The organism is Mycobacterium malmoense (genome assembly GCF_019645855.1).
GTDB classification, from domain to species: domain Bacteria; phylum Actinomycetota; class Actinomycetes; order Mycobacteriales; family Mycobacteriaceae; genus Mycobacterium; species Mycobacterium malmoense.
Window position 1 is genome coordinate 3,829,429 of the sequence record NZ_CP080999.1, and the last position, 115,343, is coordinate 3,944,771.

A 115,343-nucleotide genomic window follows, 5' to 3' on the forward strand; every position below is an offset into this window, starting at 1 on the left:
GAAGGCGACCCGCAGCGGGTTGTCGTGGTCGTCGGGTTGCTCCGGCGTGGCAAGGACGTAGGCAAGCGGTTTGCCGACGTAGTTCATGAAGGTGGCCCCGTACCGACGCAGATCGGGCAGCAACCCGGAGGCCGAGAACGTGGCGGGGACCATGGCCGCGCCGGCGCCGACCGCCACGCTCCATCCGGCCAGCAGCGCGTTGGAGTGAAACAGCGGCATCGACAGATAGCAGACGTCGGAGGAATCCATCCCGAACCGCGCGATCAGGGTGGTACCGGCAAACAGCACGGTCAGATGGGTGACCTGCACCGCCTTGGGTTCGCCGCTGGTTCCGGAGGTGAAGATCATCATGACGGTGTCGGACGGCACGACCTCGCGATATGGGGCCAGCGTTCCGGCACCGTCCAGCAGCGCCAACCACGACTCACCGGACACGTCGAACACCTGCACACCGGGCAGCTCGAGGCCGTCCAGCAACCCTTTGTGCGCCGGGTCGGTGAGCAGGATCTGGCAGTCGGCGTGCAGGATGTCCCGCTCCAGCGCGGCACCGCGACGGGTGTCGTTGATGCCGCATAGGACGTATCCGCCAAGCGCCGCCGATGCCATGGCGGTGAGCATCTCGGGGCTGTTGCCCAGCAATGCGCCGACGTGCAGCGGACGGTCCGGGTTCGCGGCCCGGATCAGGGCGGCGGCGCTGGTGGCGGCGTCGGCCAGGTGCTCGCGCCAGGTCCAGACCCGTTCGCCGTACTTCAGCGCCGGCGTGTCCTGGTCCAGGCGCTCCCGAAGCAGTTGCTGCAGCGTCTCCGCCACGGCCGGACTCGGCTAGTCGTTGTCCGCGCCCGGCGTGTTCTTGGACACCTGGACCAGGAACTCGTAGTTGTTCTTGGTCTTGCGCAGCTGCGACATCAGCAAGTCGATGGCCTGGTGGGAATCCAGGCCCGACAGCACGCGGCGCAGCTTGTGCACGATGGCGAACTCATCGGGCGACAGCAGCAGCTCGTCCTTGCGGGTACCGGAGGGGTTCACGTCGACCGCGGGGAAGACCCGTCGTTCGGCGATCTTGCGGTCCAGTTTGAGCTCGGCGTTACCCGTGCCCTTGAACTCCTCGAAGATGACCGTGTCACCGGTGGATCCGGTCTCGACCATCGCGGTGGCGATGATGGTCAGCGACCCGCCTTCCTCGATGTTGCGTGCCGCGCCCAGGAAGCGCTTGGGCGGGTACAGCGCGGTGGAGTCGACACCACCGGACAGGATCCGGCCCGACGCCGGCGACGCGTTGTTGTAGGCGCGCCCGAGGCGGGTGATCGAGTCGAGCAGCACCACGACGTCCTTGCCCTGCTCGACGAGCCGCTTGGCGCGTTCAATGGCCAGCTCGGCGACCGAGGTGTGGTCCGACGGCGGCCGGTCGAAGGTGGAGGCGATGACCTCACCCTTGACCGAACGCTGCATGTCGGTGACCTCCTCGGGCCGCTCGTCGACGAGCACGACCATGAGGTGGCATTCCGGGTTGTTCTTGGTGATCGCGTTGGCGATGTCCTGCAGGATCGTCGTCTTGCCGGCCTTGGGCGGCGACACGATCAGCGCGCGCTGGCCCTTGCCGATCGGCATGATCAGGTCGATGACCCGCGTGGTCAGCCGATCGGTGGTGGTTTCCAGACGCAGCCGCTGGTTGGGGTAGAGCGGCGTCAGTTTGCCGAACTCGGGGCGCTTCTTGGCGTCGTCCACCGAGCCGCCGTTGACGGTGTCCAGGCGCACCAGCGGGTTGAACTTCTGCCGCTGGTTGGGCTGCTCGCCGTCCCGGGGCACCCGAACCGCGCCGGTCACCGCGTCGCCGCGGCGCAGGCCGTTCTTGCGCACCATGTTCATGGACACGTAGACGTCGTGCGGGCCGGCCAGATAGCCGGAGGTGCGCACGAACGCGTAGTTGTCGAGGACGTCGAGGATGCCGGCCACCGGCTGGACGACGTCGTCCTCGCGCAGTTCGGCGTCGGTGCCGTCACCCGACCGTTCGCCGCGGCGGCGGCGATCGCGGAACCGGCGTCCCCGCCGGCCCTGACGCCCGTCACCGTCGTCGTCTTGCTGGTTCGAGCCACGCGGCTGCTGTTGGCCCGAGCTCTGCTGGTCACCGGCTTCTTGTCCGCGCTCGTCCGTTTTGGTGTCCTGTTGGCCCTCCGGGCGGCCGTTGGCCGCGCCCTCCCGTGCGCCCGAGCCCTCACGGTCCGCCTCCCCGGCGGTGCGAGTGGCCGATCCCGCCTCGCGGGAGGTACCGCGTCGTTCGCGGCGCGGCGCCTCGGTTGTGGAACCGTTCCGTTCCCCGCGGGGTTGTTCCCCTTGGGCTTGGGCGGCCGGCGCTTCGGCGGTGGCCGTGTCGGATTTGCCGCCGCCCTCTTGGGCACCAGCGGCCGAGGCGCCGTTGGCCTGCCCCCTGATTTCCTGGATCGCGGCGATGAGTTCGTTCTTGCGCATGCCCGACGTCCCCTTGACGCCGGCTTGGTTAGCCAGCGCGCGCAGCTCGGGCAGCACCATGGTGGTCAGGGAGCCGGCCGAGGCGTTGGCTTTGACGTCGGGTGTGTCTGTGGTCACGGCATTGGACAGCCGATTGTCGTCGGTGCTTTCGCCAGCCGTGAACAGGTCCGTATCGGTCACGGATTTCCTTTCTTCCCCCGCCGATCAGGTTCATACGGGGGTTCGTTGCATTCAGCCAAATTGCCGAGTGCGCCCAATCTTCGACTCTGCAACGGTGATCGCCAGGATGGGCGGAGAAAGCGGCGAACCTCGTCCACGAGAAGAATTGGTGTTGTCCTAGCGGCAAGGCAGTATGTATGCAGATGCTGCGATTGCTGGACGGCTCCGAGGATAGCCCGCATCCTTGCCGGAAGCAAGCAAACCCTCCAGCCACGTCGTGGATTAACCGGCTACCGTGACTCCCGGACTCCAGCGAACTCCCTCGCCGGCGGTCATTTTGGTGATGGTAAATCCATTTGCGGCCCCGTACTCCAGCGCTTTCGAGGGCAACTCCGGCTCTGTGCTCAATGCGATCAGCGAGGGACCAGCCCCAGAAAGCGTCGCTGCCACCTTATGACGCCGCAGCAGGCGCAAATATTCCGCCGAGACCGGCATCGCCGGGGCACGCTGCGGTTGATGAAGCACGTCTTCGGTGGCCGGCATCAGCAGGTCCGGCCGTTCGGTGAGGGCCACCACCAGCAGCGCGGCGCGGCTGACGTTGAACCTGGCGTCGTCGTGGCTGACCTGGGCCGGCAGCAGCACCCGGGTCTCCGCGGTCAGCGAGCGCTCCTCGGGGATCGCGCAGAACACCCGGATGTCGGGATGAAGCCGCAGCGGTACCGCCAGGTAGTCGGGCCGATCACCGGTGCGCTCGATCCACGAAACCACCGCACCACCCAACACCGCGGCCGCCGCATTGTCGGGATGACCCTCGAACTCCGAGGACAGCTGGATCAGCTGAGCTACGCTTAGCAGCGTCGAATCCGTCTGTGCGACAAGACCATTCACCGCCGCCAAACCTCCGACAACAGCCGCCGCCGACGAGCCGAGACCGCGGGAATGCGGGATGGCGTTGCGGCAGCGCACCACCAGGCCCGCGGCGCCGACCCCCACGGCCCGCAACCCGCGTTCGACGGCGCGCACCACCAGATGTTCGGCGTTCAACGGTACCTGGTCGGCACCTTCGCCCTCGACGGCGACCACCAAGCCGGAATCGGTTGTCTCCACAACTATCTCGTCGCAAACGCTCAGTGCCAGGCCGATGCTGTCGAAACCGGGGCCAAGGTTAGCGCTGGACGCCGACACTACGGCGCTGGCCACCAGCCCGGCAGGCAGCATCTGGGTCACCAACAGGCTTTCATCTACACAAGCCCCAGCTTCTCAACGACGAGCACGGGATCGACGGGCAGCGGGGACACGCTCGGCATGTCCTTCAGCGCGGTGTCGGGATCCTTGAGGCCATTGCCGGTCACCGTGCACACCACCGTCGACCCGCGGGCCACCCAGCCGTCGTCGACGGCCTTGAGCAGGCCCGCGATGCTGGCCGCCGACGCGGGCTCGACGAAGACCCCCTCGGAGGCGGCCACCAGGTGGTACGCCGCCAGGATCTCCTCGTCGGTCGCGGCCAGGAAGCGCCCGTTGGATTGCCGCTGCGCCTCGACGGCGGCCGTCCACGACGCCGGCGCGCCGATGCGGATCGCGGTCGCGATGGTCTCCGGGTGGCTGACCGGTTCGCCGAGCACCAGCGGCGCCGCGCCGGCCGCCTGGGTGCCCAGCATGCGGGGCAGCTTGTCGATCACGCCTTCCTGGTGGTACTCGGTGTAGCCCTTCCAGTACGCGGTGATGTTCCCGGCGTTGCCGACGGGGAGCGCGTGCACGTCCGGCGCGGCGCCCAGCGCGTCCACGATCTCGAACGCAGCCGTCTTCTGGCCCTCGATGCGCACCGGGTTGACGGAGTTGACGAGCGAGATCGTCGGGAAGTCGGCGGCCATCTTGCGGGCCAGTTCCAGGCAGTCGTCGAAGTTGCCGTCGATCTGGATGATCTTGGCGCCGTGCATGACCGCCTGCGCCAGCTTGCCCATCGCGATCTTGCCCTGCGGTATGAGCACCGCGCAGGTGATGCCGGCACGCGCGGCGTATGCCGCCGCCGACGCCGAGGTGTTTCCGGTCGACGCGCACAACACGGCCCGCTGGCCGCGGGCCACGGCGTCGGTGACCGCCATCGTCATGCCCCGGTCCTTGAAGGAGCCGGTGGGGTTGAGGCCTTCGACCTTGAGGTGGACGGTGCAGCCGGTCTTTTCCGACAGCCGGGTCGCCGCGATCAGCGGGGTGCCGCCCTCGAGCAGGGTGACGGGGGTCCAGTCGTCGCCGACGGGCAGCCGGTCGCGGTACGCCGCGATCACACCCGGCCAGGGTTGGTGGATGGCCGTGCGCGGAGCGCTCATAGGCTGGTCCCTTCCAGTCGCAGCACGCTTGCCACGCCCTGCACGACGTCCAAATCCGCCAGCGCGTGGACGGTTTCGGACAGCGCGGCATCGGAGGCGGTGTGGGTGACCACCACGACTCGGGCTCCCACCCGTCGCCCGCCCTCGTCCACCACGCCTTCCTGGCGGACCTCGGCGATGCTCACCTCGCGCCTGGCGAATTCCGCTGCCACCGAGGACAATACGCCAGGCTTGTCGGCGACGTTCATGCTGACGTAATAGCGTGTGGAGATGAAACCCATTGGGGCGATGGGTAGTTGGGCGTACTTGGACTCTTTCGGCCCGCGACTGCCCAGGACCCGGTTGCGGGCGGCCATCACCAGGTCACCGGTCACCGCAGACGCGGTCGGCGCGCCGCCGGCCCCCTGGCCGTAGAACATCAGCCGCCCCGCGGCCTCGGCCTCGACCACCACGGCGTTGAATGCCCCGCTGACGGTGGCGAGCGGATGCGACAACGGCACCAATGCCGGATAGACACGGGCCGAAACTCGTTCCTGCCCATCGTCTCCCGTGATGCGCTCGCAAATGGACAGCAGCTTGATGGTGCAGCCCAGGGCGCGCGCGGAGGCGAAGTCGGCCGGGGTGATCTTGGTGATGCCCTCGCGGTAGACGTCGTCGGCGGTCACCCGGGTGTGGAACGCGATCGACGCCAGGATCGCGGCCTTGGCCGCGGCGTCGTAGCCTTCGACGTCGGCGGTGGGATCGGCCTCCGCATAGCCCAGCGCGCTGGCGTCGGCCAGGGCGCCATCGTAGTCGGCGCCGGTGCTGTCCATCGCGGACAGGATGTAGTTGGTGGTGCCGTTGACGATGCCGGCCACCCGCAGCACCGTGTCGCCGGCCAGCGACTGCGTGAGCGGGCGGATGACCGGGATGGCGCCCGCGACCGCCGCCTCGAAATACAGGTCGACGTGGGCGGTTTCGGCCGCCTGCGCCAATTCCCCGGTGGACGTGGACAGCAACGCCTTGTTGGCCGTGACGACGGACTTGCCGTGCTCCAGCGCGGACAGGATCGCCTTGCGGGACGGCTCCACCGGTCCCATCACCTCGACGACGATGTCGACGTCCTCGCGAGAGACGAGCTCCTCGATGTTGTCGGTGAGCAGGCCGACGGGCACGCCGCGGTCGGCGCCGATCCGACGCACCCCGATGCCGCGCAGCACCAGTGGGGCGCCGACGCGAGCCGCCAGATCGTCGGCGCTGTCCTCGATGATGCGGACGACCTCGCTGCCGACGTTGCCCAACCCGAGTACCGCTACGCCGACGGGCTTTTCGTCACCGGACACGGTCACCTCACTTCCAGACTCAGCAGATCGTCGACCGTCTCCCGGCGCAGGATCAGGCGGGCGCGGCCCGCGCGCACGGCTACCACGGCGGGACGGCCGACCATGTTGTAACGGCTCGACAGCGAATAGCAGTAGGCGCCGGTCGCGGCGACCCCGAGCAAGTCGCCGGGCTGCAGGTCGCCCGGGACCCAGGCGTCGCGGACGACGATATCGCCGCTTTCGCAATGCTTTCCGACGACGCGGGCCGGCTCCGCCGGCGCATCGCTTTTTCGCGAAACCAACCGGGCGTCGTACTGCGCGTCGTACAGCGCGGTGCGGATGTTGTCGCTCATGCCGCCGTCGACGCTGGCGTAACGCCGGTGCGCCGTGGCGCTCACGTCGACGTCCTTGACGGTGCCGACTTCGTACAGCGTGATGGTACCCGGGCCGGCGATGGCGCGTCCGGGCTCGACCACCAGCCTGGGGGTGGGCAGCCCGACGGCGGCCGACTCGTCGCGCACGATGGAGCTCAGCTTGGCCGCCAGTTCGGCCACCGGCGGTGGGTCGTCGGGCGCGAGGTACGAGATGCCCAGGCCGCCACCGAGATCGACGGTGGACAGCTGGGCTGTCTTTTCCGCGCCGAACTCGGCGACAATTTCGCGTAGTAGGCCGATGACGCGGTGCGCGGCGAGTTCGAAGCCGGCGACGTCGAAGATCTGGGAGCCGATGTGGCTGTGCAGGCCGACCAGTCGCAGGTGATCGGTCGCGAAGACCCGGCGCACCGCCGCCATCGCCGCGCCGCTGGCCACCGACAGCCCGAACTTCTGGTCCTCGTGCGCGGTGGAGATGAATTCATGGGTGTGCGCCTCGACACCGACGGTGAGGCGCACAAGCACGTCCTGGACGATGCCCGCCTCGGCCGCGATGGCGTCGAGGCGCTCGATTTCGGTCATCGAGTCCAGCACGATGTGGCCCACTCCGGCCTTGACCGCGGCGGTCAACTCCGCGACGGATTTGTTGTTGCCGTGGAAGGTGATTCGCTCGGGCGGGAAGTCGGCGTGCAGCGCGACGGCCAGTTCGCCGCCGGTGCACACGTCCAGCGCGAGCCCCTCTTCGTCGATCCAGCGCGCTATTTCGCCGCACAGGAACGCCTTGGCCGCGTAGTGCACGTTGTGGCCGCCGCCGAAGGCCGCCGCCATGTCTTGGCAACGGGAGCGAAAGTCGTCCTCGTCGATGACAAAGAGCGGGGTCCCATACTCCTGGGCGAGATGGGTAACCGGGACTTCCGCGATGGCCACCACTCCGGCTTCATCGCGAGTCGTGTTGCGTGGCCATACGTTTGGAGCCAGCCGCAGGAGCTCCTCGGGGGATTGCGGGCGCGGCGGGCTTTCGGCGTGACGCGTTTCGTCGGCATGCCGGGGACCGGCGGGGTGGACGTTCACATTCGCTCCGGGGCGCTGACGCCGAGTATTGCCAGCCCGTTGGCGATGACCTGGCGGGTAGCCTGGCACAGCGCCAGGCGCGCGGTGTGCAGGTCGGTGGGCCGCTCGTCGCCCTGGGGCAACACCCGGCAGGAGTCGTAGAACCGGTGGTAGTCACCGGCGAGGTCTTCCAGGTAGCGACACACCCGGTGCGGTTCCCGCAGGGACGCCGCCGTTTCCAGCACCCGCGGGAATTCGCCGATGGTGCGCAGCAGCGCACCCTCCTTGCCGTGGCCGAGTAACTCGAGGTGCGCAGTGTCGGGGACCAGGCCGAGTTCGGCGGCGTTGCGCGCCAGCGCCGAAAGCCGGGCGTGCGCGTATTGCACGTAATAGACCGGGTTTTCGTTGGATGCCGAGGACCACAATTCCAGGTCGATGTCGATCGGGGTGTCCACCGACGAGCGGATCAGACTATAGCGCGCCGCGTCGACGCCGATCGCCTCGACCAGGTCGTCGAGCGTGAGCACGGTGCCGGCCCGCTTGCTCATCCGGACCGGCTGGCCGTCGCGGACCAGGTTGACCAGCTGACCGATGAGCACCTCGACGGTGGCCGGGTCGTCGCCGAACGCGGCGGCCACGGCCTTGAGCCGCGCGACGTACCCGTGGTGGTCGGCGCCGAGCATGTAGATGCACAGGTCGAAGCCGCGTTGCCGCTTGTCCAGGTAGTAGGCGATATCACCCGCGATATAGGCCGGCTTGCCGTCGCTCTTGATCACGACGCGATCCTTGTCATCACCAAAAGCGCTGGTGCGCAACCAGGTTGCGCCGTCCTTCTCGTAGATGTTGCCGGTCTCGCGAAGCCTGGCGATGGCCTCCTCGACGCGGCCGCTGGTGTGCATCGAGTCTTCGTGCGTGTAGACGTCGAAGTCGGTGCCGAATTCGTGCAGCGACTCTTTGATGTGGGTGAACATCAGGTCGACGCCGATCGCGCGGAAGGTCTCGTGCATCTCGGCGTCGGGCAGGCTCAGCGCGTCGGGCGCCTTCCGCAATACCTGCGCGGCGATGTCGGTGATGTAGCTGCCGGCGTAGCCGTCGGCGGGGATTGGTTCGCCCTTGGCCGCCGCGATCAACGAGCTGGCGAACCGGTCGATCTGGGTGCCGTGGTCATTGAAATAGTATTCGCGCACCACGTCGGCACCCTGAGTGGACAACAACCGTCCCAGCGCGTCGCCGACGGCGGCCCAGCGGGTGCCGCCGATGTGGATCGGCCCGGTCGGGTTGGCCGAGACGAACTCCAGGTTGACCTTGTGTCCGGCCAGCGCGTCGGAGCGACCGAACTCGTCGCCGCCGTCGATGACGTCGTTGACGACCTTGGCCTGCGCCGACGCCTCGAGGCGCATATTAATGAAGCCGGGTCCCGCCACCTCGGCTTCCGCGATGCCGTCGGCCTGTTTTAGCGCCTCGGCGAGCCATCCGGCCAGCTCGCGGGGATTTGTCCCGACCTTCTTGCCCAGCTGCAGCGCCAGGTTGCTCGCGTAGTCGCCGTGCTCGGGGTTGCGCGGCCGCTCCACCGTGACGACCGGCGGCAATGCGGCAGCGTCCAACCCGCGCTCGGCCAGTACCGCGGCAGCGGTGGTTTTGAGCAGCTCAGCCAGGTCGGCGGGGGTCACGAACGTCCATCCTATGGGCTGGGGTGCTCTCGCCCCGAATCCATTGCGGTGGCCGAGCGGCCACCCGCATGCGCTAGTCTGGCGGGGCCCATGGCGCGACACTCACGTCGGCGCGCCCCCGTAGCTCAGGGGATAGAGCGTCTGCCTCCGGAGCAGAAGGCCGCAGGTTCGAATCCTGCCGGGGGCACCATAGCTAGCAGAATCGAAAGACCTGCTAGACGGTGCTTTTGAAGGTTGCTATGGCATCCACTCAGGACGCCCTACCTATCCGCTACCTATCCGGTTTCGGTTTGCCCTAGCCGGATTCGTTTGCCACCACCCGCCCTGGCGGAGTCGCGTACTTCACGCGCTTTCGCTCAGTCTGCTATTCTCGCAATGTGGCTTAGCCCGCCATAAGTGCGCTCCAATGAAGCGCGAATATTAGCCGATAGTATTCAATTCATTGAGAACGCTAGCGATCACCATTGATCCGCCTCTAGAGCGTTGGCTATTCAATCGCCGCGATTTAGGGATTCACAGTGTCTAAACGCCTACTCATTTCAACGACCCTTGCCGCCGAACGGCTAGACGTCTCTCCCAATACCGTTCGTCAATTCATCGCGGACGGAAGATTCAAGGGGTACAAAGTAGGTCGGCTTGTCAAAGTTGATATGGCCGAAATCGAAGCCTACCTAGATAGGGTGGCGACAAGCTAAAGAGGCTGTGACTAGCCATCGTCCGCGCTTGGCTCAATCTCTCTGATATCGTCTGCGTTCTTGGCAAGAATATGTTTCAGGGGTTTTCCGTCTGGACCGTAAATAGTAGTATAGTTGGCTGGCGTGTCCTTATTCTTTTCAAAGCGACCGCGGAGCCAACGTTTCGTGCCCTCGTAGATGTCCTTAGCAATCAAGCTGAGCACGGTTGTGCTGACTCCGCCACCGATCCATATGCCGACCTCCTCAAGTGCAGCCACAGCAGTGTCGGTCTGCGGCGTTGCATGTGGATATGCGAATGGAATCTGAACTTGGTATTTATCACTGTCAAGTTCAGCCTTTAGTTGCCGAAGTGACTCGTGCGTAGAGCGGGAATATAGGTAAGGACCTGAAACGCGGACACTAACCGTCGGCGGCTCATCTTCTGGCGTTTTCCCCATGCAACGGATTTTAGCGCCGAAAGCCGTCCAGCCACGTACGCAACGCAGGAGCACTTGCCGCGCGGCCTAGCCCCACGTTCCGCCCGGCAAGCTCATCTGAGCACGTGCGTCGGGTTGTCGGTCCCACTCCCTATAATCCGTCTCGAACGCTAGCAGGAGGCAGGATGGACACAGGTTTTGGAAACAATCAGCTTTATTGCGCGTGCAGACTGACCATCACGCATTACTATGAACCGGGCGAAAAAGAGTCAGAATGTCAGGGCACCGGATTTTTGGTCGAGTTTCCCAACAAAGACAACAGGCTCGGCCTTGTGACCAACCGTCATCTTGTCGATATTCCTTGGGCCAAGCCTGAACGCGAAGGGACGGTACTTAAGTCAATCAAAGCGGAGATGTGGCAGAGCAATAAGCTTCGGATCGAAAAGACGTTTGCCAATCCTGAACCGCTGTTTCACGATGACCCGTCAATCGATATCGGCATTATCCCGTTCGGGCCTGAGTTCGACCCTATGACGCTTGGCACGCCATACGACACGTTTGAAAACATTTTTCCCGACCATGAAACAATGGAACAATTGACTTTTCAGCACGGTTTGAGTTGGGAGTATTTGTTGAAGTGTGAAAGACTGTGGCCTCAACTTAGACCGGGCGAGCTTGTGATGTTCCCTGGTTATCCGGTGTGGTTCGACAGGGCAGAGATTAGGCCGGTACTGCGTTCGGGCATGATCGCCAGTGATCCGCACACAAACTACCGCAGGCACGACGGAGAACCTACCAACCATGATGGCAATCAGCAGATTTTGTTTGATGCGTTCTCCACTAGCGGTAATTCTGGTAGCCCGGTGTTTGTCGCTCAGCGCGGTCTGGCACCGTTAGAACTAAAAGTGCCAACTGCCAACAATCCAATGCCGCAGGTCGCAGCCAAGCTCAATTTTGAGCCCTACCACGAACCATTTTTGATCGGGATTAACGCGGGACACTTCAATGAGCACGCCAACGATCACGCGGGCTTGTCTCGGCTGCACAAGCTGTCAGCGATCATGGAGATACTTCGTGCCAATGAGGCCGAACCGCAGCCACTCGCCCGCAACATGTCGTTGCGCATCCCCCTTGACAACGCAGTGGGATTCAAACCGCCAGCGACCCTTGCCGAGGAATCGAATGATTAACCCCACCCGCCCTGGTGGATAGCGTTCTAAGTCCATCCGTGCCGTTTGGCGATCTTGGCTATCTCTGCGGCAACGATCTTGCTGTGCGTGCCGTCTAGCTGGCGTTCAAGCTCTTCGCGGGTCAAGAGCACTGTGTCAAACCCCACGTTGGGAAACTCACCCGCTACCGCTTGCATGGCGTGCAGTGTCTCTTGATCCAAGCTGTCGCCGCAGGCGTGGTAGGGCCTTTCGCCAAGGAAGATCGCGCGGCGCAACTTGCGGTCAAATTGAATCTGTGGATCTTCCGGGATGAAACTTCCGCTGACGCTCACAGTATCCATTTTACCTGGTCTGACCAGGAAAAACACGTTCTGAATAGGCTCTGACCTGCGACAACGCGAGAATCATTCACCGGAGAACGATTTTCTTACCCGCCATAGGCTCTGGACACCGGCCAGGACCGAACTCCAGCCAGCGGCCAGCACAGCCCCGGCAACGGGCCGACCTGCCCACCAGCGGGTAGGTCCGCACCAGTGCAGACCGCCTGACCACCGCACCCGGTGCGCAGGTGGCCCCTTTGGGACAGGCAAGCTCTAATCTGGGGTAATGACTCTCAAAGACAAAATAATCGCAGAACTACAGAAGTATCCGGAAAGCGCCGCCATCTCAGGAAGCCAACTAGCGCACGCTCTTTCGTGTAGCTATGGCGAAATTGTCAGCGCGGCAAGAGAATTAGAGTCGGACAGTAGCAGGCGCGGCAGTGAGTACATCATCATTACAAGCAACCAACGCGAAGACAGAAGTATTGAACCACCCGACGAAATCTATCTTCACCTTTCACCATCGGGGTAACCCCAGCCATCAGCTCAGGTGGCCTGCTGTCTCGTCCCACACGAAACGGCAGCTATCGGGCTAGTTTCTTAACCCAATGACTACCGTTCGTGCTGGCGTGGGAAAGGAGTAAGACCACACCATTTCGCAATCTCGGCTCGCGGTTCGGTGAATCAGGCCGAACCTCCAAAGGCGCCAGCCGAAAACTAGCTTTTACGAACCTTTTTCGCTATCGGTTTGCGTGCCGCTGCCATCTTGCCAACCTTGCCGGTTTTGGCTTTTGCCGCTTTAGCAAACTTTCTGCGCGCTGCGAGCTGTTTCGTGGTTGCCATGAATCAAATCCTTCCGATGATTCGTTGCGCTCTTGGCGCCTTGCCGCGATACCGCGCTGGGTCAACGAAACCTTCCGGCAAGCCTAATTCGCTTGGGTCCCTTTCGTTCTCGTAGGCATCACCAACGCGGGCCGTATCGTCAAGATAGCCAATACCGATGCCGCCGTAGCCGCTTTGATTGCTCATTGCGCTACCTGTTCATTCGAGCTGTTTTGTGGTTGGACGGATTCAAGAGCTGCGCCAGCCTGGGCCAAAGCCGTAACCACTTGAGTTAGATTGGCCTGCAACCATTGTGATGGATTCATGGCGATCACATCGGAATCGTAGGCGGCTCGTAGTCACCGGCCGCTTTGATCTGGACAACGGCAGCCGCGCCACGGTGGCGTGTGCCTACCCCTACCGCGCGACTCCAAAAAGACTCAACTAGAGGATATCCATTGGTATTACCCGGAATTGAGCGCAAGCCTTGGTATTGCTGCTTTGGATGCTGGCGCAACGAGATAGCGTTGTTCAATGAGTTCGGGCCTTCGGTTGCAACTACGGCTAGGTAGCCCGCTGGAATGTACTGGGTGCGCACCACATACGCAGGTCCATAGCTTCCATCTATCCGTAGACCATTGAAGTTCGCAGGTGCGATCTGGCCCACAATGTTGTCCGGCTGAAGATAAGCGGGTGCGCCTTGCGACGGGATGAAATCGTGGTTGGCGATGATGTTGTTGTTGTTCTCCTCACCGGCACGGAACTTCGAAATCTCGTCAGCTTCAACTTCATTGACGAACGCGATCAACTTGCTATTCGCAGCTACACCATAGCCATGCTCGACAATCGTCTTGATGGCATCATCCAAGTCACCAGAGTCGATTACGGCACCTTGACTCACTAGGTAGTGAGAATGGTTGGCGGGGAACCGCTTTCCGAGGTAGGGCGGCGGAATCATGCCATCTGCCGACCACAAGCCGTAAACCGTATGATTGAACTCATTGTAGTCAGGTTCGGGGTCAAACAATCGGTTCATAATCAAACCGTTGGTTAATTTGTTGTCCGCAGCAAGTGCGTAATTGGTCACAGCGCGAATTTGGTCGGCAGTTGAATCTCTCAGGTAGCGCCAAGAAAAGCGCCCTGCTTTATCGTAGTCCTCTAGGGTGTTGCCTAAAAGTATGGCATTTCCCGGTGCCCGAATCGATACCGGCGATCCAACCTCGGTCGCTGTTTCGAACGATTCGTCCTCTATGGCCTGGGGGACGGCATCTGCTGCGTTGATCGTCAAATGCGTCAAAAGCTGTGCTACCGAGGTTCTTTCGTTGTTCCAAGCCGACAGTACACTTTGCACTTCAGACCAGAGCTGATTCAAATCGACGCCATCGGCACTTACATTAACCAAAACGTCTGATTGTAGATTGATGCCGTCTTGCGAGCCGAACGGTTGCTTAAGCCAAAGCTTTTCATAATGATTCATGTTTTGCGTCTTCCCTTGATTGCAATTGGTTATCTGAAAAGCCGTCGGTTCCTGCGAGATTCGGAGAAAAAGGTAGGCAACTCCAAATCCGCAGGCAACGGGGCTATTTCGCTGAGTAATCCACTGCGCGAACGTTGCCTAGGGGAGACTTACAGGACTGCACCATGCCCATGAAGCTCAGTGTCCCTCGGACGCGCTAACCGGTCAAGCGCCACGCCTGATACGGCGAGCGAATGTCGTTGTGGTGCTGTCACTTTGCGCGTACGCTTACCAGGTCGGCACGCGTTGCCGCATTTCAATGGCGTATAGCCAGTCACTAATCCACCAAATGAACGTGGATTACCTTCAATGCTAAGGAATTTAGGCCATGTCTGTTACAGCACCACAAACGATGGAACCTCAAAAATATCTCACGATGGATCAAGTACTTGAAGAGATTCATTCGCGCGGACTCAAGAGCGTTGATCAGGAAACCGTAGAGTACCACCTTCATCGTACGCGAAAGATGCCAAAGCCCGCCAAATACGTTAAGCGCGAGCGTTATTGGACGGCAGATCAAATCGAATCTTTCATCGCCGCTTTGTAAGGACGGACACTCCGCATGAGTTTTGAGCAGGATACGTATCACCGTATCAATCAGATGCGAGCGCAACTAGGTCAAACCGTCGTGATGCCAAACGACTTTCCGCCAATGGGCGAGCTTCCCGCGAAACTTCCGAATCTCAAGCGCAATTGGATTGCCAAAGGGCTTTCCACTGAGATGCTGCGCTGGCGTATGGGGTACTGGAAAGAGACTGGATTACTCACTGACACTTCATTTTTTCCCGAATACGATGAGACCAGCATAGAACACATGGGCTGCATGTTCGCAGTATGTTACGGCAATCCAGCCAGAATTCCGCTTCGCGATCCCAACGACTGGAAACAGGTTGCGCAACGGGTTTTCTTAGACAACGAGACAGGTTGCGGAGTCCACGAAACGCCTGATTGCGATAGCGGCATTGGCAGTGAACTTTTCGCGTATGTACGTGGCGACTACATCTGTGTATTCAAATGCTGCCCAGCATGTTTGGCAGTCATCAATGATCCGAATCCCGATCCTGCGAGCCATGTTGGTCTGTTGCACGAAGATTCAGTACCGATAGACGTAGACCCGTGGGCTTGAATCATGTTGCCTTCAAACAAGAAGTACCGGCAAGACCTGTTCATTAAGCCTTGCCGGTATTTCAGTGGTCCGCGCCAATCCCGTTCCGCAACAGAAGAGAACATGACCAATGCCAACCATAGACTCCGGTAGCGTTGCGGCGCAATCGCTTAGCGCCGATGAGTTCGTGACGATGGCACTGGCGAATCTAGAACGGGGCTATGCGCCGCTCCCGATTGGGAAGCGCGACAAACGTGGACGTTTCAACGCACCGTGGATTAGCGGCTATCACGGCTATGAACGCAAGACAGCAACGCCAGACGAAATATCAGCCTGGCCTGCCCTGGTGGAGTCAATGATTCAGGACGGCACGCCAGGCGTCCTATCGCTGGGTTTGGTTCTACCGCCTGATGTCGTGGGTTTTGACGTTGACGCCTACGACGGCAAGCCTGGACACGAGACCCTGAAAACATGGCGGCAACAGTGGGGCAAGCTACCAAAGACGCACATAGTCACGGCCCGCTTTGATGGCTCAGGAATCAGGCTGTTCCGCAAGGCTGGCGATTGGGAAGCTCAAGAGCAACCGAACAGCGGCGTTGACTTCATCGATTCAAACCACCGTTACGTCGCTGCTCCCCCTAGTTACCACCACACTGGACAGCGCTACCGCTTGCGCTCCCCTCGCTGCGAAGAGGCGAATTCCGGCGTACTTCCGTCATGTGACGATTTACCGCCTTTGCCGAAGCTGTACCGCGATGGCCTAGCTCGTGCCACCAAGGCGGTTCGTGGTCCGTCTGTCGTGCTGGCCGATTTCATTGCAGCTCACACAACCGCCACCAGATCGCGCACCTTGCAGGGAGTCACCAGTCTTTACGCCAAGGTCTACGAAATGGCCGGCGAACCGCACAACGCTGCCAAGGCTGCCCTAGACATGGGGTTTTCAGATGCCGCCGTTGGTACTTGAGCGCTGCCGACGTCTATGACGCGGTACGTATCGAATGGGCTAAAACGCGCCGATCCCTCAAAGAACTAGAAGAGCTTGCGGCCTGGACGGCAACGAAGGCAGCCAACCAAGACCGAACTATCACGCTCACGAAGGCCACCCGCGACTACGGCACCGATACCCGCAAGGAACAACAGAATATGAGCGATGAAGTCATATGGGTAGACGGCAAGGCTTACCCGTACCCCGGCGATGATGACGAAGGTTCAACCGATGGCAGCTTGCCTTTGGAAAAATTCGCCCTAACCTCAGCGAAGGAACTTGCGTCCAAGATAGACCCGGTGCGCTGGCTGGTTGGCGGTGTCTGGCCGGAAAAGTCCGCTGGCGGTGTCGCGAGCAAAAAGAAAACCTTCAAGACGTGGAGTATGCATTCGCTGGGTATCTCTGTGGCAACGCAATTGAATTACCTAGACGAGTTTCCGGTCTTTACGCCAGGTCCGGTGTTGTATCTAACCGGCGAAGGTGGACAAGACGAGTTCAAGAACCGCCACCGCGCCATCGCAAAACGCTACGCTATCTCCGCAGATGACCTGAATGACCTACCCTTCTACGCGATGTTTCCGGTTGCGCCGCTTGATGATTCAGAGCTCTTAGGCGCTCTCAAGCATCACTTGGATACCGTGCAGCCGGTTTTGGTCTGTATCGATCCGCTGTACGCATACCACCCGAAAGATGTTGAGGTAAGCAACGTCTACTCGCGCGGCCCGATGCTGGCGAAGGTACGTGAAATCATCGAACAGTATGCAGCTCTCATCATTGGCGACCATATCAACAAGTCGGCAGATGACAGCCGTCTAGACCTAGATGACATCGGTTTTAGCGGCATGAGTCAGTGGGTCGACTCTTGGAGCTTGCAGCGTCACCGCGAAAAATTTCAGACCTTTGGTGCGGACAGCTTCGCGAAGCTGGAAGTTGAATACGGCACGCGCCGTGCGGGTTCCATGCGCTATGACGTCGATTGGCACCTAACGCGAGATATGAGCGATCCTCACGTCATCGTGTGGGATACCTGCGATTGGGTAGTCAAGAAACCGAATTCGGTTGCGAGCGCCAAACTTAATGTGCTTATCAACGAAGGCGACGCGATCCGCGCGTTGCAAGACTATGTAGACCGCAATCCAACGACGAACAAAACCAACGCTACAAATAAGCTTCCGGAAGTCTTCAGTGGTCTTTCGCACGACGACTGGCGCGGTCTGTGGGACAAGGCAATTCGCGAAGAGTACTTGGTAAGCGTGAAAATTCGAGAAGAACGACCGTATCGGGATTCAACTCGACTATACGAAATAGTGCGATTCAAACGTGGCGGCAAAGTCGGCACAGGCGGTCAAAGGTGAAGTCAGCAAACGGATTTGGCCGGAATTGCGCTGGTCAGCCGCAGAGTGTGCCGCAGAGTGTGCCGGTAGTTTGCTGTCACAATACGCGGCACGAAACGCGGCCCGCATCGCATCTCGTGAAAATAGCCGATTACCTGCAAAAAGATGCAACGCGGCCCCCGCATAGTGTGATTCCGGCGAGCATTGCCCCGCACGGCTGCAATGGCACTACTGCCATGCAGTGCGGGAGCTTAGGGCGGAGTGTGACCGCGCAGTGTGGACCTAGCAAACGAACCGGGCCAGAAGGTAGGCCAACTAAACACATTGTGAATCAACACAATTGAATGAAAGAGGTTGAATGAAACGTAATGATACACAACAGATTCTGCGAGCGGTAATAGTAGAAGTAGACGTAGACCGCACTCGCGTCAGGATTCAGTGCCCGTACCACAAGGGCCAACGCGGACATACACATTGGGTGAACTTGTCGAGTTTGACTAACGCCGACAAGATTTTGCTTCGTGCAGCCTGCAAAGCGGCTAGCGAAGATTGTTTCTACGAAATAGATTTGAAGGTGAGATGATGGATGTTAAGCGAAGGCGCGCTGAATACAAGCGGCGTCGAACGATTGCTATCAAGATGATGCGTGACGCTGGGATGACCGAAGAAGAGATACAGACGGAATCGTTGAAACTTCGTGAAGCGCTGGGAATTTCGGCCAATGAACCGAGCGACAATCTTCCGGCTGTGATTGATAAGTCAGTGGGTAACCTATCGGGTGAAAAAGCTATGAAATCGCCTGCGTCCCACGAACCGGCGTCCGATTCCGAAAAGGCAAGTGATTCAAGGCCTTCAAACGGACGCGATTGGGCGAATTCTGCTGTGCCGCAACGTCGTTGCAAAGCACACAAAAAAGACGGTTCGCAGTGCAGCAACCCAGCTATTCGCGGCGGTACGGTTTGTAGGTTTCATGGCGGCGCAGCCAAACACGTCAAGATGGCTGCTCGCGCTCGTTTAGAGAACGCAGCCGACCGCATGGCAAAAGAGTTGCTAGGCATGGCTGTTGATCCCGATATCTCATCAGCGGTCAAACTGTCTGCTATCCGTGACGCCTTAGACCGCGCTGGCCTGAAAGCGCCGAATGAGGTTGTGCTGAGTCAAGGTACGGCACCGTATGAATAGATATTCGATTCCATCTCAAGTGAGCGGCTTGATCCAGACACCAATCATGGCGGTAGCAAACATGAGTCGGCAGATTGGCCGATGTTTGATCAACAGGCTGAATCGATCGCAGGGCAACCAGATTCGTATGGCTACGAACCGCTATCCGCCTCGGTGGAGTTCGAACCTGGCAATCCTCGCGAGCGCGTCGACACTGGGCGCGGAGACCTCGATTCGGACGGTCTGAGCGCCGACGAGAGCCGCGTTCGTCGGGACCGAGATAGAGGGGTATCACCGGCCAGGCCACATCACCGGCGAGGATGCCTATCAGGCGGCAAACGAGGCCAACCGGCAGATCGGAGCACTTCGGGCCTTGCCGCCAGGGCGGTCGGCGTAGGTCGGCAGATATAAAACCTGCCGGGGTTAGGTCACTGAGCAGCGCAAACAACGAAGCGCGCAGATTGACTACCTATCCGCTACCTATGCGGATTTCAGAACAGCAGGTGAAAATGCTCTGCTGCCAACGTAACTCCCTCTTTGGCGGCTCCTGAGAGAACAGCACTACCGACAGCCGTCGTTACCTTTTCAAGCATTCGCGAACGACGTTTGATCTTCTCTGGCTTAGGATCATCCTCCGATACCGACTCTTCAAAATCGTCAATCGCTTGCTCTGCGTCGGCTCGCTGTTCAGAATCTTCTATGTCTTCCAACGCATCTCGCATTTGACCGATGAGCGTGGTCAATTCTGTTGGTACAGAGTTGTTTTGGATTTGAGTCGATCCCGGACCTTGGCCTACGACACCCTGATTCGTGCCGACGCTGATTTGATACTCATCTTTGGAGCCAATATGCACTTGCACCACTGAATCCACTTTGGCCTGACTCGGCAGCTTGTCGAGCGGGACATCTTTAGCGAGGTCAATTACGATCTCTACCAACGTCGTTCGTATCATGCTGACGATTCCCGCGACAGCAGGCGGAGTCACCGAAAAATACAAACCTGTGACATCTTGGAACATCGGCAGCATTTTGCTCCACTCTGACGCCACCACCGAGAATATCGCGTATCCCATATGGAGGGACTTTTGAGTGGACGCCGCAGTTTGCACAAGATCCTCTAATGGCTGCCGGAAAGCTAGCGTCTCTGGGACGTACTCGCGCAGATCAGACGGTATCTGTAAGTGGCTGATCTGCTGGCCTTTCATGACCGTGTTGCCACCTATGCTGTCTACATACAGTGGTGCCGAAATCGACCGGTACGGCGGCAGCGGCGCATTGTCTGGGTAGCCTTTTAGTTCGTTGTTCGCCCAGGCGCGTAGTTCATCTGACCCCGTTAGGGTACCGAGAGCAAGACACTTGCGAAGCAACCCCGCGAGCGGTTCTGACTCGTCTAGGACCTGCTCACGCAAACTTCTCAAGATGTCTACATCAGCCACGGCCCCATCGTCTCACGGTGCTACGACAAGAACGGGGACGTTTGAGCCATCGCTGGTCTATGCGGTGGCCGTATGCCCGTCACCCTGCAATTCCGCCAGCGCGTGCGCGGAGAGTTCGGCGGCCAGCTTCTTGCCACTGTCGTCGTAGGCGTGCTGATAGAGCATTGCGGCCTTGAATGTCCGATGTCCAAGACGGCGCATGTTTTCGCCCATCGTGGCACCAACACGGGCATTAGTTGTGCCAGCGAACCGGCGCAGATCATGGGCGCTCAAATCTTCGCGGCCAACATCTTTGGCAGCCTTTTGAAATACGTCTTTGTTGAACACGCGGTCGTTCAAGTGACAACCGCCGCGAGCGGGTTTGAACAGCAGGTCATCGGGATCACTCGAAACGTACAGTGCAAGATGATCTTTGATGTCGGCTTGAATGTGCGGCGGAATATCAACGTCTCGGGTCTCCCCCGTCTTTGTCGGCCCTAGAATGCACTCGCCCGAACGATGACCTACAGCGCGAGTGATTGAAACAACGTCGCACTTGGCACTGATGTCTTTGCGGCGCAGTTCTGTCACTTCGCCAATGCGTAGGCCGCACCAACCGGCGAGTAAGACCAGGGCCTTGAACCGGGCGTGATTCTCGTTCGCGCCGAGCTTGTCGGCAATCGTATGCAGCTCAGCAATCGTGATCGGTTTGACGTTGGGCTTTGGCTTGGTATTCATCGCGCCGACGATCATGCAAGGGTTGCGCTCAAGCAGGCCATCTTTCACGGCGGTATTGCAAATCATGCTCAAGATCCCGTAGGCATGGCTGTTGCGCCGTTCTTTGCCTGCGTCCAATGCGGAGAACCAAGCCCGCACGGCGGTCGGATTCAGATCGGATACGGCCACCTTGCCGAACGTCGGCTCAATCAGCGCCGACCACTTCGATTCGTACTCGATGCGGGTTCGTGGCGAGAGTTTGCGCTGATTGATCACACGTTTGCCGTAGACACCGAACAACAGAACCTCGGCTTTTTTCTCGGTCGCTCGTTCGGCAGGCGGTTTCCACTTGTCGCCAGAACTTGAGCACCTGTCGCGGTAATCCCGTTCGCGCACTAGCCACGCTTCGGCATTCATTCGGCTTGAGAACGTGTGCGGCCCGTAGTGGCGGCGCAAATCAGGACCGATGAAACTGGCCTGATAGCTCGGTGCCTTGGTCCGCTGGCGTTTGATGTGCCCCCACGCGCGATGGCCTGATTTTCCGCTCATCGCCCTAATCGCTCTCTCGCAACCGCGAGCTCTTCCTCAGTGAACAGTTCTTGGAACTCCGGCATAAGCGCGGTGTATTCGGTAGTGAGGTCGGGGCGACCGTTGATGTGTGCCAGCGTGGTAAACCCGTCTGGAATCGGCCCGCGCCGCAATACTTGCTTCGCGGCCCCAACCGCCCCTCGTTCCCGGACCATCACTATGTAGCGAGTCGGGTTGTAATTGAACAACCGCTTGCCCTGTTCGATCCCGCGCAGCGTTACAGCTTCAAACCGCTGGGTCAGACTCTCATCGGGGTTCATGGTCGAACCCCATTCAACCGACCTGATTGAACAGCAAACGATTCGATGCGCACTTTCGGAATCCGCCTTTCCTGCCGCCTAGGGTGCTAACCTGCGATTTAGCTACAGCCTACCCATCCGTTACCTATGCGGACCCATCTTACCTGAGTAGGCTGCGCGATGTGCGTGAATGTGTCAGTCCTGAAACCCATTGTGCGCCAACATCTATGCAGGTGGCAAGCTATGTTTGCTGAAAGTGCGTCCGCATATTCGAATCCTGCCGGGGGCACCAGGTCAGCGCCTATTTTTGTGATCGGCGTGCAACTTACGGGCAAATATGGCCCGGTCTAGCGAGCTTGCGGTCGAGCCCTTCACCAACCTGCACCCTCCCCGCTGTCGCGGGAGGTGTGTACGTTGGGACGCAGAATCGGCGCGAACTACGTACGCCGAAATGGACGAAATACATCCCATGTAGTGTGAAATGCCTGTTTAAAGAGGTTAAATTCGGGGTAGGATTTGGCGCATGACTCGGCCTGGGCAGTATCCGTTCATCAGCTTCGAGTTCGACATCAACCGGCTTACCCCTGATATGTGGCTCGACCTGGGTGAAGCGATGAGCAAGTGCCAGCATCTCGCAGGCGTGCCGCTAAAGCCAGCGCGGGCCGACGAGATGAGCGCGGTCTACCTGGCGCGCGGCGTGCGGGCAACGACGGCCATCGAGGGCAACACGCTGTCCGAGGCCGAGATCAAGCAGATCGTGGCCAAAGGCACCGCCCACGTTGGCAAGTCGCGCCAGTATCAGGAGCGCGAAGTACAGAACGTCCTCGGTGCGATCTACGAGATGGACGAGGCACTGCGCGCGGGGATGAGGCTGCCGATCACCCGTGAGCGGCTAGAGCGGCTGAACTTCCAGATACTCGACGGCATCCCCGATGAGCCCCAAGTGGTGCCGGGGAAGCTCCGCAAGCACAACGTCAGCGCCGGTCGCTACCTCGCGCCGCGCTGGCAGGACGTGCCCGAGCTGGTCGATCGGTTCGTGCGCTGGCTCGCTGAGCTGCGTTCGGTGGTGAGGCCGGAGTCGCCCGTGCGGGATCGGTTCGTCAACGCGGTGCTGGCGGCAATGCTGGCCCACCTCTACATCGCCTGGATTCACCCGTTCGGCAACGGCAACGGGCGGTTGGCCCGCTTGATCGAGGTGCAGATTCTGTCGGAGTCCGGCGTCGTGCCGATCGTGGCGACCAACCTGCTATCGGACTTCTACAACAAGACCCGCGACCACGGTTACTACCGTTCCCTCGACGCCGCCCAGGGCGATGTCGTCTCTTTCATCCGCTACGCGCTCGACGGATTCCTCGATGAGCTACGTGCGCAGATCGAGGTGGTCAAAGCCGAAAACGTCCAGATTCACTGGGAAAGCTACGTATACGGGGTGTTCAGCGATATGCCGGACACCGAGACGCGGACCCGTCAGCGCGAGCTGGCCCTGGTGATGCCTAGGGACCGCTGGATCACGGCTAAGGAGGCGACCGATCTGAACACTCGGCTCGCGCGGTTGTACGCCAAGGTCGGTGACCGCACACCCACCCGCGATCTGAACGACCTGTCCAAGCTCGGCCTGGTGCTCAAAGACGGGCGACGGTATCGCGCGCGGCGCAGCGTCATCCAAGCGTTCATCCCACCGACCTGGGAGGCACCCCAGACGCCAACATTCGAGGAGCTGCTCGCCTCCGATGAGTAAGCAATCCCTCGCGGATCGCCTAGCCACGGTTAGTGACGAAGCCGAAGCGGGCGAGGAAGACCGGACTGGGCGGCCGATCCCGGCCCACGTAAAGGTCAGCCAACCCGGCCGCGCCCGCAGCAAGGTATTGCAATTTCGACTCAATCCGGAGGAGATGGCCGCGCTGGAAGCCAGCGCAGGCCGGCGTGGGCTACCCGGTGTCGACCGTGGCCCGCGAACAGATCCGGCGGCTCTTGGCCACTGACGCAGGCAAGCCGAATATGGCGAGTTTTGAGCCAACTGGTCCTGGCCGCCGAGAAAGTCAAGGAATACGCCTGTCCGAGCTGCCGCCAGAATTCTCTCGGGGATCGCCCGACGCGGTGACGAAGCGAGCCCGACAAACCGGCGCACGACCCCTTGCCTTCACCACGCCCAGCTGTCAACCTTGTACACGGCGGGGCGACCTCTCATTGTCGGCCCTAGGGTCTGGCTTCAAATCAGCGCCAACGAGCGCCACGAGGCGCCCCGCCCCAAGAGCTAGGTGGCCCGGAACCGATCAAATCGGCGCAGAGCCCTGCAACAGGAACAGGCCATAGGCGGCGATCGACTGCGCGTCGACGATCACACCGGCGCGGATCATCTGCTCGACGTCTTCGCGCGAGAACCACGCGCTGCGCATGTCCTGTTCCTCATGCTCGCGATCCGCTTGTCCCTCGGCGATTCCGGTGGCCAGGAACACCCACCCGCGCTGACTGGTCATTCCGGGAGCGACGTCGACCTGGCCGAGCGCCTCGAACGACGTCGCACGTAATCCCGTTTCCTCGCGCAGCTCGCGCTCGGCCAGCTCACGCGGCTCGGCCTCCGCCAGATCGGGAGCGGTGCCCTGCGGAAACTCCCAGCGCCGCGCGCCGACGGGATAACGGAACTGTTCGACCAACCGAAAACGGTGCCCGTCATACGGGATCACCAGCGCATACGTCTGCTTGTCGATCACGGAGTAGATGCCCGGGCTGCCGTCCGGGCGGCGGATGTCGTCCTCGCGCAGCACCAGCCAGGGGTTCCGGTAGATCTCGCGGGACGCGACGCGTTCGATGAAAGGCACGCGGCCAGTATCGCCGCCAAACTAACCGGGTAGCGTCCGGAGTCATGCCGTCCCAGGAAGCCATCACCGAGACCGTCAACCGCTATCTCGCGCTCGTCGCCACGGGCACCGCCGAAGACATCCTGACCCTTTACGCCGCCGACGCCACCATCGAGGATCCGATCGGATCGGACCTCCGCCGCGGCCACGACGCCATCCGCGAGTTCTACGCGGGGTTCCAGGACGCCAAGAAAGAGACCGAACTCGCCGAACTGCGGGTCGCCGCCGGCAAGGCGGCGTTTCTGTGGCACCTCACGCTCGACGCCGGTAACAGCCGCACCCGAATCTCGCCCATCTCGACAATGGCGTTCGACGAAGACGCGAAGATCACGTCGATGCGGGCGTTCTGGTCGCCGTCCGACGTTCGGGTCGTGTAGCAGAGCGGAGTGGCCCGAGTCGGCGACTTCGCTTGCGGCACATAGGTATTGACCTCCGACATCGACAAGAGGGGTGCCCATGCCGTCGGGCATCTGGGGCTTAGCTGGCACAAACCGGCCCGGTGCCCGATAGTCATAGCAACAAAGTTCAGCGGAGGTGGCATCTATGCCGGACGACTCGAAACGTGCGTGAGCATGCGCAGTCACATCATCGTCAGCGGTGAAGACGCGCTGGCAACGACGATCATCGAGGAGCTCAACAACGCCGGCGCGGGCATCGTCACGATCACCGGCGCCGCCGAGCTCGCCGGCGCCGGGGTGGCCCGCGCGCTTGCCGTCGTCTGTGCCGGGGATGACGATGCGAAAAACCTCGAAATCGCCTTGCTGGCAAGGAAAGCCAACCCAAGAGTGCGGGTGGTGGCCCGGCTGGCCAATGACGTGCTGCGGGAAGCGGTGGCCGACGATAACGGCCTCGGCGCGATTCTCGACGTCGCCGATCTCGCGGCGCCCTCGGTCGTCGACGCATGTCTGGCCCATAGCGCGCACCCGTTCGAGGCGGCCGGCATCGAGTTCGTTGTTTCGGACGCCGAGGTACCGTGCGACGGAACCCTACGTGAGATCTACGGCGACCTAGCACCCGTGGCGGTGATCCACGGCCCGAACTCGCCCACGCCCGGCGGGGTCATGGCATGTCCGGGACGGGACCTGCGGGTGCACGCCGGTGACTGGACCGCGATGATCGGCACGGCGGACGAGTTGGCCGGCCGGGGCATCAAGGCCCCCCGGCCGACCCGGGCGCGGTCCCGCAGGCCCCAACTGCGGCGGGTATTCGACGCGGCACGCACCCTTCGCAACGACGTCAACCCGATGTTCTATCGCGCGTTGGCCGCCGCGCTGACCTTGTTGATCGGGTCGACGGTCTTGCTCCGCTTCGCCTATCAACCCCATCCCAAGATGACGTGGATCGATGCGTTGTACTTCAGCACCGAGACGATCGCGACCGTGGGCTACGGCGACTTCAGCTTCCTCCACCAGCCCACCTGGCTGCGACTGTTCAGCATCACCTTGATGTTCGCCGGCGTGACCACCACCGCGCTCCTCGTCGCCTTCATCGCCGACCTGTTGTTGTCACGCCGCTTCGCCTACTCGGCCGGACGCCGGCAGGCACGCCGCCTGCGCAACCACATCATCGTCGTCGGGCTGGGTTCGTTCGGCAGCCGCGTCGTCGCGGACCTGAGCGCGGCCGGGTACGACGTCGCGGTCATCGAGCGCGACGAGAACAACCGCTTCCTGTCGTCGGCGGCCGAACTCGAGGTGCCGGTGATCTTCGGGGACGCGACGCTACGCCAGACGCTGGAGTCGGCCCGCGTCGACCACGCCCGCGCGGTGGCGGTGCTGACCCAGGACGACATGGTCAACATCGAAACCGGGATCGTGCTGCGCGAGATGTTGGGCCCCCGGGTGATGCCCGAGGTCAACCGGCCCGACGTTCCGATCGTGCTGCGCATCTACGACCGCGCGCTGGGTGGCGCGGTGGCACAGCGGTTCGGCTTCGAAAACGTCCGTTCGACCGTCGAATTGGCCGCGCCGTGGTTCATCGGCGCCGCCATGGGCCTGCAGGTTTTGGGGACGTTCTCCGTCGGGCAACGCTCCTTCATGGTCGGCGGAATGCACGTGGCGGCCGGCAGCGAACTCGACGGGCTGCGGATGTTCGAGCTTTCCACCCAAACCCGCGTCATCGCGATCACCCGGCAGGATGCGCCGGTCAACCTGCATCCGCGCCGCGACGCCCGGCTGCGAGCCGGCGACACCGTCTACCTCGTCGGCCCATACCGCGAGCTCTTGGCGACGCTGCGTAAAGGGCAGCCGCCCCGACAAACCGAGGGCGCCGAGCGCCGGCCGGCCTAAAGCCTTGATCCACCGACGATCCGGCGCGTATCCGGGTGTCGGAATGAGGAAAATGTCCTTTGAGGCTGATTGATGTTCTTCACGCATTAATCGGCCCGAGTTCAGAAAGGCGCTTCCGGTGCAAGTGTCGCCCAGGTTCACCGCGGCGTCGGTGTCCGACGATGACCGTCTTGTGTCGTGTGCAGGGCCGGTCCCCCGCGGGACAAGCGCCTCGGCGAGCCTGTTGGCAACCGAGCACCACAAGAATTCGAACGACTCGGTAAGTAACGTTGCCGGACGGCGACGGCTCCATCGTGTGGCGCCAACGTGTTTCCTCACGACCGGCGCCGCCGTTGACAGTGGCGGAACTGAACTCGCGGCCGCGGTCAGCTTCAAGCCCAGCGCAATGCAAGCAACTTTGACCGCGGGCATGCTGGACAGCTCAACATAGGGACTAAACCCGCGGTAGTTCAGGACCACCCGTCATCCCCGGACACCTCACTCGGCGTCAACACGGGTTCCATCGCCGTCGTCATGGTCGCTGCCCCTCGTGTTCGGTAGCCGAAAGTGTTGGTGCTTCCTGGATTTCGGCGCTCGGGAATACGCGTCGGTACTCCGATATTCCTGCGGCGGGGCGCGATGCGGCGATCGCGCGCCCCATGTCGGCGGCGCTGATGTGAAGCACGCACGGGTCGGTGCATACGAGTTGTCTCAGGTCGCGGGGGCTGGGCGCACGTCGATGCAGCCTGCGGACCCGCGCACGCTGGCACACCCCGATCACCTCACGCGCATAACGGGCGTTGCCGGCGATATCGAGCAACGTGCCGCTACCATATGAAATCGACCGCAACCGAGCCGCTTCGACGCGCAACAGATCCCACGCCGCGTCCTCAACCACCAAGTGCTCCCTACCGGCGAAGCGACGCGCAATGGCAACCACTTCCTCGGGGGTGTAGCTAGCGAAGCTCACGGTGACGGGGAATCGGCCGGCCAGCCCTACGTGAGCCGCCAAGAACTCCTGCATCGGGCGGGCATAGCCGGCAACGATGACCACCAGCTCGTCGCGGTACGCCGCCATACACGCTTGCAGGGTGTTGATCGCCTCCACGCCGCAAGAAGAGTGGTCTTCGGTGTCCGGGTCTAGCCGGTAGGCCTCGTCGAAGAAGAGCACCCCACCGCGTGCCTCGTCGCACACGTCCTTCATTCTCCTGGCCGCGCTGCGCGACAGATCGCCCATGATGATGTCGTTGGCGCTGACCTCGGTGATCCCCGGGCGCGCGATCGTGCCCCACCCAAACAACACCTCACCGATCACCCGGGCGAACGTTCTTTTCGCCGTGCCCGGCGCGCCCAGAAACACCATCTGATTTTCCGCACAGGATGTCACTGCGCCACCATGCTCGACACCACGCCGGCTGACCTCAAACGCGTTGCGCCACAACCTAAATCGTTCTTTAGCATCGACCAAACCGACCAACTCATCGATACACGCCTGGGCCCAATCAAGAACCTCCTGACGCTCACGCGCCACAGCAGCACCCGCGCACCCATCGCGACCGCCCAACGCCGCAGTGGCGGCTTCCTCCTCACCCAATTTGCGCTGACACCGGCCTTTCGGCAGTACCAGGCCCGACATGTCGACATTGCTGCTCGACACGTCCGCTACACCAGATCCAACGCAGACCAGGCACACAGACCAGACCAACACTTACGTGCGGTAATACCCTCTGGCAGTGAAGAATTGACGCCACAACACCACGCCGGCGCCGCCGACCAAATCCGCATCATTGAAGTACCTCCAACACCCAGCCGCAGTCGGCGACACCGAACCGGCCGCTGACACACACCACAGCGAAAGCGAAAGGGACCAATTACCGCGACCCGTCACCTGCTCTGGCGGCAGGCCTTACCGGGACTCACAATGCAGACAGAATGTGCAGCGCCAGCGTCGAGAGGTCGACGGACAGCGTCGTCGCCAACGATCCCGCGATGTTCGCCCCCAACGACGAACCCAGCGACCCCGCAACATCCGCCGCCAACGACGAACCCAGCGACCCCGCGATGTTGGTCACCGCCGCCGGGTCGAATGCACTAAGCACACCGGCTGACAAGCCGGACAGCCCGGCTTCCGGCGCCAGCCCAGCGAAGCCACCGACGCTGGCAGCGCTGGTTAGATCGCTGATATTGAACAGGTCCACGCCCGCGTACGTCCTGATGGTGTTAATCAAGCTATCGACCGCGTATGCCGGCGAGGGCCAACCATTGAAAATTTGGTTGACCAACGCCGGGAGTCCGATGGCGAGGCTGCCGCCTTGCGAGACCGGTTGTGCGCCGGGCGCGACGATGTCCTTCGTCAGCGTCGGCAGGATGGTGTCCAGTATGCCGTAGACCGTACCGATATCCCCCGTAACTGTGGGGTTGCTGAGCAAGCCGTAGGCCCCCTCAGTCCCCTGCGCTCCGCCGTTGAGGAAGTAGTTCGTTACGAGACCCGGGAAATTGAGAGCGTTGGTAAACACCGCCGGCCAGTCCCCGGCGGCGTACGCGTCGTAAATATTTTGAAAACCCTGACCCATTCCAGCAAGCGTTGCGCTAGGGAGCCCGGCAAGGGCCACTTCGCCAAAATAGGTGAGACCGGGGCCCGTGAGGTAACTGTACCCGGCGGCGAGGTTGGTCAGCGCGTATCCCGGAATCGCCAAGATGCCTTCGAGAGGTTGCAAAACAGAAAGCTGGACGCTGAAAAGCGCACTGGAAATATTGTTGAATGCGCCAATGAAATTACCCGACTGCAGATTGGTGAACATGTTGGCCGTTAGCGTCGGCCAGCTCAAACCGCCGCTCCCCAAGAAGACTTCCACACTGCCGTTGGCGGCATTCTGATACGCGCCGACGTAGTCGCTGACGTATTGGGTCCAGTTTGCGGCGACCTGCTGCAGTGCTGGTGCGGCGGGAAGGTTTAGCCATTGGTTGTACAGCACGTCCGCGCTTTGATTGGCCGTTTGTAATAAGTCCATCCAGGTCTGGATGGGGTTGACGACGCCGGGGTCGACGGTGCCGCTGCTGAGTAATTGCACAGCGTGGTGCTCGATGTTGGCGGTGCCGCGCTGCAGGTCGGATGCGATGTCGTTGGTGATCGTCGGTGTGAGGGCGATCAGGCTGGCGCCTAGTGCCGCGGCGCTCGCGGTGACTAAGGGCCGCAGGGCTGTGAGCTGTTGCATGTGCTGAGTTCCTTTGCTGGTCTGTGATCCGGATGTTGGTAAACGAGGTCTGTGGAATTAGCCGGTCGGCGTGATGCCGGCCGTGCCGTTTTGGCCGAGGAACCCACTAAGGCCACCGAGGCCGCCGGCGGCGGCGTATAAACCAGCACTAGAGTTGAAATAACCTGTACCGCCATTACCGCCATTGCCCCCGCTGCCGGTTAATAGTCCGCCGTAGCCGCCGTTGCCCCCGGCTCCCCCCTTACCGTTAAGAGCCGCGTTGCTCTGGGCTCCGGCAGCGCCGGCGCCTCCCTGGCCGAACAGCAAACCACCGTTCCCGCCGGTACCGCCGGCACCACCGCTGCCGGTGTATGTGGCTGCCCCGAGCGGGCCGTAGTTGCCTCCGGCGCCACCGTTGCCACCTTGGCCGAACAGCCAGCCGGCCTTCCCACCGGCACCACCGGCACCACCGGAACCACTGGTGTGGCCCTTGGCGTCAAGACCGATACCACCAGCACCGCCAGCACCACCGTTGCCGCCGTCACCGATCAGCAAGCCGCCGTTACCGCCCACACCACCGAGGCCACCTTTGTAACCCGCCCTGCTAGTGGCAGGCCCGACGCCGCCGACTCCGCCGACTCCGCCGTTCCCCATGAGCAAGCCGCCGTTGCCGCCGGCACCACCGACACCACCGTTACCACCCGTGACGCCTGCTGCTCCGGCCCCGCCGGCGCCACCGTTGCCGATCAAGCCGGCGGCCCCGCCGGCAAATCCGGTGGTGTGGCTGGCTGTTCCGGCCGCACCGGTGCCGCCATCGCCGAATAAGAATCCGCCGTCTTGGAGGTTGCCAACGAACCCGGTTTGGCCGATCAGCGTGGTGTTGGGGCCATTGAACCCGTTGACGCCGTTGCCGATCAGATCGCGCCCGAACAAGTAGACGAAGGGCCCATTGATCACTCCGTCGAATTCCTGACCGTTCGGGCTGCCAATCCACGACTGGCCGGCGGTGTAAATCGCGTTATAGATGCCCTCGGACGCTTGATAACCGAGTTGGTTGAATTCAGCAACGGGGTTCACGCCAGAGACGGCAGCAGGTACACCGCCGACGTTGAGGGCAGCGGCCGCGCTGGCGTGCATGCTTTCCAGGGCCGCATTTAGTCCATTTAGTCCGCCGGCGTTGAAGGCGGCGGCGGAGGCGTTAATGCTGTTGGTAATGCCTGCGAGGGCGCCCGAATTAACGCCTTCGAAGGCGGCGGCGCTGGCGTTGAGGCTATTAGTAACGCCGTCGAGGGCACCGGTTTGAAGGCCCGCGAGCGCACCTGCGCCGAGGCCGTCGATCGCGGCGGTGCCCGCAGCGGCGGCCGTGCTGGCGGCGCCCGCGAGGGGTTGGATGATGGGGTCGATGATCATGTCGAGCACCCCGGCGCGAGCCGGGGGCGCGGCGATCATGGGGGTCATCGCGGCGGTCAGGAAAGCGCCGGCAGCCGTGCCCAAGCCGACCGCACGGCCGCGACGGTGCGCTTTCGCTTTGAGCGATCGGCGATTTCGCCTCATGCTGTGCTGCTTACGCTTCATCTGAGCGCCTTTCTGTCATGACCGATAAAACGATGTGTCAGAGCCGTACTTAAAGAAGGAACTGGGGGGTGGCGACTTTCGATCTGGTTCATCGTGTGTTCTGGATAACGACAGAAGTGAAGATACTTAAGAATTATGTTGAGCTGATCGTGCAATAACATGGGCGATTAACGGTGATGATAGGAATTTCGCAGCAAAAAACCCACCCCGAAATGACCCAGAAATTATTATTATTCTGAATGCTTACGGCCGCCGCAGCACCCCACGACCTGGCGGCACTGCTGCCCAGTTGGCAACTGGCCATGCACGCCGACCGCAAAGCGTCTTACACCATCGACTCCTACCTGCGCGGCGCCCGCCACTACCTCACCTGGCGTGCGGTCGAACCCAACGGACACCCCTACACCAGACCCACCGTGCAATGCTGGACCATCCACCTGCTGGACTTCGGCGCCCAACCCGCAAGCACCGAAGCCCGACGCCTAGGACAGGCGGCCTATGAAACAGACCGCTCAGGTCGCGGCCGAGGAAAATCAGGCTTGACCTGTGGATTTCTTCTTTAGGGAGCGTGCCGAAAAGTCTGCACGAGGTTCGGCTCGCGGGGCGCCGTGGTGGCCACAGTGCGCACGGTGAAGACCGGTTCGGGGGCGACTGTGGTGCAGATCGTGCGGTCCTTGCGGCGGGGTCACGCCGGCGTCCAGCGCTGCCTGTCTGTGATCGCTGAAACTGCTGTCCGCCAAGCATTATCAGCGGTGCTGCTCGATGTATCCATCGGTCGTGTACGTGTTGTGTCAGCAAATGATCGCTGGGGTCTGTTGCCTTTCGCGCGTTTGTCCCTGATGACGCATGGCCACCACGACCTGTCGGATACGCACTTTGCGAAGTGGGTCACAGCAAATTCAGAAATTCGCGGTACGCCGTGTCGAACAACCCATGTAGCAATGGGTGCAGCTATCTTGAGCGCCGAGTGGGCGCGGTTCCCACTTGCTACTGGTGGGTACTTTCAAACTGAACTATCAGGGCGCCGGATGCATGTTGCTGACATGCGATCACAGCGCCACTACCAGCTATCTTTCGACTTCGCAAAGATTGCTCGACGACGCGTTCCCGAAGCGATCGGCTCATGCTCATCGAAAGTCCTGCGAGCTCAGGTTCTTCTTAAGTATGTCCAGTTCGTCGGCCTGTAAGGACCGGCCTCCACCGTGAACCACCCAACCCAGCTCTCCCCAATATCGAACAACGCGGCAGGCTCCACTCAAGGACAATCGAAACCCAGGAACAAAGCTCGCCCCGATATTGGGCCGTAGTGCGTCAGGACACATACAAGTCAGCGCTGGATGCGCATTGCCCGGGCAGTCCTTCGCTGCGACAAAGCCAGGAGAGCAACGGCGGTAAAAGCACAACCGCGCAATAACCACTCGCACCGGTAACACTCCGGGCTCCACTCGCCCATTCGGGTGACATCGGGCATGGCGTGAGTACGTTATCTCGGGCAATTTCGCTTGCGGCACAACGGTTTAAGCACGAAATTCGCGGCCCGTGCCAGCGCCGAGCGTCGACCGGCCTAAAGCCGGCCGGCCACGTCGGCCGCGCGGCGCAGCTGGTCTAGATCCGAACTCGTCGGGATGAGCTGGACCTCGTCGGTGCCGATCCCTTCGAACTTCCGCAGCACCGCCAGCAGCTCGTCCTCGCCGCCGGCCCAGCCGGTCATCGGCGCCATCGCGTCGACGTATTCGGCCGGTATCCAGTTCATGTAGCGCCGCAGGTGGCGATGCACCTGGGCGCGGGCCCGCTCGGGCGACCCGAACGCGAACCAGAACGACGTCGCCAGATGGGGTTTGGGCTTGCCGGCCTGCGCCCACGCCTCCCGCGCCACGTCGAACAGCTCGTTTTGCTTGGCGACGTCGAGGTCCAACGTAGTGCCGGCCAGACCGTCGGCCCAGGCCGCGGCGCTGCGGATGGTCTTGGGGCCGATGCTGCCGACGAACACGGGCGGACCGCCGGGCTGGACCGGGGCCGGCCCGACCGGCAGCACCGACTCGGTGATCTTTTCCCCGGCCCACACCCGTTTCATGACCGCGACGCGTTCGGCCATGCCGCGCATGGTCTGGGTCGACGGGTCGGCGCCCACGGCGTGGTAGTCCTCGTGCCTGCCGCCCACGCCGATGCCCACGGTCAGCCGCCCGCCACACAGCATGTCCCCGGTTGCCAACGCCTTGGCCAGCATGACGGGGTCGTGCAACTGTGGCACGATCACGGTCGTCAGCAACCGCACCCGATGGGTCCAGGCAGCCAGCGCGCCGAGCAGCGTCACGTTGTCCGGGTTCTCGAACGCGATGCGCTCGCCCCAGCACAGCGACGAGAACGGGCCCTCGTCGATCGCGCGCGCCCAGTTCTCCAAGACCGTCGCATCCAAGTCCGGCTCCATCACCGGCATGGTCATTGCTATCCGCACGACGGCGATTCTGGCACGGGAGTCAACATCCGGTCCCTGCAGTGGCAGCATGGCCAGATGGGTTTGACCAGTACCTCCATCGCGCATGTCCGGCTGACGGTCACCGATATAGAGCGATCCCGGCGGTTCTACGAGAGCGTGTTCGGTTGGCCGGTGTTGCTGGAGGTTCCCGAGAATGCCGACGAGGCAACGCGCAACCAGTTGAGTTTCCTGTTCGGCGGTGTCGTCTACGACCTCGGCGGCACGCTGCTGGGGCTGCGTCCGGTCGCCACGGACCGCTTCGACGAGGATCGCGCCGGTCTTGACCACATCGCGTTCCGGCTCGTCAGCAAGGCCGAATTGGACGCCGCGGCCGCGCATCTGGACGAGCTCGGCGTCCAGCACGAGCCGATCAAAGACATTGGGCCGTCATACATCCTGGAGTTCCGCGACCCGGACAACATCGCCCTGGAACTGACGTCGCCGAAGTAGGCCCGGCCTTGGCGCGAGCGTGCGCAGAATGACAGCCCGCACGGCGTGTCACCGTACAAACACGCACGCTCGCGGAGGGGTAAAGAGGAACTATGACGATTAGTTTCAACCACACCATCGTCGCCGCGCGCGACAAGCGGGAGTCGGCGGAATTCCTCGCCGAGCTGTTCGGCCTGCCCAGCCCGAAGTCGTTCGGCCGCTTCATGGTTGTCGAACTCGAGCACGGCGTCAACCTCGATTACGCCGACGCCCCCGAGGGCGAGGAAATCCGGCGGCAGCACTACGCATTTCTGGTTTCCGAAGACGATTTCGACGCGATCTACGGCAAGATCGACTCGCGTGGGTTGACGCACTGGGCGGACCCTCGTCAGGAGCGGCCAGGCGAGATCAACCACAACCACGGCGGGCGCGGCGTGTACTTTCTGGACCCGTCCGGGCACGCCATGGAAATCCTCACTCAGCCCTACGGCTCCGGCGGCTAATCACCGCCGCGCGGTGAGCCATGCCGTACGCGTTCTTGATCCCGATAGTCGTCGGCGAGTTGCGCGACGTGCTTCGGCAGGGCGCCGGCCGCCACGTCGGCCAGAGTCGTTTCCTCCAGCACCGAGCGCATGCTGGCCCGCAGCGCCCGCCAGACGTCGGCCAACGGCGCGGTCGGCCCGGAATAGGGCAGGTCGCCGAGCCCGATATCGCGGACGCTGGCCAGCGGTCCGTCGATGCAGCGCAGCACGTCGGCGATGCTGATCTCGTTTCCGGGACGGGCCAGTTCGTAGCCGCCTTCGCGACCGCGATGGCTGCGCACCAGGCGATCGGTGCGCAGGTTGGTGAGGATGTCGACGAGAAATTGCGGGGGTATGCCCTGAGCCTGGGCCAAGTCTTCGGTCTTCACCAGCGCGCCAGTGGTGACCGCGGCGAGCTGGACCATCGCCCGCACCGCGTATTCCGCCTTGGCTGACATGCGCACCATGAGGATTTTGCCACCCGAGCTCCGAGCGACGCCGGGCGCGCTAGGAGCGCGACTCGAGCAGGTCGATGATGCTCTGCGCCTGCTCGTCAAGTGTGCGGTCCAGAGTAAGCCGCAAATCCGGATTCTTCGGCCGCTGATACGGGCTGTCGATGCCGGTGAAGTGTGTGATCTCACCCGCGCGCGCTTTCGCGTACAGCCCCTTGGGATCACGCTTCTCGCATTCCGCGAGCGGGGTGTCGCAGAACACCTCGACGAAGTCGAAGCCGGCGTCCGCGTGCACCTTGCGGGCCATCGCGCGGTGCTCGTCCAGCGGGCTGATCGCCGGCACCAGCACGATCTGGCCGGAGTCGGCCAGCAGCGTCGCCACGTGCGCCAGCCGGCGCAGGTTCTCCGCGCGGTCCGCCATCGAAAAACCCAGGTCGGCGTTCAGGCCGTGTCGCAGGTTGTCGCCGTCGAGAACATAAGCGGGAACACCCTTTTCGAGCAGCTTCTGCTCGACCAGCATGGCCACCGACGACTTGCCGGCGCCCGACAGGCCGGTGAGCCACACCGTCCTACCCTGGGCCGCCCTGTCCGCGGCGGTAACCAATGACTTGTGCCGCACGGTGTTCGGGCTGGCCGCCTGCGCCGACACGTCACGCAACACCATGCCCGCCGCCACCGTGCCGTTGGTGTCCGGGTCGATGAGGATGAACGAGCCGGTGCTGGCGTTGCGCGTGTACTCGTCGAGCAGCAGGGGCACCTGGGTGCGCAGCGAGATGCGGCCAAGCTCGTTGAGCTTCAACGCCGTTGCGGTCTTGTCGCGATGCAGGGTGTTGACGTCGAGCCGGTAGTCCAGCGCGGTGATCCGCGCGCGCGTGGTCCGGGTGGTGTGCTTGATGACGTAGTCGCGGCCAGGCTCCAGTGACGAATTGTCGTCCATCCAGCAGACGGTCGCGTCGAATTGCTGAGCGATCCTGGGCTGGTTGTTGGTGCGGGCGATCATGTCGCCGCGCGAGATGTCGATCTGGTCGGCGAGGCTCACCGACACCGCCATCGGCGGAAACGCTTCCGCCACAGGACCATTCGTCCCCTCAATCGCGGCGATCCGGGTCGTCTTGCCGATCGGCAGCACCACCACTTCGTCGCCGGGACGCATCACCCCGCTGGCCACGGTGCCGGCGTAGCTGCGGTGGTCCTGATGCTCGCGGGTGTGCGGCCGGATCACGTACTGGACCGGAAACCGCACGTCGACCAGGTTGCGGTCACCGGCGATATAGACCTCCTCGAGGTGCGACAGCAGCGCCGGTCCCTCATACCACGGCGCCTTGTCCGACTTGGTCACCACGTTGTCGCCGTGCAGCGCGGAAATCGGAATGGTGGCCACGTCCTGCACGTCCAGGCGCGCGGCGAAGGCATGGAATTCGTCGCGGATCGACTCGAATGTCTCTTTGTCCCAGTCGATCAGGTCCATCTTGTTGACCGCGAGCACGATGTGCTGGATGCCCAGCAGCGACGCCAGGAAGGCGTGCCGGCGCGACTGCTCCAGCAGGCCGTGCCGCGCGTCGACGAGCACGATCACCAGCTGGGCGGTCGACGCGCCGGTCACCATGTTGCGGGTGTACTGAATGTGGCCCGGGGTGTCGGCGATGATGAATTTCCGCTTGGGCGTGGCGAAGTAGCGGTAGGCGACGTCGATGGTGATGCCCTGTTCGCGTTCGGCCCGCAGGCCGTCGGTGACCAGCGCCAGGTCGGTGTAGTCGTGGCCGCGCTCCTTGGACGTGCGCTCCACCGACGCCCACTGGTCTTCCATGACGGCCTTGGAGTCGTAGAGCAGGCGCCCGATCAGGGTGGACTTGCCGTCATCGACGGAACCCGCTGTTGCGAGCCGCAATAGCGTAGCGGACACAGTCATCAGAAGTAGCCCTGCCGTTTGCGGTCTTCCATCCCGGCCTCCGAGATCCGGTCGTCGGCTCTGGTCGCTCCCCGCTCGGTCAACCGGGACACCGCGGTCTCGGCGATGACTTCCGACACGGTCGCGGCCTGCGATTCCACGCATCCGGTGCAGGTGACGTCCCCGACCGTGCGGAAACGCACCGTCGCCTCGAACACCGGCTCGTCGGCGCGCGGCTGCATGTGCCGGTGCACGGCCAACAACATGCCGTCGCGGCGAAACACCTTGCGGCGGTGGGCGAAATAGATCGGCGGCAGCTTGACCTTCTCCGCGCCGATGTAGGACCAGATGTCGAATTCGGTCCAGTTCGACAGCGGGAAGACGCGGATGTGCTCGCCCTTGTGGTGCCGGCCGTTGTAGAGGTTCCACAGCTCCGGCCGCTGGGCCTTCGGGTCCCACTGGCCGAACTCGTCGCGGAAGCTGAACACCCGCTCCTTGGCGCGCGCCTTCTCCTCGTCGCGTCGCGCCCCCCCGAACGCGGCGTCGAACTTGTTCTCCCGGATGGCGCGCAGCAGCGTCACGGTCTGTATCGGATTGCGCGACGGGATGGTCTCGACGGCCCGGCCGGCGTCGATGTCGTCCTGCACCGACGCCACGACCAACCGCACCCCGGACTCGGCGACCAGCTCGTCGCGGGTGGCGATCACCTCGTCGAAGTTGTGGCCGGTGTCGACGTGCATCACCGGGAACGGCAGCCGCCCCGGGCGAAACGCCTTGAGCGCCAGGTGCAGCATGACGATGGAGTCCTTGCCGCCCGAGAACAACAGCACCGGCCGCTCGAACTCCGCGGCCACCTCCCGGATGATGTGGATCGCCTCGGCCTCCAGCGAGCGCAGGTGGCTCAGTTCGTACTGGCCGGCCGCGGGGCCAGCCTTCACAACGGCGGTCATCGCGTCCCTCGTCGTATTCCTGATAAATCTGGTAGAACTGACCATATTTATGGTCATTGCCACCTATGGAACCAGCCGACCTCGCCGGTGTCAATCATCGGTGGCGCAACCACCGAACATCGGACGCATCACGCCAGGAGCGGCGGCGGCCCCTTCCCGGCGGCCGGCCGGTGCGAAAGCATGGACGCATGACCACCGAAGTGCAGAGCGGCCGCGACGTCATCGCGGAGTTCCTCCCCCAATCGCCGTTCGTCGCGAAACTGGGAATCGTCGCCGATCAGCTGCGCGACGACGAAGTCCGGTTGCGGCTGCCGTGGGACCCGTCCAATGTCACGATTGGCGACATGGTCCACGGCGGCGCCATTGCCACCCTGGCCGACCTGACCGTCATGGCAGCGGCGTGGTGCGGCGCGGACGCGCCCCCGGAACTGCGGGGTGTGACGGTGTCCATGGCGCTCGACTTCATCGCGCCGGCCCGGGCCAGCGACGTGATCGGGGTGGGCCGGGTGCTGCGGCGCGGCCGGTCGCTGGTCAACTGCGAGGCAGAGATCGTCGACCCGGAGGGCAGGCTGATCGCCAAAGCGATCGCCACCTACAAGGTCGGCTAGCGGGCTAGACGGTGACTTCTTCGAGCTTGCCGGTGGCGACGTCGAAGACGAAGCCGCGCAGCGACACGTGCTTGGTGACGAACGGGCTGTTGGCGATCCGGCGCAGCGACTGCTGGACGTCCTCCTCGATGTTGGGGAATGACTCGGCCGCCCATGGCGGTTTGACGCCGGTCTCCTCCTGGATTGCGCGCTTGAAGTCGTCGTCGGTGAAGGTGAGCATCCCGCAGTCGGAGTGGTGAATCAGGATGATCTCCTGGGTCCCCAGCAGCCGTTGACTGATGGCCAGCGAGCGGATGACGTCGTCGGTGACCACCCCGCCCGCATTGCGGATGACGTGCGCTTCCCCGTCGTTGAGGCCGAGGATGCGGTAGACGTCGAGCCGGGCGTCCATGCACGCGACGACGGCGACGTGTTTGCTCGGCGGCATCGGGAGTGGGCCCTTGAAGGTGCTCGCGTATTCGGTGTTGTGGGCCAGGTAGTCGTCGGTAACGGTCACGCACGCCTCCTCCGGGTATCGCGGCACCAATTTGCTGGGTAGATCGGCGCCGCGCTGCATCTTAATCGTCCGGCCACCGGTACTCACGCATGAAAATCAGCCGGATCACAAGGGGCGGTCGGCGCAGCCGCGGCAGCGCCATCCGGCCGGTTCAGGTTCGGCTCGCTAACCTGTCCCAATGCGGCACGGGCGGGTCGGTCGGGCATGATTCGCTTTCTGGCGCGCCGGTTGCTCAACTACCTCGTGCTGCTGGCGCTGGCGTCGTTTTTGACGTACTGCCTGACTTCGTTGGCCTTCTCGCCACTGGACAGCCTGTTGCAGCGCAGTCCACGCCCCCCGCAGGCCGTCATCGACGCCAAGGCCCACGCCCTCGGCCTGGACAAGCCGATCCCGATCCGCTACGCGCACTGGGCCTCCCACGTCGTTCGCGGCGACTTCGGGACGACAATCACCGGCCAGCCCGTCGCCACCACGCTCTGGCGCCGCGTCGGAGTCAGCTTGCGGCTACTGGTCATTGGCTCGGTGGCCGGCACCGTGCTGGGCATCGCGGCCGGGGCATGGGGCGCCATCCGGCAGTACCGGCTCAGCGACCGCGTCGTCACCATGGTGGCGTTGCTCCTGCTGAGCACCCCGTCGTTCGTCATCGCCAACCTGTTGATCCTTGGCGCCCTGCGGGTGAACTGGGCCGTTGGCATCCACTTTTTCGACTACACCGGGGAGACGTCACCGGGCGTGGTCGGTGGCGCCGGGGCGCAGCTGCTGGACCGGTTGCGGCACTTGATCCTGCCGACGCTGACCCTGACGCTGATCGCCGCCGCCGGATACAGCCGATATCAACGCAACGCCATGCTCGACGTGCTCGGGCAGGATTTCATTCGCACCGCCCGCGCCAAAGGGCTCACCCGCCGGCGCGCGCTGCTCAAACACGGGCTGCGCACCGCACTGATACCGTTGGCCACGCTGTTCGCCTACGGGGTGGCCGGGCTGGTCACCGGGGCGGTATTCGTCGAGAAGATCTTCGGCTGGCACGGCATGGGCGAATGGCTGGTGCAGGGTATCGCGACCCAGGACACCAACATCATCGCGGCGATCACGCTGTTCTCCGGCACGGCGGTGTTGACGGCCGGCCTGCTCTCCGATGTCCTCTACGCGGCGCTTGATCCGAGGGTCCGGGTGTCATGACCCGCACCGAAACCGCTGCCGCCCAAGGGATATCCGGCTCGGAAGTGGTGGGCTTCACCTCACGCCGCACGCTGGTGCTGCGCCGGTTCGCGCGCAATCGGCTCGCGGTGGCGTCGCTGACGCTGCTGGTGCTGCTGTTCGTCGGCTGTTACACGCTGCCCTCGCTGCTGCCCTATTCGTATGACGACCTTGATTTCAACGCGCTGCTGCAGCCGCCGAACATCCACCATTGGCTGGGCACCAACGCGCTGGGTCAAGATTTGTTGGCGCAAATCCTGCGGGGAATGCAGAAGTCGATGCTGATAGGCGTCTGCGTCGCGGTCATCTCCACCGGCATCGCCGCCACCGTCGGGTCCGTCGCCGGCTACTTTGGCGGCTGGCGGGACCGCGCGTTGATGTGGCTGGTCGACCTGCTGTTGGTGGTACCCAGCTTCATCCTGATCGCCATCGTCACACCGCGAACCAAGAACTCGGCCAACATCTTGCTGCTGGTGCTGCTGCTGGCCGGCTTCGGCTGGATGATCAGCTCACGCATGGTCCGCGGCATGACCATGAGCCTGCGTGAGCGCGAATTCATCCGCGCGGCAAGATATATGGGCGTCTCCAGCCGCCGGATCATCGTCGGCCACGTGGTGCCCAACGTGGCGTCCATCCTGATCATCGACGCCGCCCTCAACGTCGCCTCGGCCATCCTGGCCGAAACCGGCCTGAGCTTCCTCGGTTTCGGCATCCAGCCGCCCGATGTGTCACTGGGCACCCTGATCGCCAACGGCACCCAGTCCGCGACCACCTTCCCGTGGGTGTTCCTGTTTCCGGCCGGGGTCTTGGTGCTGATCCTGGTGTGCGCCAACCTGACCGGCGACGGGCTGCGCGACGCGCTCGACCCCGGGAGCGGCGCTCGATGAGCCCGCTGCTCGAAGTGACCGATCTGGCCGTCGCCTTTCCCACCGACGGCCAACCGGTGACCGCGGTGCGTGGCATCAGCTATCGCATCGGCGCCGGGGAGGTCGTGGCGATGGTCGGCGAATCGGGATCGGGCAAATCCGTGGCGGCGATGGCGGTGGTGGGCTTGCTGCCGGAGTACGCGAAAGTGCGCGGCTCGGTCCGGTTGCACGACACCGAGTTGCTGGGGCTCAACGACGACGCGATGTCGCGGTTCCGCGGCAAGGCGGTCGGCATGGTGTTCCAGGACCCGATGTCCGCGCTGACGCCCGTCTACACCGTCGGCGACCAGATCGCCGAGGCGATCGAAGTCCACCAGCCGCGCGTCGGCAGGAAGGCCGCCCGCCGGCGCGCGGTGGAACTGCTCGAGCTGGTGGGCGTTGCGCGGCCGGAGCGGCGGGCCCGCGCGTTTCCGCATGAGCTCTCCGGTGGCGAACGGCAACGGGTGGTGATCGCGATCGCGATCGCCAACGATCCAGACCTGTTGATCTGCGACGAGCCCACCACCGCGCTGGATGTCACCGTGCAGGCGCAGATCCTCGAGGTGCTCAAGACCGCGCGCGACGTCACCGGCGCGGGGGTGCTCATCATCACCCACGACCTCGGGGTGGTCGCCGAGTTCGCCGACCGGGCGCTGGTGATGTACGCCGGCCGGATCGTCGAGTTCGCCGGCGTGCACGACCTTTACCGCGATCGCCAGATGCCCTACACCGTGGGGCTGTTGGGCTCGGTTCCCCGGTTGGACGCCGCGCAGGGCACCCGGCTGGTGCCCATTCCCGGCGCTCCCCCGTCGTTGGTCGGCCTGGACCCGGGATGCCCGTTCGCGCCGCGCTGCCCCCTGGTCATCGATGAATGCCGTTCCGAGGAACCGAAATTGGTTGAGGTCGGGGCCGAGCACCGGGCGGCCTGCATCCGCACCGACCAGGTCGACGGGCGCAGCGCCGCCGACATCTACGGGGTCAACACCGACACCCACGCGGCGGCGCCCGGCGACTCGCCGGTCGTGGTGCGGGTGCGTGACCTGGTCAAGACCTACCGGCTGACCAAGGGCGTCGTGTTCCGCCGCGCCGTCGGCGAGGTCCGCGCGGTCGACGGCGTCAGTTTCGAGTTGCGGCAGGGGCACACCCTGGGAATCGTCGGTGAGTCGGGTTCGGGCAAGTCGACCACCCTGCACGAGATCCTGGAACTGGCTGCGCCGCAATCGGGATCGATCGAGGTGCTCGGCACCGATGTCGCCACCCTGAGCCGGGCGAGCCGGCGATCGCTGCGACGCGACATCCAGGTCGTGTTCCAGGACCCGGTGGCGTCCCTGGACCCGCGGCTGCCCGTCTTCGAGTTGCTCGCCGAACCGTTGCGGGCCAACGGGTTTAGCAAGAGCGGCACGAACGCGCGGGTCGCCGAGCTGCTCGACATCGTGGGATTGCGGCACGCGGACGCCAGCCGCTACCCCGCCGAGTTCTCCGGCGGGCAGAAGCAGCGCATCGGTATCGCGCGGGCGCTGGCGTTGGAGCCCAAAATTCTCGCCCTCGACGAACCGGTGTCCGCGCTCGACGTGTCCATCCAGGCCGGGATCATCAACCTGTTGCTCGACCTGCAGGAGCGGTTCGGCTTCTCGTATCTTTTTGTGTCCCACGATCTTTCCGTGGTCAAACACCTCGCCCACCAGGTGGTCGTGATGTATGCCGGCACCATCGTGGAGCGGGGCGATAGCCAGGAGGTCTTCGCCAATCCGCAACACGAGTACACGCGGCGGCTGCTGGCCGCGGTGCCGAAACCGGATCCGGGCGATCGTGGCTAGCGGCATACGGCGCCGAGCCCGCGCTCACGGCGTCGAGTCTGCGCTCACGGCGCTGTTCCGCGGCCAATCCCGACGCTGGATGCAGACTCGATTGCAAAATGCGTTGAGCCACACGGGGATTCTGCTGCTGGTGGCCGGTGTGGCGCTTACCGGCTGCTCGCCGGCCATCAACCTGACGCCGCCGACCGGCAGCAACGCCCGGATCGGCACCACCAGCGACATCAACCCGCAGGATCCCGCCACGCTGCGGGACGGCGGCAATCTGCGGCTGGCGCTCAGCGACTTTCCGCCGAACTTCAACATTCTGAACATCGACGGCAACTCGGCGGAGGTTGCCGCCATGATGAAGGCCACCTTGCCGCGGGCGTTCGTCATCGGACCGGACGGCTCGACGACCGTCGACACCGACTACTTCACCAGCGTCGAACTCACCGGGACCGCACCTCAAGTGGTCACGTACACCATCAATCCCAAGGCCGTGTGGTCCGACGGCACGCCGATCACCTGGCGCGACATCGCCAGCCAAATCCACGCCACCAGCGGCGCCGACAATACCTTCGAGATCGCCGGACCCAACGGCGCCGACCGCGTCGCTTCGGTGACCCGCGGTGTCGACGATCGGCAGGCCATCGTGACATTCGCCAAGCCGTACGCCGAGTGGCGCGGCATGTTCGCCGGCAACGGCATGCTGCTGCCCGCCAGCATGACCGCCACGCCCGCGGCGTTCAACAAGGGCCAGCTCGACGGGCCCGGCCCGTCGGCGGGTCCGTTCGTCGTCTCCTCGCTGGACCGGACCACGCAGCGAATCGTGTTGACCCGCAACCCGAAATGGTGGGGGAAGCGGCCGCGCCTGGACACCATCACCTACCTGGTGCTCGATGACGCCGCGCGGCTGCCGGCGCTGCAGAACAACACGATCGACGCGACCGGAATCGGTACGGTGGACCAGCTGGCCATCGCGCAGCGCACCAAGGGCATCTCGATCCGCCGCGCCCCCGCCCCCAGCTGGTCCCACTTCACGTTCAACGGCGCCCCCGGGTCGATCCTGGCCGACAAGGCGCTGCGGATTGCCGTGTCCAAGGGCATCGACCGTCAGACCATCGCCAAGGTCGTCCAGTACGGACTCACCAGTGACCCGGTGGCGCTGAACAACCACATCTACGTCGCCGGGCAGAAGGGCTACCAGGACAACAGTGCGGCCGTCCCCTACGACCCGGCCGAGGCGAGACGGGAGCTCGACGCCCTGGGCTGGAAGCTCAATGGCCAGTTCCGGGAGAAGGACGGTCGCCAGCTGGTCATCCGCGACCTGTTCTACGACGCGCAGGGCAGCCGGGTGTTCGCCCAGATCGCCCAGCACAGTCTCGCCCAGATCGGGGTCAAGCTCGAGCTGGTGGCCCGGGCCGGCAGCGGCTTCTTCACCAACTACGTCAACGTCGGGGCCTTCGACATCGCGCAGTTCGGCTGGCTCGGCGACGCGTTCCCCCTGTCGGCGCTGACCCAGATCTACCAGTCCGACGGCGCGAGCAACTTCGGCAAGATCGGCAGCCCGGAGATCGACGCGGCGATCGAGCGGACGCTCGAAGAGCTCGATCCCGGCAAGGCGCAGGCGTTGGCCAACGACCTCGACAAGCTCATCTGGGCCGAGGGATTCAGCCTGCCGCTCACCCAGTCTCCCGGTGACGTCGCGGTGCGTAGCACGCTGGCCAATTTCGGCGCTGCCGGTCTCGCCGACCTGAACTACACCGCGATCGGGTTCATGCGGACCTGACCGGCGTATCGCCCGTGTTGCCCGCGTTGCCCGCGAGCGTAACGCCACTGCGAAATAGCAGCGGGCGTTTCGCGGTGGCGTTACGCTCGGCGAACCAGCGGCGCAACCGCCGGCAGGGCGCCCTCGGCGATGGCCGCCAATTCGACCGCCTTCCACAGCACGCGCAGCGCGGGGCGCGCCGGGAGCGCGTCCAGCGCCGGCCCTTGACCGGTGAGCGAGTAGAATTCGCCGCGGCATACCGCGCCGGCGATGGCCAGGGCGGCGGGCTCACGAAAGTCCAGCGCGCTATGCGCCATGGTGGGCAGTTTCAACAGCACCACATTCGGGATTAGCGACGCCACACGCTCGGCCACCGCCGGCGGAGTGGTGAGATCGCGGCCACCGGAAACCACCACCGTCGGCCACGTGAATTTCGGCATCTCGGCCACCAGATCATACGGCTCGGCCTCGAAAGCGTCAGTGTCGCTTACTATTTCACGTATCGCCGCGGCGGGATCGAGCGGTAGACCGTCGGGTTCGGACGCATAGTCGAGTTCGCGGAATGCGATGCGGCGCACCAGATCGATTTCGTAGCGGAACGGCACCTTGCGGTTGACCACGGAGGTGAGCCGGGACAGCGCCCGCCACAACATCGTTCGGCCACTGAGCAACAGGTCGAGTTGCCGATTCAGCAGCCGCGCCCCACCGTAGCCGTATATGGTCGCGGCGACCTCCCCCGCCGACGCCGTCATCACCCCGGCGTCGACGAGCTTGCGAACCTTGGACGCCAGTGCGGCGGTTTCCGGAGTATCGCCGTCGAACAGCAGCCCACGGATGGCGTCGCGCACGATCACGATGTCGTACCGTGACAGCAGCGGGGAATCGAGGATCATCGTCCGCACCCGGCCGGGATGGCGGACGCCGACTCCGGCGGCGATATAGGTGCCGTACGACGTGCCGTAGACGACGGCCGAGTCCACGTGGGCGTCGTCGAGCACCGCGGCCACGTCGTCGACGACCTGGTTCACGGTGAGCGCCTCCGGGGGCAGGTCGGCGCCCGAGTCGTCGTGGCGCGACATTCCCACCCCGCGGTGCTCGATCATGATGACGTCGAGGCCGGCGGCGGCGGCCCGGCGCCGCAGTCCCTTGTACATCTGCACCGACGCCACTCCCGGGCCCCCCGGGATGATCACCAGCGGGTGGGCGGACTTGCGCCCGCTGCGCACGTAGTACAGGTCGAACTCCTCGGCATTGCCCGGTGAGATCGGCCGGCGTACCGGCCGCACGCCGGGCAATGCCGCCAGCTTTTCCTGCGCGCGGCGCCGTTTGTCGCTCATCGTCATCGGTGTCGGCCCGCCATGGCTCCATTCTGCCGAGAAGCGTGACGATCGCTCGGCGGCGTCGTTAAACGTTGAGGTCGATGCGGTGCGCGCCCTTGACGCCGTCGTAACGATGCGGACTGCACGTCAGCACGATCACCTGCCCGTGCGCCCCCACAGTGTCGAACACCTCCCCCATCTTGGCCAGCCGGTCGGGATCGGTGAAACCCAGCGCGTCGTCGACTACCACTGGGACGCTGTCCTCCTTGGCGACCAGGGCGGCGCCGGCCAGCCGCGCCAGGATGCCGAGTTGCTCCTTGGCCCCACCGGATAAGGATTCGTACGGCACCGTGACGCCGTCCAGGGTTCGGCCGCGGATGCACAGGTCGCTGTCGATGTCGATCTCGAACGTGGGCCCGAACACCGGGCGGCCGAGCCGTTGCAGCTCGGCGCGGTAGGGCTCGACGTAGCGCTGCCTGGTGGTGTCGCGGTGGCGCGTCATCACCGAGCGCAGCAGTTGCGCGGCCCGTGCCCGGCTGCCGACCCGGGCGTGCTCGCTGGCGGCGTGCTCACGTTGCGTCTCCGCCGCGTCCAGCTTGCCCTGGCGACCTTCGCCGCCGAAGACCGAAAGTTCGATGGTGATCTCGCGCAACGCGCGGGCGGCGTCTTCGTAGCGATCGCGCAGCGACTCGGCTTCCTCTATGGCGGCGGCCAATTCGGCGGTCACCACTTCCGGCTCCGCGGCCGCCAGCTCGTCGGCCAGCTCGGCGACCCGCCGCTCGGCGGTTTGTGCCGCCCGCGCCGCCGTGTCCGCCGACGCCGCCAGGTCCTCGTCTCCGACCGACGCCCGCTCCCGGGCCAGCCGGTCGGTGGCTGCGTCCAGCTCGGCGCGTTGGGTCTCGAACGTGTTGTGCAGAATCGTTGCGCTCGTGGATGTTTCGGCGAGCTTCGCGGCCGCGGCAGAGGCGACCGTGCGACGCGCCTCGCATTCGACGGTCGCGGCCGCGCGGGCGACCTCCGCCGCATCGAGTTCGGCGCGGGCGGCGGCGATGTCCGTCGCAACCAGGTCGGGTTCGGCCGGCTGACATGCGCGCAGCTGCGCCAGCCGCGAGCGCAGTTGTTCGATCTGTTCATCCCCGCACAGGCCGGCCAGGGTGGCGCTCAACTGGTCGCGGCCGGCCTGCAGTTCGCGGCGACGCTGGCCGGCGGATCGTGCGGCCGCAGGGTCGACCACATCGGCGGCTCTCAACGCGGCCGCCAATTCTTCTTGTGCCACAGAATATTTGACTTGGATGTCGAGCGTGGTCGCTCCGGGGGTGACCCGCGCGGTCAGGACACCGGGCACCTCGACGGTGGTGGGGCCGGTCGCCGTGATCGACCAGGTTTGGCCCGCCGACAACGACACCCGCTCGTCGGCGGCGACGAGCTCGATGTCGGCGGCCGCGGTGAATTCCATCGCCGCGGACATCAACGCCAACTGGCCGCCGATGCGATCGACCGCGGCCGCGGCGTTCTCGATGCGCCGCAGCAACTCCTCGGTGATGGTGGCCACTGGAGGCTCGGAAAGCTCCGCGCAGATCCGGTCGCGGTCCCGCTGGATGGCGTCGATTTTGGTCAGCCGGGCGCTCAGCCGGTCGGCCTCCTCGCGGGCGGCGAGCCGATCGACGGCACGGCGGGCGGATTCGGCGCGCCGCTGCAGGTAGGTCAGGAGCTGGTTGGCTTCCTCGACCGCGGCGGCCGAGGCCTCGGCGGCGGCGCGCGCCGTCGCCCGCGCTTCGGCGGCTTCTTGCGCTTTGGCCTCGGCGGCGGCGACAGTCGCGGTGCGCGTGTCGATTTCGGCGAGCAACCGCAACCGCTCGTCGTGGGCGGCGGCCGCCGCGGCGTTGGTCGCCGCGGCGGCGGCGGCGACCAGCTTGGCCTCACGCGTTTGGTTGGTGAGTTCGGCGATCCTGTCGGCGGCCGTGCGCGCCGCGGCCAGCCGAGGGCCGGCAGCGATCCGCTGTTGCGACAGCTCGGCCACCAGCTCGGTCAGGACGGCGTGGCGACGCACCCGGTCGTCGACCTCGGCGACCGCCGCCGCGCATTCGGCGACCGCGGCCTCGGCGTCGGCCAGCCGGGAGATCGCGGCGACCCACTCGCCGGTGGGGCGTCCGGTGGGGGTGAAGTAGCGCGCACACTCGGCGTCGATCCGCTCGATGAGCAACGGCTCGGAGCCGGACAGCGCCGCGTCGGTGGCGGAATGGTCGGCCGCGACGTCGAGCGCGCGCGACAGCGCGTCGCAACCGGACAGATCCACCGCCGCGGTCGACGATGCCTGCAGCACCCGCTGGGCGCGCCACAGATCGTTGTCCACCGTCTCGGCCATCATCGTCGCGACCCGTTCGTGAGCCTCGTCGCCGGTCAGCTGTTCGCGGCGCGGCGCCAGCACCGTCAACTCCGTCTCGCGTTTCTTGTGAAATCGCTTGCGATAGATGAAATGGTAAGGGCCGCAGCTGATTTCGGCGCTAACCTCGGAGCCGACGTCGCTGTTGGTCGGCTTGACCTGCTTGACTTCTTTCTTCGTGGAACGGTCCCGGGATTCCAGCAGCAGGTCCAAGGCCTCGATCATCGACGACTTGCCGACCTCGTTGGCACCACACACCACCACCACGCCGTGGTCGGGAAACTCGATCTCCCGGTGCGCGATGCCGCGGTAGTTCGTCAGGACCAGCCGGTGCAGCCTCATGCGGCCCCCCGATCGGCGAGCCGCAGCAACAGCGCCAGCGCCGCCTGCGCATCGACGGCGGACTCCGCGTCGCCCTCGCGTGCCGTTGCCACCAGCTCCTCGACGGCCGCGGCGGCGAACCCGCCGATGCCAAGATCGGTGAACTCGCCGTCGGCGGGTATGACGGCCAGGTCGGTGTGGCGTTCCCACAGGCCCAGCCAGGCGAACAACCGGGCGTACCTGTCCAGGCAGGCATCCAGTGCGGCGCGGTCGGTGACCGTCAACGAACCGGCCAGCGCCAACCGCACCACGGTGCGGTCCTTCCCGGTCATCTGATCCAGGTTCATGTCGAGGTCGGTGATGTCGCGGCTGGTGTCGACTTGACGGTGCAGGGTGACGAAACGCCAGCGACCGACATCCCGGGGCTCCACGGTAACGGTGCTTTCGTCGACGTCGACAACTAGGACGTGACCGGGGTCCGATTCGACGTCGTCGAAGTTGGTGACTTCCGGTGAGCCGGAGTACCAGATCCGCCCGCTGCCGCCGATCCGGGTGAGCGAATGCTTATCCCCCAGTGCCACATAGTGGATTGCGCCGCGGGCCAGCGCGTCATCGAGCTTGGCGAGCCGGATCAGCGAGGGCTTGTCACGATCGGGGTCGAGCGCGTCGACGCCGCCGTGGGCGACGAGGATCCGGGTGGCGGGGCCGGGGGTCAGGCCTTCGAGGACCTCGGCGACCAGGTCGGTGGTCGGTGCCTTGGACCGCCACGGCGCGGCGACGATCTCCAGCCCGGGCCGAACCCGATGGACGCCGGCCCGGTCGAGCACGGTGACGTTGTCCGGGCGTTCGGCGGTGAACAGCGCGCTGGTGTACACCGAGGACGCGTCGAGCGGATCGTGGTTGCCCGGCAGCAAGTAGACGGGAATTCCGATGGCGCGCATGGCTTCCAGCGACTGCCCGATCACCTGCGGGGCGAGCTGGTTGTGTTCGAAGACGTCACCGGCCACCACGACGAACTCGGCACCCACCTCGGCCGCCAGCGCCCCCAGACCGGCCACAGCGTCGCGGCGGGCCGCCGAATACCGTGGCTGCGCGTCGCCGGCAAGGAAGTGCCGGGTCATGCCGAGCTGCCAGTCGGCGGTGTGCAGGAATCGCATCCCGGCGACCCCCTTTCTGGTTGCGTAGCTGTCGGGGCACCGCGAGTTTAGGACTGGACACCGACAACTCTGGGGACGCGCACCGGCATGGGGTGTGGCCCGCGTACGGTGATCGCGATTCGGGCTTGAGCTCTACGGGAGCATGTCGGGCAGAAACCTTCGGTTGAAGGTCGGACCTGCTCTTATAGGAAGAAGCGTGGGCTGCGGCGCGCCCGCATTGATTGCGGCGTGTCGCCCCCGTAAATTGGTGGTGCACGCCCGGCAGGATCGCATTCACCCCAGGGCACGCGCCATCGCTCGCGGCGGTGATCACGCCGGCGTGTCGGACCCTTCGCCGAGCCTGTAAGTATGCAGCGAAAGTGCGAGTAGCGGCCTGCAAAATTACAGGCTCGGTGATCGGCGTGCGAGACCTGCCGCAACTCGAACAGCGGAATCACCCTGTTGGTCTTGGATTGATACTCCGCGAAGCCCGGCGCCGCGACTGCGATTGATGGAGCCGAAGCTGCCGGAACCCTTCGCCACCGGCGGGCGGCAGACCTACATGCGGCGGTCGACGATGACAAGATGAAGGCTTCCGCCGTTGGTTGATGCCCACTGAACGACCGTCAGCACGCATATGGTGATGGCGTGTACCGGGAGTTTCGGCCCGATCGACGGCTCGCGCCGTTGGTCGAATGCGGCTGGGTTCGGTCCGGCCCGGCGAGCCGACCTTTGCGTGTGATGCCGGACGGGTGCGTCGACCTGTTCGTCAGCTCTGGGGGCCACGTCATGATCGCGGGTCCCGCCACCACTTTCTACGACCTGCCGCCGGGCAAGGGATGCGTGCTCGCCGGTCTTCGATTGCGGCCGGGCGCGGCGGGCGCCTTCGTCGGGCCGCCCGTCAGCGAGTTCACCGACCGCCGGGTTCTCCTCGATTCGACCTTCGGTGTCCGCGGCCGCCTCATGGCCGAGATGGTCCTTGCCGCAACGACTCCCAGTCAACGCGTGGCGGCGCTGGAAACCCTGCTGACCGGCTACCTCGCCGGCGCCGAACCGTTGGTCGATACCGCCGTCACCCGGGCGATAGGGATAATGCGGCGACACCCGGGCCGGCCGGTATCGAGCCTGGCCGTCGCCGTCGACCTCAGCGAACGACAGCTGCGCCGCCGGTTTGAGACCGCTGTCGGCTACGGCCCCAAGCGGTTTGGCCGAATCCTTCGATTCCAGCGTCTGCTGGACTTGATCCATACCCGCGGCGCCCGAGCGCGTTGGGCGGAGTTGGCGATCGAAGCCAACTACGCCGACCAGCCGCACATGATCAATGAATGCCTGGCGCTGGCGGGGGCGTCACCCATCGCGCTCCCGGGCGGTATGTCCGTTTCATCCAATACCACCCCCGGTGATACCCCTTAACCTTTGCCGAATGACGAACCCGAAAGCCGTTGCGCTCGAGTCCTTCCGGCTGATCGAGACCGGAGACGAGGAGCTTGCCCAACGAATCATCGCACCCGGCTACGTGAACCAGGAAGCCGACGACGACCCGGACGATGTCGAACGCCGGCTCCTCGGCCCCGCGGGATTCCTGGCCACCAGCCGATGGCTGCGCGACGCGTTCTCCGATCTGCGGTTCGAGCTGCAGGAGACCGCGGCCGAGGACGAGACAGTGATTGCCGCGGCCACCATGACCGGCGAGCACACCGGAGTGTTCAACGGCATCGAACCCACCGGCAAGCGGATCAACCACAAACAGGTGCACATCTTCACGGTCGCCGGCGGCCAGATCACCCATCACCGCGCCGTCCGTGACGACCTGGGCTTGCTGCTCCAACTGGGCTGGCGCCCCTGAGGCACTGCCAGCCTGGTATCCGCTATATGCGCCGACTCGCGCTGCACTGACGGGCTGCAGCTTGCCGATTTGGTGGCTGGCGCTGTGGCGCACCAGCGGCGCTCGGATTCTTCGGCAAACTCTCATAAGGGGCGAGTCGCGGCAGCATTTGGGGTCGTTTCGTTCGCGACCGACCAGCGCACGAAAAAAGTAAACGTGCTGACTCATGGAAGTCGGCGCACCTCGTCACACGCTGCCGTGGGTGAAAACCCCAGCGCCTTAGCTCGTTTGTTGGAACCCAATCGAACCACTTCCTACATAGCACCGCTTCGGGAGGCGTTCGGCACACGCACCCAGAAACTCCTCCGCCACGACGAGTGGTAGCAGCTTTGGCACCGCGACGATTAGCGTGGATCGGGTGAGTGATCGGCGCACCCTGCTGCTGATGCGGCACGCGAAGTCGGCGTACCCTCCTGGCGTCGCCGACCATGACCGGCCGTTGGCGCCGCGTGGCATCAAGGAAGCCGGGCTGGCCGGGGACTGGCTGCGCGCCAACGCGCCCACCATCGACGCCGTGCTGTGCTCGACCGCGACCCGCGCCCGGGAGACCTTGGCCAAAACCGGCATCGACGCACCGGTGCGCTACGTCGAGCGGCTCTACGACACCACCCCCGGCATCATGATCGAGGAGATCAACAAGGTACCCGACGACGTCACGACCCTGCTCGTCGTCGGCCACGAGCCGACGACGTCCGCGTTGGCGCTCACCCTGGCCGACGAGGATACGGATACCGCTGTCGCGGAACGCATTTCGGCGAAATTCCCCACATCGGCGATCGCGATACTGGCCGTGCCCGGCGCCTGGGCGGACCTGGAACCCGGCCAGGCCGCACTGGTCGGCCTCCAAGTCCCACGCTGACCACACGCCGCCAAAATTGGCGGCAACGAGCCGGCGCCTACGAGTTGGTCGCCAGCGTCAATTCCATGAGCTTGATGGCCTGCCCACAGGCGTCGATGCCGGGCGCCTGCGGGTTGATCCACCAACCGACCACTCCCGCCGCGTCGCTGGCCACCCCGCACGCACCGTTCGGGTCGTCCGGACGCATCACGATCGAATCGATCCCCGCGATCGAGCGGTTCTCGACCTTGTACTTCAGGAAGTCGGCAACCTTGCGCTCGTTGCTCAGGCTGCCCTGCTCGAACCAGAACCGGGTGATGTCGATCAGGCCGGCCGGGTTGGCCGCCTGCCACCGGCAGATCGCGCCGACGAACGTGCTTTGAATGTCGAGCGGATCGGCGCCCACGGTCTTGGCCAGGATGTCGCTGGTCAGCACCTCACATTCCTTGAGCAGGTTCGGATACTGCTGTTGGGAATTGTTGTTGCGCGGTACGCCGCCCGCGCCGGCCTTGATGGCGTTACCCCCGACGGCCCTCGAACAACCGGTCACGACCACCAGCGCGGCGACCAAGACGGCCACGCTCGTGCGAGCACCGCGTCGACCCCACGTCCGGGCCGTCATTTCGAGTTCGCAATCGATTGACGGGCCAGTTCCTTGGCGATGTCGCAGGGCGGCGGGAACGGCTTTTGACTAAAGCTGACCGACCACTCGATGAAGTCGTCCTGGAACTGAATGCCCACCTCGCACAGCGAGTCACCCAGGTTGGGCTCGTTGCCGACGGCGATGAAGCCGCCATGGCCGTTGATGTTGATGTCGTCCACACTCGAGCGAGATAGCTCCTCGGTCTTGCGTTCACGTCCGATCGGACTGCCGCGATACCAGGAAAAGGAGAAGTGCGGACCGAGAATGCCGCCGCCCGCCAGCCACTGGCATCCCACCGAGTTGCGGGCCGTGTTGACCAGCCCGGACACCTTGGTCAGTTCTGTCACCGTCTGGTCGCTGATGCCACCGCACTGCGGGAACATCGGTCCGTGGCGGCCTTCGGCGTTCCCGGGCGTCGACGACGCCGTCGCCCCCGGCTTGTTGTCGCCGGAACTGGAGCACCCCGCGACCGTCGGGATCAGAATCGTTAAGGCTGACGCCGCAAGCGCCAGCGCCTTCACGTCACCCCGCACCGCTACCCTGCCCTTGCCGAGCCTGCTGCTGGTCCACACGATGCACTGTAGCGGCAGCCCGGGAGGTCAACCACCGACACGCCACCTGAACAGGCATTTCGATCCCGCTGCCGGATGCGGCACCGGCGCTCAACCATGCCGCGTGACTACCGCCTGTGATGTGCGACAGTTACCAGATGCTCCTGGCACTGCTGCGCCAGTACATCCAGCCGTACCGCCGGCTGGTTGCGGTGCTGATGGTGCTCCAGCTGATCAGCACCCTGGCGTCGCTGTACCTGCCGACGGTCAACGCGACGATCATCGACGAGGGCGTCGCCAAGGGCGATACCGCCACCATCGTCAGCCTCGGCATGGTGATGCTGGCGGTCACCGGATTGCAGGTGTTGTGTTCGGTCGGGGCCGTCTACTTCGGCTCCCGGACCGGGATGGGCTTCGGCCGCGACCTGCGTCGCGCGATCTTCGAGCACGTCACCACCTTCTCCGAGCGCGAGACCGCCCGATTCGGCGCACCCACGCTGTTGACGCGCAGCACCAACGACGTCCGACAAATCCAGTATCTGGTGCACATCGCCGGCACCATTCTGGTGACCGCGCCGATCATGTGCGCGGGTGGAATCGTCATGGCTATCCACCAAGAGGCCGCGCTGACGTGGCTGCTGCTGGTCAGCGTCCCGATCATGGCCGTCACCAATTACTGGATCATGTCGCATATGCTGCCGCTCTTCCGCGGAATGCAGAGCCTGATCGACGGCATCAATCGGGTGATGCGCGACCAGCTGACCGGTGTCCGGGTGGTCCGGGCGTTTGCGCGCGAGCGCTTTGAGCGCGACCGGTTCGCTCGCGCCAACGCCGCGCTGTCGAATACCGCGCTGACCGCCGGTAATTGGCATGCGCTGATGCTGCCGGTGACCACGCTGACCGTCAACGTGTCCAGCGTCGCGCTGATCTGGTTCGGTGGGCTGCGCATCGATCACGGCCAAATGCAGGTCGGCTCGCTGATCGCGTTCCTGGCGTACTTCACCCAGATCCTGATGGCGGTGTTGATGGCGACCATGACGCTGGTGGTGCTGCCGCGCGCGTCGGTGTGCGCCGAACGGATCACCGAGGTGCTCTCCACCCACGCCGCGGTCCAAAACCCGCCGAACCCCAAGTTCCCACGCGGCGGAATCACCGGCGTGGTGCGGCTCGACGGCGCCACGTTCACCTATCCGGGTGCCGATCGCCCAGTGTTGCAAGACATCTCGTTGACCGCACTGCCCGGTGCCACCACCGCGATCGTCGGCAGCACCGGTTCGGGCAAGTCGACGCTGGTGTCGCTGATCTGTCGGCTCTACGACGTGACGGCCGGCGCCGTTCTGGTCGACGGCATCGACGTCCGCGATTACCACATCGAACGGCTCTGGTCGGCGATCGGGCTGGTCCCCCAGCGCGGCCACCTCTTCTCTGGCACCGTCGCCGACAACCTGCGCTACGGCGCGACCCCAGGCCAGGTGATCACCGACGACCAGATGTGGGAAGCCTTGCGGGTGGCCGACGCCGACGGATTCGTGCGGGCCCACGATGACGGGCTGCACATGCGCGTCGCGCAGGGCGGAATCAACTTCTCGGGTGGTCAACGGCAACGGCTGGCGATCGCGCGGGCGGTCATCCGGAACCCGGCCATCTATCTGTTCGACGACGCGTTCGCCGCGCTCGACGTGCACAGCGACGCGCGGGTGCGTGCGTCGCTGCGTGAGGTGTCCAGTGGCGCCACAATGATCGTTGTCACCCAACGGATTTCGACCGCCGCCCAGGCCGACCAGGTGATCGTCATCGATGACGGCAAACTGGTGGGTTCGGGCACGCACGAATCGCTGCTGGTCGACTGCGCCACCTATGCCGAATTCGCCGATTCACAATCGGTGAGCGCGGGAGTCGGGGGCACGCAATGACCGCGGCGGTCAACACGCCGACCCGTGCCGCGGCACCGGCCGGGCGGTCCCGCGACTTCTGGGGTTCGGCGGCCCGGTTGGTGAAACGGCTTGCGCCGCAACGAAGCCTGAGTATCGCGGTGATCACGTTGGGTGTCACGGGCACGGCGATCGGGGTCGTCGTTCCGCGGATCCTTGGCCATGCCACCGATCTGCTGTTCAACGGCGTCATCGGGCGAGGACTCCCCGCCGGAATCACCAAGGCACAGGCCGTCGCCGCAGCCCGGAACCGAGGTGACAACGCCTTCGCCGACCTGCTGTCGGGGATGAACGTCGTGCCGGGCCGAGGCGTGGACTTCGGTGCGGTGGCACGGACCCTGGTATTGGCGCTGGGATTGTATCTGTTTGCCTCGCTGCTCATTTGGGCGCAAGCCCGGCTGCTTAACGTCACCGTGCAGCGCACCATGGTCGCGTTGCGCTCCGACGTGGAGGACAAGATTCACCGGCTGCCGTTGTCCTACTTCGATCGGCGGCAACGTGGTGAGCTGTTGAGCCGGGTCACCAACGACATCGACAACGTCCAGTCGTCGCTGTCGATGACGATCAGCCAGCTGCTGACGGCGATCCTGACGGTGGTGACGGTGCTGGCGATGATGGTGTCGATCTCGCCGCTGTTGGCGCTGATCACGCTCCTGACGGTGCCGCTGTCGCTGCTGGCGACGCGGGCGATCGCGCGCCGTTCGCAGCGCCTGTTCGTGGCCCAATGGGCCAGCACCGGACGCCTCAACGCCCACATCGAAGAGACCTACAGCGGGTTCACGGTGGTCAAGACGTTCGGCCATCAGGCCGTGGCGCGCGAGCAGTTCCGCTGCTTCAACGACGACGTCTACCACGCCAGTTTCGGGGCCCAGTTTTTCTCCGGTCTGGTGGGGCCGGCGACGACGTTCATCGGCAACCTCGGCTACGTCGCCGTGGCCGTGGTGGGGGGCGTGCAGGTGGCCACCGGCCAGATCACCCTCGGCAGCATCCAGGCGTTCATTCAATACGTCCGGCAGTTCAACGCACCGCTGAGCCAGGTGGCCGGGATGTACAACACCCTGCAATCCGGGGTCGCCAGCGCCGAGCGGGTTTTCGACCTGCTCGACGAACCCGAGGAGTCGCCGGACGCCGAGCCGGTCCCGCCGCCGGCATTGCCGCCGCCCAACGGCCAAGGCCCACGCATCGGCGGACGCGTCGAGTTCCAGCACGTGAACTTTTCGTACCGGCCGGGCACCCCGGTGATCCAGGACCTATCGCTGGTGGCCGAACCGGGCAGCACGGTGGCGATCGTCGGCCCGACCGGCGCGGGCAAGACCACGATGGTGAATCTGCTTATGCGGTTCTATGACGTAGATTCCGGCCGAATCCTGATCGACGGGGTCGATATCACCACGGTGAGCCGGCAGTCGCTGCGCTCGCGAATCGGCATGGTGTTGCAAGACACCTGGCTCTTTGACGCGACGATCGCGGAGAACATTGCCTATGGTCGGCCGGGCGCCAGTGACGACGAGGTGGTGGAAGCCGCCAGCGCGGCCTATGTCGACCGGTTTGTGCACACGCTGCCCGCCGGCTACCAGACGCGGATCAGCGGTGACGGCGCCAACATCAGCGCCGGCGAGAAGCAGCTCATCACCATCGCGCGCGCGTTTCTAGCCCGCCCGCAGCTGTTGATCCTGGACGAGGCCACCAGTTCGGTCGACACCCGCACCGAGGCCCTGATTCAGCGCGCCATGTGCGAGCTTCGCCGAGATCGAACGAGTTTCATTATCGCGCATCGTCTTTCGACGATCCGGGACGCCGACCGCATTCTCGTTGTCGACGCCGGCCGGATCGTCGAACAAGGCAACCACGCCGAACTGCTGGCCCGGCGCGGCGCCTACTATGCGATGACTCAGGCTTGAGTTGGGGCGGCCTGGTCGCCGACGGTTTGGTCTGCAGTCCCCTCCTGGATAGCCGAAAGCCTTGGGATGGAACCGATTCCACACCGGCGTCGGGGTCTGGTCGACTGGATGGCCGCGCCTCCTGCCGAGAAGCACGTCAACATAAGCGGATTGGCCCCCTCCTTGCCGAAGGGGGCCAATCGCCGTTGGTAGGTCACCGGCTCGCATCGGCAACCACCGCCGGATTCAGAGCAATTTGAGGAGGTTGATGAGCAGCGTTCCTAGTTGTCCTGCAACCCCTCCGAGAGCTGTGGCGAAGCCACTCAATGCTTCTGGGAGGTTCGACACGATCGAGGGGATGCTTTGCAGCAGTGATGTCAACTGGCCAGGGACGCCTGCGAGGTAGTTACCGAAGGGGGGCCAGCCTTGGGTTAGCGTGGTCCAGAAGGTCTGTGCTGCAACCTGAAGGGAACCACCGCTCATGATGTTCTGGGCGTTCGGGGCGACGATATCTGCCGCGATCTGTTGGGGGATCTGCGAGGTCAGATACTTGCCGATGCTGATGTGGTTGCTGATCAGACCGCCGGAATACCCCAGGGCCGTTTTGTTGCCGTTGAGAAATACGTTGGCTACTAACCCGGGCATGTTAAGGATATTGGTCGCAAGCCCGGACGGATCTCCGGTCGCCCAGGAGTTGGCGATGGCTTGAATGCCGGCGCCGATCGCGTTGGAGGTATTGCCGGGAACTGCGAGGCCGCCTTGGGCAACGAAGTCCGCGACACCGGTGACCGCGAGGTAGTTAGCAATATTGGTGGCGTTTTGCAGCATGAAGCTAGGGAGTCTCAGGATCGGTTCGAGCGGCTCACCTATTTCTGTGAGTGGGAAGTCATAAAACGCGTCGAACAGGGACGAGTTCAGCACCGCGAAGTTCCCCGACAGGTAACCAGACCAAGCCCTTTGAAGTAACGATATGAAGTCGCCCCCTAAGAAGTAATTGGAAGCGGCGTTCGCGGCCAGATGGTAGTCATGCACGTACAAGTACCCGTACTGCAGGAAGTTCGCCGCTACCTGTTGCAAAAGGGGGAAGGGGTGCGCTTCAAACAGCTGATATAGCGATTGGATATTGCTGTTGGCTGTCGTTAGAGCGTTAATCCACGTTCGGGCAGGAAGCCACGACCCGAACTCGTCGACGACGCTCGCGGGCACCGCGCCCGCGGCTGCCCCGTGGGAGATCGACACGAGTTCGTTCTCCACCCCGGAGAACAGATCCATCATGCCGCTGGTGGCGTCGGTGAGCTGAATCTCCGACAGGCTCACTTGGGAGAGCTGTTGGCCCAGGTAAAAATTGGGTAGGTGCTGGGTGATGGGGGCTACGGTGATGATGCTGGCGGCGGCCAAAGTGGCCGCAGCGGTGATGTGGGGGCGGGCTGCGAGATCCACGACCATCTCCTTTGATCGGCGAGTCGAATGATGATGGTCAGAACGTAGCTGAGAAGAACCTGAGTCTCGGGCCGATTGGGGTCAGATTGACGAATTTGGGAATATGAGCAAAGCGCTCCGCAAACTTTATACAGTAGAGTAATGAATGCTTGTGTGCTGTTTTTATAGCCCAGAGTTACCCCCCCCCCCGAATTTTAGTTCAATGCGCAACTACCAGCGGACAACTACTAACATGCGTTTGCCACAACTATGGCGAATGTCCCTATTCAGCACGACGCCGTCCCTGTGTGGGCACCAACTGCATGTTCGGCGTCAGTTCGGAAAGCGCGATCGCCCCTTCCAGGGCCCGTTGTCGTCGTGGTGGTCCAAATCGATGGCCCGGTCAGCCGGGGGTGCCCGCAACCGCCATGATCGTCAGTTCCAAAAACGAGTTTGGGCCGCGAGATGCTTAAAAGTACCAGCCGGACAACGCTTTCCGATGAAAGTCGACAACCTGCAGGGATGAGTTGTTGCCGGCGGTTCCAGGGCGTCGCGCTACGTCATGGGCGTTGTCGCGCCGGCGTCCAGCCGCTGTGCCCGGGCCAATTGGCTAGCCAGAAGATAAAACTGACACCGTCGCCGGTGCGACCCTATGAGATAGCATAACGACGTGGCGGTCATCGGTCCTCGTACGCAGCGCAGCATCGATGCGTGGGCGGGGAGCGTCCTGCGGGTAGTGCGCGCGAAGACGGGTTTGACGCAGCGTCAGTTGGCGGCCAAGGCTAGTGTGCCATACAGCACTATCGCCAAGATTGAGTCGGGGGCGCGCCAGCCGACCCACCCTACGATGGCGAAAATCCTTGCAGCCGTGGACCTGTCGCTGTCCACACGGATAGTGCCATACGACGATCACGACGACGTGTTGTGGGAGCAGGAGCAGCGGCGCAGTCCGTCGGAGCGGGAGCAGATACAGGCCGAGCAGGCGCGCCTGGCCCGTGAGACAACGCGTGCCTGAATTCGATCCCGCGGCCATTCTGGAAGTGCTCGCTTGCCACGAGGTCGACTACGTGTTGATCGGCGGCTATGCCGCCCTGCTGCGGGGGTCGGGAATGGCCACGATCGACATCGACATCGTGCCGGCGCGACCGGGGCCCAACTTGGCGAATCTGGCTGCCGCGCTTACCGATCTCGGAGCCAAGATCCGCGCCGCCGGGACCGAGGCACTACCGTTCAGCGCCTCGGCGGAGTCGTTGCAGGGTATGAGCGTGCTGAACTTGACGACTCGTTTCGGGGATCTCGACCTAACGTTTGCCCCTTCTGGATTTGTCGACGGCTTCGATGCGTTGCGGGTTGGCGCGACGGCGATGACGAACGAGAAAAAAGCGGTGGCCGGTGATCCGCAACCGGCGACGGCCATCTTCGTCGGCAGCCACACACCATCGGCGTTAGGGATAAACCTGGTCAAGTGTCTTCCAGCTGGCATTCGCCGATATCAATCCGAACCGCTCGGCTGAAAAGCATGTCAACAAAAGCGGATTGGCCCCCTTCGGCAAGAAGGGGGCCAATCGCCGTTGGCGGTCACCGGCTCGCATCGGCGACCTCCACTGGACTCAAAGCAACTTGAGGAGGGCAGCGATCCACGACCCGATCTGGGTTGCGACCGTTCCGGCAAGGTTGCCCAATATCGACGGGAGATTCGACACGACCGAGGGGACGCTCTGCAGCAGCGAAGTCAATCCATTACTAATGCTGCCGATGACAGGACTCAGGGACGGCCAGCCGTTGAGGAACGTGTTCACCAATTGCTGGAACGCAGCCGAGAGACTGCCGCCGCTCATGATATTGGTCGCGTTGGGAGCAACGATTGAATTAGCAAGTTGTTGAGGGATCTGTATAGACAGAGTGTTAAGCACACCAAAGTTCTGGGTGAGCAGACCATATGAAGGGTACTTAGCGATAGTCCCATTGAGGAACTGATAGGCCACAGCGCCCGGGATATTGAGCAAGTTGGTCGCAGCACCCAAATAATTCCCGGAATCCCACGAAGTAACAACCGCCTGAGCGCCCTTGGAGAACGCTTCCTCAAGGTAGGTGGGAAATCCGAGAGCCAGGCTACCGAGTTCCGTTACGCCCCCGGTGAGAAGAGAATCCGTAGCATTCGCGAGATTCTGGGTGATGTCCACAGGGATCTTTAGAATTGCTTCGAGCGGATACAGGATATTAGTAAATGTGTTCGAGTACAGAGCTGTCCACAGGTCGTTCAGCCCGGTCTGAACGTTGCCCGATATGAGATCAGTGAACGCTGTGTGGAGAAGCGGCCCAAGATCGCTTGCTTTTGCTCCGAAGATGTAATTAATGCTGTCTTGCGCAGCGGTTTGGTACGCCCCGACATAGATGTTCCCGTACTCGACCAGGTTGGCCGCAAACTGCTGCAGGAGCGCAGCGGGAGGATTCCAGCCATTGTAAAGTTTCTGCAAGTTGGTGCCCGCCGTCGCGAAAGTGTCAACCCACGTCTGGACGGGGAGAGGCAGTCCGGTCGGGGGTGCGGGCAGAGCGGCCGCGGCTGCTCCGTTTGCGAGCGAGGCAAGCTGGCTCTGCACACCGCCGAACAGGTCGACCGTGCTGGTGGCGGCGTCGGTGAGACTGATGTCGGACACGCTCACCTCGGGGAGGTGTCGGGTCAGGTGAAAATCGGGTAGGTGCTGGGCGATGGGCCCAGCGGCGATGACAGCGGCGCTGGCCAGGGCAACTCCTGCGGTGATGTGGGGGCGGGCTGCGAGATCCACGACCATCTCCTTTGATCGGCGAGTCGAATTCGGATGGTCAGAAGGTAGCTGAGCCAAGGTTCGGTTACGGGCGGCTTTGGGCCTAACGGTTCAACTCTGTAACATGAAGATAATTTGTCGCAAACTTAGCCAATTCAAGTAATCTGTGCTTGCACATAGTTTTTATAGCTTGGAGTTACCCCCCCCCCCGAATTTTAGTTCAACGCGCAACTACCGATGAGCCATTGCCGACACATATTTGCTCAACCACACCGCACCGAGCAGCAAACCTCCGACGCCGGCCGCCACCGGGTTGCCGACAATCGACGCTTATCGCTGCACACTGACCAATCGCGGCTCGGCCCGAAGCGGTCACCGGCCGGGCAGGAACCGCACACCATCCTCGGCCAAATCGCTTGCGGCACATACAAGGGCAACGAGCCACAGGTGAGACCAATCAGCACACCATGATGGTCGCGCTCGCCGGCGGCACGCCACAGGGGCCGAACCTGGACCAGCTGTACAAGTTCACTCGTGAGGCAGCGAGCCAGTATTCGGCGCGGATACGCTGGCCCGTGTGAGCGCGAGTCGGCTGGGCTGGGACCACAACGCCTACTACCAGCGAGTGCTTCTGAATCACCTACCCCAGCGATGCGGACGTGTCCTCGACGTCGGTTGCGGCGCAGGAGCTTTCGCCGCCAGACTGGCCGACCACGTCGAGCACGTTGACGCGGTCGACAGGTCGGCGGCGATGATCGAGGCGGCCCGGCAGCGCGCACCGGCCAACGTCACGTGCATTCTCGCCGACGTGATGGAGCTGTCCCTGCCGGCCACGCACTACGACGCGATCGTGTCGATCACCGCGTTGCATCACATGCCGCTCGACGACGCGCTGCGGCATCTGGCGCCGGCACTGCGCCCGGGCGGTGTCCTCGCCGCGGTGGTCTTGCCCCGGTCCGACTTGCCCCGCGAGATACCGATCGAAATCGTTGCCGCAGTGGCCAATCGCGTGTTCGGTGCCCTATTCGCAGCACTCAGGACGACCGGCTCCAGCGGTTGGTATCGGCTGGAGCCGACGAATCAGGCGATGCCGAAGGTGCTCGCCCCGCTGACGACCCGTCAAGCCCGTGAAGTCGCGGCGGCGGTGCTGCCTCGCGCCCGCGTGCGCCGGCTCCTGTTCTGGCGTTACCTCCTGCTGTGGCGACGGCCCGTCGAGGCGCCCGCCTAGCTTCCGACGGGAGCGTGATCACCGGCGGCACCCAGCGACGAATGTCGCGGTTATCCTGCGGCGAATCGGCCGGGGGCCTACCGTCATGGTTGCTGGCCGTGCCGATTGTGGTCGGGCTCCGGGCTGGAGTTTTGTTGGTATGGTCGGCGGGTCCGGGGTGGGTTTGGAGGGTCAGGGATGAGTGACGCGCAGGCCTCACGGGCGGGTTCGATGTTCGGGCCCTATCACCTAAAGCGGCTGCTGGGACGCGGTGGAATGGGCGAGGTGTACGAGGCCGAGCACACCGTCAAGGAGTGGACGGTGGCGGTCAAGCTGATGTCGGACACATTCAGCAGGGACCCGGTGTTTCGGGAGCGGATGAAGCGCGAAGCCCGTACGGCCGGCCGTTTGCAGGAACCCCATGTGGTGCCCATCCACGAGTACGGCGAGATCGACGGGCAAATGTACATGGAGATGCGCCTCATTGAGGGCACCGACCTGGACACCCTGCTCAAGCGCTACGGCCCGCTGACCCCGCCGCGCGCGGTGGCCATCATCACCCAGATCGCCTCGGCCCTCGACGCCGCCCATGCCGCCGGGGTGATGCACCGCGACGTCAAGCCGCCCAACATCCTGGTCACCCGCGACGACTTTGCCTACCTGGTCGACTTCGGCATCGCCAGTGCCACCACCGACGAAAAACTGACCCAACTGGGCACCGCGGTGGGTACCTGGAAATACATGGCGCCCGAACGGTTTTCCGACGACGAGGTCACCTACCGCGCCGACATCTACGCCCTGGCCTGCGTTCTGCACGAGGCGTTGACCGGGGCCCCGCCCTATCGCGCCGAAAGCGCCGGCACACTCGTCACCGCGCACCTGATGGAGCCCATCCCCAAGCCCAGCGCGCTGCGTTCGGGCGTTCCCAAGGCCTTCGACGCGGTCATCGCGCGCGGCATGGCCAAAAAGCCCGAAGACCGCTACGCCAGCGCCGGCGACCTCGCCCTGGCCGCGCGCGAAGCGCTCACCGACCCGGACCAAGACCACGCCGAAAACATCTTGCGCCGCAGCCAAGAAGCCACCCTGCCCGCCACCAGCGAGCCCGCAGCCGCTCCCGGGCCCACCCTGGCGGCCACTCCCCCACCGCCGGCGCCCTACCCCGCCGCCGCGGACCCCATGCCGCAAGCCGCCCGCCCGTGGGCTCCCGACAGTGGCCCCATGCCCGCCAGCCAACCGACCCCGCAGTACTACCCGACCGGCAGCGGCAACTGGGGAGGCCCACCGCCACAACAACTTTCCGGCCCCACACCGTGGAACCAGGGCCACCAGCCGCCGCCAAAAGCCAAGCGCAACCCGTGGCCCGTCATCGCCGCCGTCGCCGTTGTGCTCGTCGTCATCGTCAGCGGCGTGGGCATCTGGCTTGTCACCCGACCCTCACCACCGCCACCGCCGCCCGACCCGGTGCCGGCCGATCGTCTCGACGCCCTTCTGCTGAACACGTCGGACATCAACGCCGTCATGGGTTCCTCGACCATGGAACCCGGCAAGCCCATCACGTCGATGGACACCTCCCCGGTGACGCTGTCATTGCCCGACTGCCAGGGAACGCTGTACACCAGCCAGGATCCGGTCTACGCGGGCACCGGCTACACCGGGGTGAGCGGACTGGTGTCGTCGGAGCCGGGCGACAACTACGACCATTGGGTCAACCAGGCCGTGGTGGCGTTTCCCTCCGCCAACAAAGCCAAGGCATTTCTGGACGCGTCGGCGAGCAAGTGGAACGACTGCGCCGGCAAGACGGTGACCGTCACGAACAAGAGCAAGACGTATCGGTGGACTTTCGCTCAGGTCAACGGCAGTCCGCCGAAGATCGCGGTGATGGACATCCAGGAAGGGGCCGACGGCTGGGAGTGCCAGCGCGCGATGGGTGTGGCGAACAATGTGGTCGTCGACGTCAACGCGTGCGGATACCACATCAGCAACCAAGGCGAACAGATCTCCGACAAGATCGTCGCCAAGATCAACAACGAATAGCCAGATATCCGGCGGACCGCACACCAATGCCCAAGGGGCACTGTGGCATTGGCCTACGACTGAAGATCTGGCCCCTGCGCGCGCAGGTCATCGACGGCCGACATGGCGCCGCGGAGCTTGGCCAGCCATTCCTCGGCGTGCTCACCGACCAGCTTGACCGACCAGGCGAGCGCGTCGGCGCGAGACCGGGCGACGCCGGCGTCGACCAATGTGTCGAGCACCTGGCGCTCGGGCTGCTTCAAGCGCGTCATCACCGGAACGGCGATGTGCGTGAACAGGATTCGCTCTGTGCCGGTTTTGGAGCCAACGTCCACGCCCCAGGAAACCTTGCGCCCGTAGCGATCCTGCGCTTCGTCGGCGATGCGCATCCGCTCCGAACGGGTTTCTTCGCGGAATCGCGAGACCCGGCCTTCGGCGCGGGCCTGGCTCTCTTCGCTGCCGGAGCTCTCGGGGTCGGCCAGCTTTCCGATGACCGTGATCTCTTCGCGGTCGACGACGACCGTGGGATCGCCGTCGAACCAGTCCTCGGGGAGGCGTCCGGCGAACCATTCCGCGGCGCCGCTCGCGTCGGGCTGCTGGGCCTGCTGCCAGCCGCCGGGGCGGCCGTACCGCCGCCCGTGTGTGTGGTGGGAAATCATGATTACATGATTACACCGTTATAGGCGTAGCGGAATAGCGTTCGCGCGCCGCGAACGTCCAACGCTGGCGGATGCGCTCCCGGCTGTCCGTTCTCACCTCATGGCACCTGCCTGGAAATGACGTAGCACGTGGTGCTACCATATGGCACATGAGCGCTCAACGCGAAGTCAGCCAACGTGACCTACGCATGCGGTCCAAGGAGATCATGGACGCCGTCGAGCGCGGCGACTCCTTCACGGTTACCCGTGACGGACATCAGATCGGAGAGCTGGTCCCCATGCGCCGGCGGCGTCGTTTCGTCTCGCGCGCCGAATTTGCCCGAGGGTCGCAATTGGCACCGCTGATCGACGTCGCGGCCTTCCGGGCCGACCAAGGCTTCGCCTACGACCAGGCCTTGAGCGACCCGTATGCCCGCTGATCCACAACGCGGCCTGCTCGACACGAACATCTTGATCCTGCGCCACACGATCGACCCCGACGAACTCCCCGACGAAATGGCCATCAGCGCCATCACACTGGCCGAACTCTCCGCAGGCGTACACCTGGTACGTGGCGACAACGCGCGGGTCGTCGAGGAGCGCGCTCGCCGTGCTGATGTGCTGCAGCGGGCCGAGAACGAGTTTGACCCCATTCCGTTCGAGACAGAGGCCGCTCGGGCATTCGGGCGCATCGGCGCCGCAGTCCAGGCCCGCGGTCAGGCTCCCCGGCGCCGGCTAGCCGACCTCATGATCGCATCGATCGCGGCCGCCACAAAGTTGCCGCTGTACACCACCAACCCGGATGATTTCGAGGGGTTAGACGGCATCATCCGGGTCTTTCCGGTGCGGCGTCCGCCTTTGTAACGGGAACCCCCAGCCCAACTACATTGCGACACAACAGCGTTCGACCGTCTTAATCTAAATGGCGCTTCCCTGCAAGCGGCCGCCGATTAAATTGCGGCCGGGCACGGGCCGTTGCTAAGCCCCGTTGATATGGCCTGTTCGGAGGCGTATTTTTGGTAGCGAAGCAGGCCCGGAAGCGACCGATTCGAAGCGCCGGAAAATGGGGTAGAGCCGGCCGCGTACGACGATTCGTCAGACGCACCCTAGAGGTCGCCCGGGCCTGCCCATGCTTGTTCGCCATTCCGGGCGAGGCGGGGTCAGCCGCCGCCGGCGGAGCCGTTCCCCCGCCGGATCCGAAACAGCTTGACCTCGTTCTTGATGCCCTTGAGGCGGCGCGCGCCGGCGAACGACCCGTCGAATTCGCCGGTATCGCCGGTATCGCCCAGGGCCTCCCAAACCGAATCCGCGACCAGCACGGCACCCGGGCGCGCCACGCCGGTGACCCGGCTCGCCACGTTGACCGGGCTGCCGAACCAATCGCCGGCCCGGCTCACCGCCATGCCGGAGGCCACGCCCGCGCGCAGGCGGGGAAAGTCGTTGTCGGTGTCGACGGTCTCGACGAGCTTCAGGACGACATCCAAAAGTGGCACCGGATCGGGACAGACGAACATCACCGCGTCGCCGATGGTCTTGATGAACCGCACCGGCGGGGCCGTCATGTCGCGGGCGAGGTCGGCCAGCCGGTTGGCCAGGTGCCCCAACTCCTCGGCCGATACCACCTCGCCCAGCCGGGTGAAGCCGACGAGGTCGACGAAGGCGACGGTGACCTGCCGCGCTCCCGGGAGCGGCTTGCCGGCGGCGCGCTCCCCGGCGTTGACGGCTTCGGTCTCCATCATGTGCCGCAGCTGCATGAACAGCATGTTCTGGATCATCGGGCCAAGCATCGGCGCGATTTGGCCGACCAACGCCTTCGATCCCTTCGCGATTTCCAGTTCGGTGGCGCCCGGGCGCATGATCGCCGAAAGCGCCGTGTAGCGCATCATTTCGGCGGCGCGCGACAGACCCTCGGCGAGCACCCGGACCACGTCCACCAACTGATCGGGATCCAGGCCGAGGTCGACGAACAGCTGGGTGTAGGCGGCGGCTTCACCGTCGGCGCGCATGTGAACGACCGCGTCGGGGTCGTCCACCCGGGCCAGGCCGATGGCACGCTGCACCCGCTGCAACAGCATCAGGTCGACGCCGTGGGTCTCGCTGATCTCGCGGGTGGAGACGTAGGTGCCGTCGTCGCCGATGAGGTGGCGGGTGGCCAGCAGCAGCGGCGGGTTGGTCGCGCGGATCTCGTCGGCGGTGATGCCCTGCTCCAGCAGCCAGCGCACCAGTTCGGCCCGCTCGGTGCGCGCGGCACCCTCGAGTCCGTCGAGCAGATCGTCGATGTTGTGGTCGACCCCGTCCACGTGGTCAACGTACAACGCCGGCCGTCATGACACCGGCGGTCGGCGGTGGGCCCATGGCCTTGCCGCTTCGATCTGCGCGGACAGCGACAGCAGCGTCGCCTCGTCGTAGGGCCGGCCGACCAGCTGCACCGCGATCGGCAGCCCGTCGCCGTCGAAGTCCCACGGCACGGCCGCGGCCGGCTGGCCGGTCAGATTCCACACCGGAAAGTACGGAACCCGCTGTCCCACCAGCAGCAGCGTCGACACTCCGCCGCGGTGTTGGTAGGCGCCGATGCGGGACGGGCCCTCCGCGGCGGCCGGTGTGATGACGACGTCGACGTCGTCGAAGATCGACTGGACCCGGGCGGTCACCGACGCCTCCGCCGCGCGCACCGCGACCATCCGACGATCGGAGAAAAAAGATCCCAGGCGCGCCAGGTTGCGGGTGCGCGCTTCGAGACGCTCCGGGTGGGCCTGCGCGTCCGCGTCATCGCAGATGCCGCGCAGATAACGGGGCAGGAAGTTCGCGTAGATCGCCGGCCGCGGATACTCGGGGTCGCGGACGACGACCTCATGGCCCAGCTCGCGCAGCAACGCGCCCGCCTGCTGGACGGCCGCCAGCTCTTCCTGCCCAACCCTCACGGGCAGCGTTGGGACCTTGGTGCTCAAGGCAATTCGCAACCGGCCGGGGTCGCGCACGGCCGCCGCCGCGAACTCGCCCTCCGGACCCGGCAGCGTGGAGGTCGCATCCAGGAACAGCGCCGCGTCCAGCACCGACCGGGCCAGCGGGCCGTTGACGCTCAGCCCGTACCACGCGTCGTCGTGCGGCTCCAACGACACCCGATCGCGTTGCGGTTTCAGGCCGAACACACCGCACCAACTCGCCGGGATGCGAATCGAGCCGCCGCCGTCGGAGCCCAACGCCAGCGGCGCCAGCCCGGCGGCCACCGCGGCGGCACTGCCCCCGCTGCTGCCGCCCGGCGTGCGCCCGAGGTTCCACGGGTTGCGGGTCGCCCCAAACGTCAACGACTCGGTGTAGGGGAACATCATCAGCTCGGGCACATTGGTTTTGCCGATGACGACCGCACCGGCGGCGCGCAGCCGCCGGACCACCTCCGCGTCGGCGGTCACCGCGGGGTTGTGCCCGCCGCTGCCGTACGTCGTCACCTCGCCGGCGACGTCGACGTCGTCCTTGATCGCGATCGGCACGCCGAGCAGCGGCAGCCGCTCGCCCGCGTCGAGGCGATCCTGGGCCGCGGCGGCCTCGTAACGCGCGGTGTCGGACAGCACGACGCGGTAGCAGCGCAGCTGGTTGTCCAGGCGCGCAATTCGTTCCAGGTAGATTTCGAGCAACTCCGGCGCGGTCAGTTCACCGTCGGCCAGCATCCTTGCCTGCGCGACCGCGCCGGCGAAGGCGAGATCGCTGGGGTCCACTGCGGCAGCGTATCCCGCGGATGGTGGCGGCCAGTACCGTGGGCGACATGTCCTGCGTGTTCTGTGCGATCGTCGCCGGGGACGGTCCGGCCATCCGGATCTACGAAGACGATGGCTACCTGGCCATCCTCGACATCCGCCCGTTCACCCGGGGCCACACCCTGGTGCTGCCCAAACGGCACACCGTAGACCTCACCGACACCCCGCCGGAGACGCTGGCCGACATGGTCACCCTCGGCCAGCGGATCGCGCGTGCCGCCCGCGCGACGGAACTGGCCGACGCCACGAACATCGCGATCAACGACGGCCGCGCCGCCTTCCAGACGGTTTTCCACATCCATTTGCACGTGCTGCCGCGGCGCAACGGCGACAAGCTCTCGATGGCCAAGGGCATGCTGCTGCGCCGCGACCCGGACCGGGAAGGCACCGCCGAGATTTTGCGGGAGTCGTTGGCACGCATCGACGCGGCTCAGTAAGACCGGGCGCCGGCTGCCGGCCTGAGCTCCACGTCGGGTGGTGGGTGTAGCCACGCGGTGGAGACGACGGACCAATCCGCAACGCTCGCAACGGGTCCCGCCCGACTGTGCGCGCGGCCCGACCCGTCGGTGGTGACGAACGGGGTCGTCGAGATCGTGGGATGGGCTAGCAGCAATCCGGTGGCCGACAGGTGCACCGCATCCCAGGATGCTGCGATCGCCGGCCAGTCCGGGTACTTGCAGCCGTCGGCCGTGACCGGATTCGATTCGACCAGGTCGCGCCAATCGCGAGCCGAATCGATCCGCGTGACCCGAACATGTGTCGTGTCGAAATACACTTCCCAACGGGGGCTTTCGCGACGCAGGTTCTCCCCGCTCAGCGTCCATGAGTCCTCGTCGTCGTCGATCGGAGTCGATGTCCAGAACGCCCCGAACGGCAACGCGCACAACCGATCCCGATTACGGACGCTCGGTGCGCGCAACCACTCGACCGTTCCCTGGTGAATCTGCGGTGAGTCGAACGTCGACAGCTTCGACAAGGCCGCCAGCCCCGCGGCGCTGAACTCGCACAGCTCCGGGTCGTCGGTGTCGAAGTCCATCACGTTGGCGCAGCCGTCCGAGTAGAGATAGCCGCTGACCGCGTGGGTCGCGGCCACGATCAAGTCTCGGGGCCGGCTAGCTCGCACGAACGCTGTGGGCGTAACACGAGTGTGGCGGTGGAAGAACCGCAGGTGATCGATGAATAACCGCCCCGGAAACGTATCGAGCAGTGATTCGCCGACGCTCACAGCCGCAGTCTCCCAGATCGATCCCCCTTCGGTAGTGGTCGAGTGACTCGACCTAATCCGCAATCCGAAAACCGCTGCCTAACTGCGCGGATCGGTGGTGGGGGCTTTGATCGGCGCCCGACGAGCGACGGATCCCGCCGTGCTGTACAGTTCCTCCATGCAAACGGAACTTGAGTTCCGTGTAGGCGGCGAGGCGCAAGCGCGAGCAACGAGGGCGCCACTGTCAGAAGCTGTCGGAGGGCGAGGGGCCAGGGAATGTTCCGAGTGTTCAAAAGGGTGTGGATGCCGCTGCTTCTTGTCGTGGTGATTGCGTTGGGCGCCTACACAGTTGTCCGCATCCGCGACACATTCGGCGCTCACGGCGCGGTGACCGGCGGCGAAGGAAACGCCGATAACACCAAGCCGTTCAACCCCAAACACATCACCTACGAAATAACCGGGGCCCCGAGCGGGACGGTGAACGTCAACTACCTCGACGAAAACGGACAACCACATCTTGTCGATGCCGCCCCGCTGCCGTGGTCGTTCACGATCGTGACGACGCTGCCGTCGATGTCGGCCAACATCGTCGCCCAAGGCAGCACCGACGTCGACGCCCTGCGGTGTCGGGTCATCGTTGACGGCCAAGTGCGCGACGACCGCAAAACCAGCGACTACCAGCCGTTCATCTACTGCTTGGTGAAATCCGTATGAGCAACGCCCATGTGCAGCCTCGCCGCTCGGCGGTCGCGCGGCTCGTTCGCCTCCTGTCGCTCCCGACGATTCTGTTCTGGCTGCTCATCGCCGTGGGCCTGGGCGTGCTCTCGCCGTCCCTTGACGACGTCGCGACCCAGCACTCGGTGCCGATGACCCCCAAAGACGCCCCCGCGTTCAAAGCGATGATGCACATCGGCCAGAAGTTCAAGGAGTTCAATACCGACTCGACGGCAATGGTGGTCCTGGAGGGACAAGACAAACTCGGCGACAGCGCACACGACTTCTACAACCACATCGTGGCCAAGCTCAAAGCCGACCCGCATGTGCAGAACGTCCAGGACTTCTGGGGCGACCCCCTGACCGCCGCCGGGTCGCAAAGCCCGGACGGCAAGGCGGCCTACGTCCAGGTCTTCCTCAACGGCGCGCAAGGCACCACACCCAGCCACGAGTCGGTCGCCGCCGTGCGCAAGATCGTCACCGACACCCCCGCGCCGCCGGGCGTCAAAGCTTACGTGGCCGGCAATACCGTGCTCAACGCCGACACCAGCGTCGTGGGCCATAAGAGCATGGCGACCATGGCGCTGGTCTCCATCGGCGTCATCTTCGTGATGCTTTTGCTGGTCTACCGATCCGTCGTCACGACCATCCTGTGCCTGGTGGTGATCGGCATCGAACTCTTTGCGGCCCAGGGCATTACGGCCACCGCAGGAAACCTCAACATCATCGGCCTCACGCCGTACGCGGTCAGCATGATCACCATGCTCAGCATCGCCGCGGGAACCGACTACATCATCTTCCTGCTGGGCCGCTACCACGAAGCGCGATCGCTCGGCCAGGACCGGGAGGAAGCCTTCTACACGGCCTACCACGGCGTGTCACACGTCATCCTGGGCTCGGGTCTGACCATCGCCGGCGCGTGCATGTGCCTCACGGCGACCCGGTTGCCGTATTTCCAAACCATGGGATTGCCTTGCGCCATAGCGCTGTTGGTGATCGTTTTCGCGGCGCTCACCCTCGCGCCGGCGACGCTGGCGGTCGGCTCACGGTTCGGCCTGTTTGATCCCAAACGTGAGCTGGCCACACGCGGCTGGCGCAAAGTCGGGACCGCGGTGGTGCGCTGGCCCAAGCCAATCATCGTGGTAACCGCGGCCATTGCGGTCATCGGCTTCATCAGCCTGTTGACCTATGTCCCGAATTACGATGACCAGAAATTCACGCCCACCGACATGCCCGCCAACGTCGCCATGACGGCAGCCGAACGGCACTTCTCCCAGGCCCGCATGAATCCGGAATTGCTGATGGTGGAAGCCGATCATGATCTACGCGATCCGTCCGACATGCTCGTCATCGACCGCATCGCCAAGAGCGTCTTTCACCTGCGTGGCATCGAGCGAGTGCAGACCATCACCAGACCCCTGGGGGCGCCGATCGAGCACAGCTCCATCCCGTTCCAGATCGCGATGCAAAACTCCAGCACCCTGCAGACGGCCAAATTTATGAACGACAACACCGCGCAGATGCTGGAGATGGCCGACGAGCTGGGCAGGACCATCGCCGTCATGGAGCACATGTATGGCGTCATGCGCGATCTCACCGCGACCACTCACAGCATGGTCGGCAGAACACATGACATGGTCGACACCACCAATGAATTGCGCGACCACATCGCCGATTTCGACGATTTCTGGCGACCGATTCGCAGCTATTTCTATTGGGAACGCCACTGCTTCGATATCCCGATCTGCTGGTCGTTGCGGTCCATTTTCGATGCGTTGGACGGTATCGACGAGGTCTCGGACAAGCTGCAGGGGCTCACCGGCGATCTCGACCACTTGGACCGGTTGATGCCTCAACTGCTGGCCGATTTCCCGAAAACCATCGACTCGATGAAGACCATGCGTGACTTCATGTTGTCGACGCATAGCACGATGGCCGGCATCCAAGCCCACATGCAGGAAGGGGCCGAGGCTCCACCCTGATGGGCCAATACTTCGACGAAGCCAAGAACGACGACTCGTTCTACCTGCCGCCGGAAGTCTTTCAAAACCCCGACTTCAAACGCGGGCTGAAGATGTTCCTGTCCCCCGATGGCAAAGCCGTCCGGTTCATCATCACCCACCAGGGCGACCCCGCCTCCGTCGAGGGAATCAAGCACGTCGCCGGAATCAAGGACGCGGTCGCCGACGCCATTAAGGGCACCCCGCTGGAATCGTCCAAGGTATATGTGGCCGGGACCGCATCGATGTATGCCGACATGCAGGAAGGCGTCATCATCGACCTGCTGGTCGCCGGAATCTCCTCGCTGATCCTGATTTTCGCGATCATGCTGCTGATCACCCGTAGCGTGGTCGCGGCACTGGTCATCGTCGGCACGGTGGCCGCGTCCCTGGGCACGGCTTGTGGTCTGTCGGTGCTGGTCTGGCAGGACCTCATGGGACTTGGCCTGCAGTGGATCGTGCTCCCCCTGTCCGTGATCATCTTGTTGGCGGTGGGTTCGGACTACAACCTGCTCGTCGTGTCCCGGCTCAAGGAAGAAATCCACGCCGGCCTCAACACCGGAATCATCCGCGGCATGGGCGCATCCGGGCGAGTGGTCACCGCGGCCGGCTTGGTGTTCGCCTTCACCATGGCATCGATGATCGTCAGCGACCTGCGGGTGATCGGAGAGCTGGGCACCACCATCGGCTTGGGCCTCCTGGTTGACACGCTCATCGTCCGCTCCTTCATGACCCCGTCGATCGCCGCCGCGCTCGGGCACTGGTTCTGGTGGCCGCTCAACACCTTCCGCACAACCAGGAGGGGCGATCCCGAACCGGAGCATGACGCCCACACCGCGCCCATCCCGCAACTAAGCACGACGTGAAACTCACACGCCGGTCTGCCAAGCTGTCAACGGCAACGTTGTCGTCAGACAGGTCTGGACGTATGACACAGTCGCAAGCAAAACTGCGCCAGCGCACCGACGGGCGGCTGGACCGTTCGCGCGATCCCGCGATCCTCAACGCGGCATTGGCGGTCCTCGCCGAGCACGGGTACGACGCAACCAACATGAACGACATCGCCGCACGGGCCGGCGTGGGCAAGGCCGCGATCTACCGACGCTGGTCATCGAAAGCGGCCTTGATCACCGACGCCCTCGTCTACTGGCGACCCGACCTCCTCACCAACGAAGCCCCCGACACCGGCAGCCTGGCCACGGATCTCGATGCCGTCGTCGAACGGGCCAAGCGCAACGACGACGGTTTGGTCACGAACGACCTTGTGCTGCGCGTCGCCCTAGAGGCCGCGCACGACCCCGAACTGGCCGCGGCACTCGAAGACTTGATGTTGTTCCGCGGCAGACGCCTGCTGGCCACGATTCTGGCGCGAGCCGCCGACCGCGGCGAAATATCCGCCACCCGCGACTGGTCACTGGTTTCGGACGTCATCCTGGCGATGAGCTTGCTGCGCGTTGTTGGCGGGCAGACCGTCGACGCCGATTTCGTCCGACAGGTCATCGACACGCTGATCCTGCCCGCGGTGCGTACACCGACGGCCGAGCGATGATGACGTTGGGTCGCTCTCGAACGCGAGAACACCACCCGCGAGGTCGGTTAGAAAAGTTCCTTGGCCAGTAGCTCCAGCGTCGCCACCCGGGCTGGCGCGGTGGCGGGGTCGGTGCCGCGGTGGGCCGACGCGACCGGGTTGACCATCACCTCGTCGACGCCGAACCGTTCGGCCAGCGCCCGCACCTGCTCCGCGGCCTGCGCGGGTGTGCCGAGGATGGCGCGTCGCAGTCCGCTCTCCACGATGCGCTGCTGCTCCGCCGTCAGCTCGGCGACGTGCGCCTCCTCGACCAGCGGCACCGGGCCGAGCGGCTGCCCGGTGCGTAACCGCGCCATCATCTGCAGGTTGGGCAACATCAATGCCGTTGCCTCGTCGTGTGTTTCGGCCACCGCGGCGTTCACCGTCAAGAACGTGACGGGCTCGGCGGCCAGTTTGCTTGGCACAAACCGGGAACGGTAAAGCGCGAGCGCCTCTTCGGTTCCCTTGCCGGAGAAGTGGTGGGCGAAGACGTACGGCAGACCCTTGGCGGCGGCCAGATGCGCCGAGTACATCGACGAGCCCAGCAGCCACAGCCGCGGCTCGGTGGCGGCGGCCGGAGTGGCCTTGAGGATGTAATCCCCGGACCGCAGCGGGACCCGGACGCCGCGCGGGCTCATCAGCGCGGCCACGTCGTCGAGGTACTCGGGGAAGTTCTCGATGTCGCTTTGGTCGCCGCGCAGGGCGTACGACGTCACCGGGTCCGACCCGGGCGCCCGGCCGATGCCCAGGTCGATGCGGCCCGGGGCGGCCGCCTCCAGCAGCGCGAACTGCTCGGCCACGGCCAGCGGCGCGTGGTTGGGCAGCATCACGCCACCCGACCCCAGTCGCAGCTGCGAGGTCTGCGCGGCCAGGTAGGCGATCAACACCGGCGGGCTGGTCGCGCCCACGGACGGCATGTTGTGATGTTCGGCGACCCAGTAGCGGGTGAAGCCCAGCCGGTCTGCGGTCTGCGCCAGCCGCACGGTGGCCGCCAGCGCATCGCTGGTGGTCTGGTCGGTGCGCACCGGGACGAGATCAAGGACAGAAAGCCGCACGATCGCGTCAACGCTGTGGGCGGCCCGAACGTTCCCGGCTTTTCCGACTCAGCGTGCACTCACGGCTTTGAGTGTGCGCTCACGGCTTTGGGTGTGCGCTCACGGCTTCCGAAGTGAACGCAGGGAGGGATTCCGGCCAGTTTTCCGCCCAGGCTGCACAATCAAAGCCTCCGCTTCACAGACAAGCCGAGACTGGGCGCCGCCGCCCGGCCTAATACTCCTTGGGGGTGATGGAGTGCACGATGCGGTCGAACACCTCCTGCGGGATCGGCGCACCACCGGGGATGTTGTCGATCACCAGCCATTGGTTGCGCTTGACGTAGTCGCGGAACTCGCTGTGGTAGTTGGCGAAGCCAAGTTCGTAGTCGACTGCGCCGTCCTGGGAGGCCGACGCCAGCTCGCCGGCCAGGATGTAGGCGCCCAGCAGCGCGACGCTGGTTCCCTGGCCCGACAACGGTGAGCAGCAATAGGCGGCGTCGCCGACTAGCGCCACCCGGCCCTTGGACCAGCGATCCATCTTGATCTGCGACATCTCGTCGAAGTAGAAGTCCGGTGCGGTGCGCATGTATTGGCGCAGCTGCGGGCGAACCCAGCCGTCGTCGGCCATCCGCCGTTCCAACTCGGCGAACTGCGCCTCGGTGTCGCGGTAGTCGATCCGCAGATCGGTTTCCATGAAGCCCACCATCGCCCGGGCCTCGGTGTTGTTGCGCGCACTGTAGACGCCCGCCATGGTCGAGTCCCCGTAGTGCCAGACCTGCCAGTAGTCGAGGTCCAGGAAATTGGGCACGGTGAAAATCGCCGCGTAAGTGCCGAGCCTCTCGATGAATTGCGCCTCCGGGCCGAAGACCAACCGCCGCACGTTGGAGTGCAGTCCGTCGGCGCCGATCACCAGGTCGAAGCGGCGCGCGGCGGAGCGCTCGAACGTCACCTCAACCGAGTCGCCGTCGTCCCGCAACGCGGTGATGCTGTCGTCGAACAGGTACTCGGTCGTCGATTGGGTTGCCCCGTAAAGCAATTCGATCAAGTCGTCGCGCAACAGCTCGATGCTGGGGCTGTCGATAGGGCCACCGGTGGGGGTCGACTCAGTGTCCCTGGATAGTTCGTTGCCGTCGCGGTCGACGACGGACGCGCCGCGGATTTGCGTCCTGCGGTCCCGCGCGGCGGCCAACAGCCCCATGCGGTCGAGCACCGTCAGCGCCGGACCCCGCACGTCGATGGCCTGCCCGCCCGGCCGCAACCCGGGATGGCGCTCCACGACGGTCACCGAATAGCCATGCTTCCCAAGCCAATACGCCACCGCCGTACCGGCCACGCTGGCGCCGGAAACCAGAACACTAGACATGGAGAGTCACTTAATACCTGCCAGCCTCTTTGCGTTGCCGAAGATGTCGTCGAGCATTACCGGAGTCAACCTACCGGTGAACATATTCTGCTGGCTCGGGTGGTAGCAGCCGAGCAAACGAACACCGGGTTCCAGCTCCACCACGACGCCGTGGCCGAACCGCGGCTTGCGCGGGCCGGACACGCCCGGCAGGCGCAGCGCGATCTGCCAGGCGAAGCCGCCCAGGGCCACGATCACGCGGACATGATCGGATACCAGCCGCCATTCGGCCTGCAGCCATGGCCAGCAGGTGTCCCGCTCGACCGGGGTCGGGGCGTTGGCCGGAGGAGCGCAGCGCACCGGCGCGACGATCCGAATCTGGTTGGCGCGCAAGCCGTCCGCGGCGTCCACACTGATCGGCGAGTTCACCAGGCCGGCCCGGTACAGCGCCGCGTACAACTGGTCGCCGGAGCGATCGCCGGTGAACATCCGTCCCGTCCGGTTGGCGCCGTGCGCGGCGGGCGCCAACCCGACGATCAGCAGCCGGGGCCGCTCGGATCCCCAGCCCGGCACCGGCCGCCCCCAATACGGCTGGTCGGCGAAGGCCCGACGCTTGACTTTCGCGACGTCCTCGCGCCAGGTGACCAGCCGCGGGCAAGCGCGGCAAACGCTGATCGCCGCGTCGAGTTCCGGTATCGACCCCGCCTGGGCCGCCAGCGCGACGACCTGCGCGGCGTTGGCGGCCACCGGGGTCCGCGGTGTGGCCGGGTCGCCCGGCCATCCGGTACCGGGAACGACCGGAGAACCGAACGCCTTACCGGTGTTTGGGTGAACGAGCACACGAACATCCTGCATTCAGCCGGTGGCGGTCACGAAAATGCCCCCGTGTTCGGTGGTGGTCGGCCTCGTCGCGGCGCATGCCGGGCCGTGCGCCGGAGTTTGCTGCCGGTCCCGCGCCGTAGGATCGGGCCGTGAGTCTTGATGTGCTGGCGGATTTGATCGCCGGCCTGCCCGACGGGATGGTCGTCACCGATCCCACCGTGACCGAGGGCTACCGCCAGGACCGCGCCTTCGACCCCTCGGCCGGCAAACCGCTGGCCGTGGTGCGGCCGCGGCGCACCGAAGAGGTGCAGACCGTGCTGCGGTGGGCCACCGCCCACCGGGTGCCGGTGGTGCCCCGGGGCGCCGGCAGCGGCCTGTCCGGCGGGGCGACCGCGCTGGACAACGGCATCGTGCTCTCGACGGAAAAGATGCGCGACATCGTCGTCGACCCGGTCACCCGGGTGGCGGTGTGTCAGCCCGGCCTGTTCAACGCCGAGGTGAAGAAGGCCGCCGCCGAACACGGCCTGTGGTACCCGCCCGACCCGTCGTCCTTCGAGATCTGCAGCATCGGCGGCAACATCGCCACCAACGCCGGCGGGCTGTGCTGCGTGAAGTATGGCGTCACCACCGACTATGTGCTGGGCGTGCAGGTGGTGCTGGCCGACGGCACCGCGGTGCGGCTGGGCGGGCCGCGCCTGAAAGATGTGGCAGGACTTCCACTTACCAAGCTGTTCGTCGGCAGCGAGGGCACGCTGGGCGTCATCACGGAGGTGACGTTGCGGCTGCTGCCCGCGCAAAACGCGTCGAGCGTGGTGGTGGCCACCTTCGCCTCGGTCCAGGCGGCCGTCGACGCGGTGCTGGGAGTCGCGGCGCGGCTGCGGCCCTCGATGCTGGAATTTATGGACTCGGTGGCGATCAACGCCGTCGAGGACACGCTGCGGATGGACTTGGATCGTTCGGCGGCGGCGATGCTGGTGGCCGGCTCCGACGAACGAGGGCGCGCGGGCGCCGAAGACGCCGAGGTGATTGCCGCGGTGTTCGCGGAAAACGATGCGACGGAGGTGTTTTCGACCTCCGATCCGGACGAGGGCGAGGCCTTCGTCGCCGCCCGCCGGTTCTGTATCCCCGCGGTGGAGGCCAAGGGATCGCTGTTGCTGGAGGACGTCGGGGTGCCGCTGCCGGCGCTGGGCAAGCTGGTCACGGGGATCGAGCGCATCGCCTTGCAACGGGATCTGATGATCTCGGTGATCGCCCACGCCGGCGACGGCAATACCCACCCGCTGATCGTCTACGACCCCGCCGATGCCGCGATGGCCGAGCGCGCCCACCTCGCGTTCGGCGAAATCATGGACCTGGCCGTCGGCCTGGGCGGCACCATCACCGGTGAGCACGGCGTCGGCCGGTTGAAGCGGCCCTGGTTGGCCAGCTACCTGGGGCCCGAGGCGATGGACCTCAACCGGCGCATCAAGCGGGCGCTGGACCCGCTGGGCATCCTGAACCCGGGCGCGGCGATTTAGTTCTTGTTGGGCCGCCGAGCGTCCTAGCTGTTGTTGGGCCGCCGAGCGTCCTAGTCCTTGGTTGGGCCGCCGAGCGTCACGCCAGCGTGGCATCGAGCGCCGAGTGTCACGCCAGGGTGACGCCGAGGGCGAACCCTTGCGGCCCAGCATTGACATCTGGGCATCAATGTCGTACCAATGAGACATGTCTGCGGTTATGTCTCACAACGCGCCGGTCGCTTTCCAGCTCGCCACCGCCGACACCTGGCCGAATCCCTGGCCGATGTACCGGGCGCTGCGCGATCACGACCCGGTGCACCACGTCGTCCCCGAAAGCAGGCCAGACCGCGATTACTACGTGCTGTCCCGGCACGCCGACGTCTGGGCGGCGGCCCGCGACCACGAGACGTTCTCCTCCGCGCAGGGGCTGACCGTCAACTACGGAGACCTGGAACTGATTGGGCTGCAAGATAATCCACCGTTCGTGATGCAGGATCCCCCGGTACACACCGAGTTTCGCAAACTGGTGTCGCGCGGGTTCACGCCGCGACAGGTCGAGGCGGTGGAGCCCAAGGTGCGCGACTTCGTCGTCGAGCGCATCGAGGGGCTGCGCGCCAACGGCGGTGGCGACATCGTCACCGAGCTGTTCAAACCGCTGCCGTCTATGGTGGTCGCGCACTATCTCGGTGTGCCCGAGGAAGACCGGGCACAATTCGACGGCTGGACGGACGCGATCGTCGCGGCCAACACCGTCGAAGGCGGCGTCGCCGGGGCGCTGGAAACGGTCGGTGATGCCGTCGGGTCGATGATGGCCTACTTCACCGGGCTGATCGAGCGGCGCCGAACCGAACCCGAGGACGACACCATCTCCCACCTGGTCGCGGCCGGGGTCGGCGCCGACGGCGACATCGCCGGGACGCTGTCGGTGCTGGCGTTCACCTTCACGATGGTCACCGGCGGCAACGACACCACCACCGGAATGCTCGGCGGCTCAATGCCTTTGCTGCACCAACGTCCCGACCAGCGGCGGCTTTTGGTGGATGATCCGGGACTGATCCCGGACGCGGTCGAGGAACTGCTGCGGCTGACCTCGCCGGTGCAGGGGCTGGCGCGCACGGTCACCCGCGACGTGACCATCGAAGGCACCACCGTCCCGGCCGGTCGCAAGGTGTTGCTGCTGTATGGGTCGGCCAACCGAGACGAACACCAATACGGCCCGGACGCCGGCGAACTCGACGTGACCCGCTGCCCGCGCAACATCCTGACGTTCAGCCACGGCGCACATCACTGCCTGGGCGCGGCCGCGGCCCGGATGCAATCGCGGATTGCGCTGACGGAATTGCTGGCCCGCTGCCCGGAGTTCGAGGTCGACGAGTCCGCCATCGTCTGGTCGGGCGGCAGTTACGTGCGACGGCCGCTGTCGGTGCCGATTCGAGTGAAAACCTGATGCCGGCCGACTGGCTGGCCGCGCGCCGCACCGAAGTGGCCGCGGACCGGATACTCGACGCCGCCGAGGAACTCTACACGCAGCGCGACCAGGCCTCGATCGGGATGAACGAAATCGCCAGGGCCGCAGGCTGTTCCCGCGCAACGCTGTACCGGTACTTCGAGAACCGTGAGGCGCTGCGAGCCGCGTACGTGCACCGCGAGGCGCACCGGCTCAGCCGCGCGATCGCGGAGCAGATCGACGGGATCGACGACCCGCGCGAAAGGCTGATCGCGAGCATCACCACCACATTGCGGATGGTTCGCGATAACCCCGCGTTGGCGTCGTGGTTTGCCATCACCCGTCCGCCGATCGGCGGCGAGCTGGCCGGACAGTCCGAGGTGATTACCGCCTTGGCCGCGGCCTTCCTCAACTCGCTCGGTCCCGAGGAGCCCGCCACGGTGGAGCGCCGGGCCCGTTGGGTGGTGCGAGTGCTCACGTCGCTGCTGATGTACCCGGGCCAAGACGAAGCCGACGAGCGGGCGATGATCGAGGAGTTTGTCGTGCCGATCGTGGCACCGGTCAGCGCCGGCGCTTAGCGGGTTTGTCCGCCCTGGCTGGTTGCGGACTCGGTCGATCGCGTGCCGGCATTAGCGGATTCCTGGCACCGGACTTAGCTGCCGGTTTTTGTCGAGAATGCCTATTTTCACAATGGTTTTCGGTTACGTTGTGGTTTACCGATCATTGGGGAGTGATCGACGGGGAGGTGAAGCGCGCGTGTCGGCGCGGAAGCCAACGAACGATGGCCACACGCATGGCCACATGCAACGAAAGCAATTACGTTAACGCCGCTAAGGAAGGGATTGGTCATGACTTACCCCTGTTTGCCTCCGGAAGTTAATTCGGCACTCATGCAGGCCGGCGCCGGGTCGACACCGATGCTCACCGCCGCATCCGCCTGGACCGGGTTGGCCAATGAATTGCAGTCGGCGGCGTCCTCCTTTGCCTCGGTGACCTCGGGCCTGGCGGGTGCGACGTGGCAGGGTCCGGCCGCGCAGGCGATGGCGGCCGCGGCCGCCCCCTACACCGCGTGGCTCACCACGGCGGCCGGCCATACCCAGCGGGCGGCCGCCCAGGCCGCGGCGGTCGCGGCCTCGTTCGAGGCGGCGCATGCCGCCACGGTGCCCACTCCGGTGATCGCGGCCAATCGGGTCCAGCTCGGAGCGCTGGCAAGCACGAACCTATTCGGGCAAAACACCCCGGCGATCGCGGCCACCGAGGCCCAATACGAGGAAATGTGGGCCCAGGACGTGACCGCGATGGCCAACTATCACGTCGGCGCGTCGTCGGCCTGGGCAGGGTTGACGCCCCTGCCGCCGCTGCAGGAAAACCTACCGAAACCCGTCGCAAGCTAGTCTGCGACCACTTGGGCACCATTACCCGTCGTGCCCGGCTTCGAGCGACAATTTGAGTCGCGGTGAAGTGTTGTCGCGGAGGCGGCGGCGACATCGTCACCGAGCTGTTCAAGTCGCTCCCGTCGATGGAGATCGCGCACTATCTCGTTGTGTCCGAGGAAGATCGAGCGCAATTCGCCGGCTGGACGGACGCGATCGTCGCGGCCAACACCGTCGAAGGGGGCGTCACCGGGGCGCTGGAAACGGTGGTATTGCCGGCCGTTGGCCACCCCAAAGGCCCAAGTCTCTTCTCAGCCGCGCATATCGCACCCAAATGGGCCGCATTCCGGAAGCGACGATCGCTCCGACAATCAGGCACGTGGCAGCGTCTCGCTCGTCTGCGATCAGCCAATGCGCTGATCTCCGATCTAATAGCATGAGGACAGCACAGGGCTAGATGTCCGCAGGCATTCACGGCGTAGAGAGTTAGGTTAGGGGCGCGTCATAGCAGCCATCCATTTCATCTCGGGTCTGCCGCGTTCCGGTTCGACTTTGCTGGCCGCGTTGCTGCGACAAAACCCTGGGTTCGAGGCGGGAATGTCGGGTCCGCTGGCGGGCCTGTTCGGTGCCCTGTTGGGCGAAATGAGCGGCCGCAACGAGTTTTCGGTGTTTATCGACGACACCAAGCGGGAGCGCATACTGCGTGGGTTATTCGACAACTTCTATGCCGACTCCACCGCCGAGGTGGTCTTTGACACCAACCGCGGCTGGTGTGGGTGGATGCCGGCGATCGCGCGGCTGTTTCCCGATGCGAAAGTGATTGCCTGCGTGCGTGAATTGCCGTGGGTGGTTGACAGCATCGAACGGTTGATTCAGCGCAATGTCTTTAGCCCCTCGTCGATTTTCAACTACAGCGCCGGCGGCACGGTCTATACCCGCGCCCAACAGGTGGTGGCGCCCGATGGCATGGTGGGCGGTCCCTACGATGCGCTGAAGCAGGCGTGCTACGGCGCGCAACGCGATCGACTGTTGTTGCTGCAGTACGAAACCTTGACCACCGACCCGATCAAAGCGATGCAGGCGATCTACGGGTTTATCGGCGAGCCGATGTTCGAGCACGATTTTGACCATGTCGATTACGACGTCAGCGAGTTCGACGAGCGGGCCGGTACGCCGGGGCTGCACACCGTGCGCGGCACGGTCAAGGCCGAACCGCGCGACACGTTGCTGCCGCCGGATCTGTTCAACCGCTTTATCCGCGACGCCTTCTGGCGCGATCCGGAGAGGATTCCCGCCGGACTACAAGTCGTGTGAGGTTTCCTCTGACTTCAAGCAAGTCGTGGCTCCGCGGGAAGTTGGACCCTTTCGGCCATCCGGGCCGTTCGTGTTGCCGTTCCCAAGGCGCCGGCCCTGCGCCGCCAACGCAGCGGGGCCGGACCTCACTCCCAGTTTTACGGGTTATCCGCGCCGTTCATACCAGTAGCGGTCTGTCCGTTCGCATTCTGGGCGTCGATGGCAAACACGTCGCCGTTGGTACCGTTGCCGGCGGTTAGGCCGGCGTTGCCATTGCCGCCGTTGCCGCCTGTGGCGAAGGCGTCATTCGCAGACGGGTGGTCGGCAGGGGTCCCGCTGGCGTCGAGCCCCGCGATGATGTTGCCGTCACCGGCGTTGCCGCCGACGCTGCCGACGCCGGTACCGGTGCCGCCGATACCGCCGGTAGCAGTACCGCCGGTGGCCGAACTGTTGGCGCCCAGTGCGGAAATCTGGCCGGCTCCGCCGGCGCCGCCCTGGCCGCCGCCGAGACCGTCACCGCCGATGGCGCCCTGAGACGTGCCGCTGGCCACAGCGTTGTCGCCACCGGCGGAAATTGCCGCGCCGCCGCCACTACCTCCTTGGCCGCCGCCGGTGGCATCGCCGCCGTCACCACCGGTCGATGTACCGCTAGCCGTCCCGCCGGGGCCGCCGGCACTCGGGTTATCTTGGAAGGCAGTTACTTTGGCGCTTTGGATATTAGAGTTTCCGCCATTGCCGCCGATGCTGCCGCCGCCGGTACCGGCACCGCCGTTACCACCGGTGGACTGGCCGTAAACGGTGCCGTCCTGCCCGGTCTCGAGCTCACCAACGCCGCCGTGACCGCCGTGACCGCCGTCACTGCCGACTCCGCCTTGGCCGCCCGTGGCAAGGACATCGTGACCGGCACCATCGATTGTGCCTCCGGTGCCGGCGGAGACGGGGTCTGCGACGAGGTACCCCGCACCGCCGGTGCCGCCTTGGCCGCCGGTGCTTCCGGCGCCGCCTGCGCCGCCCTGGGCAGTGCCACCGGTGACACTGCCGTCACTGACGTCGATAACGCCCTGTCCGCCGCCACCGCCGGTGCCGCCGCCGGTGCTGCCGACGTAGCCGGCCCCGCCGTGGCCGCCGGTAGCGGTGCTGTCAGCGACGGAGCCGCCACCGGTCGACGTGATGGTGGCGTAACCGCCCGCCCCACCGGTGCCGCCGTCGGTGCCGCCGGCCCCACCGGCCCCACCGGTGGCGGAGTTGTGTGCGCCGACGGCGGAGACGGTCGCGTTGCCTCCGCTGCCGCCAGTGCCGCCAGCGGCGGTGGCCGTACCGGCACCGCCGGCACCGCCCGCACCGCCAGTGGCGGTGCTGTCAGTGATGGTGCTGGCGGGGCCATTGCCGGTTACCAGGCCGGTGCCACCGCCGCCACCGGCGCCACCATCGTTGCCAAGACCATCGCCGCCGGCCCCGCCGGCCCCGCCGTAACCGCCGGTAGCGGTGGTACCGGTGCCCGCCTGGACGTTAGCCGCGCCCCCGGCCCCGCCGGCCCCGCCGACAGCGCCGTTGGTGCCGCCGTTGCCGCCGACCCCGCCGGCGCCACCGGTAGCGGTGCCGTCGTCGACAGTAGACAGGGACAACGCATAGCCGTTACCGCCATTGCCGCCCATACCGTTGCCGATGCCGGTGCCGCTGTTGCCGCCCGTGCCGCCGATGGCAATGCTGCTGTTGGTGACAGAGCCGTATTCAGCGAACACGCCGCCGCGGCCACCGGCACCGCCGGTGCCACCATCGAAGCCGGCACCGCCAGCCCCACCGGTACCCGTGCCACCGGTGACGGTGCCGCCGCTGTATGCACCGCCGCCAGCGCCAGCGTCGACCAGGCCGGTGCCTCCGGCGCCGCCGGTACCGCCGGTCGCGCCAGCCCCACCCGCCCCGCCAGTGGCGGCGCCGTTACTGGTGGCGGTATGGCCATATCCACTAGCAGCTATGTTGAAGGCGTTGCCGCCGTCGCCGCCCGTGCTGCCGGCGCCGGTGCCGCTGCCACCGGCCCCGCCCACAGCGCTGCCGCTGGCATAGCCATCGGGGGTATCCCCGTAGCCGCCCCACACGACGCCCTTCCCGCCGACACCGCCCTGGCCGCCGTCGGTGCCGGCGCCGCCGGCACCACCGGTGGCGGTGCCGATAGCAGTGCTGTCTGTACCGCTGGCGCTCACATCGGCGCCTCCGCCGGCTCCGCCGGTGCCACCGGCGCTGCCAGCCCCGCCGACCCCGCCGGTGGCGTAACCGCCAGTGACAGTCCCTCCATTGGTTGCGGTGACGGTCGCATAGCCTCCGGCCCCGCCGGTGCCACCGTCGGTGCCTCCGGCCCCGCCAACCCCGCCGGTCGCGGTACCGGTGGCGGTGCTCAGCGCGCCGTCGGCGGTGACGGTTGCGGCGCCTCCGACGCCGCCAGTACCACCGGAGGAGGTGGCTGTGCCGGCGCCGCCGACCCCGCCGTCACCACCGGTGGCGGTACTACCGGCGGTGCTGCCACCGTGGGTGCCCTGGACGAGGGCACCACCGCCACCACCACCGCCACCGCCGCCCTGGCCGGGCCCGGTGGCAGTGGCCGCGCCACCGGCGCCACCAGCCCCGCCGTCGCCTCCGGTTGCACCGGCACCAACGCTGGCGCCGCCTCCGCCGGCGCCACCAGCGCCACCGGCGCCGAACGCTCCGCCATCAGTGCCGGTACCGCCCTGGCCACCCGTCCCGCCGGTGCCCCCGTCCTGCGCCGGCCCCGCGCTAGCGGTGACGCCTTGGCCGTCACCGCCCTGACCACCCTGGCCACCGGTGCCGCCGGCACCACCACCAGTGCCACCGATGCCGGCACCGCCCGTGCCGCCGGTGCCACCGGCACCGCCCTGCAAAGCCTGCTCGGCGACTGCGGTCGTGCCGCCGGTGCCGCCCGTACCACCGACACCGCCGGTACCACCGACACCGTTAGCCCCCGCGGCGCCGGCGAACCCGACCAACCCGCCGGAGCCACCGGCACCACCGGCACCGGCGGACCCGCCGATGCCACCGTGACCGCCAGTTCCGCCGACCGTCGCATAGCCCACACCGGTGCCACCGGCCCCACCAACACCGCCAGCGCCACCGGCCCCACCAACACCGCCGGCCCCGCCGGAACCGAGGATCCCGACGTTGGTGCCGCCAGCCCCGCCCTGACCGCCGGTGCCGCCGGCCAAACCGGTACCACCGGTCCCGCCGAGGAGTCCGCCACCCGCGGTGCCGGTAACACCCGTGTCACCGACACCGCCAGCGCCGCCAGTGCCGCCGGAACCGGCCGCCCAACCGAGCAGCGCCCGATCGGCACCACCAACGCCACCGGTCCCGCCGTTGCCGCCGGCCAGGTCGAAGCCCACACCGGAACCGCCGACGCCGCCGGTCCCCCCGGTCCCGCCGAAGCCACCCAGCAGCCCGCCGGCCCCGCCGTTGCCGCCGATTCCCCCGGTCCCGCCGGGACCTCCGATCCCGCCGGTCCCACCGGCCCCGCCGTTGCCGAACAGGCCCGCAGCACCTCCGGCCCCGCCAGAACCGCCGGTTTGCCCGGCCGCGGTGCTGTTAACTCCCGAACCGCCGTTACCACCGTTGCCGAACAGGAGCCCGCCCGCCCCACCGGCCTGCCCGGTCCCCGCCGCACCGTTGGTGCCGTTGCCGATCAGTGGACGCCCTAGCAATGCGTTGGTCGGCGCGTTGATCACACCCATAACGTCCTGCTCAAGCGTCTGCAGCGGCGACGCGTTGGCGGCCTCGGTGGCTGTATACAGAGACCCGCCCGAGTTCAGTGCCTGGACAAACTGGTCATGAAACTGCGATACCTGGGCGCTCACGGCCTGATACTCCTGGCCGTAGTTGCCAAACAGCGCCGCGACCGCCGCCGACACCTCATCCTCCGCGGCGGCCGCGATCTGCGTCGTCGAGCCCCCTACCACCGCGTGGGCCTGCCGGATCGCCGATCCGAGGTTGGTCAAGCTTGAGGCAGCCGCAGCGAATTCCTCGGGCACGGCGAACACTAAAGACGACATATGGGGGCTCCTCCCATTAAGGGGGCGGTCGGTGGGAAGACGACGGCAGGCGAACCGAAGGCCTCAAATCAGCTCAGAACAGTACGCTCATCCACTCAAATCGTCGCAGCAAATATCCAAATTTGCTCGGCTCAATTTCATGGCCATTTCATCGTCGTTCATCGTCATTTCATCGTCGCCGGACGACAGTGAGAAGCAGCCCGCGCCAACGGCGTTAACCCCGTGACCGGAGTAACTAGGCGACTCGAAACCCTGAGGTCCCGGCAGGGCGTCTACCCCACCAGTGCGCTTTAACGGACCCCAGCACCCACTGGGTCTGAGAGGCTCAGTCCCGCACGCGCGTGAAATGGTGTAATAGCCAAGCCAAAGGAATCGTCAGCACCAGCGTCGCGACGAACAGATTCAGCATCGAACCGGTATAGACATGGTCGCGAACGACGTAGACCATCGCGAACTCCATCGTCACCAGATGGATCAGGAAGATCTCGTAGGAGATCTCACCCAGCCACACCATCGGCCGGGTGGCCAGCAGCCGGTAATACCAGCCCCGGTCGCCCAGTGCCAGCGGCGCCACCGCCAGCGCGGCGATCACGGCGTAGAAGCCCGTCTTGACGAGCGCCTCCCCCAACGTCGCCGGCGATGTGGTCGGCGCGCCCGCGATCGGGGTGGAAACGATGAAGTAGCTGACGGTCGCCAGCGGTATGGCCATGAACGCATAGCAGCGCACACCCATCGCCTGTAGCACGGCCAGCACCATGCCGGCCAGGAACCAGGCCAAATAGGTGGGCAGCCATAGCCGGGCGCCGTCGGGAAACCAGTGGTCGGCGTGGACCAGGATCAACCATGCCGGGCTGATGAGCGTCATTCCCGCTAGTGCGGCGAGGATTAGCCGCGGCTGCCACCGCCGCCGGCAGATCAGCACCAGCAGCAGGTATGCCAACAGCGGCAGCGCCACATAGAAGGCCGCCTCCACCGCCAGGCTCCACATCTGCGTCAGGCCCTGATGCAGATAGCGGCCCAGGTAGCCGTCGGTGTAGATCTGCGTCAGGGTGAGGTTGCGGAGCAGCCCAACCCAGGTGTGCCCGGGGTTGGGGCCGGCCGCGCGGAAGTGGTACAGGACGTAGGCGAACAGCACGGTGACGACGTAGGCGGGCATGATGCGCCGAACCCGGTGCCACGCATAGCGACTCAGCGACGGCGGCGGGCCGCCGGTGACAACCGATTTCACCCACGGACGGAACAGCAGGAAGCCCGACAGCACGAAAAAGATCGGGACGCCGATCTCCATCCGGGCACCGACCAGGCCCCAGTAGCCGTGGGTGTATTTGCCGGTGGTGTAGGCCGCGTGGGTGCCGACGACGAGGAGGGCGGCGACCGCGCGGATACCGGTCAGTGACGCGACCCGGTCGACATGGGAGACCTGCTCGAGTCCGCCCTGGGCGTCTTGTTCCTCGGACAGGGTCATCCTGCGCGTTTTCCGCGCGGCTTCCCGCCGGTGCGCAATTGAGCATTGCGGCGACGAGGCTTGTCTTGGCTGTCCGGCCGAAGGTCGATCAGCACGCCCGAGATGCGGGTGTGCTCAAGCCTTTTCAGTGTTGACCGGGGCAGCTTGGCCGGCAGCTCCACCAGTGAAAAGTCCGGCCCGATGGCGATGTGGCCGAAATCGCTGCGATGCAGCCCGCCCTCGTTGGCGATGGCGCCGACGATCGCGCCGGGACCAATCTTGTGACGCTTGCCCACGGAGACGCGGTAGGTGGTGAATTCTCTTGGTTGCCTTGGCTTTTCGTGACGTTCCCGACGTTCGCGCCGTTCGGGCGGCGGTTCGGGTGCCATCAGGAACGCCTCGCCGTCGCGCGACTGCAGCGCCAGCGCCGCGGCGATGTCGGCCATCGGGACGTCGTGCTCGCGTTCGTAATCCTCGACCAGCTTGCGGAACAGATCTAGCCCCGGAGCGCCGAGCGTGTCGGTGATGGAGTCGGCGAATTTTGCCACCCGTTGTGCGTTGACGTCCTCGACGGTGGGCAACTCGGTCTCGACAAGCGTTTGACGCGTGGCCTTTTCGATCGCCTTGAGCAGGTGGCGTTCCCGCGGGGAGACGAACAGCAGCGCGGTTCCCGAACGTCCGGCCCTGCCGGTGCGTCCGATGCGATGGACGTAGGACTCAATGTCGTGGGGGATGTCGTAGTTGAGCACATGCGATATCCGCTCGACGTCCAGCCCACGCGCCGCCACGTCGGTGGCGACCAGGATGTCGATGCCCTTGGGGCCGCCGTTTCTGAGCGCGGTGATGGTGCGCTCGCGCTGGGCCTGGGGGATGTCGCCGTTGATGGCGGCCGCGGAAAATCCTCGGGCCCTTAGCTTTTCGGCAACCTCCTCGGTGGCCTGTTTGGTGCGGACGAAGACGATCATGGCCTCGAACGGTTCGACTTCGAGGACCCGTGTCAGCGCGTCCATCTTGCGGGGCCCGGCGACCTGGATGTAGCGCTGCGAAATGTTCTCGGCGGTGGCGGTTTTCGCTTTGGTGGTGACTTCGAACGGATCGTGTAGGTACTTGGTGGTGAGCTTGCGGATCGCCGGCGGCATGGTCGCCGAAAAGAGGGCCACCTGTTTGTATTCCGGGGTGTCGGCCAGGATGCGCTCGACGTCTTCGGCGAAGCCCATGGTGAGCATCTCGTCGGCCTCGTCGAGCACCAGGTAGTCGATATGGGAGAGGTCCAGCGTTCCGCGTTCGAGGTGGTCGATGACGCGGCCGGGGGTGCCGACCACCACCTGCGCGCCGCGTCTCAGCCCCGCCAGTTGTACGCCGTAGGACGAGCCGCCATAGATCGGCAACACGTGGATCTGCGGCAGATGCGCCCCATAGCGGCTGAATGCCTCGGCCACTTGCAGCGCCAGCTCGCGGGTGGGCGCCAGCACCAGCGCTTGCGTGGCGGTGCTCTTGACGTCGATCTTGGACAGGATCGGGATGGCGAAGGCCGCCGTCTTGCCGGTGCCGGTCTGGGCCAGTCCGACCACGTCGGAACCGGCCATCAGCGCCGGAATCGTCGCGGCCTGGATGGCCGTCGGCGACTCGTAGCCGACATCGGCGATCGCCCGCAGGACCGCAGGGTGAATCTGCAGGTCGGCAAACGTGGTGGCGGCAGCAACGGGTGGACTGTCCGGGATGGTCATCGTGCAACGAGTTTAGTGGCGAACGCGAGCCCGGTCCCGCCGGGCGCGGCGGGTCGCCACCATCGAACCCGTGGCGAACGCGAGCCGGGCGCGGCACGTCGCCACCATCGGACCCGTGGCGAACGCGAGCCGGGCGCGGCACGTCGCCACCATCGGACCCGTGGCGAACGCGAGCCGGGCGCGGCACGCGGCCAAGCCTGCCGCACCTAGGGGCCGGGTTTCGGTACGGTTGCGCGATGTGTGGTCGCTAGCGCGTAGTTCTGAGCCATTGACCGCCCTTTCCGTTGCCGTGCTGGTCGGCGCGACGTTGACCGGCTGCGGTTCGGGCGATTCCACGGTCGCGAAGACGCCGCAGGCCACCACATCGACCGAGACCAACTCCATCACCGCCCCCGCCGTACCGAGCGCGGCCGCCGCCCCGCCCAGCAGCGCTGCGCCGGCCGACCCGTGCGCGGTCAATCTCGCCTCGCCCACCATCGCGAAGGTGGTCTCCGAGCTGCCCCGCGATCCGCGCAGTCAGCAGCCCTGGAATCCCGAGCCCATAGCGGGCAACTACAACGAATGCGCCCAGCTGTCGGCGGTGATCGTCAAGGCCAACACCAACGCCACCAACCCCACCACCCGGGCGGTGCTGTTCCATCTCGGCCAGTTCATCCCGCAGGGGGTGCCCGACACCTACGGGTTCAACGGCATCGACGCGTCGCAAACCACCGGCGACACCGTGGCATTGACGTACCCCGGCGGAATCAACGGCTTGAACACCGACGTGCGGTTGCACTGGAACGGCAACGGCGTCGAGCTCATCGGTAACGCCCCCGGCCACTGAGTGGTCTCGCCAAGAACCACCGGACTGCCGGACCGCACATCGCGCCGGCAGAGATCGCTACGTGTTGAACAGTTCGTCATCCGCACGTTGTCGCCCCGTCTTGCGAAGTGATCCAATCGCCGTTAACGATTACCTGCACACGACAGCGATTGGCTCCCTTCGGTGAATGAAGGGAGCCAATCGCCGTTAACCTGTCACCCTCGCAGTAGCAACAGGCCTCGCTCAACTCATAGTGCCGACAGAATGTTGAGCGCGATGGTTGAGAGGTCGACGGTCAACGTTGCCGCGGCCGTTCCCAAACCGCCCGTGACATCGGCCGCCAACGACGGACCAAGCGCACCAGCGATATCGGTCACTATCGCTGGATCGAACGCCTTCCCGACATCAGCCGCCAGCCCGGGCAGCTCGACGGCCAAACCCGGCACGATGGCAGCCGCGGCAGCGGGAGGCTCCGTCAGCGGTGGCAGCTTCGCGCCTAGCGCCTCAGCGATCGCCCGTGGGACCGCAAGAAGGAGGTCAGGAATAATTCCGGAGTTACCGTTAAGTTCCCCACTAAAGCGGCTCACCCCAGCATTCACCAGGCCTGGCCAACCGAACATGTTGTAGTCGAGATTATTGGGACCGCCGTTGAGGAAAGCGTTTGTTATGTCGGCGGGCAAATTGATCAACGTGCTCCATGCAGTTGCCGGATCGCCGCCATTCACAGCATCGACGAATTCCTGAGCGCTTAGTCCGGCCTGTTCCCAAGGGGCAAACGGGATGCCCTGGAGTGCGTTGACCAGGTGAAGGAGCAGGGTAATGCTAGTAACCGCGTCAAGCGCCTTCGTCATGTTGGTTGTCATATCCGCGGGGATCTGCAGAATGGGAAACAACGGCTCCCCTCCCTGAATGATCAATGTTGAGACGAGGTAATCGGCTTCGCTAGAGGCGAGCGCGGGCATACCTGCCATGAGGTCGCTCCAGATCGTTTGCAGACCTGAGGGCAACGTGGTTGTCAGGACATTTTGAATACTGCTCGCTGAGCTTTCCAACGAGGTGACGACTGTTTGGCCATAGCCACTTTGGTTGGCAAGAACCTGCGACAACACCGGGGAGGGAGCGTTGAGCATCTGCTGACCAAGCCAACTCACGCTGTTGGTCGCTGTCGTCAACGTGTCTATCCAGTTGGTGATCGGGTTGACAACATCGGCGAGTTCTACCGCATAGCGCTGGACATTGCCGAGCCTGTGCTGAATGTCAACTGCGACATCGTTGAACACCGAGGGCGTCAGGGCGATCAGGCTGGCGCCCAACGCCGCGGCGCCCGCGGTGGCGAGGGCCACCCCAGTGGTCTTATGGGGGCGAGCTGCAAGGTCCACGACCATCTCCTTTGATCGGTGAGTCGAATTCGGATGGTCAGAAGGTAGCTGAGAACGACCTGAGCGTCGGGTGAGTTTAGATAAAATCGGTTAATCTCGTTCCGTGAACATCGAAGATCGCAAACTATTCGAAGTAAAGTAACCAATGCTCGTAGATAGTTTAAAAAGCCTGGAGCTACCCCCCCCCCCGAATTTTAGTTCAGAGTGCAACTAGCCAATGGCAACCGCTGACATGCATTTGCCCTATACGCGTAACACAACGAGCAAACCCTCGACACCAAAAGCCGCAGAGCGGCTTACCCGTCGGGTAGCTATCACGTCGACAGCGACGGCATCAGCGCCGTCACGGCCCCACGCCCACACCACAAACAGCAGCAACGTTTTTCTATCGAAAACTCGAAACCCCTTGAGCCGAACTGCGATCCGCGGCCGGTTTGACGGACAGGTCCGCAAGTCCCGATAGCTCAGCCCGGCATCAGCCAGACATTTCCTATCGATGTCGGACCCCTCACCTACAGTGGCTGGCGTGTTCGTCACCGGCGACAGCGTCGTCTACAGCGCGTCGGATCTCGCGGCCGCCGCGCGCTGCGAATACGCCCTGCTCAGGGATTTTGACGCGAAACTCGGCCGCGGCCCCGCGGTCGCCGTCGAGGACGAGTTGCTCGCGCGGACGGCCGCCCTCGGCACCGAGCACGAACGACGCCGGCTCGACGGGCTGCGCGAGGAGTTCGGCCACGCCGTCGCGATCATCGGACGCCCGGCCTACACACCGGCGGGGCTGACGGCCGCCGCCGAGGCGACCCAGCGCGCCATCGCCAACCGCGCTCCCGCCGTGTATCAGGCCGCGATGTTCGACGGCCGTTTCGTCGGATTCGCCGACTTCCTGGTGCTTGACGGCGAGCGCTATCGGGTCATCGACACCAAGCTGGCGCGCTCGGCCAAGGTCCCCGCGTTGCTGCAGCTGGCGGGCTACGCCGACGCGCTGGCCGGCTCGGACGTCCCGGTGGCGCCGGAGGCCGAGTTGGAACTGGGCGATGGCACCGTCGTGCGCTACCGCATCGGCGACCTGATCCCGGTTTACCGGTCCCAGCGCGCGCTTTTGCAGCGCCTGCTCGACGAGCACCACGCCGCGGGCACCCCGGTCCGCTGGGAAGACCGGAGCGTGGTCGCGTGTTTCCGGTGCCCGTTGTGCACGGAGCAGTTGCGTGCGACCGACGACCTGCTGCTGGTCGCCGGCATGCGGGTGGCCCAGCGGGACAAGCTCATTGACGCCGGGATCACCACGATCACCGAGCTCGCGGGCCATAGCGGGCCGGTGCCCGACCTAGCGTCGGCGGTGCTGGGCAAGCTAACCGCGCAGGCCAAACTACAAGTCCGCCAACGAGATACCGGCATTCCGCGGTTCGAGATCGTCGACCCGCGGCCGCTGGCGCTGCTGCCCGAGCCGGACCCCGGCGACCTGTTCTTCGACTTCGAAGGCGACCCGCTGTGGACCGCCGACGGCCGCGAATGGGGCCTGGAATATCTCTTCGGCGTCCTCGACGCCGCCGGGAATTTCCGCCCGCTGTGGGCGCATGCCCGGGCGGACGAACGGAAGGCGCTCACCGATTTCCTCGCGATGGTGGCCAAGCGCCGCGAACGTCGCCCGAACATGCACATCTACCATTACGCACCCTACGAGAAGACCGCGCTGCTAAGGCTCGCCGGACGGTATGGGGTCGGCGAGGACGAGGTCGACGAACTACTGCGCAGCGGGACGCTGGTTGACCTGTACCCCTTGGCGCGCAAGAGCATTCGCGTGGGCGCGGAGTCGTTCAGCCTCAAGGCGCTCGAGCCGCTCTACATGGGCGCGCAGCTGCGCGCCGGTGACGTCACTACCGCCACCGAATCGATCACCTCCTACGCCCGGTACTGCGAACTGCAGGCCGCCGGCCGCTTCGACGACGCCGCATCGGTGCTCAAAGAGATCGAGGACTACAACCACTACGACTGCCGGTCGACTCGGGAACTGCGCAACTGGCTGATGCTGCGCGCCTACGAACTCGGCGTCGTTCCCGTTGGCGCCCAACCGGTGCCCGACGGCGACACCGCCGAAGACGACGACCGGCTGGCGATGACACTGTCGGCGTTCACCGGCGACGCCGCCGTCGGTGAACGCACGCCCGAGCGGACGGCGGTCGCGCTGGTGGCCGCGGCGCGCGGCTACCACCGGCGGGAGGACAAGCCGTTCTGGTGGGCGCATTTCGACCGGCTGAACTTCCCCGTCGACGAATGGGCGGACAACACAGACGTTTTCCTCGCCGAGAATGAGAAAGTGTCGGTCAGCGTCGACTGGCACACGCCCCCCGGCGCGCGCAAGCTGCAGCGACGGGTGCGGCTGCGCGGCGAGCTGGCGCGCGGCGACCTGATGACGAACGTGTTCGCGCTCTACGAACCTCCGGCTCCGCCGGGCATGACCGACAATCCCGATCGGCGGGCGGCCGGACGGGCCGAGGTCGTCGAGGCCGACGATCCGACGGTGCCCACCGAGGTGGTCATCATCGAGCGAGTGGGCAGCGACGGCAACACCTTTCACCAACTTCCCTTCGCGCTCACCCCCGGACCGCCGGTGCCCACAACAGCCTTAAGGGAGTCGATCGAATCGACCGCCACCGCCGTCGCCGCCGGGTTGCCGCAACTACCCCGCACCGCGCTGGTCGACATCCTGCTGCGTCGCGCGCCCCGCACCCGCAGCGGCGCTCCGCTCCCGCGCGGCCCCGACACCTCGGGCATTGCTGCCGACATCACCGCCGCAACACTGGATCTGGACTCGTCATACCTGGCCGTGCACGGACCGCCGGGGACCGGCAAAACGCACACCGCCGCCCAGGTGATCAAACGCTTGGTCACCGGCCATGCCTGGCGCGTCGGTGTGGTGGCGCAGTCACATGCCGCGGTGGAGAACCTGCTGGAGTGTGTGATCGACGCCGGCCTGGATCCACACCGGGTCGCCAAGAAACACCACGACCACCACGCACCGCGCTGGCACGAGATCGACAGCAACGAATACCCGGCATTCATCGCGGACACCGCGGGCTGTGTGATCGGCGGCACCGCATGGGATTTCGCCAACGCCAACCGGGTGATCCCGGGCAGCCTGGATCTGCTGGTGATCGACGAGGCGGGCCAGTTCTGTCTGGCCAACACCATCGCCGTGGCCCCGGCGGCCGCGAACCTGTTGCTGCTCGGGGACCCGCAGCAGCTGCCACAGGTCAGTCAGGGCACTCACCCCGAACCGGTCGACACCTCGGCGCTGGATTGGCTCGTCGACGGCCGGCGCACGCTGCCCGACGAACGCGGCTACTTCCTGGATCGCTCCTACCGGATGCACCCGGCGGTCTGCGCCGCGGTCTCCACGCTGTCGTATGAGGGCAGGCTGCATTCCCACCCATGCACGGCCGCCCGTCACCTCGATGGCTATAAGCCCGGTGTGCACCTGTATCCGGTTGAACACCAAGGTAACTCGACCGAGAGCCCCGAAGAGGCCGACGCGATCGCCGCCGAGATCGGGCGGCTGCTCGGCACGTCGTGGACCGACGAGCGCGGCACCCGTCCGCTGGCCGCCGCCGATGTTCTGGTGCTGGCGCCCTACAACGCGCAGGTGGCGCTGCTGCGCCGGCGGTTGGGCTCCGCGGGGCTCGGCGGGGTCCGGGTCGGAACCGTCGACAAGTTCCAGGGTGGGCAGGCGCCGGTGGTCTTCGTCTCGATGACGGCCTCGTCCGCGGAGGTGGTGCCGCATGGAATGTCGTTCCTGCTCAACAGGAATCGGCTCAACGTCGCGGTCAGCCGGGCGCAATACGCGGCGGTGATCGTGCGCTCGCGGCTGCTGACCGAGTACCTGCCCGCCACGCCCGGTGGCCTGATCGACCTGGGCGCATTCCTGGCACTGACGAGGTCCGAGCCTACTTAACGCGAGTGCCGGCCGTAGCCGGTGGGATCGTCGTCCGGATCGGGACGGTAATGCTGGCCCCGCGGCGCCTCGCCTTCGGTGAGCCGATGATGCGCGGTGCCGTTGTGGTGCCTTCCGGCCGACGGCGCACGACGATCGTCGCGCGGGACGGACCCAAACCGGCGCGCCGTAAACTCCGTGATCGGCGGAATGCGCCGCTCGTCGACATGAGAGCCGTTGCGGGCGAAGCCAATCGGTGCGGTTTGCGGCACCGGGTCGTCGAGCAGGCTGTGCCACGCGTCGGCCGGTGCCGAGCGCGGGCGGCCGGGCCGCTCTTCCGACGGTCCGATGTCGCCGTTCTCCTCGCGCGCGGGTTGGATCTCGGCGCCCGGCCGCGGCCCGATGTCCGGTTCACGGAGAAGTACGAACTCGGCATAGTCGTCATAGTCGTCGTCGAGGACGTCGTCATCGTCGGGCAGCTCACCGACCGCGGTCATCGAGGGCGCGAACCCGACCAAGAACAGCGCGGCAATGATCCCGAACAACGCGATGAACGCGGGCAGCAGCACCGACTGCGACATCGCGGCCGAGAACGGGCCGCGCAGGAACCCGGGCAGCTGCAAGGTGATGCCGCCCTCTCCCGCGGCGCCGGGGGGCCGCGGCGGCATCTCGGCGCTAATCCGTGACGCCATGAACGCGGCCATACCGGCACTCCCGAGCACCGCGCCGAGCTGGCGGACCGAGTTGTACACGGCGGAGCCCGCGCCGGCCAGCTGCAGCGGCAGGTTGCGGGTCGCAGTGGCGGTCAGCGGCGACCACACGAACGCCATCCCGACGCCTATCACAGAGAACGGCAACAGTAGCCGCCAGATCGGCGTGTCCGGGGACATCTCGAACGCAAGCCACGTCAGCCCGATCGTCAGCATCGAAAAGCCGAAACCGAGCACGGGCAGCGGATGGTAGCTGTCGACGATCCTGCCCACGAGCGGCGCGAGCACACCGTTGGCCACCGCCATCGGCGCGATCAACAGGGCCGAGCGCATCGGCGACAACCCGCAGACCGACTGCGCGTAGAACGTCAGCGGCAGCATCATCGCGGTTGACGCGAACGAGACGATGGCCACCCCGGCGTTGCACAGGCTGAAGTCCCGGTCGCCGAAAATCGCCAGCGGGACCAGCGGCTCGCCCCTGTTCACCGACTGCCAGTAGACGAACACCGACATGAACCCGATGCCGGCGACGATCATCGCCCAGATCCACGGCTGCCAGTGTGCGGCCTGACCCTGTTGCAGCCCGAAGACGACCAGGAACATGCCGATCCCGGACAACGCGACGCCGACCAGGTCGAACCGGTGCACCTGGGTGGGCAGCACCGGAACCAGCCACACGGCCAACGCCAGCCCGACGACGCCGATGGGGACGTTGACGAAGAAAATCCACTGCCAGCCCAGCCCGTCGACCAGCGCGCCGCCGGCCAACGGCCCCACCAGGCTGGCGACGCCCGCGGTGGCGCCCCACACGCTCACCGCGACGCCGCGCCGCTCCGGCGGGAAGATCCGCGTGATCGCCGACAGGGTCTGCGGGGTGAGCACGCCGGCGCCGACACCCTGCACGACGCGAGCGGTGATCAGCATGGCCGCGCCGCCGGCGAGCCCGCACCACACCGACGCGGCGGTGAACACCACCAGGCCGATCAGATAGAGGTTCTTGGATCCGAACCTGTCACCGAGCCGTCCGGCCACCAGCAACACCACCGCATACCCCAGCAGGTAGGCGCTGGTCACCCAGACCACGGTGTCGTACCCGATACGCAGGTCGGCCATGATGGTCGGGTTGGCGATGGCGACGATGGTCGAGTCGACCATGATCATGAAAAAGCCGATCATCATCGCCCAGAGCGCGTTCCAGGGGTTCGCCGAGTGCCGCGCACTTGGCGCCATCCAGCGCTTGGCGAAGCGGGCGCGACTCGGCCCCGCGCGCCGGGGCGTCGCCGTGGTCATGTACCCACCTCGTTTCAGCTCCCGACGATGACGTCCGGCCCTACCCCACCCCGCCACACGGCACAGACCCGCACCCAGCCTTGCATTATCCCGGGTAAGGCAATCGGCCGGGGAGCCGCGGACCGATCCGTCCCTTGCGGCGGGCACGTTAGCCTTGAAGGACGCCATCGGCAGGAGAGGCAAGATGTGGGCCCGACGGAACAGAGAATCGAAAACGTCCAACGCGGAGCAGGCGCCGGGCACCACCGGCGGCCGGCCCACGGCATCCGCGCGGGCGTTGGCGCAGGTCATCGAGCGTAGCTCGCGGGTGCAGGGCCCGGCGGTCGAGGCCTACGTGTCCCGCCTGCGGCACGCGAACCCGGGCGCCGGCCCAGCCGACATCGTCGCCAAGCTGGAGAAGCGCTACGTGGCCGTGGTCACGGCCAGCGGCGTGGCGGTGGGGATGGCGGCGACCATCCCCGGGATCGGCACGTTGAGCGCGCTGTCGGCGGCCGCGGCGGAAACCGTGGCGTTCCTGGAGGCCACCGCGCTGTTCGCGCTGGCGTTGGCGGTGGTGCACGGCATTCCCGCCGACCATCGAGAACGACGCCGCGTCATGGTGCTGTCGGTGCTGGTCGGCGACAACAGCAAGCGCGCCGTCGCCGAACTGATCGGTCCAGGCCGCACCAACGGCGGTTGGATTTCGGAAGGCATGGCCGCGCTGCCGCTGTCGTCGATGTCGCGGTTGAACTCGCGGCTGCTCAAGTCGTGGGTCAAGCGGTACACGGTGCGACGCAGCGCCCTGTTGTTCGGCAAGCTGCTGCCGGTCGGCATTGGCGCCGTGGTCGGCGCCGTCGGCAATTATCTCGTGGGCAAGAGGATCACCCGCAACGCCCGCCACGCATTCGGCGCCCCGCCCACGCGCTGGCCGAGCACGCTGCGCCTGCTGCCCCCGACCCGCGAAGCCGGCTAGCCACCCGGTCACACGCGCGAATTGCCGGCGAAAGGTTAGCCTTTATGGGGCGGAAACGTTCCATGACCGCCGTCGGCGCGCGGCGTCCCGCCCACCGAAGCGCACGAAGTCGCAGGCGGACGGGTAGTGGCGCTTAGAGGGCCTGCACGACAAGAGAATTGAGGCGAACAGCGGCCGTGAGCAACATATCACCATTCGGGCAAAACGAATGGCTGGTCGAGGAGATGTACCGCAAGTTCCGCGACGACCCCTCGTCGGTCGATCCAAGCTGGCACGAATTCCTCGTCGACTACAACCCCGAGCCGACCACCGAATCGGCGGCGAGCACCCCGGCCACGGCCGACGGGCAGGCCGCCCCGCAACCGACGCCCGCCGCACCGGCCCCCGCCCGGCCGGCCGCTCCTACCGCCAAGCCCACGGCCGCGACGGGCAACGGCGCCCCGGTGCCGTCCGGGGCGGCACCGGCTCCAGCTGCACCGAAGGCCGCCACTCTCCCGCCGGCCGAGGGCGACGAGTTGCAGGTGCTGCGCGGCGCCGCCGCGGCCGTCGTCAAGAACATGTCCGCGTCGCTGGAGGTGCCGACGGCGACCAGCGTTAGGGCCGTTCCGGCCAAGCTGCTGATCGACAACCGGATCGTCATCAACAACCAGCTCAAGCGCACCCGCGGCGGCAAGGTCTCCTTCACCCACATCCTGGGCTACGCGCTGGTGCAGGCGATCAAGCAGTTCCCGAACATGAACCGGCACTACGCGGAGGTCGACGGCAAGCCCACCGCGATCACGCCGGCGCACACCAATCTGGGCCTGGCGATCGACCTGCAGGGCAAGGACGGCAAGCGCTCCCTGGTAGTGGCCGGCATCAAGCGTTGCGAGACCATGCGATTCGCGCAGTTCGTCACCGCCTACGAAGACATCGTGCGCCGGGCCCGCGACGGCAAGCTGACCGCCGAAGACTTTGCCGGCGTGACGATTTCGCTGACCAACCCCGGCACCATCGGCACCGTGCACTCGGTGCCGCGGCTGATGGCCGGCCAGGGCGCCATCATCGGCGTCGGCGCCATGGAATACCCCGCCGAGTTCCAGGGTGCCAGCGAGGAGCGCATCGCCGAGCTGGGCATCGGCAAGCTGATCACCCTGACCTCGACCTACGACCACCGCATCATCCAGGGCGCGGAATCCGGCGACTTCCTGCGCACCATCCACGAAATGCTGCTCTCGGACGGTTTCTGGGACGAGATCTTCCGCGAGCTGGGCAATCCGTACCTGCCCGTGCGCTGGAGCACCGACAACCCCGACTCGATCGTCGACAAGACCGCCCGCGTCATGGAGTTGATCGCGGCCTACCGCAACCGCGGGCACCTGATGGCCGACATCGACCCGCTGCGCCTGGACGGGACCAGGTTCCGCAGCCACCCCGACCTGGAATTGCTCAACCACGGCCTGACGCTGTGGGACCTCGACCGGGTGTTCAAGGTCAACGGCTTCGCCGGTTGCGAGTACAAGAAGCTGCGCGACGTGCTGGGCCTGCTGCGCGACGCCTACTGCCGCCACATCGGCATCGAATACACCCACATCCTCGAACCCGAACAACAGGAGTGGCTGCAACAGCGGGTCGAGACCAAACACGTCAAACCGACTGTGGCCGAACAGAAGTACATCCTGAGCAAGCTGAACGCCGCCGAGGCCTTCGAGACCTTCCTGCAAACCAAATACGTTGGGCAGAAACGGTTTTCGCTGGAGGGCGCCGAAAGTGTGATCCCGATGATGGACGCGGCGATCGACCAGTGCGCCGAGCACGGCCTCGACGAGGTGGTCATCGCGATGCCGCACCGCGGCCGGCTCAACGTGCTGGCCAACATCGTCGGCAAGCCGTACAAGCAGATCTTCACCGAGTTCGAGGGCAACCTCAACCCGGCACAGGCGCACGGCTCCGGCGACGTCAAATACCACCTCGGCGCCACCGGTGTGTACCTACAGATGTTCGGCGACAACGACATTCAGGTGTCACTGACCGCCAACCCGTCGCACCTGGAAGCCGTGGACCCGGTGCTGGAGGGCCTGGTCCGGGCCAAGCAGGACCTGCTGGCCCTCGCGGCCGCCGCTGGCGGCGAAGAGAGCTTCTCCGTGGTGCCGATGATGCTGCACGGTGACGCCGCCTTCGCCGGGCAGGGAGTGGTGGCCGAGACGCTGAACCTGGCGAACCTGCCCGGCTACCGCGTCGGCGGCACCATCCACATCATCGTCAACAACCAGATCGGTTTCACCACCGCGCCGGAGTACTCCAGGTCCAGCGAGTACTGCACCGACGTCGCCAAGATGGTCGGGGCGCCGATCTTCCACGTCAACGGTGACGACCCGGAAGCCGGCGTGTGGGTGGCGAAGCTGGCCGTGGACTTCCGGCAGAGGTTCAAGAAGGACGTCGTCATCGACATGCTGTGCTACCGCCGGCGCGGGCACAACGAGGGCGACGACCCGTCGATGACCAACCCCGCCATGTACGACGTGGTCGACGTCAAGCGCGGGGTCCGCAAGAGCTACACCGAATCCCTGATCGGCCGCGGCGACATCTCGCTGAAAGAGGCCGAGGACGCGCTGCGCGACTACCAGGGCCAGCTGGAGCGGGTGTTCAACGAGGTCCGCGAGCTGGAGAAGCAAAGCGCGCAGCCGAGCGAATCGGTCGAGTCCGACCAGATGATCCCCGCCGGGCTGTCCACCGCGGTGGACAAGGCGCTGCTGGCCCGCATCGGCGACGCGTTTTTGGCCGTCCCGGACGGTTTCACCGCGCATCCGCGCGTGCAGCCGGTGCTGGAAAGGCGCCGCGAGATGGCCTACGAGGGCAAGATCGACTGGGCCTTCGGCGAGCTGCTGGCGTTGGGTTCGCTGGTGGCCGAGGGCAAGCTGGTGCGGCTCTCCGGTCAGGACACCCGGCGCGGCACCTTCTCCCAGCGGCATTCGGTGATCTTCGACCGCAACACCGGCGACGAGTTCACGCCGCTGCAACTGCTGGCGACCAACCCCGACGGCAGCCCCACCGGCGGCAGGTTCATGGTCTACGACTCGCCGCTGTCCGAGTATGCGGCCGTCGGCTTCGAGTACGGCTACACGGTGGGCAACCCGGACGCCCTGGTTTTGTGGGAGGCGCAGTTCGGCGACTTCGTCAACGGCGCGCAGTCGATCATCGACGAGTTCATCAGCTCCGGTGAGGCCAAGTGGGGCCAGCTGTCCAACGTGGTGTTGCTGCTGCCGCACGGGCACGAGGGGCAGGGGCCCGACCACACCTCCGGTCGCATCGAACGCTTCCTGCAGTTGTGGGCGGAGGGTTCGATGACGATCGCGGTGCCCTCGACGCCGTCGAACTACTTCCACCTGTTGCGCCGGCACGCCCTCGACGGTATCCAGCGCCCGCTGATCGTGTTCACCCCGAAGTCGATGCTGCGCAACAAGGCGGCCGTCAGCGAGGTCAAGGACTTCACCGAGATCAAGTTCCGCTCGGTACTGGAGGAACCCACCTACGAGGACGGCATAGGCGATCGCGGCAAGGTCCGCAGGATCCTGCTGACCAGCGGAAAGCTCTACTACGAGCTGGCGGCGCGCAAGGCTAAGGACAACCGCGACGACGTCGCGATCGTGCGGATCGAACAGCTCGCCCCGCTGCCGAAACGCCGGCTGGGCGAGACGCTGGACCGCTATCCCGAGGCCAGCGAGTTTTTCTGGGTGCAGGAGGAGCCGGCCAACCAGGGCGCGTGGCCGCGGTTCGGCCTGGAGCTGCCCGAGCTGCTGCCCGACAAGCTGACCGGGATCAAGCGCATTTCGCGCCGGGCGATGTCGGCGCCGTCGTCGGGCTCGTCGAAGGTGCACGCCGTCGAGCAGCAGGAGATCATCGACACGGCCTTCGGGTGAACGCCTGAAGCCGCCGCCGCCGGCCGAAGCCGCCGCCGCCGCGAGCGTGCGTAAAGTGTCAGCGATATCGGCGTGTCGATGTACAAACACGCACGCTCGCGATGGGAGGGAGGAGGGTGGTTATGCGAGGGTTTGCCGGGAAAGTCGCCGTGGTCACCGGCGCGGGTTCGGGCATCGGGCAGGCGCTGGCCATCGAGCTGGGCCGCTCGGGCGCCAAGGTGGCGATCAGCGACGTCAACCTCGAGGGGCTGGCCGACACCGAGCGACGGTTGAAGGCGATCGGCGCGCCGGTCAAAGTGGACCGACTCGACGTGACCGAGCGCGAGGCCTTCCTGGCCTACGCCGACGCCGTCAACGCGCACTTCGGCAAGGTCAACCAGATCTACAACAACGCGGGCATCGCCTTCACCGGCGACATCGAGGTCAGCCAGTTCAAGGACATCGAACGCGTGATGGACGTCGACTTCTGGGGCGTCGTGAACGGCACCAAAGCGTTTCTCCCGCATCTGATCGCCTCCGGGGACGGCCACGTCATCAACGTCTCGAGCGTGTTCGGGTTGTTCTCGGTGCCGGGGCAGGCGGCGTACAACTCGGCCAAGTTCGCCGTCCGGGGCTTCACCGAGGCGCTGCGGCAGGAGATGGTGCAGGCCGGCCACCCGGTAGGGGTGACCACAGTGCATCCCGGCGGCATCAAGACCGCGATCGCCCGCAACGCCACCGTCGCCGAGGGACTCGACCGCGACGAACTGGCCAAGCTGTTCGACAAGCGGCTGGCCAGGACCAGTCCGCAGCGGGCCGCGCAGGTCATCCTGGACGCGGTGCGCAAGAACAAGGCCCGGGTGCTGGTCGGCACGGACGCCAAGGTCATGGACGTCTTGGTGCGGCTGACCGGCAGCCGTTATCAGCAGCTGTTCGGGCCGGTCCTGGGCCGGTTGGTGCCCAAGGCCTGACGGCCGACTACGCTCAGCGGCCCAGCGGGTGTTCGGCCAACCATCCGCCGGCCACCGCCTGCGGGTCGGCGCCGCCGGCCACCTGGCGGCGCATCTCGGCCAGGGCGGCGGTGTCCAGCACGCCGGCCACTTCGTTGATCGCCAGCAGCTGGCGATCGCCGAGCGCATTGCGGCGATACAGCGGCACCACGTTCTCGGCCCGGATCAGCGCGGGCTTGCCGTCGGCCAGCGCGATCAGGTCGGCGGGGGCGCCGGGGTCGGCGGTGGTGGTCCACGCCGCCGTCAGCCGACCGGCCCGCAGCGCGGTGAAAAGCGTTGGCTCATCCGGGAATTGGCGCGGAGCGGGAAGCCGGCAGGTGCCGACCGCCGAGGGCGCCTGAAACCCGGTGACGGCGCCGATCATTAACCCGTCGCAGTGCTTAGGCAGCGCGGTCAGGTCATGGCCGCCCCAAGCCCGGGCGGTGGCTTGCGTCACCAGCAGCGCGGGTTTGTCCTCGGCGGCCGTGGTGTAGTCGCCCGCCAGGATGCCCTCGGGCAGCGCCGCGATCATCGCGCGGTAAACCTGGGCGTCGGAGAGGACCGATGCGCCGGGCTGCAGACGCTGCAACGCCTGCCCGGTGAACGCAGGGACGACGGTGAACTCGCCGGAGTCCAGCTTCGCCATCGGGTCGGTGGCGGTGTCGGGTCGCGCCGCGAAACCGTATGAGCGCAGCGCCGCCACGTAGACACCGGCCAGCAGCGTCGACTCGGGGTCGGGCCGGGATCCGACCACCAGCTCCGGATGGCGCTGGTGGGCGTTGGTCGCGCAGCCGGCCCAGAAAACCACGGCGAGCAGCGCCGCGGCCGCCCTGCCGATTCTCACGCCCTGGCGTCTGACACTTCTGCGGCCAGGGTGACCGCCTTGGCGACGGCTTCCCCGACGCGCAGGTCCAGTGGGCTCGGGACGATCCGGTCGACCGCGAGGTCGTCGCTGACGACGGAGAAGATCGCCTCGGCCGCGGCCACCATCATCTTTTCGGTGATCCGGCGCGCACCCGCGTCCAGCGCGCCGCGAAACACCCCAGGGAACGCGAGCACGTTGTTGATCTGGTTGGGAAAGTCGCTGCGGCCGGTGGCCACCACCGCCGCGTGCTTGGCCGCGAGCTCGGGGTGGATCTCCGGGTCGGGGTTGGACAGCGCGAACACGATCCCGTCGGGTGCCATGGTGGCGATCAACTCCTCGGGGACCACACCCGCCGACACCCCGAGGAACACGTCGGCCCCGCCGAGCGCCTCGACCATGCCGCCGGCGAGGCCACCGGGATTCGTGCGCCGCGCCAGATCGACCTTGACGCCGTTCATGTCGTCGCGCCCGGTGTGCAGGATGCCGCGCGAGTCCAGCACGGTGATGTCCGAAACGCCCATCGCCAGAAGGAGATTCGTGCACGCGACACCCGCGGCGCCGGCGCCGGAGACCACCACCCGCAGCGAGCACATGTCACGGCCGAGCAGCTTGGTGGCGCCCATCAGGGCGGCCAGCACGACGATGGCCGTGCCGTGCTGGTCGTCGTGCATCACCGGGCAGTCCAGCGCCTCGATGACCCGTCGTTCGATCTCGAAGCAGCGCGGGGCGGAGATGTCCTCGAGGTTGACGGCGCCGAACGTCGGGCGCAGCCGCGCCAGGGTCTCGACGATCTCGTCGGGATCCTTGGTGCCCAACACGATCGGGATCGCGTCCAGCCCGGCGAACTCCTTGAACAGCCCGCACTTGCCCTCCATCACCGGCAGCGACGCCGCCGGCCCGATGTCACCGAGGCCGAGCACCGCGCTGCCGTCGCTGACGACGGCCACCAACCGATTCGCCCAGGTGTAGCGGGCGGCCAGCGTCTGATCGGCGGCGATCGCCCGGCTGACCTGCGCCACGCCCGGGGTGTAGGCGATCGACAAGGCGCGCTGGGTGTCCAGCGGAGACTGCAGCTCGACGGAAAGCTTCCCACCTACGTGGGCCTCGAAGATCTCGTCGTCTCCGATGGCGATCTGTGGCGGCACGATTTCGGACACGCGCCCAGGGTACTGACTACCCGTTAGTAGCCCTAATCGACGACCGTCGAGCGCGGCGACCCGCTGCGCCCAGCCATCCCCGCGCCGAGCCTGTAGATCTGCAGGGCCGTACTCGCACTTTGGCTGCGGATTTACAGGCTGGGCGCCGGCGGGCTAGATCAGGCCCAGCTCGGTGACCGCGTTGCGCTCGTCGGCCAGCTCGGCGGTCGACTTGTCGATCCGGGCGCGGGAGAACTCGTCGATCTCCAGGCCGGTGACGATCGTCCAGTCGCCGCCCTTGGTGGTCACCGGGAACGAGGAGATCAGCCCCTCGGGCACACCGTACGAGCCGTCCGAGATGACGGCCATGGACACCCAGTTGCCGTCCGGGCTGCCCAGCAGCCAGTCGCGGGCGGCGTCGATGGTGGCCGACGCGGCAGACGCGGCCGACGAGGCACCGCGCGCGTCGATGATCGCCGCGCCGCGCTTGGCGACGGTGGGGATGAAGTCGTTCTCGATCCACGCCTGGTCGTTGACCACCTCGGCCGCGTTCCTGCCTTTGATCTCGGCGTGGAACACGTCTGGGTACTGGGTGGCCGAGTGATTGCCCCAGATCGTCATCTTCTTGACGTCGGTGACCGCGGCGCCGGTCTTGCGGGCCAGCTGCGAGATCGCCCGGTTGTGGTCGAGGCGGGTGAGCGCGGAGAACCGCTCCCGCGGGATGTCGGGCGCGTTGCTCATCGCGATCAGCGCGTTGGTGTTGGCCGGGTTGCCGGTCACGCCGATACGCACGTCGGCGGCGGCAACGGCGTTGAGCGCCTTGCCCTGCGCGGTGAAGATCGCGCCGTTGGCCTCCAGCAGGTCGCCGCGCTCCATGCCCGGGCCGCGCGGGCGGGCGCCGACGAGCAGGGCCAGGTTCACGCCGTCGAAGATCTTGTTCGGATCCGCGCCGATCTCGACGCCCGCCAGCAGCGGGAACGCGCAGTCGTCCAGCTCCATCACCACACCCTCGAGCGCCTTGAGCGCGGGCTCGATCTCCAGCAGCCGCAGCTCGATCGGGCGATCGGGCCCCAGCAGCGAGCCGCTGGCCAGGCGGAACAACAGGCTGTAGCCGATCTGGCCGGCGGCGCCGGTGACGGCGACCTTGACAGGACTTGCGCTCACGTCGGTGTACTCCTTATGGAGAAAGTCAGGATTTCGGTCGAGCTCGAAACTAGCGCACCCCCGCCGGCCCGAAACCTCCGGTCCACCACCGGGAGGCATCGCCCGTCGGCCGTCCGCCAACCGTCATAAGCCCGGGCCGCGGCGGGTTTTTTCTGCCGTGTTTTGCCAGGACGCGTAGCATTGAGCACCGCTCGGCCGGACCTGCGCGGTGATCGGAGGTGAAGGTGTTCCCTGGGTTTGACGCATTGCCCGAAGCGCTGCGACCAGTCGCGAAACCGCGGGTGGTGCCCCACGTACACCCCGTTGCCCAGCCCCCTGAGCCGTTGGTCGACTGCGGCGTTTACGTCGAAGGCCACCGGCTGCCCGGCAAGTACACCTACGCCACCGCGCTGAGCACGGTCCGCGAGATCGAGCTGACGGGGCGGGAGGCGTTCGTCTGGATCGGGCTGCACGAGCCCGATGAGCGCCACATGCAGGATGTGGCGGATGTCTTTGGGCTGCACGCGCTGACGGTCGAGGACGCCGTGCACGCCCACCAGCGGCCCAAGCTGGAGCGGTACGACGAGACGCTGTTCCTCGTGCTGAAGACCGTCAACTATGTCCCGCACGAGTCGGTGGTGCTGGCCCGCGAGATCGTCGAAACCGGCGAGGTCATGGTCTTCGTCGGCAAAGATTTCGTGGTTACCGTCCGCCACGGCGAGCACGGCGGGCTGTCCGAGGTGCGCAAGCGGATGGATGCCGATCCCGAGCATCTGCAGCTGGGTCCGTACGCGGTGATGCACGCCATCGCCGACGACGTGGTGGACCACTACCTCGAGGTGACGAGCCTGATCGAATCCGACATCGACGCCATCGAGGAGGTGGCGTTTTCGCCCGGCCGCAAGATCGACGTCGAACCGATTTACCTGCTCAAGCGCGAAGTCGTCGAACTGCGCCGGTGCGTGAACCCGCTGGGAGTTGCCTTCCAGCGCATCCAGACCGAGAACAAGGACCTGATTTCCAAAGAGGTGCGACGCTACCTGCGCGACGTCGGCGACCACCACACCGAGGCGGCCGACCAGATCGCCAGCTACGACGACATGCTCAACTCGCTGGTGCAGGCGGCACTCGCCCGGGTCGGTATGCAGCAGAACAACGACATGCGCAAGATGGCGGCCTGGGCCGGCATCTTGGCGGTGCCCACCATGATCGCCGCCATCTACGGCATGAACTTCCATTTCATGCCCGAACTGAACTGGACGTGGGGCTACCCGGCGGTGATGGCCGGGATGGCCATTGTCTGCCTGGTCCTCTACTTCCAATTCCGAAACAGAAACTGGCTCTAGCCGCCGCGCCCTATCCCCTCGATCCCCTCGCGAGCAGACGCAGAGTCGCATGATTCCGCAGAGCTGCGTGCGATTCTGCGTCTGCTCGCGAGGGGATAGCGGCCGTCAGTCCGGTTGTGCCGCAGGTCGATTCGGGTCCAGCACGTCCACACCGTCGTTCTGCCATGCCTGTCGCATGGCGTGGGCCCCTTCAGAGGCGCCTTTGAGCCGCACCCACGCGGCTTCGGTCGCGGTGATCGGAGTCGCCGCCAGGAACTTCACCGGCTCGCGGGGCGGCTCCAGCGGCAGGTCCGGAATGTCGCTGTGGCCCAACAACACCGCGGTGAACGGCACCCGCCGCGACGGCGACGCCCACAGCGGCGCGCCGAGATCGATCAGCGCGTCGGCGGCCAGCACCACGCCGTCGACGGCCGGGGTCGCGGCAATGATCGCCAGGCTGCGGGCAATGCCGGTGGCCGGCCCGGCATCTCGCAGGCGCAGCGCGACCTCGGCGCGCGGGCCGCGCCGCGGGTCGGCGACGATTTCGGTCGGATCGGCCATCGGGCGGCGCGAGCATCCCAGCGACACGTAATGCACTGTCCCTTCTGGTCCGTTTGCCCGCTCGCGAAATCGCAGCACCTCGATGGGTTCGGCGCCCAGGAATGTCACGCTCGCCGAATCGGGCTCGGCCCCGGCGAAGTGACCGCGCAGGTGCGCGCGCACGTCCTCCAGTATCCGTGTCACTCGGCGTCGGGCGGCGCGACGGTCAGGTTCACCCCGGAGTCGGCGTCGAAGACGGCCACCTTCGTGGTGTCGAGCGCCAACTCCAGCGGCTGCCCGATAGCCGCCTTCGACTCCGCGGGAACCCTTGCCACGAACTGGTTTTCGTACACCTCGCCCTCGGCCTCCAGCTCGTCCAACTGAGCCGAGTGCACGGCCGGACCCGCGGTGGTGAAGTACACGTATTTGTCGGCACCCAGCGATTCGACCAGGTCGACCTTCGCCTCGAAGGTCAGCGCCCTGATCCGCTGGTACCCGTCGATCAGCGCGGCATCGGCCAGGTGCTCGGGCCGCACCCCGACAATGATGCGTTCCGGTTTCGGGTGCCGGGCGATCACCTGCTGGACTTGCGGCGTGAGCATCACCTCACCAAAGGACAGGGTCAGCCCGGTCGGTGTCAGCGTCGCCGGGAAGAAATTCATCGCCGGCGAGCCGATGAACCCCGCGACGAACAGATTGGCGGGACGCTCGTAGAGCTCGTCGGGGGTGCCGATTTGCTGTGCCACACCCCCGTGCATCACCACCACGCGGTCGCCCAGCGTCATGGCCTCGGTTTGATCGTGGGTGACGTAGACGGTGGTGGTGCCCAATCTCCGCTGCAGCCGGGCGATCTCGCTGCGCATCTGCACCCGCAGCTTGGCGTCCAGGTTGGACAGCGGCTCGTCCATCAAAAACGCCTTAGGACGGCGCACGATCGCCCGGCCCATCGCCACCCGCTGCCGCTGGCCACCCGACAACTGGGAGGGCTTGCGGTCCAAAAGTTCGCTCAGGTCAAGGATTTTGGCGGTGTCCTCCACCTTCTGCGCGATCTCGGCCTTCTTCAACTTCGCCAGCGTCAGCGGGAAGGCGATGTTCTGCCGCACGGTCATGTGCGGGTACAGCGCGTAAGACTGGAACACCATCGCGATGTCGCGGTCCTTGGGCGCCTTGTCGTTCACGCGCTCGCCGCCGATGCGCAGCTCGCCCGACGAGATATCCTCAAGTCCGGCAATCATATTCAGCGTCGTGGTCTTTCCGCAGCCGGAAGGCCCGACCAGGATCAGGAATTCGCCGTCGGCGATGGTGATGCTGAGGTCTTTCACCGCAATCGCGCCGTTGGGGTAACTCTTGTTGACGTGCTCCAACACAATCTCGGCCATCGCGCTATCCCTTCACAGCGCCAGAGGTCAACCCGGCGACAATCCGTCGTTGGAAGATTAGAACAAAAACGATGATTGGGACCGTAATCACGATGGCACCGGCCGCGATCGACCCGGTTGGTTCCTCGAACTGCGAACTGCCAGTGAAGCTCACGATCGCCACCGGCGCGGTGATCGCCGCCTTGGTGGCGGTCAGCGACAGCGCCAGCAGCAGGTCGTTCCAGGCGAAGATGAACACCAGGATCGCGGCGGTCACCAGTCCCGGCGCCGCCAGCGGGACGATCACCCTGCGGAAGGCCTGCCCCGGCGTGGCGCCGTCCATTTTGGCCGCCTTCTCCAAATCCGAAGGGATTTCCCGGAAAAACACCGACAACGTGTAGATGGCAAGGGGCAACGCGAAAGTGATGTAGGGCAGGATCAAGCCGGGCCAGGTGTCGAACAGACCGACCGCGCGTTCGATGTTGAACAACGGCGTGACCAGCGAAATCGCCGGGAACATCGTGATCAACAGGGCCCCACCGATGAGCGCCCGCTTTCCGGGAAAGTTCAGCCGGGCAATCGCGTAGGCCGCCATCGCGCCGAGCACCACCGCGATCACGGTGGTGATCAAGCCGATCCCAATAGAGTTGACCAGTGCCGAGGTGAAGATGTCGCCGCGGAAGATGCCGCGGTAGTTGTCGAAGGTCACCGACGACGGAATCAGCTTGCCGTCCTTGACCGCTGACGTCGGCTTGAGCGACAGGCTGAGAATCCACAACACCGGCACCAGCGCATACACCACGACCAGGGTGTCCAGAACGGCCCAGCCGGCCCAGGCGCGCCGCGCGCCCATCGCCTCAGTGGCCATCGACATCACCGCCGGGCGCTGATGCGGGTTGAGAGGCGCCGAACGCCTTGATGTAGACGAGCGCGATGATGCCCGCGCAGAGGAAGATCAGCACGCTGATCGCCGAGCCCAGTCCCACGTTGAAGCCCTTGAATAGGTTGTCGTAGCCCAGGATTGACACCGAGTCGGTGTTGTTGGCGCCGTTGGTCAGCACGTAGATGTTGTCGAAGATGCGGAACGCGTCCAGCGTCCGGAACAACAGCGCGACCACGACCGCCGGCTTGATGATCGGCAGGATGATCCTGGTCAGCCGGCGCCAGGCGCCGGCGCCATCGACTTGCGCGGCCTTCAGTAGATCCTCTGGTACCAGCGCCAACCCGGCCAGCAACAGCAACGACATGAACGGCGTCGTCTTCCACACCTCGGCCAGGACGACGATGCCCAGCGACGGAATCTGCTCGGTCAGCGGCGCGCTCCCCTGCGGCAGCAGGTTGGCCAGGTAACCGGTCCCCGGCGTCCAGGCGTAGTACCAGCTGTACGACGCGACGACGGTGACGATGCCATACGGGATGAGCACCGCGGTGCGCACCACGCCCTTGCCGACCAGGCTGCGGTGCATCACCAGCGCCAGCGCCAAGCCCAGCACGAACTCGATCGACACCGAAACCACCGTGATTCCCAGCGTCACCGCCAACGCCGTCCACCAATACCGGTCGGTCAAGATCGTTTGGTAATTGCTTAGGCCGACGAACGCCGTGTCGTCGGGGGTCGCAAGGTTGTTGCGCTGCAAGCTCAGCCACACGGCGTAGCCGATCGGATAGGCCGTCACCGCCAGCATCAGGATCGCCGCCGGTGCGACCAGCGCGAAAGCCAGTCGCCGCTCCGACAGCCGAGTTCGGCTCCGCGGGTGCGCTTCCACGGCGGCGCGCCGCGGCTCGAGGGCCGTCGCGGTCACGGCAGCAAGCCCTTGCCGTCGATGGCCTTCTGCGCCTGCGCGTCGAGCTCGTCGGCCGTGCGCTCCGGGTCGATTTCGGTGATCGGGCTCAGCGCCGCCGACAGCCGCAGCGACAACGCTTGATAGACCGGCGTCGCGGGACGCACCGCGGCATCGGTGAGCTGCTGGCGGATGACGGTGTACATCGGGTACTTGGCCTGGAACTGCGGGTCGGAATACAGCGAGGCGCGCACCGGCGGCAGGCCGCCTTCGATCGACACGTACTTCTGACTCTGCAGGCTCCGCAGGCAGCGCACGGCTTCGAACGCCTCCGCGCGGTGCCGCGTGGTGCTGGCCACCGCCAGGTTCAACCCGCCGATCGTCACCTTGGCCGGTCGGCCCGGCGCCACGCCGGGATAGGGCGCGAAGCCGAAGACCCTCTGGCTGGCCTCGTAGGCGATGCGAAATTGCTCGTCGTTGGGCACGAATGTCCCGACGTCATTGACGCTGCCGGCCAACGCCGGGTTGCGGTTGAGCGGCAGGAAGGGCACACCGCCCTTCACCGCGTTCTCCAGCATGGACGCCAGCACGAAGGGCCAGTTAACTTCGAGCGCGGCCTTGCCCTGTTCGACCGCCAGCCGCGCGGTGCCCTCGTCGGTCCGGGTGATCGACGGATCGGCTCCCGGCGCGGTGGCCACCGACTTGAGGATCCGCAGCGCGCTGACGGTGGCGGCCCGGTGCGCGGGCGTGTCGGTCAGGGTGACGTGGCGGCCGTCCTCGGAGAGCACCTGACCGCCCGCGCTGGCCAGCAGCGTGTTGAACCACACCACCAGACCCTCACCCTCGTTGGCCTGCACGGCGATCCAGCCGGGCTGGCCCGCGGCGTGCAATTTGGTAGCCTCGGCCACCATGCCGTCCCAGCTCGCCGGCGGTTGGTGCACCAAATCAGCTCGGTACCAAAGTAATTCGGTGTTGGTGGTGACGGGCGCGGCATACAGCCTGTGCTTCCAACGCGCCGTCGCGAGCGGCCCCGGCAGGGTATCAACGCCTGCGTCGGCCTCGGCCAGGCCGGCCGGGTCGTCGGATAGCGGCAGCGCCCAGCCCGCCTCGGCGAACTCCGCGGTCCACACCACGTCCAGCGCCATCACGTCCAGGCCGCCGTCATGGGCGCTCAGCCGCCGGGCCAGCTGCAATCGCTGCTCCCCGGGCGCCCTGGACAGGCTCACGTGCTGGATGGTGAAGCGGCCGCCGAGTTGCCTGGTGCACTCCTGAGCGACCGCGGTAAACGTCGCACCGTCGGTGGCCGGGGTGTAGAAACTGATCACCATCCCGGTGCGGCCCGACCCGCAGGCCGACAACACCGTCGCCACAGCCAGCGCGATTGCGCCCGCTCGGACTGCGCGCCCACGACGACTCACCATTTGTCTCTCGCGCACCTCGGTCAAAACGTCAGATCGCCAGGCGTGCCAACAGATCCCGTGCCTTCTCTGCGTTTTGCGGATCGCAGAGCACGTCGTAGCGACCGGCCACCAACTGCATGGTCGAGCTGAAATCCCTTGTGCCACGGGCCATTGCGTAGGGAACCGCGGAGGTGATCAATCCGAAGAACACCCCGGCGACCAGACCGGTGGCCAACGCGGCCCAGGGATTGGGGCTAAAGAAGCCGAGTACCAACCCGATGAACAAGCCGAGCCAAGCGCCGCTGAGGACGCCGCCGCCGAGCACCTTGGGCCATGTCAGCCGGCCGGTGACCCGTTCAACCTGCATGAGGTCGACACCGACGATGGTCACCTGCTGCACCGGGAACTGTTGTTCGGATAGGTAGTCGACGGCGCGCTGCGCCTCGGCATAGGTGGGATAGG

95 protein-coding genes, 1 tRNA gene and 3 pseudogenes (2 of these 99 only partly in view) are annotated in these 115,343 nt (G+C 65.4%); 47 read left to right on the plus strand and 52 right to left on the minus strand.

The genetic code is table 11. From position 1 onward, the window contains the following. The 7 genes from fadD1 to argS form a co-directional block, all read right to left on the minus strand. Nucleotides 1-810 carry the 5' portion of a fatty-acid--CoA ligase FadD1 gene (fadD1, locus tag K3U93_RS17560; RefSeq protein ID WP_071509219.1) on the minus strand. It extends 780 nt beyond the left edge of the window, so the window shows 810 of its 1,590 coding nt (coding positions 1-810); it begins with the start codon at nt 808-810; its stop codon lies off the left edge, out of view. A 12-nt stretch (nt 811-822) separates the two neighbouring features. After that, nucleotides 823-2,646, minus strand: a complete 1,824-nt coding sequence (gene rho / locus K3U93_RS17565) for a transcription termination factor Rho (RefSeq protein ID WP_071509218.1) — start codon at nt 2,644-2,646, stop codon at nt 823-825. A gap of 261 nt (nt 2,647-2,907) precedes the next feature. Beyond that, nucleotides 2,908-3,855, minus strand: coding sequence for a homoserine kinase (gene thrB, locus K3U93_RS17570; RefSeq protein WP_139797062.1), 948 nt, complete (start codon nt 3,853-3,855; stop codon nt 2,908-2,910). An 11-nt stretch (nt 3,856-3,866) separates the two neighbouring features. Continuing rightward, a complete protein-coding gene (thrC, locus tag K3U93_RS17575; protein ID WP_083011188.1) occupies nt 3,867-4,949 on the minus strand; it encodes a threonine synthase in 1,083 nt (360 codons plus the stop codon). Further along, entirely contained in the window at nt 4,946-6,271 is a 1,326-nt protein-coding gene (locus K3U93_RS17580) for a homoserine dehydrogenase (RefSeq protein WP_083011199.1), read from the minus strand. Before K3U93_RS17580 ends, thrC begins: the two co-directional genes overlap by 4 nt. Before the next feature lie 2 nt (nt 6,272-6,273). Then, nucleotides 6,274-7,692 (minus strand): diaminopimelate decarboxylase, encoded by a 1,419-nt coding sequence (gene lysA, locus K3U93_RS17585; protein WP_083011187.1) that lies wholly within the window; start codon nt 7,690-7,692, stop codon nt 6,274-6,276. Continuing rightward, on the minus strand, nt 7,689-9,341 hold the full coding sequence (argS, locus tag K3U93_RS17590; RefSeq protein WP_083011186.1) for an arginine--tRNA ligase: 1,653 nt from the start codon (nt 9,339-9,341) through the stop codon (nt 7,689-7,691). Before argS ends, lysA begins: the two co-directional genes overlap by 4 nt. A 114-nt stretch (nt 9,342-9,455) precedes the next feature. Between argS and K3U93_RS17595 the strand changes: the two genes are divergently transcribed. Continuing rightward, nucleotides 9,456-9,531, plus strand: a tRNA-Arg gene (locus tag K3U93_RS17595). Nucleotides 9,532-9,859: 328 nt separating this feature from the next. Continuing rightward, the gene (locus tag K3U93_RS17600; protein WP_083011185.1) at nt 9,860-10,036 is read left to right on the plus strand and encodes a helix-turn-helix domain-containing protein; all 177 of its coding nucleotides are present in this window, start codon (nt 9,860-9,862) and stop codon (nt 10,034-10,036) included. Between the two features lie 11 nt (nt 10,037-10,047). On the opposite strand, the gene K3U93_RS17605 is transcribed toward K3U93_RS17600, so the two are convergent. Then, nucleotides 10,048-10,473, minus strand: a complete 426-nt coding sequence (locus K3U93_RS17605; protein WP_139797061.1) for a hypothetical protein — start codon at nt 10,471-10,473, stop codon at nt 10,048-10,050. A 164-nt stretch (nt 10,474-10,637) separates the two neighbouring features. Here K3U93_RS17605 and K3U93_RS17610 point away from each other — a divergent pair, with 164 nt between their 5' ends. After that, nucleotides 10,638-11,642, plus strand: a complete 1,005-nt coding sequence (locus K3U93_RS17610; RefSeq protein WP_139797060.1) for a trypsin-like serine peptidase — start codon at nt 10,638-10,640, stop codon at nt 11,640-11,642. A gap of 26 nt (nt 11,643-11,668) precedes the next feature. On the opposite strand, the gene K3U93_RS17615 is transcribed toward K3U93_RS17610, so the two are convergent. The 4 genes from K3U93_RS17615 to K3U93_RS17625 form a co-directional block, all read right to left on the minus strand. Continuing rightward, entirely contained in the window at nt 11,669-11,953 is a 285-nt protein-coding gene (locus K3U93_RS17615; protein ID WP_139797059.1) for a hypothetical protein, read from the minus strand. A 705-nt stretch (nt 11,954-12,658) separates the two neighbouring features. After that, nucleotides 12,659-12,784 carry a hypothetical protein gene (locus K3U93_RS25280; RefSeq protein WP_254893616.1) on the minus strand — a complete coding sequence of 42 codons (126 nt, stop codon included), beginning with the start codon at nt 12,782-12,784 and terminating at the stop codon, nt 12,659-12,661. 3 nt (nt 12,785-12,787) lie between these two features. Then, nucleotides 12,788-12,970 carry a hypothetical protein gene (locus K3U93_RS17620; protein ID WP_139797058.1) on the minus strand — a complete coding sequence of 61 codons (183 nt, stop codon included), beginning with the start codon at nt 12,968-12,970 and terminating at the stop codon, nt 12,788-12,790. 124 nt (nt 12,971-13,094) lie between these two features. Continuing rightward, nucleotides 13,095-14,240 (minus strand): hypothetical protein, encoded by a 1,146-nt coding sequence (locus tag K3U93_RS17625; protein ID WP_083011182.1) that lies wholly within the window; start codon nt 14,238-14,240, stop codon nt 13,095-13,097. 367 nt (nt 14,241-14,607) lie between these two features. Here K3U93_RS17625 and K3U93_RS17630 point away from each other — a divergent pair, with 367 nt between their 5' ends. From K3U93_RS17630 to K3U93_RS17650, 5 genes are all read left to right on the plus strand, one after another. Then, nucleotides 14,608-14,826, plus strand: coding sequence for a hypothetical protein (locus tag K3U93_RS17630; protein ID WP_139797057.1), 219 nt, complete (start codon nt 14,608-14,610; stop codon nt 14,824-14,826). 15 nt (nt 14,827-14,841) lie between these two features. Beyond that, a complete protein-coding gene (locus K3U93_RS17635; protein ID WP_139797056.1) occupies nt 14,842-15,405 on the plus strand; it encodes a hypothetical protein in 564 nt (187 codons plus the stop codon). Nucleotides 15,406-15,514: 109 nt separating this feature from the next. Then, nucleotides 15,515-16,348, plus strand: a complete 834-nt coding sequence (locus K3U93_RS17640) for a bifunctional DNA primase/polymerase (protein ID WP_083011181.1) — start codon at nt 15,515-15,517, stop codon at nt 16,346-16,348. Beyond that, nucleotides 16,345-17,724, plus strand: a complete 1,380-nt coding sequence (locus tag K3U93_RS17645) for an AAA family ATPase (RefSeq protein WP_083011180.1) — start codon at nt 16,345-16,347, stop codon at nt 17,722-17,724. Before K3U93_RS17640 ends, K3U93_RS17645 begins: the two co-directional genes overlap by 4 nt. 558 nt (nt 17,725-18,282) lie before the next feature. Beyond that, entirely contained in the window at nt 18,283-18,885 is a 603-nt protein-coding gene (locus tag K3U93_RS17650) for an HGGxSTG domain-containing protein (RefSeq protein ID WP_139797055.1), read from the plus strand. 470 nt (nt 18,886-19,355) lie between these two features. On the opposite strand, the gene K3U93_RS17655 is transcribed toward K3U93_RS17650, so the two are convergent. The 3 genes from K3U93_RS17655 to K3U93_RS17665 are packed head-to-tail and all read right to left on the minus strand — an operon-like array spanning nt 19,356 to nt 21,844. Beyond that, nucleotides 19,356-20,300: an AbiTii domain-containing protein gene (locus tag K3U93_RS17655; RefSeq protein WP_139797054.1), complete on the minus strand. Its 945-nt coding sequence runs from the start codon at nt 20,298-20,300 to the stop codon at nt 19,356-19,358. A 57-nt stretch (nt 20,301-20,357) separates the two neighbouring features. After that, entirely contained in the window at nt 20,358-21,545 is a 1,188-nt protein-coding gene (locus K3U93_RS17660; protein ID WP_083011178.1) for a tyrosine-type recombinase/integrase, read from the minus strand. Beyond that, nucleotides 21,542-21,844, minus strand: coding sequence for a hypothetical protein (locus tag K3U93_RS17665; protein ID WP_083011177.1), 303 nt, complete (start codon nt 21,842-21,844; stop codon nt 21,542-21,544). Before K3U93_RS17665 ends, K3U93_RS17660 begins: the two co-directional genes overlap by 4 nt. Nucleotides 21,845-22,346: 502 nt before the next feature. Between K3U93_RS17665 and K3U93_RS17670 the strand changes: the two genes are divergently transcribed. Further along, the gene (locus K3U93_RS17670) at nt 22,347-23,561 is read left to right on the plus strand and encodes a Fic family protein (protein ID WP_083011176.1); all 1,215 of its coding nucleotides are present in this window, start codon (nt 22,347-22,349) and stop codon (nt 23,559-23,561) included. A 535-nt stretch (nt 23,562-24,096) separates the two neighbouring features. Here K3U93_RS17670 and K3U93_RS17675 read toward each other — a convergent pair. Further along, nucleotides 24,097-24,642, minus strand: a complete 546-nt coding sequence (locus K3U93_RS17675) for an NUDIX domain-containing protein (RefSeq protein ID WP_083011175.1) — start codon at nt 24,640-24,642, stop codon at nt 24,097-24,099. A gap of 44 nt (nt 24,643-24,686) precedes the next feature. Here K3U93_RS17675 and K3U93_RS17680 point away from each other — a divergent pair, with 44 nt between their 5' ends. Continuing rightward, nucleotides 24,687-25,058 (plus strand): nuclear transport factor 2 family protein, encoded by a 372-nt coding sequence (locus tag K3U93_RS17680; protein ID WP_083011174.1) that lies wholly within the window; start codon nt 24,687-24,689, stop codon nt 25,056-25,058. Between the two features lie 195 nt (nt 25,059-25,253). After that, a complete protein-coding gene (locus K3U93_RS17685) occupies nt 25,254-26,966 on the plus strand; it encodes an NAD-binding protein (protein ID WP_083011173.1) in 1,713 nt (570 codons plus the stop codon). A gap of 511 nt (nt 26,967-27,477) precedes the next feature. Here the strand turns inward: K3U93_RS17685 and K3U93_RS17690 are convergent. The 3 genes from K3U93_RS17690 to K3U93_RS25285 form a co-directional block, all read right to left on the minus strand. Continuing rightward, nucleotides 27,478-28,308: an AAA family ATPase gene (locus tag K3U93_RS17690; protein ID WP_220688552.1), complete on the minus strand. Its 831-nt coding sequence runs from the start codon at nt 28,306-28,308 to the stop codon at nt 27,478-27,480. 553 nt (nt 28,309-28,861) lie between these two features. Next, nucleotides 28,862-30,160, minus strand: coding sequence for a hypothetical protein (locus tag K3U93_RS17695; protein WP_083011171.1), 1,299 nt, complete (start codon nt 30,158-30,160; stop codon nt 28,862-28,864). 57 nt (nt 30,161-30,217) lie between these two features. Continuing rightward, nucleotides 30,218-31,714, minus strand: coding sequence for a PGRS repeat-containing protein (locus tag K3U93_RS25285; RefSeq protein WP_176220005.1), 1,497 nt, complete (start codon nt 31,712-31,714; stop codon nt 30,218-30,220). 239 nt (nt 31,715-31,953) lie between these two features. Here K3U93_RS25285 and K3U93_RS17705 point away from each other — a divergent pair, with 239 nt between their 5' ends. Both K3U93_RS17705 and K3U93_RS17710 read left to right on the plus strand, forming a co-directional pair. Then, nucleotides 31,954-32,277: a hypothetical protein gene (locus K3U93_RS17705; protein WP_083011170.1), complete on the plus strand. Its 324-nt coding sequence runs from the start codon at nt 31,954-31,956 to the stop codon at nt 32,275-32,277. Between the two features lie 66 nt (nt 32,278-32,343). Beyond that, nucleotides 32,344-32,901, plus strand: a complete 558-nt coding sequence (locus tag K3U93_RS17710; protein ID WP_139797050.1) for a hypothetical protein — start codon at nt 32,344-32,346, stop codon at nt 32,899-32,901. A gap of 377 nt (nt 32,902-33,278) precedes the next feature. Here K3U93_RS17710 and K3U93_RS17715 read toward each other — a convergent pair whose 3' ends face one another. Further along, complete coding sequence (locus tag K3U93_RS17715) at nt 33,279-34,157, minus strand: LLM class flavin-dependent oxidoreductase (RefSeq protein ID WP_083011169.1); 879 nt, start codon at nt 34,155-34,157, stop codon at nt 33,279-33,281. Nucleotides 34,158-34,226: 69 nt separating this feature from the next. Here K3U93_RS17715 and K3U93_RS17720 point away from each other — a divergent pair, with 69 nt between their 5' ends. After that, a complete protein-coding gene (locus tag K3U93_RS17720; RefSeq protein WP_083011168.1) occupies nt 34,227-34,640 on the plus strand; it encodes a VOC family protein in 414 nt (137 codons plus the stop codon). 92 nt (nt 34,641-34,732) lie between these two features. Beyond that, a complete protein-coding gene (locus K3U93_RS17725) occupies nt 34,733-35,122 on the plus strand; it encodes a VOC family protein (protein ID WP_083011167.1) in 390 nt (129 codons plus the stop codon). Here K3U93_RS17725 and K3U93_RS17730 read toward each other — a convergent pair. From K3U93_RS17730 to cysD, 3 genes are read right to left on the minus strand one after another with little or no spacing between them, the layout of a single operon-like run. After that, nucleotides 35,119-35,604: an Rrf2 family transcriptional regulator gene (locus K3U93_RS17730; protein WP_071509251.1), complete on the minus strand. Its 486-nt coding sequence runs from the start codon at nt 35,602-35,604 to the stop codon at nt 35,119-35,121. The two genes, K3U93_RS17725 and K3U93_RS17730, sit on opposite strands and share 4 nt — an antisense overlap. Nucleotides 35,605-35,647: 43 nt before the next feature. Then, nucleotides 35,648-37,501 carry an adenylyl-sulfate kinase gene (gene cysC / locus K3U93_RS17735; RefSeq protein WP_083011166.1) on the minus strand — a complete coding sequence of 618 codons (1,854 nt, stop codon included), beginning with the start codon at nt 37,499-37,501 and terminating at the stop codon, nt 35,648-35,650. Beyond that, complete coding sequence (cysD, locus tag K3U93_RS17740; RefSeq protein WP_139797049.1) at nt 37,501-38,493, minus strand: sulfate adenylyltransferase subunit CysD; 993 nt, start codon at nt 38,491-38,493, stop codon at nt 37,501-37,503. The genes cysC and cysD overlap by 1 nt, the downstream gene beginning before the upstream one ends. A 125-nt stretch (nt 38,494-38,618) precedes the next feature. Between cysD and K3U93_RS17745 the strand changes: the two genes are divergently transcribed. Beyond that, complete coding sequence (locus tag K3U93_RS17745; protein ID WP_083011198.1) at nt 38,619-39,038, plus strand: PaaI family thioesterase; 420 nt, start codon at nt 38,619-38,621, stop codon at nt 39,036-39,038. Between the two features lie 4 nt (nt 39,039-39,042). On the opposite strand, the gene K3U93_RS17750 is transcribed toward K3U93_RS17745, so the two are convergent. Further along, a complete protein-coding gene (locus K3U93_RS17750) occupies nt 39,043-39,534 on the minus strand; it encodes a beta-class carbonic anhydrase (RefSeq protein WP_083011197.1) in 492 nt (163 codons plus the stop codon). Nucleotides 39,535-39,738: 204 nt separating this feature from the next. Between K3U93_RS17750 and K3U93_RS17755 the strand changes: the two genes are divergently transcribed. The 4 genes from K3U93_RS17755 (at nt 39,739) to K3U93_RS17770 (ending at nt 45,224) form a co-directional block, all read left to right on the plus strand. Next, nucleotides 39,739-40,716 carry an ABC transporter permease gene (locus K3U93_RS17755; protein WP_083011164.1) on the plus strand — a complete coding sequence of 326 codons (978 nt, stop codon included), beginning with the start codon at nt 39,739-39,741 and terminating at the stop codon, nt 40,714-40,716. A gap of 44 nt (nt 40,717-40,760) precedes the next feature. Then, nucleotides 40,761-41,621, plus strand: a complete 861-nt coding sequence (locus K3U93_RS17760) for an ABC transporter permease (RefSeq protein ID WP_139797064.1) — start codon at nt 40,761-40,763, stop codon at nt 41,619-41,621. Then, nucleotides 41,618-43,456 (plus strand): dipeptide ABC transporter ATP-binding protein, encoded by a 1,839-nt coding sequence (locus K3U93_RS17765; RefSeq protein WP_083011163.1) that lies wholly within the window; start codon nt 41,618-41,620, stop codon nt 43,454-43,456. The genes K3U93_RS17760 and K3U93_RS17765 overlap by 4 nt, the downstream gene beginning before the upstream one ends. Before the next feature lie 79 nt (nt 43,457-43,535). Continuing rightward, nucleotides 43,536-45,224, plus strand: a complete 1,689-nt coding sequence (locus tag K3U93_RS17770; RefSeq protein WP_071509196.1) for an ABC transporter family substrate-binding protein — start codon at nt 43,536-43,538, stop codon at nt 45,222-45,224. Between the two features lie 80 nt (nt 45,225-45,304). Here K3U93_RS17770 and K3U93_RS17775 read toward each other — a convergent pair whose 3' ends face one another. The 3 genes from K3U93_RS17775 to K3U93_RS17785 all read right to left on the minus strand — a co-directional run bounded on the left by K3U93_RS17775 (nt 45,305) and on the right by K3U93_RS17785 (nt 50,383). After that, nucleotides 45,305-46,546 (minus strand): alpha/beta hydrolase, encoded by a 1,242-nt coding sequence (locus K3U93_RS17775; RefSeq protein ID WP_071509195.1) that lies wholly within the window; start codon nt 46,544-46,546, stop codon nt 45,305-45,307. Between the two features lie 61 nt (nt 46,547-46,607). Continuing rightward, entirely contained in the window at nt 46,608-49,247 is a 2,640-nt protein-coding gene (locus K3U93_RS17780) for an AAA family ATPase (protein WP_071509194.1), read from the minus strand. Continuing rightward, complete coding sequence (locus tag K3U93_RS17785; protein ID WP_071509193.1) at nt 49,244-50,383, minus strand: metallophosphoesterase family protein; 1,140 nt, start codon at nt 50,381-50,383, stop codon at nt 49,244-49,246. Before K3U93_RS17785 ends, K3U93_RS17780 begins: the two co-directional genes overlap by 4 nt. A gap of 627 nt (nt 50,384-51,010) precedes the next feature. Between K3U93_RS17785 and K3U93_RS17790 the strand changes: the two genes are divergently transcribed. The 3 genes from K3U93_RS17790 (at nt 51,011) to K3U93_RS17800 (ending at nt 53,106) form a co-directional block, all read left to right on the plus strand. Then, complete coding sequence (locus K3U93_RS17790; RefSeq protein ID WP_338156877.1) at nt 51,011-51,775, plus strand: AraC family transcriptional regulator; 765 nt, start codon at nt 51,011-51,013, stop codon at nt 51,773-51,775. A 10-nt stretch (nt 51,776-51,785) separates the two neighbouring features. After that, nucleotides 51,786-52,208: an ester cyclase gene (locus tag K3U93_RS17795; protein ID WP_139797047.1), complete on the plus strand. Its 423-nt coding sequence runs from the start codon at nt 51,786-51,788 to the stop codon at nt 52,206-52,208. A 424-nt stretch (nt 52,209-52,632) separates the two neighbouring features. After that, a complete protein-coding gene (locus K3U93_RS17800; RefSeq protein ID WP_083011195.1) occupies nt 52,633-53,106 on the plus strand; it encodes a SixA phosphatase family protein in 474 nt (157 codons plus the stop codon). Nucleotides 53,107-53,143: 37 nt separating this feature from the next. Here K3U93_RS17800 and K3U93_RS17805 read toward each other — a convergent pair whose 3' ends face one another. Together K3U93_RS17805 and K3U93_RS17810 are read right to left on the minus strand one after the other, a co-directional pair. Beyond that, nucleotides 53,144-53,707 carry a DUF3558 domain-containing protein gene (locus tag K3U93_RS17805; protein ID WP_071509191.1) on the minus strand — a complete coding sequence of 188 codons (564 nt, stop codon included), beginning with the start codon at nt 53,705-53,707 and terminating at the stop codon, nt 53,144-53,146. Next, complete coding sequence (locus K3U93_RS17810) at nt 53,704-54,261, minus strand: DUF3558 domain-containing protein (protein WP_071509245.1); 558 nt, start codon at nt 54,259-54,261, stop codon at nt 53,704-53,706. Before K3U93_RS17810 ends, K3U93_RS17805 begins: the two co-directional genes overlap by 4 nt. Nucleotides 54,262-54,437: 176 nt before the next feature. Here K3U93_RS17810 and K3U93_RS17815 point away from each other — a divergent pair, with 176 nt between their 5' ends. Both K3U93_RS17815 and K3U93_RS17820 read left to right on the plus strand, forming a co-directional pair. Next, nucleotides 54,438-56,192 carry an ABC transporter ATP-binding protein gene (locus tag K3U93_RS17815; protein WP_083011194.1) on the plus strand — a complete coding sequence of 585 codons (1,755 nt, stop codon included), beginning with the start codon at nt 54,438-54,440 and terminating at the stop codon, nt 56,190-56,192. Further along, complete coding sequence (locus tag K3U93_RS17820; RefSeq protein WP_083011161.1) at nt 56,189-58,111, plus strand: ABC transporter ATP-binding protein; 1,923 nt, start codon at nt 56,189-56,191, stop codon at nt 58,109-58,111. The genes K3U93_RS17815 and K3U93_RS17820 overlap by 4 nt, the downstream gene beginning before the upstream one ends. A 225-nt stretch (nt 58,112-58,336) precedes the next feature. On the opposite strand, the gene K3U93_RS17825 is transcribed toward K3U93_RS17820, so the two are convergent. Then, nucleotides 58,337-59,536: a hypothetical protein gene (locus K3U93_RS17825; protein WP_083011160.1), complete on the minus strand. Its 1,200-nt coding sequence runs from the start codon at nt 59,534-59,536 to the stop codon at nt 58,337-58,339. A gap of 643 nt (nt 59,537-60,179) precedes the next feature. Between K3U93_RS17825 and K3U93_RS17830 the strand changes: the two genes are divergently transcribed. Together K3U93_RS17830 and K3U93_RS17835 are read left to right on the plus strand one after the other, a co-directional pair. Then, the gene (locus tag K3U93_RS17830; protein ID WP_083011159.1) at nt 60,180-60,524 is read left to right on the plus strand and encodes a helix-turn-helix transcriptional regulator; all 345 of its coding nucleotides are present in this window, start codon (nt 60,180-60,182) and stop codon (nt 60,522-60,524) included. 52 nt (nt 60,525-60,576) lie between these two features. Continuing rightward, the gene (locus K3U93_RS17835; RefSeq protein ID WP_139797045.1) at nt 60,577-61,023 is read left to right on the plus strand and encodes a hypothetical protein; all 447 of its coding nucleotides are present in this window, start codon (nt 60,577-60,579) and stop codon (nt 61,021-61,023) included. A gap of 96 nt (nt 61,024-61,119) precedes the next feature. On the opposite strand, the gene K3U93_RS17840 is transcribed toward K3U93_RS17835, so the two are convergent. Beyond that, nucleotides 61,120-62,301, minus strand: coding sequence for a hypothetical protein (locus K3U93_RS17840; protein WP_071509186.1), 1,182 nt, complete (start codon nt 62,299-62,301; stop codon nt 61,120-61,122). 550 nt (nt 62,302-62,851) lie between these two features. On the opposite strand from K3U93_RS17840, the gene K3U93_RS17845 reads away from it, so the two are divergent. Both K3U93_RS17845 and K3U93_RS17850 read left to right on the plus strand, forming a co-directional pair. Continuing rightward, nucleotides 62,852-63,502 carry a class I SAM-dependent methyltransferase gene (locus K3U93_RS17845; protein WP_083011157.1) on the plus strand — a complete coding sequence of 217 codons (651 nt, stop codon included), beginning with the start codon at nt 62,852-62,854 and terminating at the stop codon, nt 63,500-63,502. A gap of 177 nt (nt 63,503-63,679) precedes the next feature. Continuing rightward, nucleotides 63,680-65,515 (plus strand): serine/threonine-protein kinase PknH/PknJ, encoded by a 1,836-nt coding sequence (locus tag K3U93_RS17850; protein ID WP_083011156.1) that lies wholly within the window; start codon nt 63,680-63,682, stop codon nt 65,513-65,515. Nucleotides 65,516-65,568: 53 nt separating this feature from the next. On the opposite strand, the gene abmR is transcribed toward K3U93_RS17850, so the two are convergent. After that, nucleotides 65,569-66,153, minus strand: a complete 585-nt coding sequence (gene abmR, locus K3U93_RS17855) for an ATP-binding transcription factor AbmR (RefSeq protein WP_083011155.1) — start codon at nt 66,151-66,153, stop codon at nt 65,569-65,571. A 149-nt stretch (nt 66,154-66,302) separates the two neighbouring features. Between abmR and K3U93_RS17860 the strand changes: the two genes are divergently transcribed. Together K3U93_RS17860 and K3U93_RS17865 are read left to right on the plus strand one after the other, a co-directional pair. Then, nucleotides 66,303-66,572, plus strand: a complete 270-nt coding sequence (locus K3U93_RS17860; RefSeq protein ID WP_083011154.1) for a type II toxin-antitoxin system Phd/YefM family antitoxin — start codon at nt 66,303-66,305, stop codon at nt 66,570-66,572. After that, a complete protein-coding gene (locus K3U93_RS17865) occupies nt 66,562-66,996 on the plus strand; it encodes a type II toxin-antitoxin system VapC family toxin (RefSeq protein ID WP_083011153.1) in 435 nt (144 codons plus the stop codon). The genes K3U93_RS17860 and K3U93_RS17865 overlap by 11 nt, the downstream gene beginning before the upstream one ends. A 296-nt stretch (nt 66,997-67,292) precedes the next feature. On the opposite strand, the gene K3U93_RS17870 is transcribed toward K3U93_RS17865, so the two are convergent. Both K3U93_RS17870 and K3U93_RS17875 read right to left on the minus strand, forming a co-directional pair. Beyond that, nucleotides 67,293-68,447, minus strand: a complete 1,155-nt coding sequence (locus K3U93_RS17870; protein ID WP_083011152.1) for an adenylate/guanylate cyclase domain-containing protein — start codon at nt 68,445-68,447, stop codon at nt 67,293-67,295. 9 nt (nt 68,448-68,456) lie between these two features. Beyond that, the gene (locus K3U93_RS17875) at nt 68,457-69,845 is read right to left on the minus strand and encodes an amidase (protein WP_083011151.1); all 1,389 of its coding nucleotides are present in this window, start codon (nt 69,843-69,845) and stop codon (nt 68,457-68,459) included. Between the two features lie 47 nt (nt 69,846-69,892). On the opposite strand from K3U93_RS17875, the gene K3U93_RS17880 reads away from it, so the two are divergent. After that, a complete protein-coding gene (locus K3U93_RS17880) occupies nt 69,893-70,321 on the plus strand; it encodes an HIT family protein (RefSeq protein ID WP_083011193.1) in 429 nt (142 codons plus the stop codon). Here K3U93_RS17880 and K3U93_RS17885 read toward each other — a convergent pair. Then, nucleotides 70,315-71,109 carry a hypothetical protein gene (locus K3U93_RS17885; RefSeq protein WP_083011150.1) on the minus strand — a complete coding sequence of 265 codons (795 nt, stop codon included), beginning with the start codon at nt 71,107-71,109 and terminating at the stop codon, nt 70,315-70,317. The genes K3U93_RS17880 and K3U93_RS17885 overlap by 7 nt on opposite strands. Nucleotides 71,110-71,364: 255 nt before the next feature. Here K3U93_RS17885 and K3U93_RS17890 point away from each other — a divergent pair, with 255 nt between their 5' ends. The 3 genes and pseudogenes from K3U93_RS17890 (at nt 71,365) to K3U93_RS17900 (ending at nt 75,351) form a co-directional block, all read left to right on the plus strand. Further along, nucleotides 71,365-71,802 (plus strand): MmpS family transport accessory protein, encoded by a 438-nt coding sequence (locus K3U93_RS17890; RefSeq protein WP_217808434.1) that lies wholly within the window; start codon nt 71,365-71,367, stop codon nt 71,800-71,802. After that, a pseudogene (locus K3U93_RS17895) lies at nt 71,799-74,668 on the plus strand (MMPL/RND family transporter). The gene K3U93_RS17890 and the pseudogene K3U93_RS17895 overlap by 4 nt, the downstream one beginning before the upstream one ends. Nucleotides 74,669-74,730: 62 nt before the next feature. Beyond that, a complete protein-coding gene (locus K3U93_RS17900; RefSeq protein WP_071508839.1) occupies nt 74,731-75,351 on the plus strand; it encodes a TetR/AcrR family transcriptional regulator in 621 nt (206 codons plus the stop codon). Between the two features lie 47 nt (nt 75,352-75,398). On the opposite strand, the gene K3U93_RS17905 is transcribed toward K3U93_RS17900, so the two are convergent. From K3U93_RS17905 to K3U93_RS17915, 3 genes are all read right to left on the minus strand, one after another. Further along, nucleotides 75,399-76,424 carry an LLM class flavin-dependent oxidoreductase gene (locus K3U93_RS17905; RefSeq protein WP_083011149.1) on the minus strand — a complete coding sequence of 342 codons (1,026 nt, stop codon included), beginning with the start codon at nt 76,422-76,424 and terminating at the stop codon, nt 75,399-75,401. Nucleotides 76,425-76,635: 211 nt separating this feature from the next. Continuing rightward, a complete protein-coding gene (locus K3U93_RS17910) occupies nt 76,636-77,766 on the minus strand; it encodes an FAD-binding protein (RefSeq protein WP_083011148.1) in 1,131 nt (376 codons plus the stop codon). A gap of 6 nt (nt 77,767-77,772) precedes the next feature. Beyond that, the gene (locus tag K3U93_RS17915) at nt 77,773-78,600 is read right to left on the minus strand and encodes a uracil-DNA glycosylase (RefSeq protein ID WP_071508842.1); all 828 of its coding nucleotides are present in this window, start codon (nt 78,598-78,600) and stop codon (nt 77,773-77,775) included. A 116-nt stretch (nt 78,601-78,716) separates the two neighbouring features. Here K3U93_RS17915 and K3U93_RS17920 point away from each other — a divergent pair, with 116 nt between their 5' ends. The 6 genes and pseudogenes from K3U93_RS17920 (at nt 78,717) to K3U93_RS17945 (ending at nt 84,197) form a co-directional block, all read left to right on the plus strand. After that, on the plus strand, nt 78,717-80,084 hold the full coding sequence (locus tag K3U93_RS17920; RefSeq protein WP_083011147.1) for an FAD-binding oxidoreductase: 1,368 nt from the start codon (nt 78,717-78,719) through the stop codon (nt 80,082-80,084). 184 nt (nt 80,085-80,268) lie between these two features. Then, the gene (locus K3U93_RS17925; RefSeq protein WP_176220004.1) at nt 80,269-81,510 is read left to right on the plus strand and encodes a cytochrome P450; all 1,242 of its coding nucleotides are present in this window, start codon (nt 80,269-80,271) and stop codon (nt 81,508-81,510) included. Further along, complete coding sequence (locus K3U93_RS17930; RefSeq protein WP_139797043.1) at nt 81,507-82,088, plus strand: TetR/AcrR family transcriptional regulator; 582 nt, start codon at nt 81,507-81,509, stop codon at nt 82,086-82,088. Before K3U93_RS17925 ends, K3U93_RS17930 begins: the two co-directional genes overlap by 4 nt. A 270-nt stretch (nt 82,089-82,358) precedes the next feature. Next, nucleotides 82,359-82,898 (plus strand): annotated as a pseudogene (locus K3U93_RS17935) (PPE family protein); the annotation flags it as partial. Nucleotides 82,899-82,984: 86 nt separating this feature from the next. Further along, nucleotides 82,985-83,143 (plus strand): annotated as a pseudogene (locus K3U93_RS17940) (cytochrome P450); the annotation flags it as partial. 271 nt (nt 83,144-83,414) lie between these two features. Beyond that, nucleotides 83,415-84,197 (plus strand): sulfotransferase family protein, encoded by a 783-nt coding sequence (locus K3U93_RS17945; RefSeq protein ID WP_269142765.1) that lies wholly within the window; start codon nt 83,415-83,417, stop codon nt 84,195-84,197. A gap of 137 nt (nt 84,198-84,334) precedes the next feature. Here the strand turns inward: K3U93_RS17945 and K3U93_RS25015 are convergent, their stop codons facing one another. From K3U93_RS25015 to K3U93_RS17960, 3 genes are all read right to left on the minus strand, one after another. Then, the gene (locus K3U93_RS25015) at nt 84,335-88,231 is read right to left on the minus strand and encodes a PE family protein (RefSeq protein ID WP_230981405.1); all 3,897 of its coding nucleotides are present in this window, start codon (nt 88,229-88,231) and stop codon (nt 84,335-84,337) included. A 325-nt stretch (nt 88,232-88,556) separates the two neighbouring features. Next, on the minus strand, nt 88,557-89,696 hold the full coding sequence (locus tag K3U93_RS17955) for an acyltransferase family protein (RefSeq protein ID WP_071511804.1): 1,140 nt from the start codon (nt 89,694-89,696) through the stop codon (nt 88,557-88,559). Next, nucleotides 89,693-91,402: a DEAD/DEAH box helicase gene (locus K3U93_RS17960; RefSeq protein ID WP_083013044.1), complete on the minus strand. Its 1,710-nt coding sequence runs from the start codon at nt 91,400-91,402 to the stop codon at nt 89,693-89,695. Before K3U93_RS17960 ends, K3U93_RS17955 begins: the two co-directional genes overlap by 4 nt. Before the next feature lie 229 nt (nt 91,403-91,631). On the opposite strand from K3U93_RS17960, the gene K3U93_RS17965 reads away from it, so the two are divergent. Beyond that, a complete protein-coding gene (locus K3U93_RS17965) occupies nt 91,632-92,228 on the plus strand; it encodes an LppP/LprE family lipoprotein (protein WP_083010809.1) in 597 nt (198 codons plus the stop codon). Between the two features lie 227 nt (nt 92,229-92,455). On the opposite strand, the gene K3U93_RS17970 is transcribed toward K3U93_RS17965, so the two are convergent. Beyond that, entirely contained in the window at nt 92,456-93,586 is a 1,131-nt protein-coding gene (locus tag K3U93_RS17970) for a hypothetical protein (protein WP_139796964.1), read from the minus strand. Nucleotides 93,587-94,112: 526 nt separating this feature from the next. Here K3U93_RS17970 and K3U93_RS17975 point away from each other — a divergent pair. Beyond that, on the plus strand, nt 94,113-97,535 hold the full coding sequence (locus tag K3U93_RS17975; protein ID WP_083010720.1) for a TM0106 family RecB-like putative nuclease: 3,423 nt from the start codon (nt 94,113-94,115) through the stop codon (nt 97,533-97,535). Here K3U93_RS17975 and K3U93_RS17980 read toward each other — a convergent pair. Beyond that, a complete protein-coding gene (locus K3U93_RS17980) occupies nt 97,532-99,514 on the minus strand; it encodes an MFS transporter (protein ID WP_083010721.1) in 1,983 nt (660 codons plus the stop codon). The two genes, K3U93_RS17975 and K3U93_RS17980, sit on opposite strands and share 4 nt — an antisense overlap. 184 nt (nt 99,515-99,698) lie before the next feature. Here K3U93_RS17980 and K3U93_RS17985 point away from each other — a divergent pair, with 184 nt between their 5' ends. The 3 genes from K3U93_RS17985 to K3U93_RS17995 all read left to right on the plus strand — a co-directional run bounded on the left by K3U93_RS17985 (nt 99,699) and on the right by K3U93_RS17995 (nt 105,315). Then, complete coding sequence (locus tag K3U93_RS17985) at nt 99,699-100,466, plus strand: hypothetical protein (RefSeq protein ID WP_083010722.1); 768 nt, start codon at nt 99,699-99,701, stop codon at nt 100,464-100,466. A 176-nt stretch (nt 100,467-100,642) separates the two neighbouring features. Then, nucleotides 100,643-104,365 carry a multifunctional oxoglutarate decarboxylase/oxoglutarate dehydrogenase thiamine pyrophosphate-binding subunit/dihydrolipoyllysine-residue succinyltransferase subunit gene (locus K3U93_RS17990; protein ID WP_083010723.1) on the plus strand — a complete coding sequence of 1,241 codons (3,723 nt, stop codon included), beginning with the start codon at nt 100,643-100,645 and terminating at the stop codon, nt 104,363-104,365. Nucleotides 104,366-104,487: 122 nt separating this feature from the next. Next, nucleotides 104,488-105,315 carry an SDR family NAD(P)-dependent oxidoreductase gene (locus tag K3U93_RS17995; protein ID WP_083010724.1) on the plus strand — a complete coding sequence of 276 codons (828 nt, stop codon included), beginning with the start codon at nt 104,488-104,490 and terminating at the stop codon, nt 105,313-105,315. Nucleotides 105,316-105,328: 13 nt separating this feature from the next. Here the strand turns inward: K3U93_RS17995 and K3U93_RS18000 are convergent, their stop codons facing one another. The 3 genes from K3U93_RS18000 to K3U93_RS18010 form a co-directional block, all read right to left on the minus strand. Next, nucleotides 105,329-106,177, minus strand: a complete 849-nt coding sequence (locus K3U93_RS18000) for a glycine betaine ABC transporter substrate-binding protein (RefSeq protein WP_083010725.1) — start codon at nt 106,175-106,177, stop codon at nt 105,329-105,331. Then, complete coding sequence (locus tag K3U93_RS18005) at nt 106,174-107,355, minus strand: NAD(P)-dependent malic enzyme (protein ID WP_083010726.1); 1,182 nt, start codon at nt 107,353-107,355, stop codon at nt 106,174-106,176. The genes K3U93_RS18000 and K3U93_RS18005 overlap by 4 nt, the downstream gene beginning before the upstream one ends. A 153-nt stretch (nt 107,356-107,508) precedes the next feature. Further along, on the minus strand, nt 107,509-108,498 hold the full coding sequence (locus tag K3U93_RS18010; RefSeq protein WP_083010727.1) for a malate dehydrogenase: 990 nt from the start codon (nt 108,496-108,498) through the stop codon (nt 107,509-107,511). A gap of 224 nt (nt 108,499-108,722) precedes the next feature. On the opposite strand from K3U93_RS18010, the gene corA reads away from it, so the two are divergent. Continuing rightward, a complete protein-coding gene (corA, locus tag K3U93_RS18015) occupies nt 108,723-109,823 on the plus strand; it encodes a magnesium/cobalt transporter CorA (protein ID WP_071511843.1) in 1,101 nt (366 codons plus the stop codon). Nucleotides 109,824-109,928: 105 nt separating this feature from the next. Here corA and K3U93_RS18020 read toward each other — a convergent pair whose 3' ends face one another. The 6 genes in view from K3U93_RS18020 to K3U93_RS18045 are tightly spaced (at most 32 nt apart) and all read right to left on the minus strand, a layout consistent with a single transcriptional unit that may run on beyond the window. Next, nucleotides 109,929-110,546 (minus strand): suppressor of fused domain protein, encoded by a 618-nt coding sequence (locus K3U93_RS18020; protein WP_083010728.1) that lies wholly within the window; start codon nt 110,544-110,546, stop codon nt 109,929-109,931. Beyond that, nucleotides 110,543-111,721 (minus strand): ABC transporter ATP-binding protein, encoded by a 1,179-nt coding sequence (locus K3U93_RS18025; RefSeq protein ID WP_083010729.1) that lies wholly within the window; start codon nt 111,719-111,721, stop codon nt 110,543-110,545. Before K3U93_RS18025 ends, K3U93_RS18020 begins: the two co-directional genes overlap by 4 nt. A gap of 4 nt (nt 111,722-111,725) precedes the next feature. After that, nucleotides 111,726-112,553: a carbohydrate ABC transporter permease gene (locus tag K3U93_RS18030; RefSeq protein ID WP_139796990.1), complete on the minus strand. Its 828-nt coding sequence runs from the start codon at nt 112,551-112,553 to the stop codon at nt 111,726-111,728. 4 nt (nt 112,554-112,557) lie between these two features. Continuing rightward, the gene (locus K3U93_RS18035) at nt 112,558-113,466 is read right to left on the minus strand and encodes a carbohydrate ABC transporter permease (protein WP_083010811.1); all 909 of its coding nucleotides are present in this window, start codon (nt 113,464-113,466) and stop codon (nt 112,558-112,560) included. Between the two features lie 32 nt (nt 113,467-113,498). Beyond that, the gene (locus tag K3U93_RS18040; RefSeq protein WP_083010730.1) at nt 113,499-114,902 is read right to left on the minus strand and encodes an extracellular solute-binding protein; all 1,404 of its coding nucleotides are present in this window, start codon (nt 114,900-114,902) and stop codon (nt 113,499-113,501) included. Between the two features lie 28 nt (nt 114,903-114,930). Next, on the minus strand, nt 114,931-115,343 hold the 3' portion of the coding sequence (locus K3U93_RS18045; protein WP_083010731.1) for a general stress protein. It continues 109 nt past the right edge of the window; only the last 413 of its 522 coding nucleotides appear in the window; the start codon falls outside the window, past its right edge — the gene reads right to left on this strand; it ends in the stop codon at nt 114,931-114,933.

Bases quoted from the DNA above. Each gene is read 5' to 3' on its own strand.
- K3U93_RS17890 (WP_217808434.1), top strand. From the start codon at position 71,365: ATGTTCCGAGTGTTCAAAAGGGTGTGGATGCCGCTGCTTCTTGTCGTG.
- K3U93_RS17800 (WP_083011195.1), top strand. From the start codon at position 52,633: ATGCGGCACGCGAAGTCGGCGTACCCTCCTGGCGTCGCCGACCATGAC.
- K3U93_RS17640 (WP_083011181.1), top strand. From the start codon at position 15,515: ATGCCAACCATAGACTCCGGTAGCGTTGCGGCGCAATCGCTTAGCGCC.
- K3U93_RS17915 (WP_071508842.1), bottom strand. From the start codon at position 78,600: ATGCAGGATGTTCGTGTGCTCGTTCACCCAAACACCGGTAAGGCGTTC.
- K3U93_RS17665 (WP_083011177.1), bottom strand. From the start codon at position 21,844: ATGAACCCCGATGAGAGTCTGACCCAGCGGTTTGAAGCTGTAACGCTG.
- K3U93_RS18040 (WP_083010730.1), bottom strand. From the start codon at position 114,902: ATGGTGAGTCGTCGTGGGCGCGCAGTCCGAGCGGGCGCAATCGCGCTG.
- K3U93_RS17690 (WP_220688552.1), bottom strand. From the start codon at position 28,308: ATGGTGTTTCTGGGCGCGCCGGGCACGGCGAAAAGAACGTTCGCCCGG.
- K3U93_RS17955 (WP_071511804.1), bottom strand. From the start codon at position 89,696: ATGACCCTGTCCGAGGAACAAGACGCCCAGGGCGGACTCGAGCAGGTC.
- K3U93_RS17925 (WP_176220004.1), top strand. From the start codon at position 80,269: ATGTCTGCGGTTATGTCTCACAACGCGCCGGTCGCTTTCCAGCTCGCC.
- K3U93_RS17685 (WP_083011173.1), top strand. From the start codon at position 25,254: ATGCGCAGTCACATCATCGTCAGCGGTGAAGACGCGCTGGCAACGACG.
- K3U93_RS17985 (WP_083010722.1), top strand. From the start codon at position 99,699: ATGTGGGCCCGACGGAACAGAGAATCGAAAACGTCCAACGCGGAGCAG.
- K3U93_RS17755 (WP_083011164.1), top strand. From the start codon at position 39,739: ATGATTCGCTTTCTGGCGCGCCGGTTGCTCAACTACCTCGTGCTGCTG.
- K3U93_RS17695 (WP_083011171.1), bottom strand. From the start codon at position 30,160: ATGCAACAGCTCACAGCCCTGCGGCCCTTAGTCACCGCGAGCGCCGCG.
- K3U93_RS17605 (WP_139797061.1), bottom strand. From the start codon at position 10,473: ATGGGGAAAACGCCAGAAGATGAGCCGCCGACGGTTAGTGTCCGCGTT.
- K3U93_RS17805 (WP_071509191.1), bottom strand. From the start codon at position 53,707: ATGACGGCCCGGACGTGGGGTCGACGCGGTGCTCGCACGAGCGTGGCC.
- K3U93_RS17745 (WP_083011198.1), top strand. From the start codon at position 38,619: ATGACCACCGAAGTGCAGAGCGGCCGCGACGTCATCGCGGAGTTCCTC.
- K3U93_RS17725 (WP_083011167.1), top strand. From the start codon at position 34,733: ATGACGATTAGTTTCAACCACACCATCGTCGCCGCGCGCGACAAGCGG.
- K3U93_RS17780 (WP_071509194.1), bottom strand. From the start codon at position 49,247: ATGAGGCTGCACCGGCTGGTCCTGACGAACTACCGCGGCATCGCGCAC.
- K3U93_RS17635 (WP_139797056.1), top strand. From the start codon at position 14,842: ATGAGTTTTGAGCAGGATACGTATCACCGTATCAATCAGATGCGAGCG.
- K3U93_RS17765 (WP_083011163.1), top strand. From the start codon at position 41,618: ATGAGCCCGCTGCTCGAAGTGACCGATCTGGCCGTCGCCTTTCCCACC.
- K3U93_RS17670 (WP_083011176.1), top strand. From the start codon at position 22,347: ATGACTCGGCCTGGGCAGTATCCGTTCATCAGCTTCGAGTTCGACATC.
- K3U93_RS17715 (WP_083011169.1), bottom strand. From the start codon at position 34,157: ATGACCATGCCGGTGATGGAGCCGGACTTGGATGCGACGGTCTTGGAG.
- K3U93_RS17770 (WP_071509196.1), top strand. From the start codon at position 43,536: ATGCAGACTCGATTGCAAAATGCGTTGAGCCACACGGGGATTCTGCTG.
- K3U93_RS17995 (WP_083010724.1), top strand. From the start codon at position 104,488: ATGCGAGGGTTTGCCGGGAAAGTCGCCGTGGTCACCGGCGCGGGTTCG.
- K3U93_RS25015 (WP_230981405.1), bottom strand. From the start codon at position 88,231: ATGTCGTCTTTAGTGTTCGCCGTGCCCGAGGAATTCGCTGCGGCTGCC.
- K3U93_RS17610 (WP_139797060.1), top strand. From the start codon at position 10,638: ATGGACACAGGTTTTGGAAACAATCAGCTTTATTGCGCGTGCAGACTG.
- K3U93_RS17880 (WP_083011193.1), top strand. From the start codon at position 69,893: ATGTCCTGCGTGTTCTGTGCGATCGTCGCCGGGGACGGTCCGGCCATC.
- K3U93_RS17815 (WP_083011194.1), top strand. From the start codon at position 54,438: ATGCTCCTGGCACTGCTGCGCCAGTACATCCAGCCGTACCGCCGGCTG.
- K3U93_RS17775 (WP_071509195.1), bottom strand. From the start codon at position 46,546: ATGACGATGAGCGACAAACGGCGCCGCGCGCAGGAAAAGCTGGCGGCA.
- K3U93_RS17630 (WP_139797057.1), top strand. From the start codon at position 14,608: ATGTCTGTTACAGCACCACAAACGATGGAACCTCAAAAATATCTCACG.
- K3U93_RS17785 (WP_071509193.1), bottom strand. From the start codon at position 50,383: ATGCGATTCCTGCACACCGCCGACTGGCAGCTCGGCATGACCCGGCAC.
- K3U93_RS25280 (WP_254893616.1), bottom strand. From the start codon at position 12,784: ATGGCAACCACGAAACAGCTCGCAGCGCGCAGAAAGTTTGCTAAAGCG.
- abmR (WP_083011155.1), bottom strand. From the start codon at position 66,153: ATGATTTCCCACCACACACACGGGCGGCGGTACGGCCGCCCCGGCGGC.
- K3U93_RS17625 (WP_083011182.1), bottom strand. From the start codon at position 14,240: ATGAATCATTATGAAAAGCTTTGGCTTAAGCAACCGTTCGGCTCGCAA.
- K3U93_RS18025 (WP_083010729.1), bottom strand. From the start codon at position 111,721: ATGGCCGAGATTGTGTTGGAGCACGTCAACAAGAGTTACCCCAACGGC.
- K3U93_RS17795 (WP_139797047.1), top strand. From the start codon at position 51,786: ATGACGAACCCGAAAGCCGTTGCGCTCGAGTCCTTCCGGCTGATCGAG.
- K3U93_RS18030 (WP_139796990.1), bottom strand. From the start codon at position 112,553: ATGGGCGCGCGGCGCGCCTGGGCCGGCTGGGCCGTTCTGGACACCCTG.
- K3U93_RS17850 (WP_083011156.1), top strand. From the start codon at position 63,680: ATGAGTGACGCGCAGGCCTCACGGGCGGGTTCGATGTTCGGGCCCTAT.
- K3U93_RS17865 (WP_083011153.1), top strand. From the start codon at position 66,562: ATGCCCGCTGATCCACAACGCGGCCTGCTCGACACGAACATCTTGATC.
- K3U93_RS17825 (WP_083011160.1), bottom strand. From the start codon at position 59,536: ATGGTCGTGGATCTCGCAGCCCGCCCCCACATCACCGCTGCGGCCACT.
- K3U93_RS25285 (WP_176220005.1), bottom strand. From the start codon at position 31,714: ATGAAGCGTAAGCAGCACAGCATGAGGCGAAATCGCCGATCGCTCAAA.
- K3U93_RS17840 (WP_071509186.1), bottom strand. From the start codon at position 62,301: ATGGTCGTGGATCTCGCAGCCCGCCCCCACATCACCGCAGGAGTTGCC.
- K3U93_RS17650 (WP_139797055.1), top strand. From the start codon at position 18,283: ATGATGGATGTTAAGCGAAGGCGCGCTGAATACAAGCGGCGTCGAACG.
- K3U93_RS17705 (WP_083011170.1), top strand. From the start codon at position 31,954: ATGCTTACGGCCGCCGCAGCACCCCACGACCTGGCGGCACTGCTGCCC.
- K3U93_RS17620 (WP_139797058.1), bottom strand. From the start codon at position 12,970: ATGAGCAATCAAAGCGGCTACGGCGGCATCGGTATTGGCTATCTTGAC.
- K3U93_RS17900 (WP_071508839.1), top strand. From the start codon at position 74,731: ATGACACAGTCGCAAGCAAAACTGCGCCAGCGCACCGACGGGCGGCTG.
- K3U93_RS17960 (WP_083013044.1), bottom strand. From the start codon at position 91,402: ATGACCATCCCGGACAGTCCACCCGTTGCTGCCGCCACCACGTTTGCC.
- K3U93_RS17820 (WP_083011161.1), top strand. From the start codon at position 56,189: ATGACCGCGGCGGTCAACACGCCGACCCGTGCCGCGGCACCGGCCGGG.
- K3U93_RS17980 (WP_083010721.1), bottom strand. From the start codon at position 99,514: ATGACCACGGCGACGCCCCGGCGCGCGGGGCCGAGTCGCGCCCGCTTC.
- K3U93_RS17860 (WP_083011154.1), top strand. From the start codon at position 66,303: ATGAGCGCTCAACGCGAAGTCAGCCAACGTGACCTACGCATGCGGTCC.
- K3U93_RS17680 (WP_083011174.1), top strand. From the start codon at position 24,687: ATGCCGTCCCAGGAAGCCATCACCGAGACCGTCAACCGCTATCTCGCG.
- K3U93_RS17910 (WP_083011148.1), bottom strand. From the start codon at position 77,766: ATGTCTAGTGTTCTGGTTTCCGGCGCCAGCGTGGCCGGTACGGCGGTG.
- K3U93_RS17720 (WP_083011168.1), top strand. From the start codon at position 34,227: ATGGGTTTGACCAGTACCTCCATCGCGCATGTCCGGCTGACGGTCACC.
- thrC (WP_083011188.1), bottom strand. From the start codon at position 4,949: ATGAGCGCTCCGCGCACGGCCATCCACCAACCCTGGCCGGGTGTGATC.
- K3U93_RS17660 (WP_083011178.1), bottom strand. From the start codon at position 21,545: ATGAGCGGAAAATCAGGCCATCGCGCGTGGGGGCACATCAAACGCCAG.
- cysC (WP_083011166.1), bottom strand. From the start codon at position 37,501: ATGACTGTGTCCGCTACGCTATTGCGGCTCGCAACAGCGGGTTCCGTC.